The sequence below is a fragment of the Flexivirga caeni genome (genome assembly GCF_003724155.1).
Lineage (GTDB): Bacteria > Actinomycetota > Actinomycetes > Actinomycetales > Dermatophilaceae > Flexivirga > Flexivirga caeni.
The window spans coordinates 1-114,070 of sequence record NZ_RJJQ01000018.1 but is presented as its reverse complement, the minus strand read 5'-3'; the positions used below and the strand labels follow the sequence as shown (position 1 = coordinate 114,070).

At 68.2% G+C, this 114,070-nt stretch carries 106 protein-coding genes; 45 read left to right on the top strand and 61 right to left on the bottom strand.

The genetic code is table 11. The annotated features are described in order from the left end of the window. Nucleotides 1–41: 41 nt before the first annotated feature. Nucleotides 42–689, bottom strand: coding sequence for a DUF222 domain-containing protein (locus EFY87_RS15995; RefSeq protein WP_158607675.1), 648 nt, complete (start codon nucleotides 687–689; stop codon nucleotides 42–44). Between the two features lie 953 nt (nucleotides 690–1,642). Next, nucleotides 1,643–2,170 (bottom strand): pyridoxamine 5'-phosphate oxidase family protein, encoded by a 528-nt coding sequence (locus EFY87_RS15990; protein WP_123272485.1) that lies wholly within the window; start codon nucleotides 2,168–2,170, stop codon nucleotides 1,643–1,645. Nucleotides 2,171–2,252: 82 nt separating this feature from the next. Between EFY87_RS15990 and EFY87_RS15985 the strand changes: the two genes are divergently transcribed. Further along, nucleotides 2,253–3,026, top strand: coding sequence for a class I SAM-dependent methyltransferase (locus EFY87_RS15985; RefSeq protein WP_245988701.1), 774 nt, complete (start codon nucleotides 2,253–2,255; stop codon nucleotides 3,024–3,026). A 12-nt stretch (nucleotides 3,027–3,038) separates the two neighbouring features. On the opposite strand, the gene hutI is transcribed toward EFY87_RS15985, so the two are convergent. The 5 genes from hutI to hutH all read right to left on the bottom strand — a co-directional run bounded on the left by hutI (nucleotide 3,039) and on the right by hutH (nucleotide 10,064). Next, nucleotides 3,039–4,211, bottom strand: a complete 1,173-nt coding sequence (gene hutI / locus EFY87_RS15980) for an imidazolonepropionase (RefSeq protein WP_123272501.1) — start codon at nucleotides 4,209–4,211, stop codon at nucleotides 3,039–3,041. Between the two features lie 64 nt (nucleotides 4,212–4,275). After that, nucleotides 4,276–5,622 (bottom strand): formimidoylglutamate deiminase, encoded by a 1,347-nt coding sequence (locus tag EFY87_RS15975; RefSeq protein WP_123272483.1) that lies wholly within the window; start codon nucleotides 5,620–5,622, stop codon nucleotides 4,276–4,278. Continuing rightward, a complete protein-coding gene (locus EFY87_RS15970; RefSeq protein WP_245988700.1) occupies nucleotides 5,619–6,815 on the bottom strand; it encodes an allantoate amidohydrolase in 1,197 nt (398 codons plus the stop codon). The genes EFY87_RS15975 and EFY87_RS15970 overlap by 4 nt, the downstream gene beginning before the upstream one ends. Before the next feature lie 2 nt (nucleotides 6,816–6,817). Then, the gene (gene hutU, locus EFY87_RS15965; RefSeq protein WP_123272482.1) at nucleotides 6,818–8,473 is read right to left on the bottom strand and encodes a urocanate hydratase; all 1,656 of its coding nucleotides are present in this window, start codon (nucleotides 8,471–8,473) and stop codon (nucleotides 6,818–6,820) included. Between the two features lie 49 nt (nucleotides 8,474–8,522). Continuing rightward, nucleotides 8,523–10,064 (bottom strand): histidine ammonia-lyase, encoded by a 1,542-nt coding sequence (gene hutH / locus EFY87_RS15960; protein ID WP_245988699.1) that lies wholly within the window; start codon nucleotides 10,062–10,064, stop codon nucleotides 8,523–8,525. A gap of 81 nt (nucleotides 10,065–10,145) precedes the next feature. Between hutH and EFY87_RS15955 the strand changes: the two genes are divergently transcribed. Next, complete coding sequence (locus tag EFY87_RS15955) at nucleotides 10,146–10,919, top strand: IclR family transcriptional regulator (protein ID WP_123272480.1); 774 nt, start codon at nucleotides 10,146–10,148, stop codon at nucleotides 10,917–10,919. A gap of 116 nt (nucleotides 10,920–11,035) precedes the next feature. On the opposite strand, the gene EFY87_RS20090 is transcribed toward EFY87_RS15955, so the two are convergent. Continuing rightward, nucleotides 11,036–11,509, bottom strand: a complete 474-nt coding sequence (locus EFY87_RS20090; RefSeq protein ID WP_148043375.1) for an Hsp20/alpha crystallin family protein — start codon at nucleotides 11,507–11,509, stop codon at nucleotides 11,036–11,038. Nucleotides 11,510–11,659: 150 nt separating this feature from the next. Here EFY87_RS20090 and EFY87_RS15950 point away from each other — a divergent pair, with 150 nt between their 5' ends. After that, the gene (locus tag EFY87_RS15950) at nucleotides 11,660–12,295 is read left to right on the top strand and encodes a class I SAM-dependent methyltransferase (RefSeq protein ID WP_158607674.1); all 636 of its coding nucleotides are present in this window, start codon (nucleotides 11,660–11,662) and stop codon (nucleotides 12,293–12,295) included. 334 nt (nucleotides 12,296–12,629) lie between these two features. Here EFY87_RS15950 and EFY87_RS15940 read toward each other — a convergent pair whose 3' ends face one another. Then, nucleotides 12,630–12,824, bottom strand: coding sequence for a CsbD family protein (locus EFY87_RS15940; RefSeq protein WP_123272499.1), 195 nt, complete (start codon nucleotides 12,822–12,824; stop codon nucleotides 12,630–12,632). A gap of 217 nt (nucleotides 12,825–13,041) precedes the next feature. Between EFY87_RS15940 and EFY87_RS15935 the strand changes: the two genes are divergently transcribed. Together EFY87_RS15935 and EFY87_RS15930 are read left to right on the top strand one after the other, a co-directional pair. Next, on the top strand, nucleotides 13,042–13,686 hold the full coding sequence (locus tag EFY87_RS15935) for a response regulator transcription factor (protein WP_123272477.1): 645 nt from the start codon (nucleotides 13,042–13,044) through the stop codon (nucleotides 13,684–13,686). Nucleotides 13,687–13,749: 63 nt separating this feature from the next. Continuing rightward, nucleotides 13,750–14,718: an NAD(P)H-quinone oxidoreductase gene (locus tag EFY87_RS15930; RefSeq protein WP_123272476.1), complete on the top strand. Its 969-nt coding sequence runs from the start codon at nucleotides 13,750–13,752 to the stop codon at nucleotides 14,716–14,718. A gap of 232 nt (nucleotides 14,719–14,950) precedes the next feature. Here the strand turns inward: EFY87_RS15930 and EFY87_RS15925 are convergent, their stop codons facing one another. Continuing rightward, nucleotides 14,951–15,367, bottom strand: a complete 417-nt coding sequence (locus EFY87_RS15925; protein WP_158607673.1) for a peptidoglycan-binding domain-containing protein — start codon at nucleotides 15,365–15,367, stop codon at nucleotides 14,951–14,953. Nucleotides 15,368–15,581: 214 nt separating this feature from the next. Between EFY87_RS15925 and EFY87_RS15920 the strand changes: the two genes are divergently transcribed. Next, nucleotides 15,582–16,142 (top strand): bacterial proteasome activator family protein, encoded by a 561-nt coding sequence (locus EFY87_RS15920; RefSeq protein ID WP_123272474.1) that lies wholly within the window; start codon nucleotides 15,582–15,584, stop codon nucleotides 16,140–16,142. A gap of 16 nt (nucleotides 16,143–16,158) precedes the next feature. Here EFY87_RS15920 and EFY87_RS15915 read toward each other — a convergent pair whose 3' ends face one another. Then, entirely contained in the window at nucleotides 16,159–16,911 is a 753-nt protein-coding gene (locus tag EFY87_RS15915; protein ID WP_123272473.1) for a class I SAM-dependent methyltransferase, read from the bottom strand. Between the two features lie 106 nt (nucleotides 16,912–17,017). On the opposite strand from EFY87_RS15915, the gene EFY87_RS15910 reads away from it, so the two are divergent. Further along, on the top strand, nucleotides 17,018–17,734 hold the full coding sequence (locus tag EFY87_RS15910) for a hypothetical protein (protein WP_148043372.1): 717 nt from the start codon (nucleotides 17,018–17,020) through the stop codon (nucleotides 17,732–17,734). Here the strand turns inward: EFY87_RS15910 and EFY87_RS15905 are convergent. Together EFY87_RS15905 and EFY87_RS15900 are read right to left on the bottom strand one after the other, a co-directional pair. Continuing rightward, complete coding sequence (locus EFY87_RS15905; protein WP_123272471.1) at nucleotides 17,731–18,243, bottom strand: NUDIX hydrolase; 513 nt, start codon at nucleotides 18,241–18,243, stop codon at nucleotides 17,731–17,733. The two genes, EFY87_RS15910 and EFY87_RS15905, sit on opposite strands and share 4 nt — an antisense overlap. Further along, a complete protein-coding gene (locus EFY87_RS15900; RefSeq protein ID WP_123272470.1) occupies nucleotides 18,243–19,910 on the bottom strand; it encodes an FAD-binding dehydrogenase in 1,668 nt (555 codons plus the stop codon). Before EFY87_RS15900 ends, EFY87_RS15905 begins: the two co-directional genes overlap by 1 nt. Before the next feature lie 197 nt (nucleotides 19,911–20,107). Between EFY87_RS15900 and EFY87_RS15895 the strand changes: the two genes are divergently transcribed. Then, complete coding sequence (locus tag EFY87_RS15895) at nucleotides 20,108–20,893, top strand: hypothetical protein (protein WP_123272469.1); 786 nt, start codon at nucleotides 20,108–20,110, stop codon at nucleotides 20,891–20,893. Here EFY87_RS15895 and EFY87_RS20085 read toward each other — a convergent pair. From EFY87_RS20085 to EFY87_RS15880, 3 genes are read right to left on the bottom strand one after another with little or no spacing between them, the layout of a single operon-like run. Continuing rightward, nucleotides 20,880–21,446 (bottom strand): hypothetical protein, encoded by a 567-nt coding sequence (locus tag EFY87_RS20085; protein WP_148043371.1) that lies wholly within the window; start codon nucleotides 21,444–21,446, stop codon nucleotides 20,880–20,882. The genes EFY87_RS15895 and EFY87_RS20085 overlap by 14 nt on opposite strands. 51 nt (nucleotides 21,447–21,497) lie before the next feature. Further along, entirely contained in the window at nucleotides 21,498–22,427 is a 930-nt protein-coding gene (locus EFY87_RS15885) for an alpha/beta fold hydrolase (protein WP_158607672.1), read from the bottom strand. A gap of 57 nt (nucleotides 22,428–22,484) precedes the next feature. Continuing rightward, nucleotides 22,485–23,723 carry a PucR family transcriptional regulator gene (locus tag EFY87_RS15880; protein WP_245988698.1) on the bottom strand — a complete coding sequence of 413 codons (1,239 nt, stop codon included), beginning with the start codon at nucleotides 23,721–23,723 and terminating at the stop codon, nucleotides 22,485–22,487. 94 nt (nucleotides 23,724–23,817) lie between these two features. Here EFY87_RS15880 and EFY87_RS15875 point away from each other — a divergent pair, with 94 nt between their 5' ends. The 4 genes from EFY87_RS15875 to EFY87_RS15860 all read left to right on the top strand — a co-directional run bounded on the left by EFY87_RS15875 (nucleotide 23,818) and on the right by EFY87_RS15860 (nucleotide 27,446). Beyond that, the gene (locus EFY87_RS15875) at nucleotides 23,818–24,873 is read left to right on the top strand and encodes a ferredoxin reductase (protein ID WP_123272466.1); all 1,056 of its coding nucleotides are present in this window, start codon (nucleotides 23,818–23,820) and stop codon (nucleotides 24,871–24,873) included. Between the two features lie 14 nt (nucleotides 24,874–24,887). Further along, on the top strand, nucleotides 24,888–26,144 hold the full coding sequence (locus tag EFY87_RS15870; protein ID WP_123272465.1) for a fatty acid desaturase family protein: 1,257 nt from the start codon (nucleotides 24,888–24,890) through the stop codon (nucleotides 26,142–26,144). Nucleotides 26,145–26,257: 113 nt separating this feature from the next. After that, nucleotides 26,258–26,614: a hypothetical protein gene (locus tag EFY87_RS15865; protein WP_148043370.1), complete on the top strand. Its 357-nt coding sequence runs from the start codon at nucleotides 26,258–26,260 to the stop codon at nucleotides 26,612–26,614. 88 nt (nucleotides 26,615–26,702) lie between these two features. Further along, nucleotides 26,703–27,446 (top strand): histidine phosphatase family protein, encoded by a 744-nt coding sequence (locus tag EFY87_RS15860; RefSeq protein ID WP_123272463.1) that lies wholly within the window; start codon nucleotides 26,703–26,705, stop codon nucleotides 27,444–27,446. 3 nt (nucleotides 27,447–27,449) lie between these two features. On the opposite strand, the gene EFY87_RS15855 is transcribed toward EFY87_RS15860, so the two are convergent. Next, the gene (locus EFY87_RS15855; protein ID WP_123272462.1) at nucleotides 27,450–29,243 is read right to left on the bottom strand and encodes a long-chain-acyl-CoA synthetase; all 1,794 of its coding nucleotides are present in this window, start codon (nucleotides 29,241–29,243) and stop codon (nucleotides 27,450–27,452) included. A 206-nt stretch (nucleotides 29,244–29,449) separates the two neighbouring features. Here EFY87_RS15855 and EFY87_RS15850 point away from each other — a divergent pair, with 206 nt between their 5' ends. Then, nucleotides 29,450–31,030, top strand: coding sequence for an ABC-F family ATP-binding cassette domain-containing protein (locus tag EFY87_RS15850; protein ID WP_123272461.1), 1,581 nt, complete (start codon nucleotides 29,450–29,452; stop codon nucleotides 31,028–31,030). Here EFY87_RS15850 and EFY87_RS15845 read toward each other — a convergent pair whose 3' ends face one another. Beyond that, nucleotides 31,031–32,251, bottom strand: coding sequence for an MFS transporter (locus tag EFY87_RS15845; RefSeq protein ID WP_245988697.1), 1,221 nt, complete (start codon nucleotides 32,249–32,251; stop codon nucleotides 31,031–31,033). It abuts the gene before it with no gap. A 37-nt stretch (nucleotides 32,252–32,288) separates the two neighbouring features. On the opposite strand from EFY87_RS15845, the gene ligD reads away from it, so the two are divergent. Next, entirely contained in the window at nucleotides 32,289–33,254 is a 966-nt protein-coding gene (gene ligD / locus EFY87_RS15840; RefSeq protein WP_123272460.1) for a non-homologous end-joining DNA ligase, read from the top strand. 10 nt (nucleotides 33,255–33,264) lie between these two features. Here ligD and EFY87_RS15835 read toward each other — a convergent pair whose 3' ends face one another. From EFY87_RS15835 to EFY87_RS15820, 4 genes are all read right to left on the bottom strand, one after another. Then, on the bottom strand, nucleotides 33,265–34,227 hold the full coding sequence (locus EFY87_RS15835; protein WP_123272459.1) for an erythromycin esterase family protein: 963 nt from the start codon (nucleotides 34,225–34,227) through the stop codon (nucleotides 33,265–33,267). After that, nucleotides 34,164–35,051, bottom strand: a complete 888-nt coding sequence (locus EFY87_RS15830; protein WP_220093667.1) for an iron-siderophore ABC transporter substrate-binding protein — start codon at nucleotides 35,049–35,051, stop codon at nucleotides 34,164–34,166. The genes EFY87_RS15835 and EFY87_RS15830 overlap by 64 nt, the downstream gene beginning before the upstream one ends. 233 nt (nucleotides 35,052–35,284) lie before the next feature. Further along, complete coding sequence (locus EFY87_RS15825) at nucleotides 35,285–36,160, bottom strand: dolichyl-phosphate beta-glucosyltransferase (protein WP_220093666.1); 876 nt, start codon at nucleotides 36,158–36,160, stop codon at nucleotides 35,285–35,287. 14 nt (nucleotides 36,161–36,174) lie between these two features. Continuing rightward, on the bottom strand, nucleotides 36,175–38,283 hold the full coding sequence (locus tag EFY87_RS15820) for an ArnT family glycosyltransferase (RefSeq protein ID WP_123272457.1): 2,109 nt from the start codon (nucleotides 38,281–38,283) through the stop codon (nucleotides 36,175–36,177). A 184-nt stretch (nucleotides 38,284–38,467) separates the two neighbouring features. Here EFY87_RS15820 and EFY87_RS15815 point away from each other — a divergent pair, with 184 nt between their 5' ends. Beyond that, the gene (locus EFY87_RS15815) at nucleotides 38,468–39,010 is read left to right on the top strand and encodes a hypothetical protein (RefSeq protein WP_123272456.1); all 543 of its coding nucleotides are present in this window, start codon (nucleotides 38,468–38,470) and stop codon (nucleotides 39,008–39,010) included. 79 nt (nucleotides 39,011–39,089) lie between these two features. Here the strand turns inward: EFY87_RS15815 and EFY87_RS15810 are convergent, their stop codons facing one another. The 3 genes from EFY87_RS15810 to EFY87_RS15800 are packed head-to-tail and all read right to left on the bottom strand — an operon-like array spanning nucleotide 39,090 to nucleotide 43,927. Continuing rightward, complete coding sequence (locus EFY87_RS15810; protein WP_123272455.1) at nucleotides 39,090–39,746, bottom strand: NAD(P)H-binding protein; 657 nt, start codon at nucleotides 39,744–39,746, stop codon at nucleotides 39,090–39,092. Further along, entirely contained in the window at nucleotides 39,743–40,645 is a 903-nt protein-coding gene (locus EFY87_RS15805) for an SDR family NAD(P)-dependent oxidoreductase (RefSeq protein ID WP_123272454.1), read from the bottom strand. Before EFY87_RS15805 ends, EFY87_RS15810 begins: the two co-directional genes overlap by 4 nt. Nucleotides 40,646–40,684: 39 nt before the next feature. After that, on the bottom strand, nucleotides 40,685–43,927 hold the full coding sequence (locus tag EFY87_RS15800) for a DEAD/DEAH box helicase (RefSeq protein ID WP_245988696.1): 3,243 nt from the start codon (nucleotides 43,925–43,927) through the stop codon (nucleotides 40,685–40,687). A 157-nt stretch (nucleotides 43,928–44,084) separates the two neighbouring features. Here EFY87_RS15800 and EFY87_RS15795 point away from each other — a divergent pair, with 157 nt between their 5' ends. Beyond that, nucleotides 44,085–44,564, top strand: a complete 480-nt coding sequence (locus tag EFY87_RS15795) for a hypothetical protein (protein WP_123272453.1) — start codon at nucleotides 44,085–44,087, stop codon at nucleotides 44,562–44,564. A 100-nt stretch (nucleotides 44,565–44,664) separates the two neighbouring features. Here EFY87_RS15795 and EFY87_RS15790 read toward each other — a convergent pair whose 3' ends face one another. After that, on the bottom strand, nucleotides 44,665–45,252 hold the full coding sequence (locus EFY87_RS15790) for a helix-turn-helix domain-containing protein (protein WP_148043369.1): 588 nt from the start codon (nucleotides 45,250–45,252) through the stop codon (nucleotides 44,665–44,667). 71 nt (nucleotides 45,253–45,323) lie between these two features. Here EFY87_RS15790 and EFY87_RS15785 point away from each other — a divergent pair, with 71 nt between their 5' ends. Then, complete coding sequence (locus EFY87_RS15785; protein WP_123272451.1) at nucleotides 45,324–46,649, top strand: MFS transporter; 1,326 nt, start codon at nucleotides 45,324–45,326, stop codon at nucleotides 46,647–46,649. Nucleotides 46,650–46,727: 78 nt separating this feature from the next. On the opposite strand, the gene EFY87_RS15780 is transcribed toward EFY87_RS15785, so the two are convergent. Further along, nucleotides 46,728–48,767, bottom strand: coding sequence for an NAD(+) synthase (locus tag EFY87_RS15780; protein ID WP_123272450.1), 2,040 nt, complete (start codon nucleotides 48,765–48,767; stop codon nucleotides 46,728–46,730). 86 nt (nucleotides 48,768–48,853) lie between these two features. On the opposite strand from EFY87_RS15780, the gene EFY87_RS15775 reads away from it, so the two are divergent. Next, nucleotides 48,854–49,672, top strand: coding sequence for an acyl-CoA thioester hydrolase/BAAT C-terminal domain-containing protein (locus EFY87_RS15775; RefSeq protein ID WP_148043368.1), 819 nt, complete (start codon nucleotides 48,854–48,856; stop codon nucleotides 49,670–49,672). 95 nt (nucleotides 49,673–49,767) lie between these two features. Here the strand turns inward: EFY87_RS15775 and EFY87_RS15770 are convergent, their stop codons facing one another. The 3 genes from EFY87_RS15770 to EFY87_RS15760 all read right to left on the bottom strand — a co-directional run bounded on the left by EFY87_RS15770 (nucleotide 49,768) and on the right by EFY87_RS15760 (nucleotide 52,374). Continuing rightward, the gene (locus EFY87_RS15770) at nucleotides 49,768–50,562 is read right to left on the bottom strand and encodes a crotonase/enoyl-CoA hydratase family protein (protein WP_123272448.1); all 795 of its coding nucleotides are present in this window, start codon (nucleotides 50,560–50,562) and stop codon (nucleotides 49,768–49,770) included. A gap of 22 nt (nucleotides 50,563–50,584) precedes the next feature. After that, nucleotides 50,585–51,850, bottom strand: a complete 1,266-nt coding sequence (locus EFY87_RS15765) for a low temperature requirement protein A (protein ID WP_220093665.1) — start codon at nucleotides 51,848–51,850, stop codon at nucleotides 50,585–50,587. Nucleotides 51,851–51,915: 65 nt separating this feature from the next. Further along, nucleotides 51,916–52,374, bottom strand: coding sequence for a cysteine dioxygenase (locus EFY87_RS15760; RefSeq protein ID WP_123272447.1), 459 nt, complete (start codon nucleotides 52,372–52,374; stop codon nucleotides 51,916–51,918). Between the two features lie 339 nt (nucleotides 52,375–52,713). Between EFY87_RS15760 and trxA the strand changes: the two genes are divergently transcribed. After that, a complete protein-coding gene (trxA, locus tag EFY87_RS15755) occupies nucleotides 52,714–53,100 on the top strand; it encodes a thioredoxin (protein ID WP_123272446.1) in 387 nt (128 codons plus the stop codon). Nucleotides 53,101–53,112: 12 nt separating this feature from the next. Here the strand turns inward: trxA and EFY87_RS15750 are convergent, their stop codons facing one another. The 6 genes from EFY87_RS15750 to EFY87_RS15725 all read right to left on the bottom strand — a co-directional run bounded on the left by EFY87_RS15750 (nucleotide 53,113) and on the right by EFY87_RS15725 (nucleotide 58,947). Continuing rightward, nucleotides 53,113–53,616: a DUF2599 domain-containing protein gene (locus EFY87_RS15750; protein WP_220093664.1), complete on the bottom strand. Its 504-nt coding sequence runs from the start codon at nucleotides 53,614–53,616 to the stop codon at nucleotides 53,113–53,115. A 61-nt stretch (nucleotides 53,617–53,677) separates the two neighbouring features. Beyond that, the gene (locus EFY87_RS15745; protein WP_245988695.1) at nucleotides 53,678–54,247 is read right to left on the bottom strand and encodes a class I SAM-dependent methyltransferase; all 570 of its coding nucleotides are present in this window, start codon (nucleotides 54,245–54,247) and stop codon (nucleotides 53,678–53,680) included. A gap of 50 nt (nucleotides 54,248–54,297) precedes the next feature. Further along, nucleotides 54,298–55,380: a glucosidase family protein gene (locus EFY87_RS15740; RefSeq protein WP_245988694.1), complete on the bottom strand. Its 1,083-nt coding sequence runs from the start codon at nucleotides 55,378–55,380 to the stop codon at nucleotides 54,298–54,300. After that, complete coding sequence (locus EFY87_RS15735) at nucleotides 55,377–56,102, bottom strand: class I SAM-dependent methyltransferase (protein ID WP_123272443.1); 726 nt, start codon at nucleotides 56,100–56,102, stop codon at nucleotides 55,377–55,379. Before EFY87_RS15735 ends, EFY87_RS15740 begins: the two co-directional genes overlap by 4 nt. After that, nucleotides 56,099–57,358 (bottom strand): glycosyltransferase family 4 protein, encoded by a 1,260-nt coding sequence (locus tag EFY87_RS15730; protein ID WP_123272442.1) that lies wholly within the window; start codon nucleotides 57,356–57,358, stop codon nucleotides 56,099–56,101. The genes EFY87_RS15735 and EFY87_RS15730 overlap by 4 nt, the downstream gene beginning before the upstream one ends. Next, complete coding sequence (locus EFY87_RS15725; RefSeq protein ID WP_123272441.1) at nucleotides 57,355–58,947, bottom strand: flavin-containing monooxygenase; 1,593 nt, start codon at nucleotides 58,945–58,947, stop codon at nucleotides 57,355–57,357. Before EFY87_RS15725 ends, EFY87_RS15730 begins: the two co-directional genes overlap by 4 nt. Nucleotides 58,948–59,071: 124 nt before the next feature. Between EFY87_RS15725 and EFY87_RS15720 the strand changes: the two genes are divergently transcribed. Further along, complete coding sequence (locus tag EFY87_RS15720) at nucleotides 59,072–60,226, top strand: geranylgeranyl reductase family protein (RefSeq protein WP_123272440.1); 1,155 nt, start codon at nucleotides 59,072–59,074, stop codon at nucleotides 60,224–60,226. Nucleotide 60,227: 1 nt separating this feature from the next. Here the strand turns inward: EFY87_RS15720 and EFY87_RS15715 are convergent, their stop codons facing one another. After that, nucleotides 60,228–60,764 carry a DUF4190 domain-containing protein gene (locus EFY87_RS15715; RefSeq protein ID WP_123272439.1) on the bottom strand — a complete coding sequence of 179 codons (537 nt, stop codon included), beginning with the start codon at nucleotides 60,762–60,764 and terminating at the stop codon, nucleotides 60,228–60,230. Between the two features lie 33 nt (nucleotides 60,765–60,797). Beyond that, entirely contained in the window at nucleotides 60,798–62,171 is a 1,374-nt protein-coding gene (locus tag EFY87_RS15710; protein ID WP_123272438.1) for a glucose-6-phosphate dehydrogenase, read from the bottom strand. A gap of 150 nt (nucleotides 62,172–62,321) precedes the next feature. Between EFY87_RS15710 and EFY87_RS15705 the strand changes: the two genes are divergently transcribed. Then, complete coding sequence (locus EFY87_RS15705) at nucleotides 62,322–62,762, top strand: rhodanese-like domain-containing protein (RefSeq protein ID WP_220093663.1); 441 nt, start codon at nucleotides 62,322–62,324, stop codon at nucleotides 62,760–62,762. 6 nt (nucleotides 62,763–62,768) lie between these two features. On the opposite strand, the gene EFY87_RS15700 is transcribed toward EFY87_RS15705, so the two are convergent. The 3 genes from EFY87_RS15700 to EFY87_RS15690 form a co-directional block, all read right to left on the bottom strand. After that, nucleotides 62,769–63,224 (bottom strand): OsmC family protein, encoded by a 456-nt coding sequence (locus EFY87_RS15700; RefSeq protein ID WP_245988693.1) that lies wholly within the window; start codon nucleotides 63,222–63,224, stop codon nucleotides 62,769–62,771. Between the two features lie 36 nt (nucleotides 63,225–63,260). After that, a complete protein-coding gene (locus EFY87_RS15695; protein ID WP_158607671.1) occupies nucleotides 63,261–64,085 on the bottom strand; it encodes an alpha/beta fold hydrolase in 825 nt (274 codons plus the stop codon). 153 nt (nucleotides 64,086–64,238) lie between these two features. Next, nucleotides 64,239–64,838, bottom strand: a complete 600-nt coding sequence (locus EFY87_RS15690) for an 8-oxo-dGTP diphosphatase (protein ID WP_245988692.1) — start codon at nucleotides 64,836–64,838, stop codon at nucleotides 64,239–64,241. Between EFY87_RS15690 and EFY87_RS15685 the strand changes: the two genes are divergently transcribed. The 6 genes from EFY87_RS15685 to EFY87_RS15660 all read left to right on the top strand — a co-directional run bounded on the left by EFY87_RS15685 (nucleotide 64,831) and on the right by EFY87_RS15660 (nucleotide 68,911). Next, nucleotides 64,831–65,853: an ATP-dependent 6-phosphofructokinase gene (locus tag EFY87_RS15685; RefSeq protein WP_123272434.1), complete on the top strand. Its 1,023-nt coding sequence runs from the start codon at nucleotides 64,831–64,833 to the stop codon at nucleotides 65,851–65,853. The two genes, EFY87_RS15690 and EFY87_RS15685, sit on opposite strands and share 8 nt — an antisense overlap. Before the next feature lie 94 nt (nucleotides 65,854–65,947). After that, the gene (locus EFY87_RS15680) at nucleotides 65,948–66,196 is read left to right on the top strand and encodes a type II toxin-antitoxin system Phd/YefM family antitoxin (RefSeq protein WP_245988691.1); all 249 of its coding nucleotides are present in this window, start codon (nucleotides 65,948–65,950) and stop codon (nucleotides 66,194–66,196) included. Further along, nucleotides 66,193–66,456, top strand: a complete 264-nt coding sequence (locus tag EFY87_RS15675) for a type II toxin-antitoxin system RelE family toxin (RefSeq protein WP_123272432.1) — start codon at nucleotides 66,193–66,195, stop codon at nucleotides 66,454–66,456. Before EFY87_RS15680 ends, EFY87_RS15675 begins: the two co-directional genes overlap by 4 nt. Nucleotides 66,457–66,866: 410 nt before the next feature. Next, nucleotides 66,867–67,175 (top strand): hypothetical protein, encoded by a 309-nt coding sequence (locus tag EFY87_RS15665; RefSeq protein ID WP_148043367.1) that lies wholly within the window; start codon nucleotides 66,867–66,869, stop codon nucleotides 67,173–67,175. 64 nt (nucleotides 67,176–67,239) lie between these two features. Further along, a complete protein-coding gene (locus EFY87_RS20385) occupies nucleotides 67,240–67,635 on the top strand; it encodes a hypothetical protein (protein WP_158607670.1) in 396 nt (131 codons plus the stop codon). Then, complete coding sequence (locus tag EFY87_RS15660) at nucleotides 67,592–68,911, top strand: RHS repeat-associated core domain-containing protein (protein WP_158607669.1); 1,320 nt, start codon at nucleotides 67,592–67,594, stop codon at nucleotides 68,909–68,911. The genes EFY87_RS20385 and EFY87_RS15660 overlap by 44 nt, the downstream gene beginning before the upstream one ends. A gap of 1,627 nt (nucleotides 68,912–70,538) precedes the next feature. Here EFY87_RS15660 and EFY87_RS15655 read toward each other — a convergent pair. After that, nucleotides 70,539–70,958, bottom strand: a complete 420-nt coding sequence (locus EFY87_RS15655; protein ID WP_123272428.1) for a hypothetical protein — start codon at nucleotides 70,956–70,958, stop codon at nucleotides 70,539–70,541. 234 nt (nucleotides 70,959–71,192) lie between these two features. Here EFY87_RS15655 and EFY87_RS15650 point away from each other — a divergent pair, with 234 nt between their 5' ends. From EFY87_RS15650 to EFY87_RS15625, 6 genes are all read left to right on the top strand, one after another. Further along, nucleotides 71,193–72,578 (top strand): MFS transporter, encoded by a 1,386-nt coding sequence (locus tag EFY87_RS15650; RefSeq protein WP_123272427.1) that lies wholly within the window; start codon nucleotides 71,193–71,195, stop codon nucleotides 72,576–72,578. A 13-nt stretch (nucleotides 72,579–72,591) separates the two neighbouring features. Then, nucleotides 72,592–73,155 carry a dienelactone hydrolase family protein gene (locus EFY87_RS15645; protein ID WP_123272426.1) on the top strand — a complete coding sequence of 188 codons (564 nt, stop codon included), beginning with the start codon at nucleotides 72,592–72,594 and terminating at the stop codon, nucleotides 73,153–73,155. A 154-nt stretch (nucleotides 73,156–73,309) separates the two neighbouring features. Then, nucleotides 73,310–74,947, top strand: a complete 1,638-nt coding sequence (locus tag EFY87_RS15640) for a DHA2 family efflux MFS transporter permease subunit (RefSeq protein ID WP_342769131.1) — start codon at nucleotides 73,310–73,312, stop codon at nucleotides 74,945–74,947. A gap of 221 nt (nucleotides 74,948–75,168) precedes the next feature. Next, nucleotides 75,169–76,200, top strand: coding sequence for an OmpA family protein (locus EFY87_RS15635; protein ID WP_148043366.1), 1,032 nt, complete (start codon nucleotides 75,169–75,171; stop codon nucleotides 76,198–76,200). Between the two features lie 66 nt (nucleotides 76,201–76,266). Further along, nucleotides 76,267–76,599 (top strand): hypothetical protein, encoded by a 333-nt coding sequence (locus EFY87_RS15630; RefSeq protein WP_123272423.1) that lies wholly within the window; start codon nucleotides 76,267–76,269, stop codon nucleotides 76,597–76,599. Nucleotides 76,600–76,806: 207 nt separating this feature from the next. Next, nucleotides 76,807–78,132, top strand: a complete 1,326-nt coding sequence (locus tag EFY87_RS15625; protein ID WP_123272422.1) for an aminoacyl--tRNA ligase-related protein — start codon at nucleotides 76,807–76,809, stop codon at nucleotides 78,130–78,132. A 54-nt stretch (nucleotides 78,133–78,186) separates the two neighbouring features. On the opposite strand, the gene recD is transcribed toward EFY87_RS15625, so the two are convergent. From recD to recC, 3 genes are read right to left on the bottom strand one after another with little or no spacing between them, the layout of a single operon-like run. Next, complete coding sequence (gene recD / locus EFY87_RS15620; RefSeq protein WP_220093662.1) at nucleotides 78,187–80,010, bottom strand: exodeoxyribonuclease V subunit alpha; 1,824 nt, start codon at nucleotides 80,008–80,010, stop codon at nucleotides 78,187–78,189. Continuing rightward, on the bottom strand, nucleotides 80,007–83,345 hold the full coding sequence (locus EFY87_RS15615; protein ID WP_123272421.1) for a UvrD-helicase domain-containing protein: 3,339 nt from the start codon (nucleotides 83,343–83,345) through the stop codon (nucleotides 80,007–80,009). The genes recD and EFY87_RS15615 overlap by 4 nt, the downstream gene beginning before the upstream one ends. Next, nucleotides 83,345–86,713 (bottom strand): exodeoxyribonuclease V subunit gamma, encoded by a 3,369-nt coding sequence (recC, locus tag EFY87_RS15610; protein ID WP_123272420.1) that lies wholly within the window; start codon nucleotides 86,711–86,713, stop codon nucleotides 83,345–83,347. The genes EFY87_RS15615 and recC overlap by 1 nt, the downstream gene beginning before the upstream one ends. A gap of 277 nt (nucleotides 86,714–86,990) precedes the next feature. Here recC and EFY87_RS15605 point away from each other — a divergent pair, with 277 nt between their 5' ends. The 6 genes from EFY87_RS15605 (at nucleotide 86,991) to EFY87_RS15580 (ending at nucleotide 91,209) form a co-directional block, all read left to right on the top strand. Further along, nucleotides 86,991–87,404 (top strand): hypothetical protein, encoded by a 414-nt coding sequence (locus tag EFY87_RS15605; RefSeq protein ID WP_123272419.1) that lies wholly within the window; start codon nucleotides 86,991–86,993, stop codon nucleotides 87,402–87,404. Next, entirely contained in the window at nucleotides 87,397–87,807 is a 411-nt protein-coding gene (locus EFY87_RS15600) for a helix-turn-helix domain-containing protein (protein WP_245988690.1), read from the top strand. The genes EFY87_RS15605 and EFY87_RS15600 overlap by 8 nt, the downstream gene beginning before the upstream one ends. A 175-nt stretch (nucleotides 87,808–87,982) precedes the next feature. Next, complete coding sequence (locus EFY87_RS15595) at nucleotides 87,983–88,273, top strand: Rv0909 family putative TA system antitoxin (protein ID WP_148043365.1); 291 nt, start codon at nucleotides 87,983–87,985, stop codon at nucleotides 88,271–88,273. 80 nt (nucleotides 88,274–88,353) lie between these two features. After that, nucleotides 88,354–88,641, top strand: coding sequence for a hypothetical protein (locus tag EFY87_RS15590; RefSeq protein ID WP_123272417.1), 288 nt, complete (start codon nucleotides 88,354–88,356; stop codon nucleotides 88,639–88,641). Nucleotides 88,642–88,955: 314 nt separating this feature from the next. Next, the gene (locus tag EFY87_RS15585) at nucleotides 88,956–90,470 is read left to right on the top strand and encodes an MFS transporter (protein WP_181445502.1); all 1,515 of its coding nucleotides are present in this window, start codon (nucleotides 88,956–88,958) and stop codon (nucleotides 90,468–90,470) included. Between the two features lie 46 nt (nucleotides 90,471–90,516). Further along, entirely contained in the window at nucleotides 90,517–91,209 is a 693-nt protein-coding gene (locus EFY87_RS15580; protein WP_123272416.1) for a class I SAM-dependent methyltransferase, read from the top strand. Between the two features lie 18 nt (nucleotides 91,210–91,227). Here EFY87_RS15580 and EFY87_RS15575 read toward each other — a convergent pair whose 3' ends face one another. The 4 genes from EFY87_RS15575 to EFY87_RS15560 all read right to left on the bottom strand — a co-directional run bounded on the left by EFY87_RS15575 (nucleotide 91,228) and on the right by EFY87_RS15560 (nucleotide 94,776). Further along, the gene (locus tag EFY87_RS15575; protein ID WP_123272415.1) at nucleotides 91,228–91,608 is read right to left on the bottom strand and encodes a DUF1304 domain-containing protein; all 381 of its coding nucleotides are present in this window, start codon (nucleotides 91,606–91,608) and stop codon (nucleotides 91,228–91,230) included. Nucleotides 91,609–91,696: 88 nt separating this feature from the next. After that, nucleotides 91,697–92,569 carry a carbohydrate ABC transporter permease gene (locus EFY87_RS15570; RefSeq protein WP_123272414.1) on the bottom strand — a complete coding sequence of 291 codons (873 nt, stop codon included), beginning with the start codon at nucleotides 92,567–92,569 and terminating at the stop codon, nucleotides 91,697–91,699. Beyond that, the gene (locus tag EFY87_RS15565) at nucleotides 92,566–93,378 is read right to left on the bottom strand and encodes a carbohydrate ABC transporter permease (protein WP_245988689.1); all 813 of its coding nucleotides are present in this window, start codon (nucleotides 93,376–93,378) and stop codon (nucleotides 92,566–92,568) included. The genes EFY87_RS15570 and EFY87_RS15565 overlap by 4 nt, the downstream gene beginning before the upstream one ends. 90 nt (nucleotides 93,379–93,468) lie before the next feature. Then, on the bottom strand, nucleotides 93,469–94,776 hold the full coding sequence (locus tag EFY87_RS15560) for an ABC transporter substrate-binding protein (RefSeq protein ID WP_123272412.1): 1,308 nt from the start codon (nucleotides 94,774–94,776) through the stop codon (nucleotides 93,469–93,471). A gap of 136 nt (nucleotides 94,777–94,912) precedes the next feature. Between EFY87_RS15560 and EFY87_RS15555 the strand changes: the two genes are divergently transcribed. Next, nucleotides 94,913–96,121: an ROK family protein gene (locus EFY87_RS15555; RefSeq protein WP_148043364.1), complete on the top strand. Its 1,209-nt coding sequence runs from the start codon at nucleotides 94,913–94,915 to the stop codon at nucleotides 96,119–96,121. A gap of 25 nt (nucleotides 96,122–96,146) precedes the next feature. On the opposite strand, the gene EFY87_RS15550 is transcribed toward EFY87_RS15555, so the two are convergent. The 7 genes from EFY87_RS15550 to mftA all read right to left on the bottom strand — a co-directional run bounded on the left by EFY87_RS15550 (nucleotide 96,147) and on the right by mftA (nucleotide 102,694). After that, the gene (locus EFY87_RS15550; RefSeq protein ID WP_123272410.1) at nucleotides 96,147–97,820 is read right to left on the bottom strand and encodes a glycoside hydrolase family 13 protein; all 1,674 of its coding nucleotides are present in this window, start codon (nucleotides 97,818–97,820) and stop codon (nucleotides 96,147–96,149) included. A gap of 210 nt (nucleotides 97,821–98,030) precedes the next feature. Next, a complete protein-coding gene (gene mftF / locus EFY87_RS15545; RefSeq protein ID WP_158607668.1) occupies nucleotides 98,031–99,476 on the bottom strand; it encodes a mycofactocin biosynthesis glycosyltransferase MftF in 1,446 nt (481 codons plus the stop codon). Continuing rightward, nucleotides 99,469–100,245: a mycofactocin-coupled SDR family oxidoreductase gene (locus EFY87_RS15540; protein WP_123272408.1), complete on the bottom strand. Its 777-nt coding sequence runs from the start codon at nucleotides 100,243–100,245 to the stop codon at nucleotides 99,469–99,471. The genes mftF and EFY87_RS15540 overlap by 8 nt, the downstream gene beginning before the upstream one ends. After that, on the bottom strand, nucleotides 100,242–100,982 hold the full coding sequence (gene mftE / locus EFY87_RS15535) for a mycofactocin biosynthesis peptidyl-dipeptidase MftE (RefSeq protein ID WP_220093661.1): 741 nt from the start codon (nucleotides 100,980–100,982) through the stop codon (nucleotides 100,242–100,244). Before mftE ends, EFY87_RS15540 begins: the two co-directional genes overlap by 4 nt. Further along, a complete protein-coding gene (gene mftC / locus EFY87_RS15530; protein WP_123272407.1) occupies nucleotides 100,979–102,190 on the bottom strand; it encodes a mycofactocin radical SAM maturase in 1,212 nt (403 codons plus the stop codon). The genes mftE and mftC overlap by 4 nt, the downstream gene beginning before the upstream one ends. Nucleotides 102,191–102,233: 43 nt before the next feature. Next, a complete protein-coding gene (mftB, locus tag EFY87_RS15525) occupies nucleotides 102,234–102,500 on the bottom strand; it encodes a mycofactocin biosynthesis chaperone MftB (RefSeq protein ID WP_123272406.1) in 267 nt (88 codons plus the stop codon). Then, nucleotides 102,500–102,694, bottom strand: a complete 195-nt coding sequence (gene mftA, locus EFY87_RS20990) for a mycofactocin precursor MftA (protein WP_245988688.1) — start codon at nucleotides 102,692–102,694, stop codon at nucleotides 102,500–102,502. The genes mftB and mftA overlap by 1 nt, the downstream gene beginning before the upstream one ends. A 201-nt stretch (nucleotides 102,695–102,895) precedes the next feature. Here mftA and mdo point away from each other — a divergent pair, with 201 nt between their 5' ends. The 4 genes from mdo to mftM all read left to right on the top strand — a co-directional run bounded on the left by mdo (nucleotide 102,896) and on the right by mftM (nucleotide 107,973). Further along, on the top strand, nucleotides 102,896–104,188 hold the full coding sequence (mdo, locus tag EFY87_RS15515) for an NDMA-dependent methanol dehydrogenase (RefSeq protein ID WP_123272405.1): 1,293 nt from the start codon (nucleotides 102,896–102,898) through the stop codon (nucleotides 104,186–104,188). A gap of 97 nt (nucleotides 104,189–104,285) precedes the next feature. Continuing rightward, nucleotides 104,286–105,524: an AAA family ATPase gene (locus tag EFY87_RS15510; protein WP_123272404.1), complete on the top strand. Its 1,239-nt coding sequence runs from the start codon at nucleotides 104,286–104,288 to the stop codon at nucleotides 105,522–105,524. Nucleotides 105,525–105,538: 14 nt separating this feature from the next. After that, nucleotides 105,539–107,074 (top strand): VWA domain-containing protein, encoded by a 1,536-nt coding sequence (locus EFY87_RS15505; protein ID WP_123272403.1) that lies wholly within the window; start codon nucleotides 105,539–105,541, stop codon nucleotides 107,072–107,074. After that, complete coding sequence (gene mftM, locus EFY87_RS15500) at nucleotides 107,071–107,973, top strand: mycofactocin oligosaccharide methyltransferase MftM (RefSeq protein WP_123272402.1); 903 nt, start codon at nucleotides 107,071–107,073, stop codon at nucleotides 107,971–107,973. The genes EFY87_RS15505 and mftM overlap by 4 nt, the downstream gene beginning before the upstream one ends. Nucleotides 107,974–108,000: 27 nt before the next feature. Here mftM and EFY87_RS15495 read toward each other — a convergent pair whose 3' ends face one another. The 4 genes from EFY87_RS15495 to mftD form a co-directional block, all read right to left on the bottom strand. After that, nucleotides 108,001–108,654, bottom strand: a complete 654-nt coding sequence (locus EFY87_RS15495) for a MadR family response regulator transcription factor (RefSeq protein WP_123272401.1) — start codon at nucleotides 108,652–108,654, stop codon at nucleotides 108,001–108,003. Next, a complete protein-coding gene (locus tag EFY87_RS15490) occupies nucleotides 108,651–110,006 on the bottom strand; it encodes a MadS family sensor histidine kinase (RefSeq protein WP_245988687.1) in 1,356 nt (451 codons plus the stop codon). The genes EFY87_RS15495 and EFY87_RS15490 overlap by 4 nt, the downstream gene beginning before the upstream one ends. Nucleotides 110,007–110,081: 75 nt before the next feature. Then, on the bottom strand, nucleotides 110,082–111,275 hold the full coding sequence (locus EFY87_RS15485; protein ID WP_123272399.1) for an iron-containing alcohol dehydrogenase: 1,194 nt from the start codon (nucleotides 111,273–111,275) through the stop codon (nucleotides 110,082–110,084). A gap of 109 nt (nucleotides 111,276–111,384) precedes the next feature. Next, nucleotides 111,385–112,605 carry a pre-mycofactocin synthase MftD gene (mftD, locus tag EFY87_RS15480; protein ID WP_123272398.1) on the bottom strand — a complete coding sequence of 407 codons (1,221 nt, stop codon included), beginning with the start codon at nucleotides 112,603–112,605 and terminating at the stop codon, nucleotides 111,385–111,387. A 108-nt stretch (nucleotides 112,606–112,713) separates the two neighbouring features. On the opposite strand from mftD, the gene mftR reads away from it, so the two are divergent. Beyond that, complete coding sequence (gene mftR / locus EFY87_RS15475) at nucleotides 112,714–113,307, top strand: mycofactocin system transcriptional regulator (RefSeq protein WP_123272397.1); 594 nt, start codon at nucleotides 112,714–112,716, stop codon at nucleotides 113,305–113,307. Nucleotides 113,308–113,817: 510 nt separating this feature from the next. On the opposite strand, the gene EFY87_RS20380 is transcribed toward mftR, so the two are convergent. Then, nucleotides 113,818–114,070 (bottom strand): HNH endonuclease signature motif containing protein (locus EFY87_RS20380; RefSeq protein WP_220093660.1); only part of this gene is annotated, 253 nt, incomplete at its 5' end.

The following is a 114,070-nucleotide window of genomic DNA, read 5'->3' as shown; positions in this document are numbered from 1 at the left end:
GGGCAGATCCCATGACCGCCAGCGGGCACTTCTCATGACCGCTACCGGGCAGCTACCTGACCGCCCCCGGGAATTTTTTCGTGGCCGCCGTCACACCCATGGTCCCTGGCAATGACGGCGGTGCGTAACCCTTTGGTGACCAGCCGTTCCCGGCGTCCCACATCCAACGGTTCACTCCGGGCGCCGAGCACGATCGGGATGACCTGCGCATCACACGCCAACCGGCGGGCGGCACCCGCATCCAGGACGTCACCAGTCGCGACCGTCCGGGCATGCCCCACACCCTCGGTCAGGGCTTCCAGGTTCATCGTGACCAGGGCAGTCGCCCCGGCACCCGTGGGTGTTGCGTCCCCACTGACCACTTTCGCGGCTGCGGTGATCAGTTCCGTCAACGCGTCCGCGCGACGTTTTCCCGGGGTCCGCTCATCCCGCACCACCTGACCGCCGCCAACCTTCGCGCCAGTCTTCGTGCCCTCGTTCGTGCCCGGGCCGTCGTCGTCACACGTCATGGGCTGGGGTGCGGACAGGGCCAGGATCGCGGACTTCACCACCGCCGCACTGGCTGGGGCGAGTTCTGCAGTCAGGCGGGTCATCCCCGTCGGCGTGGTGAACCAACTCAGGGTTTCGACGGCTTCCAGTTTCGCGTCCTGCGCGGAGAGGGTGTCGAGGGCGTACGTGGCGATGATCATCCGCGTCAACGCCGACACCCCCACGAGACCCCAACGCCGGATCCAGGTGCAGGAAATGACCCAACAACTCATCCCGCGACGCCGTCGGTAACACCGGGGCGACCTTGTCCGTGTTCGACACCGCCGCCCGGGCCACCGCCAGGGTGCACCTGCCTTCCCGCACAGCATCCGCCACCACGGCATTGCGGCGGTCGCCGTAGGCTTCCGCGACCACGGCCATCGTCTTCGCATCCCGCGGCTCCACCATCGTGCCCGCTTCCACCGCGTGGGCGGTGATCCACTGCACCCCCGACGCCGACATGGACCTGTTCACCTCACCTCGGATGTGGGCTTCGGCGACCACCACGGTCGCCACCTGCGCAGCACGAACATGCACGCCCATCAGCTGGGTCATCAGGTCTGACAGTCCTTCTTCCCCGAGTTGGTACAACGCACCCGGCACCTCATCCAAGGCAGCCCGGAACTCCCGAGCCAACTCCAGAATCTCCGCAGCACGACCCGGCACCACAACCGGCGGCGCGGTTGGTGCGGCAGAACTTGGCGATTCACCCTGGGTCACCGGTGAATCCACCGGATCGCCGGAAACGTCACCACCGGGCACCCCCGAAACCTCAACCTCGCTGGGCACCAGAGGTCCGGGATCGTTGGTCGTCATACCCGGACCTCCTTGCCGTTCAGGGTGTTTCGCTGTACCTGCAGTTTACCTGAACGCATCCTGATAGCACAAGCGTTCTATCAGATAAATTTTCGAATAGTTCGCAGCCGTGGCCACCCCTGACACCCGGATCAGCTACCGAACCACGACCGCCCGTCATACCCCAACGACGTGACCGACACCGAGGACCCCTCGAGCGCGGCGTGCACCCCGAGCCGCCCGTCACACGGCTCCGTCGGGCCGGTCAACCGCGAGCAGGTTCGCGACATTGGTGCGGTGCTGCACCTCCCTGTCCGCCTCACCAGTCAAGCCCATCCGGCCGCCATACCTGCCGCGGCGCATACCCTTCTCGACGCAACCAGTGCTCCGTGTACACAATCCGATCAGGAGTGATGATCGTCAGCGGATCCTGAGGCGGTTCGCTCAACGGCTTACCCCGCTCGACGTGATCGGACTGCCAACGAAACGCCTCCCAGTAGCGTTCGGCGCCCGGGTCGGCCCGCTCGATGGTGCGCGCAGTTCCGAACAACTGCGCGCCGCGACTGCTGCCCTGCCCGACCAGGGGCGCAACAATGCCGGCAGCGACCCGCGGATCCCGCCGCAGATTCCGAGATTTCGGTGACGCGTTCCAGCTCGTATAGAAGATCTCGAGTCCAAGACTGTAAAACCGCACGGGTGTGGCGTTCGGCGAGCCATCGGCATTGACGGTAGCGATCACCGCCGTGTTGTGTGCCGACAACAGGTTCAAGATCCGCTCCTCAAGTGCGTCACGCTCAAGCTTGCGTGTTGGGGCAGGTCCCATTAACCAGGGATTCGTGATCGGCATGACCCACCCTCCCACACGACGCGTTCGGCCCAGCCAACTCCATCTGCGCGGAGCGGCCGCACTCCGCCGCTATCGTCTTTTCGTGACGTCGGACAATCTTCGGACAACCGCGGGGACGAGCACGGGCGACGCAAGCCGGCCGTGGACCGACCTGGCGTCCGGCTACGAGCGGGCGCGCAGCAGGGAGGACTCGCTGGACCGTCTGGTCGAGTGGCCGGCACAGCGCGAGCTACTCGGTGACGTGCGCGGGCTATCGGTGCTGGACGCCGGCTGCGGCAACGGCGACAAGGTCGCCCAGTTGGTGCGGGAGGGCGGTGCGGTCGCATCGGTCGGCGTCGACATCAGCGACAACTTCGTCACCGGCCGGCCGCCGGGCTTGTCACTCGTCGAAGGCGATCTCTCCGATCTGTCCGCGGTCCCCTGTCTCGCCGGCCGGCAGTTCGACCGGATCTTGTTCCTGCAGTCCTTCGGCTACGCACGCGACCCCGTTCACGCACTGCACGCCGCAAAGACGCTACTGACCGACGACGGCTTCATCCTGCTGACGCGCACCCAGCCCATCCGCTACGCGATCGAGCGAGCCGAGCAGAACGGCACCTCTCTGGGCGAGGAGTACTTCTCCACCGGCCCCTACTCCTACCAGCACAAGGACTGGAACGAGCAGGTCACGCTCACCAAGCGCCCATACACGATGTCCGACCTGCTCAACATCTTCAGCGCGGCCGGGTTGTGGATCGAGACGACCGTCGAACCTCAAATGCGCGAGCCTGCACGTCGGCGATATCCGCACAAGCAGGCGGTGCTGAACAAGTATCTCGGCATCCTGCTCTTCAAACTCCGGCCGTTACCCGGCTAAGCATCGACGCGCCTACGCCAGCTTCCGCGCGATGGGCACACCAGGGCGATAGGCGAGGTGTAGGTATGACGGGGCGTCGAGCACCGTCAGATCCGCGCGCGCACCGACTTGCAGCACACCAATGTCGTTGCGCCGCAACGATTTCGCCGCACCCACAGTTGCGGCGAGCAGCGCCTCGACGGGCGTCATACCCATGTCACGCACGGCCACCGCGATCGCGAACGGGATCGAGCTGGAGTAGCAGGTGCCCGGGTTGCAGTCGCTGGCCAGGGCGACTGTCGCTCCCGCGTCGAGCAACCGCCGCACGTCCGGATATGGCGACCGGGTCGAGAACTCCACACCGGGCAAAAACGTTGCCACCGTTGCAGATCCGGCAAGTGCGTCCACGTCCGCGTCCGACAGGAAGGTGCAGTGATCAACGCTCGCCGCTCCCAGGGCAACCGCTAGTTCCGCCCCCGGTCCGGGCCCCAACTGGTTCCCGTGCACCCGCACCTCAAGGCCCGCGGCGAGACCCGCCCGCAGCACCCGCTCGGACTCCTCACCGGTGAACGCAAACGCACTGTTCGGCTCGCAGAACACGTCGATCCACCGCGCATATGGCGCACAAGCCGTCAGCATCTCCCCACACACCAGGTCCAGGTAGTCATCCCGGCCGGTGGCACTGCCACGGAACTCCGGCGGCACGACGTGCGCGCCGAGAAACGTTGTCTCCTCCGTGAATTCGCGCGCGATCCGCAACGCACGCGCTTCGTTCGGCACGTCCAGCCCGTACCCGCTCTTGATCTCCACCACGCCCGTCCCCTGGGCACGCAGCTCGGCGATCCGGGCGCCGAGCAGGGCACGCAACTCGTCGTCGGTCGCCGCCCGCGTGGCCGCCATCGACACCGCGATGCCACCACCGTCGTACGGCTCGCCGGTCATCCGGGCCGTGAACTCCGCAGACCGGTCCCCGGCGAAGACCAGGTGACTGTGACTGTCGACGAATGAGGGTATGACGGCGCGCCCGCCGAGATCGCGGCGCTCGTCGGCCTCCGGCATACGTCGCCGGGCACCGACCCAGACGATCTGCCCGCCTTCCTCGACGACGGCCGCGTCGGTGATGATCCCCAACGCCGATCCGTCGCCTTCCGGGTGCGTGCGGTCGTTGGTGACAAGTTCGCCGATGCCGGCCCAGGCCGTCGCCATCTTCATGTTCGGGGCCCCCACGAAGCATTGGAGGAGCGAAGCGGGGGAGAACTTCGTGGGGTTCTCATCTGTCCTCCCAGAGCGGGTTGATCGCATCGGCAAGCAATCGGCCGACATCGCCGAGCCGGTGCTGCCGACCGGCAACGATGACCTCGCCGTCGCAGATCACGTCGGTGACATCCGCAGCCGACGCAGCCTGTAGCGCCTGCGCCGGATCCGCACCTGCAGTGCGCGTCGAATCCAATTGCACCGCAACAAGATCCGCGCGACTGCCAGCTTCAAGCCGGCCGGCCGCATCCCATCCTGCCGTGCTCCAGCCCAAGGTCGAGTGCGCAGTGGCCATCCGCAGCAGTTCGCCCGGCGAGAACCGCCCTCGCTCACCGGACGCGAGTCGCTCATGCGACTCCAGCGCCCGCATCTCCTCGATCAGATCGACGACGGCGTGCTGATCCGACCCCAGGCTGATCGTCACGCCTGCATCCGCCAGCGACCTGGTGGGGCCGATGCCGTCCGCCAGGTCGCGCTCCGTCGTTGGGCAGAAGCACGCCGTCGAGCCGCCGGCAGCCAGCAATCGCACATCGCTCTCGGTGAGGTGCGTCGCGTGTACTGCCGAGAACCGCGACTCCAGCAAACCTGCATCGTGCAGCACCTGCGTCGGCGTCCGACCGTAATACGCTGTGCAGGCTTCGTTCTCGGCTGGCTGCTCGGACACGTGCGCGTGCAGGGACGACAGTTGCAGGCCTTGCCCGGTGACCCACGCCGCCTGACTCAGCTGATCCCACGGGACGGCGCGCACCGAGTGCATGGCACCGCCGACCCTGTACGCCGACGCGTGGTCCTCGAGCCGCGAAACCCGCTCGGCCCATCGGGACAGGTCGCCGTCGCCGAAGCGCAACTGCACCCCCTCCAGCGGTGTGTGCCCGGCGGCAGTCAGCCCACCGGCCAGGTAGCACGTGTCGAGCAGCGTCAGCCGGATGCCGGCAGCACTGGCCGCCTCAATCAACGCCTCGCCCATGGCATTCGGGTCGTCATACCGGCGACCGCCTGCCTGGTGGTGCAGGTAGTGGAACTCCCCCACCGCGGTGATGCCGGCCAGCGCCATCTCGGCATACGTGGCCGTCGCGAGGCACAGGTAGCTGTCCGGATCCAGCCGTTCGGCAATGGCGTACATGCCCGTGCGCCAGGTCCAGAACGTGCCACCACCGAGGTGGGTCCGACCGCGCAGCGCGCGGTGGAACGCGTGACTGTGGCAGTTGGCGAGACCGGGTATGACGAGACCCGGAAGCCGGTGTGCCGACCCCTGCGGCGAGTCCGGGGTCACGACACCGAACCGCCCGTCCTCGATCTCGAACAGCACGTCCCGGGCGAGACCACCTGGGAGCGTTGCATATTCAGCCCAGTAGGAAGTCATGACGCAAGGTCCCGCACGACGGTCGTGAGAGCGTCGACGCCCCGCAGGCAATCGTCGCGCTCGGCGAACTCCGCAGGCGAGTGCGACACGCCGGTCGGGTTGCGCACGAAGAGCATCGCCGTCGGAGTCCCTGCCGTCGCGAGCACACCGGCATCGTGACCGGCGCCCGTGCCGAGCATCGGGGTGTCGGCACCGAGCGCCGTCCGGAGCCGGCCGGCCAGGTCGGTGTCGAAGCGGGTGGTGTCGGTCCACGACTCCTCGCGCAGCGTGCCGCCGAGCCGGTGCACGACCTCCGCAACCGCGGAAACCGTTGCCCTGACAGCGTTTTGGTCGGCTCCGCGCGCGTCGAGCCACAGCCGCACATGTGACGGTATGGCGTTCACCCCGCCCGGTTCGACCTCGACCTTGCCGGTGGTCGCCACACAGCCGCCCGCCACCGCCGCCGATCGCGCCTCGAGCACGACTTGCGCCGCCGACAACATCGCGTCCTGCCGGTCCGCCAGCGCGGTGGTCCCGGCATGGTTCGCGGTGCCGGGCAGGTCGAGACGCCACCGGCCATGCGGCCAGATGTCCGTGCCGACCGCGACTGCCGAGGTCGCCGGGTCCAGATCCGCCAGTGCGCGGCCTTGTTCCACGTGCAACTCGACGAACTGCCCGATCCGCCGGAGGGTTTCGTCGTCCCGGCCGAGCGTCTCGGGCGCCCGGCCGGCATGCCGCAACGCCTCCGCCATGGTGACGCCGTCGCCATCGGTCAGCCCGAGGGCGCGGTCTGCCGTCATCGCGCCGGTGATCACCCTCGACCCGGCGCAGGCGACACCGAAGCGAGCACCTTCCTCATCGCCGAAGTTCACCACGGCGATGGGGCGGGCGGGCCGGAAACCGCTGTCGCGCAACGCATCCAGCGCAGCAAAGGCCGAGACGACGCCAAGCGGGCCGTCATACGCACCGCCATCGGGCACCGAGTCGAGGTGCGACCCGATGACGACGCCGGGCCCGTCCGCGTCGGGGTCTCCCCACCACGCCCACTGATTGCCCATCCGGTCCTCGACCAGCCCAAGACCGCGTGCTACCGCCTCACCCGCGAACCACTCACGCAGCGTGTGATCCTCGGCCGTCCAGGCGTAGCGGCGGTAACCGCCGGTCGTCGCCCGCCCGACCGGGGCGAGGTCGGCCCACATGCGGTCGAAGGACATGCTCAGCCCTCGCGCATCGGGACTCGCACACCACGCTCGGTGGCGACGTCCTCGGCGATCTCGTAGCCGGCGTCCACATGGCGGATCACGCCCATCCCCGGGTCGTTGGTGAGCACCCGGGCGAGCTTCTGCGCGGCCAGCTGCGTGCCGTCCGCCAGAGACACCTGCCCGGCGTGGATGGAGCGGCCGATGCCGACGCCGCCGCCGTGGTGGATCGACACCCAGCTCGCGCCGGAGCTCGTGTTGACCAGCGCGTTGAGCAAGGGCCAGTCGGCGATCGCGTCGGATCCGTCTGCCATTGCTTCTGTTTCGCGGTATGGCGAGGCCACCGACCCGCAGTCGAGGTGGTCGCGCCCGATGACGATCGGTGCGCTGACCTCGCCACGGGCGACCAGGTCGTTGAAGGCGAGCCCGGCCTTGTCACGCTCGCCGTATCCCAGCCAGCAGATGCGGGCCGGGAGCCCCTGGAAGGCAATCTTCGAACGTGCGCCGCGCATCCACTTCTGCAGCCGGTCGTTGTCCGGGAAGAGGTCCATGACGGCCTTGTCGGTCGCGTAGATGTCCTTCGGGTCCCCCGACAGCGCTGCCCAGCGGAACGGTCCCTTGCCCTCGCAGAAGAGCGGCCGGATGTATGCCGGGACGAAGCCCGGAAACTCGAACGCGCGCTCATATCCGCCGTGGCGCGCCTCGTCGCGGATGGAGTTGCCGTAGTCGAAGACCTCGGCGCCGCCGTCCTGGAACTCGACCATCGCCTGCACGTGCTTGGCCATCGAGGCACGCGCTCGGTCGGTGAACTCCTCGGGCTTCTTGGCCGCGTAGTCGTGCCAGTCGTCCGGCGAAATACCCTCCGGCAAATAGGAAAGCGGGTCATGCGCGCTCGTCTGGTCGGTCACGATGTCGATCGGCACGCCGCGGCGCAGCAACTCCGGGAAGATCTCGGCAGCGTTGCCGACGACACCGACCGACCACGCGCGACGCTCGTTCTTGGCGGCGACGGCCTTCTCGATGGCGTCGTCCAGGTCGTCGGCCACCTCGTCGAGATAGCGGTGCTCGACCCGGCGCCGAAGTCGCGACTCGTCGACGTCCACGATCAGGCAGGCACCATCGTTCAGCGTCACGGCGAGCGGCTGCGCGCCGCCCATGCCACCGCAGCCACCGGTCAGCGTCAGGGTGCCGGCGAGTGTCCCGTTGAAGCGCTTCTCGGCGACGGCAGCGAAGGTCTCGTAGGTGCCCTGCACGATGCCCTGGGTGCCGATATAGATCCAGGACCCGGCCGTCATCTGCCCGTACATCGTCAGCCCGAGCTGCTCCAGGCGCCGAAACTCTGGCCAATTCGCCCAGTCCGGAACGAGATTGGAGTTGGCGATGAGCACGCGGGGCGCCCACTCGTGCGTCTGCATGACGCCGACGGGACGGCCGGACTGCACCAGCATGGTCTCGTCCGCCTTGAGCCGCTGCAGGGTGCGCACCATCGCGTCGAACGACCGCCAGTCACGCGCGGCACGACCGGTGCCGCCATAGACGACGAGGTCGTCGGGGTGCTCGGCCACTTCCGGGTCGAGGTTGTTCATCAGCATGCGCATCGGCGCCTCTGTCGTCCACGACTGGGCGGTGAGGGTCGTGCCGCGCGGGGCGCGGACCGGTCGTGCACCTTCCATGATGTTCAGATCCTTTCCATTCCAAGCATTTTCGATGTGTGTCGGGGGTTCAGCGCAACGCGCCGGTCACGCCTTCGGCCGCTGCTAGCGCCGCACCGGACGCGACGAATTCCACCGCCCGCTCGATCTCCGGCGAGAGGAATCTGTCCGAGCCGGGCATGCCGATTCCAGGGAGTGCCGCGATGACGGCGGCGGTCGCAGGCCCTGGACGCAACGGCTCGCGCAGCTGTATGCCGCGCGCGGCGGTCAGCAATTCGATCGCGAGGACCCGGCGCAGCCCGTCGACGGCCCGGCGCAGCTTGCGCGCCGCGGACCAGCCCATCGACACGTGATCCTCCTGCATCGCGCTGGACGGGATCGAGTCGACCGATGCCGGACTGGCGAGCCGCTTGAGCTCGGACACGATTGCGGCCTGGGTGTATTGCGCGATCATGTGCCCGGAGTCGACGCCCGGGTCATCGGCGAGGAAGGGCGGCAGTCCGTTGCTTCGCGACACGTCGAGGAAGCGGTCGGTGCGCCGCTCGCTGATGCTGGCCAGGTCCGCGGTCACGATGGCGAGGAAGTCGAGCACGTAGGCGACCGGCGCACCGTGGAAGTTGCCGTTGGACTGCACCCGGCCATCCTTGGTCACCACCGGGTTGTCGATCGCCGACGCGAGCTCGGCGTCGGCAACAGTGCGTGCGTGGGCGATGGTGTCGCGCACGCCTCCGGCGACCTGCGGCGAGCACCGCAGCGAATAGGCGTCCTGCACCCGCGTGCATGCCGCCGGGTCACGGTGACTCTCGCGGATCTCGCTACCCTTGAGCAGGTTTCGCAAGTTCTGCGCGCTCAGCGCCTGCCCCTGCTGCGGGCGCAGCTCGTGCAGGTCGGCAGCGAAGACGTCGTCGGTGCCGAGCAGCCCTTCCACGGACATCGCGGCGGTGATGTCGGCGAACTTGGCCAGCTCGGTCAGATCGGTGATCGCCAGGCAGAGCATGCCCAGCATGCCGTCGGTGCCGTTGATCAGTGCCAAGCCCTCTTTTTCCCGCAGCTCGACAGGTGTCAGGCCGGCTGCGGCGAAGGCCACTGCAGTGGCGAGCAATTCGCCGCTCGCGTCACGGACTTCGCCCTCGCCCATCAGCGCGAGCGCGCAATGCGCCAGCGGGGCGAGGTCGCCGGAGCAGCCGAGGGATCCGTATTCGCGCACCACCGGCGTGATGCCGGCGTTGAGCATCCCGACATACGTCTCGAGCACCTCGACCCGGATGCCCGTGCGGCCGGTCGCCAAGGTGCTGATCCGCAACAGCATCAGCGCCCGGACCACCTCCCGCTCGACCTCCGGCCCGGAACCCGCGGCGTGCGAGCGCACCAGCGACCGCTGCAGCTGGGCGCGAGACGCCAGGGGAATGTGTTTGGTGGCCAATGCGCCGAAGCCGGTCGACACGCCGTAGTGCGGCACCGGGTCGTCCGCGAGTTGCTCGATGACGGCGCGGCTGCGAGCCACCTCCGCCAGCGACTCGGGCTCGATCTCCACTCGCGCGCCGTGGCGCGCGACGGCGACCACGTCAGCAATCGAAAGCGGACCGACCCCGACCGACACAACTGCGCTCATGGGGTCCATTGCATACCCGCCGCGCCGTCTGGTGCAGGGTGGTCACGACGATTCTGTCTCGGATCTGAGACAATCTGCCGTATGGCGAACGCCCCGGCAGCCGCACAGGCACTCGCCCTGCTGCAATTGCTCGCCCGGCACGCGGAACCGATGCCCGGTGCGGCGATCGCCCGGCAGCTCGGACTGCCTCGTTCGTCCACCTACCACTTGCTCGGCGTGCTGAGCGACAGCGGGTTCGTGACTCACCTGCGGGACGAAAGACGTTGGGGCCTGGGCGTTGCGGCCTTCGAGTTGGGCACGGCATACGTCCGCCAGGCACCGTTGCAGCGGATCGCCCGGCCGGTGCTCGCGCGCCTCGTCGACGCCACGACGCACAACGCGCATCTCGCGGTGCTGCACGGCCGCGACGTCTACTACGTGATCGAGGAGCGAGCCCGCGGTCGTCCGTCATTGGTGACCGACGTCGGGGTGCGGCTGCCGGCCTCGGTGACCGCGTCCGGCCTGGCGATGCTCGCGGTGCTACCGCCCGTGCAGGTGCGCGCGCTCTATCCGGATCGCGGGTCGTTCGTGCAGCGAAACAACCTCGGGGTCACCTCGCTGACCGCCCTGCGATCCGAACTCGCCCAGGTCCGCAAGCGCGGGTATGCCGTCGAAACCTCTTCCGTCACCACGGGTTTCGCGTCGATCGCGGTCGCTGTGCTGGATCACAACGACCGGCCGGCCGCCGGCATCGCGGTCACCTATCCAGTGGACGACGCACCCGACGCCGCGGCCCTGGTGGACGCCGTGCGGTCTGCCGCCGCCGAGCTCAGCACACGCCTGGGCCGCCCTCGTGCGCCCGCCGACCCCCGCTGACCGCCTCCGCCCCTGATCGAGAGGACCCACAAAGCAGTGAGAGGACCCCTTGCGAACGCCCGACATGGGGCCCTCTCGTGGCGCAAGGGGTCCTCTCGATCAGTGATGCTCGCTCGCTACTCACCCCCTCCGGTCGCCACGTCGCTGGCCACGGTCGTCGACGTCACGAGGTGCTGCTCGCTGTTGCGCCCATGCGTGACCTGGATGCGACGCGGTTTCGCGCGTTCATGCAGCGGGATGATCAGGTTCAGCACGCCGTTGTCGTAGCTCGCCTCGATTCGCTCGGTGTCGATCTCGTCGCCGAGGCTCACCTGGCGCCGATAGACGCCGGCAAACCGCTCGCTGGCCAGCCACTGCACGTCGTTCTCCGGTGGCGGGGTTCGATGTGCCGTGAGCGTCAGCACGCCACGCTCGACGTTCACGTCGATACTGCCAGGGTCCATCCCCGGCAGATCGGCGTGCAGCACGAAGTGGTCGTCGACGCGATAGAGGTCGATCGGCATGAACTGCGGCGACCGGGCCGAGCCCTCGCGCATACCCAGCAAGTTGCGGGCAAGGGCGTCGAAATCAGAAATCGAGTCAGAGCGCATAGCAACCTCCAACAATCCAAGGCCGCCTACCGGTCACCCGGAGGCAACCAACTGCGAATTCCTAACGGCCCCGAGATTAGCACTCTCCGTGCAAGAGTGCCAGATCCAAGCCCCGCTAGATTTGATCGGACTCTACCGAAAGGACCCGCTGTGCCCGACAGCCGTGCTGCTCGCGAGGCCGACCTGATCACCTACTACGACAACGAAGCAGCCGACCGCAGCACCAGCCCGCTGGCGGACGGCCGGGCCGAGCACCGGGACGCGTTCATCGACCTGCTGGCGCGCGAGCACCGGTCGACGGTGGTTGAGGTCGGCACCGGGCCGGGCCGTGATTCACTGGCCTTCCACCAGGCCGGACTTGCCGTCCAGGGCGTGGATCTGGCACCGGCGAGCGTCACGCTCTGCCGGGCCCAGGGTTTGTCCGTGCAGGTCGGGACGGCGCTCGAATTGCCTTTCGCATCAGGAGAATTCGAAGCGGCATACACAGCAAGCACGCTGCTGCACATCGCCGACGAGGACCTGGACACTGCGCTGGCCGAATTGGTGCGCGTGGTGCGGCCCGACTCGCCGATCGCGATCGGTCTCTGGGGCGCGCCGACCTCGCGCGAGCAACACTGGGGCGACCCGTCATACGGGCCGCCACGTTTCTTCGCGCTGCGCAGCGACTCCGACCTGCGCCTCCGGCTCGCCGCGCACGGCGCGGTCGAACTCTTCGAGGCGTGGCCGCCGGAGTCGAGCGGCCTGCACTACCAATGGGCGATCCTGCGGACGCGGCACACCTCCTGACCTGCGGCCGGATCAGGGCGAATCGGGGAGCGAACCCCGGTGCCGGGCACGGCGCAGGGCCGCGACGATCTGTGCCTCACGTTTGAGTAACTCAAGGAGTTGCGGATCCAGCACTTGCTCGGCGCCGGCTCCCGTCGATGCTGATTGACGCTGCACACTCCGGACTGCGTCCTCCAACTGGGCCAACTCCTCGATCAACGCCCTGATCGATCCCGGCTGAGGCGCGACCGGGCTGGGGCTCACCATGACTGTCCCCCGATATCAGACAGAGAAAGCTACGTTGGCGGTGGCGCGCCGCGGACCCGCGACTCGCCACCGCCGTGGAACCGACGCTTCAGTCGGTGAGTGTCTCCTTGATGTTCTCGCCCGCGTCCTTGACGTTCTCACCCGCTGACTTCAGCTGCGATTCGTTCTGGTCGGCCTTGCCCTCGGCCTTCAGATCGTCATTGCCAGTGACACTTCCGGCGGCGTGCTTCGCCTTGCCGGCCATGTCCTGGGCGGCGTTCTTGGCCTTGTCCGTCAGTCCCATGAAGCTGACCTCTCTCACACGAAGTTGCCCGCCCAGCGGCGGGCAACGAACGGCGTTGCGTGCAGAACACGGCCGGCGCTCCTGTGCGCCGTGCCTGCCCAGAGTACGGCGAGCTGGATGACACATCCTCACCCCGAAGGGTGAGACTTGGCCCCCCTCCAACCGGTCCTGCCGAAGCATCTGTCACTCCTGGCGAGGTGTCCTAGAGTTGGCGCCCATGGCAGCGATCAGGGTGGCTCTCGTCAACGACTACGAGGTCGTCGTACGCGGCCTTGAGGCCATGTTGCGGACCTACGTCGACCGGATACAGGTGGTCGAACTCGACGCGAGCCGGGACGTCGCACGCTCCGTCGACATCGCGATGTACGACACGTTCGCCGGTCAGCAGGGCGACCGCGAAGAAATCCGGCAGTTGATCAGCAACCCGCGCGTATCCAAAGTTGTGGTCTACTCCTGGAACCTCCAGCCGGATCTTGTCCGCGGCGCGCTGCACAACGGCGCCGCCGGCTACCTGTCCAAGTCGTTGCCTGCAGGCGAGCTGGTCGCCGCGCTCGAAGCGGTCCACGTCGGCGACGAGCAGGTCGTTCCGCATGACCCGCATCCCGGCAAGGTGATCACCGGGGACTGGCCGGGCCGCGAGGAAGGTCTGACGCCCCGCGAGGCCGAGGTGCTCGCCCTGATCACCCAAGGCCTGAACAACCAGGAGATCGCCGACCGGACGCGCTTGTCGATCAACTCCGTGAAGACCTACATCCGCGGCGCGTATCGGCGCATCGGCGTGACCACCCGGACGAATGCCGTGCTCTGGGGCGTCGAGCACGGCTTCCATCCGGACCGGGCCCGCATGCGGCCGCGGGAGTAGGCAGCTCGCGTCGGCAGGTCCTCGCCGCAGCCCGGGTGTCGCGGACGAAGTAACGTCAGGACCATGCGTGCGATCACCCTGCCGAGTTTCGGCGACGAGTCCGTGCTCACCCCGGCCGACGTGCCAGCCCCGGTGCCGGGCGCTCACGAAGTCCTGGTCGATGTGGCGTCGGCGGGGGTCAATCGTGCGGATCTGATGCAGCGACAAGGGTTTTACCCACCACCCAAGGGCGAGTCGGAGATCCCCGGGCTTGAGGTGAGCGGGACGATCAGCAAGCTCGGTCCCGACGTCACCGGCTGGTCGGTCGGCGACCGTGTGTGCGCGCTGCTGGCTGGTGGCGGGTATGCCGAGCAGGTCGCCGTCCCGGAGGGTCAGCTGCTGCCGGTGCCGGACGCCATGGATCTCGTGACTGCCGCGGCGTTGCCGGAGGTCGTCTGCACCGTGTGGTCCAACGTCTTCATGACCGCACGCCTGCAGCCGGAGGAGCTGTTGCTGGTGCATGGCGGATCCAGCGGCATCGGCACCATGGCCATCCAGCTCGCCAAGGCGTTCCATGCGCGTGTCGCGGTGACGGCCAGCTCCGCCGAGAAGCTGGAGCGCTGCGCGCAGCTGGGCGCCGACATACTCATCAACTACCGGGAGCAGGACTTTGTCGAGATCGTGTCGGCCCACGGTGGCGCCGACGTGATCCTGGACGTTGTCGGCGCGAAGTATCTCGCGCGCAACATCGCCGCGCTCGCCCTCGACGGCCGGCTCGACATCGTCGGCATGCAGGGCGGTCGCAAGGGCGAGCTCGACATCGCGGCGCTGCTGGCCAAGCGCGGCTCGGTCATCGCTACCGGCCTGCGCGCCCGTGACCGGGCCAGCAAGGCGCGAGTCGTCACGGAGGTGCGCAGCCAGGTGTGGCCACTGATCGAGGCCGGCACGGTCTGCCCGGTGGTACAGGAAACCCTGCCGCTGGAGCGGGCCGCCGACGCGCACCGGGTGCTCGCCGAGTCGCAGCACATTGGCAAGGTGCTCCTAACGATCTGACCCCTTCTGGCGAGTCCACCACTGCGCAGCTCGTTGGCAGCCGCTTCCTGGCACGCGGCCAAGCGGTGTCCCGCCCACGGCGACTGCACCTGCCTCAATCCGTCGGGGATGGCATGGACTGCGACGTCTCCATCGCTGGTGAATCTCGGCACGGTATGACGCGTCGGGGTCCGCCGACCTCCGGAGGCTGATGGCGGGCCGGGTCTGTCGTCACGCCGCCCCTGCGGATCGGCTACCGGCGCGAGGTGACGTACCCGGACGAGGAGGGTGATCCGTGCCGGGCGGTGTTCATCGCGGCACGTGTCTGTGGTCCCACGATGCCGTCCACGGCGATGTGAGCGAACCGCTGGAAGTCTTTGGTTGCTGCCCTGGTCAGGCGACCGAAAATGCCGTCAGTGGCGATGTGCGGCACGCCCGGGATCTTGCCCGCAACCGAGTCGATGTCTTGCTGCCAGGCACGAACATCCGACCCGTAGTCACCCATCATCAGCGGCCGGGACCCGGACGTGGCGGCGACCCCGCCGGACGCGACGACGGACTGGGTGAGCGTGGTGGCATGTGCCTGCGGTGCTGCCGCGAGGGTAGCCAAGCCAAGGGTTGCCAGCACGGGCACGGTGGCAGTCTTCAAGACGGTCATGCGGCGAGACATACGCTTCTCCTCTGTAAGAACAGTTCTGGTCAAGCAGCTGAGCTGCCACCATTGCCGACGCTGACACAGCCCACTGGGTTGGTTTTCTGTCGAGGAACCCATCCGGTCGACGCCTACGTGCCGCTGCCCCGCATGTTCGACACCGCACAGCGCAGCGGAGTCGGTCCAGCAACTCGCGAGTCCGCGTCGGAACCGCGTTTGGCAGGATGGCCACATGAGCACAGACGAGCAGCATCAGGACGACCAGCAGCGGATCGTCGTCGTGACTCAGGACGGGATGGGCGTCGCGTCCCCGGGCGGTTCCGACTCAGACTCCGACGAGAACGCGACCGAAGGCACTGTCGAGGAGAACCCGGCGGACCTGGTCGAGCAGCCCGCGAAGGTCATGCGGATCGGTTCGATGATCAAGCAGTTGCTGGAGGAAGTGCGCAACGCGCCGCTCGACGAGGCCGGGCGGCGCCGGCTGGCCGACATCCATCAGCGGTCGATCGGCGAGCTGAAAGAGGGCCTGGCACCGGAACTCGTCGAGGAGTTGGACCGCATCGCCCTCCCTTTCACCGACGACGCACCGAGCGACGCCGAGTTGCGAATCGCGCAGGCGCAGCTGGTCGGCTGGCTGGAGGGGCTCTTCCACGGCATCCAGACCGCGATCGTCGCCCAGCAGATGGCCGCGCAGGCGCAGTTGCAGGCGATGCGGCGCGGGTTGCCGCCGGGTCAGGGTCAGCACCCTGCGCCGGCTGAAGGTCCTGCCGGCCCGACCGGGCAGTATCTCTGAGCTGTCCCGCCCTGACTCACACGCGGCGGGCGAGGTGCAGCGTCACGTCGGCGGTGACCTCCACTACATCGGGCAGCACCTGTGCCACCGCGGCGAGCGCCGCGACTCGTGCCTCGTCGTCCAGCACGAGGTATGCCGAGACAGTCGAGAGATAGCCGATCCATTCGGCTTTGGGGAAGTCCCATCGTTGTGGCAGCACCATTTCCCGGATGTCGGTGAAGCGCGGGTCCTGCACGAGTTCGCTTGCCGGCCAATGTAATCCGTCATCGGAGACCTCGGTAAGCCCAGCGGGTAAATCGGTGCCCACGGCAACCTGCGCGTGCTGCTCGGCCGCCTCCAGCGCCGGATCCGAGAGGTATGGCGCCCCGCCGAAATTCGCGAACACCCCTCCGGGTACAAGCAGTCCGGCGATGCGGTCCCACCGCCCGGCCGGCTCCGTCCAGTGCAGCGCCGCCGCAGCGAAGACAAGGTCTACGAGGCCTAGCGGCGGCAGCCCCTCGAGTGGCGCCGCGATCGTTCGCACACCCGGCACCTGGCGATGCAACTCAGCGAGCATCTCTATGTCCGGCTCGGTCGCGATGACCGAAACTCCTTGCCGGGCAAAGACTCTCGTGACCTTCCCGGTGCCTGCACCGAGTTCAATGGCAGTTCGGATCGGCCGGGCGGCATACTCCTGCACGATGCCGACCACCGCCGCCGGGTACTCCGGCCGGTATCGCTCGTAGGTCTCCGCGACCGGCCCGAAACTGCGCGCCCTCCCGCTCGTCATACCGACGACTATCCCGGACCCCGGCTCGACACGACCATTTCATTTGGCGCTGCCCGCAGGCGCGACGCGCCGACGTCCTACTGACCCCCGGGCCTATGCTCGCGTGGTGCATAGTCAGGGAGCCAACCCGGTGTTCGATCAGCTATTCGAGGATTCCCGGTTGGCCGTCCTCCGCGGCAAACACGGGCGCGACAAGCCTCCTGCGGACGGTGGTCGTTGGCCAGTGTCGGTGATCGCGTCAACCGATCCGACGTCGTTCTCGGCGAGGCTGCAAGATCTGCTCGATGAGCTGACGGAGTACACCGGACCAGGACATTTCCGCACCGGACGAGCCGGCGCCTCACACATCACCGTGCGAGCCCTGGAGCCCTACCGTGAAGCTGCGAGCAGGGATGACCTGATCGTCGGCGAATGGACCGACGCGATGAAGCGGACGGCTGTCGCAATACCAGCGTTCGACCTCGCCTGGACAGGGGTGACCCTGACCAGAGGCGGCGTGCTGGCCCAACTAGAACCCCACGACCGGACCCCATGGGAACTGCTCGACCGGTTCCGCTCAGAACTCGGCGAACTGGCGTGGTTCGAGGACCAGTGGATGAAGCGAAACATCTGGTATTCCAGCATCATTCACTTCGCGGCCGAAATCCGTGAGCCACGTGCTCTCGTGGACTGGATCGCCAAGCACCGGCAGCTCGACTCGCCCGCGACTACCGTCCGTGTCACCGGGCTTGACCTCGTGCGTTTCCACCACACGATTGCGCCTGAAACGGGGGAGCAGTACATGAGACTCAGCCGATGGAACTCCGTCGAACTCGCCGGCTAACCAGCCGGGGACGACAGCACCGTGCCCGGTCGCGGCTGCTGTCGCGCGGCCTCCAGCGCGTGCAGGATCCGCTGGGTCGCCCGGTCGACGTCCGTCCAGCGGTCCAGCGCCAGCCATTCGTATGACGTCGCCTCGCTCCCGACGACAACGACCGGCTCGCGATCGCACACCACCCGGAAGATCACATCAATGTGCCGCAGCCGCGTCTCGAAGGTGGTCGCGAAAACGTCCCCAGGGTCGACGCGAATGCCTGTCTCCTCCAACACTTCCCGAGCAACAGCTGTCGCCGGATCCTCTCCCTTCTCGACCAGACCGCCGGGCAGGCTGACGCCGCTGCGGTGCAACTGACGCAGCGCAAGCAACTTCCCGTCCCATTCGATCAATGCGATCGCGCCCATCGTGAACGTCGGGGACGTCGCCCGGATCAGCGCGAACGTCAGCCGGGTCGGGCTGCGCCGCAGGATCCGCAGCCCGAGCCGATGCAGCCCACCGGGCTGGCGGGACGGCATCAGCCCACCTGGGCAGCGGCTGCCCGGCCTGCCGCTCGGCCCGAGAAGATGCAACCGCCGAGGAAGGTGCCCTCCAGCGAGTTGTAACCATGCACGCCGCCACCGCCGAAACCAGCGGCTTCGCCCGCAGCGAAGAGACCTTCGATCGGCTCGCCGTCCGGTGCGAGCACCCGCGACTGCAGGTCGGTTTGCAAGCCGCCCAACGACTTTCGCGTCAGCACGTGCAGTTTCACCCCGATCAGCGGGCCTGCTGCCGGATCGAGCACAGCATGCGGCTTGGCCACCCGGATCAGCCGGTCGCCGCGATAGCGGCGGGCTCCCTGCACTGCGGTGAGCTGAGCGTCCTTGCTGAACGGGTTGGCCACCTCGCGGTCCCGGGCCACGATCTGCCGCTCGATCTCGGCCGCTTCCAGCAACGGCTCCGGAGTCAACGCATTCATCTGCTCGACGAGGGTCCAGATATCCTCGGCGACAACGAAATCCGCGCCCTTCTGCTTGAACGCCTCAACCGGCCCCGGCGCTCCCTTGCGCACTCGTGACGCGAGCAGTTTCAGGTCCTTATTGGTGATGTCCGGGTTCTGCTCGGACCCGGACAGCGCAAACTCCTTCTCGATGATCTTCTGCGACACCACGAACCACGAGTGGTCGTATGCCGCGAGCTCCGGCGTCGTGCGCAGGTAACGCAGCGTCCCCAGCGTGTCGAAACCGGGCAGGTAGGGGTAGGGCAGCCGGCGGCCGAGGGCGTCGAACCACATGGGCGACGGTCCCGGCAGGATGCGGATCGCGTGCTGCGGCCAGACCGGGTCCCAGTTGCGGATGCCTTCCACGTAGTGCCACATCCGGTCGCGGTTGACCGTGCGCGCGCCGGCAGACTCGGCGATGTCGATCATCCGGCCGTCGACATACGCCGGCACGCCGGTGATCATCTCCCGCGGCGCCGTGCCCAGCCGCGCCGGCCACCACTTGCGGACCAGGTCGTGGTTGCCGCCGATGCCGCCGCTGCTGACGATGATGGCCTGTGCGGTGAGCTCGAAGTCACCGACCTCCTCCCGGGAAGATGCGACACCACGAACTGCGTTGTCCTCGGCGAGAATTCGGCCACGCACACCGATGACAGCAGCGCCGTCGCGCATCAGATCGTCCACCCGGTGGCGGTGCAAGAAACGCACCTGGCCGGTTTCCGCGGCCGCGAGCGCGCCGTCGACGAACGGCTTGACGACGCCGGTGCCGGTGCCCCAGGTGATGTGGAAGCGCGGCACCGAGTTGCCGTGTCCCTCCGCGCGTCCGTCGCCGCGCTCGGCCCAGCCGACGATGCCGAGCCAGCCCATGCCCCGCTCCTTGAGCCAGGCGCGCTTCTCACCGGCTGCGAACTCGACGTACGCGCGCGCCCACCGGCTCGCCCACAGGTCCTCGTCGTCGAGGCGGTCGAAGGCGGCACTGCCCTGCCAGTCCTGCCAGGCGAGTTCGACCGAGTCGTTGATGCCCATCCGGCGCTGCTCGGGCGAGTCGATGAGGAAGAGCCCGCCGAACGACCACCACGCCTGGCCACCGAGATTCGCGGCGCTCTCCTGATCGACGACGACCACCTTCTTGCCCGCGGCGATCAGCTCGCCGGCAGCAACGAGCCCGGCCAGTCCGGCCCCGACGATGATGACGTCAGCATCCATGAAGGGGTGCACCTTTCGAAGTCGCGAACTCCAAACCTACCTGCCGGTAGCCGGCAAGAACATCGCCTCCGCTGCGCCGAGCGGGGTACTTCCGCGCCGAGCGGGGTAGAAGCAGCGGCGTCCACGGTCCGAATATGTACCCCGGTCGGCGAATATGTACCCCGCTCGGCGATCTGAAGTGTTGTTGACTAAGGCCCATGGACGCCGACGCCTTCGAGGCCACCGTCGAGCGGTTGTATGCCGGCCGGCCGGGTGACTTCATCGCGGCACGGGACCGGGCGGTGAAACGGGCGCGGGCGGACGACGACCGCGAACTCGCCGAGCAGCTCAAGCGATTGCGGCGCCCGACCGCCGCGGCCGCGCTGCTGAACCGGCAGGTCCGGTCCGGCGACACCAGCGAGCTGACCGCGCTGGCCGAACTCGGCGAGCGGCTACGGGCCGCACAGCGCGGACTGGACGCAGCCGCGATGCGAGCGCTGAGCGCCGAGCGCAGCCCGCGCATCGCCGCGGTGCTGAACACCATCGCGGCCGACGGTGACGAGATCACGGCTTCCGTGCGCGAGCAGCTCACTCAGACGCTGACTGCGCTAGTCGCCGACGCCGATGCTGCCCGCGCCGTGCTCAGCGGCCGGCTGGTGGCGGCGCTGAGCTACAGCGGATTCGGCGAGGTGGACCTGCGTGACGCTGTCGCGGCCCCGTTGCGCGCCGAGAAGGCCGCCGCCGTCGAGTCGACTTCCGCGGCCACGAAGGCAGCCGCACGCGCTGCGGCTCAGCGTCACCTCAACAAGGCCCTCGGCATACTCGACAAGGCGCGGGAAGCAGAAACCTCGGCCCGAGGTGCCGCCGAGCTGGCCGACCGGTCGCTCGACGCGGCGCGGCGCACTGCCGCGAGCGCGCACGACCGGGTCAACCAAGCGGCCGCTGCGCGTGCCACTGCAGAAGAAACCGTTGCCGCCGCGCGCGAGGGGCTCACGGCTTGGTGATCAGCGTCTGGCAGTAGGTGCGCAGCCTCTCCGAGTCATTGTTGTACGTCGTGGTATCGACCGTCTTGCCGGCGAAGCGAGCCGCCGCGAGGTTGTCCAGATCGGTGGCGACCACCTTGACCCGCGACGCGAATCCCTTGTCGCCGGACTGCGCCGGCAGCTTGCGCAGGCTGGTAGCCGTGGTGCGGAACTTCTTCGCCGCAGCGTCTAGCTTGCTGGACGATTGGGAGGTCACGGCCGTGTTCCACTGAGTGATTGCCGCGTTGCTGTCCTTGTTCGCGGTCAGGCAGGCGCTGACCGGGTCAGTGGTCGGGGTCGACGAGGCCGGCGTGCTGCTCGAGGCGGGAGCCGATGTCGACGAGGTCGGCGAGGTCGTCGTGGCCACCGGGCTCGTCGAGGTCGTCGTGGCCGGGCTCGAGGAGCTGGTTGTCGTCGTGGTGTGGCTGGCCGAGGCAGCGGACGAGCCACTGCTGGAGCACGCGGTCAGTGCGAGCAGGCCACACGCGGCGACGGCGACGGCACCCAGCCGCCGTGGGTGGTTCGGGGAGTTCATGCCTCCACCATGCCTGGGGGCGCGCGCCCGCGCCAAATCGCGCGGCGTACGTCATACCCCCGAGGTGAGAGCGGCCTTGCGAACCAGCCCGGGCCGGGCGTCGAGCCAGGCCAGCAGCTGCTCGGCGACCCAGTCCGGGTAGTCGAGCATCGGGGTGTGCCCCTTGTCGGCGCCTTCGACGTAGCTCCAGTGCGGGTGCGCGGCGGCCAGTGCGCGCGCCGAACCGACGTTGATCAGCCGGTCTCGCGCGCCGTGCAGCAGCAGCACCGGCTGCAGGATCCGGTGCATGGTCGCGGCGAACCGGTCACGCCGGGCGAGCTGCCAGAGCAGCGAACGGGTCGCCGCGACGTGCTGGGCGTCCGCGTGTGCGACGCGTTCCATGCGCAACAACGTGTCCCCCAGGTGCTGCAGCCGCAATTGCGCACTGACCCGGTCCGGGTTGCTCGTGACCAGCCGCATCGTGAAGTCGACCTGCTGCTCCAGCGACACGCGAGCGGACTGATGTGCCAGCGCGCGCTGGCCGAGGAGCGTCTCGGCCGCGAACCCGAGCAGCACCAGCGGATGCGGGCGACTGACCGGTGTCGGCGGTATGGCGGGGTCGATCAGCACCGCACCCGCGACCGCCCGCTTGTCTCGCGCCGCAAGCTGCGCGGTGAGCAGTCCGCCCATCGAGTTGCCGGCGACGATCGCCGGACGGCCGTCGCACACACTGTGCACAAACCGTTGCAACAGGTGCAGATTCGCCGGCATGCTCGCCTGCTTCGGAGGCACGTCGGTGAGACCGTGGCCGCCGAGGTCGAGCGCGATCGCCCGGCCACGCTCGGCCAGCAGCGGCATCACGTCCGCCCAGTTGGCCCACGATCCGCCGAGTCCGTGGACCAGGACGAAACGGGGGCAGTCCTTCGGACCGTCCTCGGCCACGTAGTGGACCCTGGTGCCGTCCAGGTCGACATAGCGCTCGCGCAGCTTCGCGGTGGTCACGATGGACCAACTTAGCGATCAGGGGATGTTCCGGAAGCGAAAGCGGCCCCCCGGCAGTCAGCCTCCCGCACCCAGCTCGGGGCGGTGCCCCGCCCGCAGCACGAGTTCCAGCTCGAAACGGCGGTCGGGGTCGTCCAGGTCGTCCGCGAAAACGTCCCGCAGCTGTCCCAGCCGATAGCCGACCGTCTGCGGATGCACGTGTAGTTCTTCGGCGATCCGGCCGCGTTCGCCCCGGTGCTTCAGCCAGACCAGCAGCGTCTCGGCGAGCCGCTCGCGCTGCTCGGGCCGCAGCTGCGACATCGGCTCCAGGCACCGCGCGGCCAGGTCGCGCATCACCAGTGGGTCGGACTGCAGGGCGATCATCGTCAGGTGGTCCTCGACCCAGCGGGGCGCGCCGTGCTCGTCGGCGAGGGTCGGTGTCGCCGCAGCCAGCGCTGCGGCCCGGTAGGACTCCTCGGCGAACTCCCACGAGCGAGCCGGACCGACCCAGGCGTGCCGCCGCCGGAGTATGCCGGCCAGCTCCTCCCGTGCCTCGGCGGACGCACCAGACGACTCCGGCGCGGCCAGCACGATCACGACCTCGCCGGTGCGGCCACTGATCAGAGCGCCGTCGCCGAGCGCGGCACGCAGCCCTTCGGCGTGCTCGGGCGCGAGGACGATGGCGACCACCTTCGCGGGGATCGGCCATCCCGCCCGGGCGGCCAGCCGGCGGGCTTCGACGTCAGAGAGGTTGCCGGCGAGCATGCGCCGCAGCAGCGCTTCGCGCCGACGCTCGCGTTCGCCGACCTGGCGCGACTGCTCCTCGGTGAATCCCTCGACGCTCGCCGCCGAGATCTCGTCGATGTAGACAAAGATCGACTCACCGAGCGGCAGCATCAGCCGTGGCTCCAGCCCGACGCGGTCGGCGATTGCCGACACCGCCCGGAAAGTCACCCGGGCACCGAGCCGGTATGCCGACAGCAGCGCCTCCAGCGACCGGCCGGTGCGCGCCTCACCCACCCCGATCTGGCGGTAGACGGCGCGGGTGGCCGGGATCAGTGCCGGCTCGTCCCGGCCGGGTAGATCGATGAACAAGCGGCCGAGCGCGATCTCGACGCCGCGACGCACCGCGGCACCGAATTCACCTTCCAGCGGGCGCGAGTATTCGGGCACCTCCAACGGGATTCGCGAGACGATCTCCTCGACCAGCTCCGACAGTGACCCGGTCAGCAGCGTGCTGACATCGCGCGGCAACTCTGACCAGGGCATCTCCGAGCGGATCAAGCTGCCGTCGGCCGGACGCTCCGAGGTCGTCATACCGAGTCCTTTTGTGTCGTGGCGCTAAAAATGTGGTCTCCATTGTAGGCCGCGGGCGGATGAATCAGCGCGTGAAGCCAATTACAGTTGGGGCATGGGTTTGAAGTCCGCAGCGATGCGCGCCGCGTCGGTGTTCACGCACCCCGCGAAGCCGCACGACTTCCTTGCCCTGATCAACCCGCTGTCCTCGGCCCGCCAGTTGCGCGGCGTCGTCACGGCCGTGCGCCCCGAAACCACCGCGTCGACGACGATCTCGTTCCGGCCCGGCGATGGCTGGTCGCCGCACGACGCCGGCCAGTGGGCGCGCATCGGCGTGGAGATCGACGGCGTGCGCCAGTGGCGCTCCTACTCACTGTCGGCTCCCGCGGGCGGCGACCCGCAGATCACCGTGACCGCGTGCGGCAAGGTCTCGGCTCACCTGGCACACGAGACCCGCGTCGGGGACATCTTCTTCCTGGCGCCGCCACAAGGTGAGTTCCTGCTGCCGACCGGACCGCGCCCGTTGCTCATGCTCACCGGCGGCAGCGGCATCACACCGGTCATGTCGATGGTGCGCACGCTGCTGCCGAAACGCGCGGACGCCGACGTCGTGCTGATCCACTCCGCCCGCGACCGCGAAAGCGCCCTGTTCGGTGCCGAACTCGCGCAGCTGGCGACGCAGCACGAGGGCTTCCACGTCGTGCACCGCTACACCTCCGAAGACGGACGCATCGACTTCTCGACCACCACCGACCTCGACGCGCTCTGCCCCGACTGGCGCAGTCGCAAGACCTACGTCTGCGGTCCGGCCGCCATGCTGGACGACGCCGAGAAACTCTGGCTGGACGCGAACCTTCCGGGCAGCCTGACCGTTGAGCGCTTCGAAACCACGAAGCTGACCGAGGTCGCCGGCGAAGGCGGCACGGTGATCTTCGAGAAGTCCGACCGTGAGGTCGAGGCCGACGCGAGCACACCACTGCTCGAAGTCGGCGAGGAGGCCGGAGTGCTGATGCCCAGCGGTTGCCGGATGGGCATCTGCCGCACCTGCCTCACGCCCCTCCTGTCCGGCCGGGTGCGCGACCTGCGCACCGGCGAGGTCATCGACACCGAAGGTGACCTCATCCAGACCTGCATCTCGGCTGCCGCCGGGACCTGCCACCTCGATATCTGAGCAAGGGAAAGTTCATGACCCTGACCACCGAAGCGACCCAGACACCTGTCGCGGCCAAGAAGCGCACCGGCGTGCTGCCCACCACGGGATCACCGCTGGAGCGGCCTGGCGAGGCGGCCCACCTGTCGGACGAACAGGTGCAGCAACTCGGCGCGGAACTGGACGCCATCCGGGACGAGATCATCGCCGACCGTGGCGCGGCCGACGCGGCATACATCCGCCGGACCATCCGCGTGGCCCGCGGGCTCGACGTCGGCGGCCGCATCGCGCTGGCCTTCAGCAAGACCAAGCGTGGCTGGATCGCCGGCACTGGCGCGATCGCGCTGGCGAAGGTGCTGGAAAACATGGAGATCGGGCACAACGTGCTGCACGGCCAGTGGGACTGGATGCGTGACCCCGACATCCACTCGACCACGTGGGAGTGGGACTTCGTCGCTCCGGCGCGCGGCTGGCAGCACACCCACAACGACATCCACCACACCTGGACCAACGTGCTGGGCAAGGACCGCGACGTCGGCTACAACATCCTGCGGGTCAGCGAGAGCCAGCCGTGGCAGCCGCGTGACGTCTGGAACCCGGTCGTCAACCTCTTCCTCTCCCCGTTCTTCGAGTGGGGCATCGCGTCATACGACCTCGAATGGGACATGGTCAAGGCGGGCGTGAAGTCCCGAGAGGACTTCAACTCCGACCTGGGCGCGCTGAAGAAGAAGGCGATCCGTCAGGTCGCCAAGGACTACATCGCCACCCCGGCCGCCGGGTTGCTCGTCGGCAACTCGTTCAAGCGCGGCCTGGCCGGCACGGTCGCCGCGAACATGATCCGCAACGTCTGGGCGCACGCCGTGATCTTCTGCGGTCACTTCCCGGACGGCGTCGAGGTCTTCACCGAAGAGATGATCGACGGCGAGACCCGCGGCGACTGGTACATCCGCCAGATGCTCGGCTCGGCCAACCTGTCCGGCTCGAAGCTCTTCCACATCCTGACCGGCAACCTGTCGCACCAGATCGAGCACCACTGCTTCCCGGACCTGCCGTCCAACCGCTACATCGAGGTGGCGCCGAAGCTGCGGGCCGTATGCCGCAAGTACGACCTGCCCTACACCACCGGCCCGCTGCCCAAGCAGCTCTTCCAGACCTGGAAGAAGATCTGCCAGCTCGCGCTGCCGGACGAAAAGCCCTGGGAGACCATCAAAGCCGTCTACTCCCCCAGCAAGGAGACGCGGCGTCGGGCGAAGGCTGCGGTGAAAGCCGGGCTGCCCATCCCGACGGCATAGATCCTTCATAGCAGGGCCACAACACACGGCGGTTGGGTTGTTCGCATGAGCGAGCGAAGCGAGCGACCAGAGGGCTCAGGGCGAATGCCTACCCCGACGAAGGAGGGGTGGACATGAGCGAGCGAAGCGAGCGACCAGAGGGCTCAGGGCGAATACCTACCCCGACGAAGGAGGGGTGGGCATTCGCCAACTCAGCCGCCTTGTCGTTGTCGGAGACCGACTCCATCGGCCTGTTGCGCCGGGTCGGCCGCGCCGCGCTCGGGAGCGCGGCCATCCTCATCGTGGGGGCGGGCGCCATACCGGCAGCAGATGCCGCCGCGGCAGGTGTCGCCGGTGGCCTGAAGCTGGTGTCGGCGCAGCACTCGGTGCACGAGTCCGGGGTGAGCCCGAGCTCTCTGCCCACCGAATCCCGTGCATCCGCAGCACGATTCGTCGTCGGTGAGAACGGCAAGCTGACGCGAGTCGGCTGACGGCTCGTCGCTCTCCCGAGTATGCCGAGCGCGCGCCATACCGCGCGCTGGGCATGCTCCTGGCGCGGCGCCCGGTTAGGTTGATGCCATGCCACGTTCCGTCCTGCTGGTCCGTCACGGCCAGGCATCATTCGGCAAGAGCGACTACGACCAGCTCAGCGATCTCGGCCGCACCCAGGCGCGCCTGCTCGGGCAGTTCCTCAGCACCCGCGAGGTCACTCCGGACCGCATCGTGAGCGGCAGTCTCCACCGGCAGCGGCAGACCGCCGCCGCGATGTGCGTGGCGGCCGGCTGGCTGGCACCCACCGACGTGGACGCCGCCTGGAACGAGCTGGACCACGTCCAGATCATCAACACCTTCAAGCCTGCCTACAAGAACATGCTGGTGCTCAAGGCCGACATGGTCCGCACGCTGCGGCCGCGAGCTGCGTTCGAGGACATGTTCACCCAGGCGATCGCGCGGTGGGCCGGCGGCGAGCACGACGAGGACTACACCGAGACGTTCGCCGCCTTCGACGCGCGGGTGCGCGCCGCGATGACGGCCCTGCTGGAGCACGACGCGGAGTGCACGCTGGTCGTCTCCAGCGTCGGACTGATCTCCTGGATCGTCGCGCGAATCCTGGTGCGCGAGCCGTGGGACCGCGACGTGCGCGACCCGGACCGGCCGGACACCAATGACCTGGCGATCGAGAACATCTGGCGGGCGACCTCGATGGCCGGCTACAACACCGGCCTCACCCGGCTGCAGCTCGACAAGGACGGACTGCCGCAACTGCTGACCTACAACGAGATCGGGCACCTGCCCGAGGCGAAGCTGGTCACCGGTCGCTGACCGTCAGAGCCGGGGATAGCTGCCCGCGGCGACGTTGGCGGCATACCCCTCGTAGTAGGGCACGTAGCCGCGCTCGGCGTCGGTCAGCACGAAGACCGGGTCGTCTCCGGCGTGCTCGAAGCCTGCGTCCCGCAACTCGACCTTGCGGCTCTTGAAGGTCGACGTGTGCTCCAGCGAGTCGGTGATGCGCAGGAACAGCGGGACGGCGTATGGCGGGAGGCTGCTTCCCAACGCCGCGGCCCATCCGCTGCCGTCGACCGAACTCCCTTCAACGAGAACGACTGCCGCCATACCGGCTTTGCCATCAGTGCCCGGGACGGCGACGCCGTAGACGGTCGTCTCCGCGATGCCGGGCAACTCCGCGAGCGCGCTCTCGACCTCGGTCGTCGCGACGTTCTCGCCTTTCCAGCGGAACGTGTCGCCGAGCCGATCGACGAACGCGACATGGGTGAGCCCCTGGTGCCGCACCAGGTCGCCGGTGTTGAACCACACGTCACCGTCCTTGAACCCGTCGCGCAGCAGCTTCGCCTCGGTCGCCGCCTCGTCGGTGTAGCCGTCGAACGGCGTGCGCGCGGTGACCTTCGCGATCAGCAGCCCGACCTCACCGCGCTTCACCTTGCGCAGCCGGCCACCGGTGTCACGCGTCGCGACACCGGTCTCGGTGTCGTAGGCGACGACCGCGTAGGGCAGCGGGCAGGTGCCTGCGGTCTGGTCGACGTTGTAGGCGTTGATGAAGGCGATGTTGCACTCGCTCGCACCGTAGAACTCGGCGATGCGCCCGATGCCAAAGCGCTGCTGGAACTGCGCCCAGATGTCGGCGCGGAGGCCGTTGCCGACGATCACCCGGATGCCGTGCTCACCGTCGACCCGCTTGGCCGGCTGGGCGAGCAGGTAGCGGCACAGCTCTCCGATGTAGACGAAAGCCGTTGCGTCATACCGGATGCACTCGTCCCAGAAGCGGCTCGCGGTGAACTTGGGCGCGATCGCCATCGAGGCGCCGCTGACCAGCACCGAGCTGAGCGCGACCGTGACCGCGTTGTTGTGATAGAGCGGCAGGGGGCAGTACATCGTGTCGCCCGGCTTCAGCCGCACCCCGAGCGCGCCGAGGCCGCTGTAGGACTTCAGCCAGCGGTAGTGGCTCATCACCGACGCCTTCGGCAAGCCGGTGGTGCCGGACGTGAAGATGTAGAAGGCCTTCTCGTGCGCGACGGTCTGTGCACACGATGCGGGATCCGAATCATCAGCGGTGCCAGCGGCTTCCGCCAACTCCGCAAAGGTCATCACATGCTGCTGCTGCGCCGCGCCACCCGCGGTCGCGAGGCCCTCGGCGCAGGACTCCTCGACGACGAGCGCGCGAGCGCTCAGGATGCCGAGGCTGTGCGCGAGGACGTCACCGCGCTGGTGGTAGTTGAGCAGCCCGGCGATGGCACCGAGCTTCACCGTCGCCAGCTGGAGCAGCAGGTTGTCGATGCCGTTGCGCGCCATCACACCGACCACATCGCCGCGCTCCACGCCGAGCGACGTCAGCACGTGGGCATAGCGGTTGACGATCGCGTTCGCCTCGCCATACGTCACGGTGCGCACCTCGCCGCCGGGCCCCTCGCCCCGCAGGAACGGTCGCTGCGGATGCCGTGCGGCGGCGTTCTGGAAGACCAGCCCGATCGAGTTCTTCGCAGTCGGCTTGCGAAAGAGCAGACCTGGCGCCTCCCGCGCGAGCAGCGGCAGATCCGGCACGATGCCGAGGGCACCCCGCCCCAGGTCGAGGAGGCTGACACGCTGACGGGTCTGAGTGCTCATGGTTGCTCACTTCGTTCGCGGCTCTCGGGGCATCCACCTTACTCGCGGGTAACCACGTCGGGGCGTGGTATGTCGCGTCATTCGGGTTGTGCTCACGCCCGTGGCCTGACATCGTGGCGGCATCATGAAGCTCTGAACTCCGTCATCGCTCGCGTCCCGCGGCCGTCGCCCGGCGAGCGTTCCCCGCCTGGTGGAACGGATTTCCCATGTCGTTGCGCATCACCGATCTCGTCTGTTCGTATGCCGACCATCGCGTCCTCGACGGTGTCAGCCTGTCCGTGGCCGACGGCACCACCATGGGGCTGGTCGGCGAGAACGGCTCGGGGAAGTCGACGCTGCTGCGCGTCGCCGCAGGCCGGCAGGAGGCCGACGGGGGCACCGTGACTGCGCTCGGCGATGTCGGATTCTTCGGCCAGGACACCGGACTCGCGGCCGACGCCACAATCGGCACCGTCCTGTATGACGCCCTGGCGCCGCTCCACCAGGCGGTCGAGCGGCTGGAAGCGCTCGCGTCGCGGATGGCGGACGACAAGCCGGCCGCCGCGGCATACGCCGACACGCTCGACTGGGCGGTGCAGCACGACGCGTGGGACGCCGATCGGCGCGCCGAGGTCGCGGCGCACCGGCTCGGGCTGGGCCGCATCGATCGGACCCGCACCGTCGGATCGATGTCCGGCGGTGAACGGTCCCGGCTGGCGCTGGCGGCCCTGCTGACCCGGCGGCCCGCCGTGCTACTGCTCGACGAGCCGACGAACCATCTGGACGACGAAGCTCTGGAATTCCTTGAGCACGAACTTGTTTCGATGCCCGGCGCCATCCTGGTCGCCTCGCACGACCGGGTCTTCCTCGACCGGACCTGCACTGAGATCGTCGACCTCGACCCGTCGCACTTCGGCACCGACGGCGTCGGCGGGCGGCTCTTCGCGGGCAACTTCAGCGATTACCTGGTGGCCAAGCGCGCGGTGCGGACCCGGTGGCAGGAGCGGTTCGAGGCCCAGCAGGAGGAGCTGAACGACCTGCGCGTCGCGGCCCGGACGACGAACACCGACATCGCGCACAACCGCGGTCCACGGGACAACGACAAGTTCATCTACGGCTTCAAGGGACAACGAGTGCAAGCGACGGTCAGCCGGCGGCGGCGCAATGCCGAGCAGCGGATCGAGGTGATCGAGCGCGAGCGGATCCCGAAACCTCCTGCGCCCATGCATTTTTCGGGTTCGTTCGATCGCGAGCCGATTGCGAGCGTGCTGGTGCGGTCGGTCGTGGTGCCGGGCCGGTTGCGATGCGAGCGGCTGGACGTCGCACCCGGTGCACACCTGCTCGTGACCGGTGCGAACGGTGCGGGCAAGTCCACTCTGCTGGACCTGATCGCGGGACGGCAGGTGCCGGCAAGCGGCGACGTGCAGGTGCGTGCCAGGCAAGTCTGCCTGCTGACGCAGGACGTCTCACTCACCGACTTGTCGGTGTCACCGCACGACCTGTTCGACCGGCTGGACACCCGGATTTCGTTGTCCTCGTTGGGATTGCTGCATCCGCGGGATCACCAGCGACCGGTGGGCGCCCTCAGCCTCGGGCAGCGGCGACGGGTGGAACTGGCGCTGCTCATCGCGCGGCAGCCAGACCTCCTGCTGCTCGACGAGCCCACCAACCACCTGTCGCTGGCACTGGTGGACGAGTTGGAGGAGGCGCTGGCGACGAGCCCGGTCTCGGTCGTCCTCGCCAGTCACGACCGGTGGATTCGCGCCCGCTGGCAGGGCGAGTGGGTCGAGCTTCGGTCGTTTCGCTGATCAGCTTGCCGGCTGCCGCCCCCGGATCCGCAGGGACGCTTCTCCCACGATGACCGCGACCAGCAACACGACGGCCAGCCCGCCGCCCAGCAGGCACACGCCACGCCAGCCGTCTGCGGCTGCGACCCGCGTCGCGCTCCACGAGCCGAGCGCGCCGCCGGCGAAGTATGCCGTCATGTAGGCGCTGGTGACCCGCGAGCGCGCCTCACCCGCCAGCGTGTAGATCTGGCTCTGGTTGGTCACATGGACGCCCTGCACCCCGAGGTCGAGCACGACGATGCCGACGATCAGCGGGACCAGGTGTGAGCGCCCGGCCGCCATGGCTATCCAGGACAGCCCCAGCAACACCCCGAACCCAATGGTGAGCGCCAGCGCACGGCCCTTGTCGGCGTGCCTGCCTGCGAATTGCGCGGACGCGGCACCCGCCGCACCGATCAGCCCGAAGAGGCCGATCACCGCCTCCGAGTAGTGGTACGGCGCTGCAGTCAGCAGCCCGGTCAAGGCCGTCCAGAGGACGCTGAACTGGGCGAACGCCAGTGCGCCATACAGCATGCGGCGGCGCAAGATGGGCTCGCGGACGATCAGCCGCCCGACGGAACGCAGCAGACCGGCATACGTCGTGGCAGCCATCGCCGGACTGCGTGGCAGCCCGCGGCGCAACGCGACGGTCAGCAGGGCGACGCACGCCGCGGCGACGACGTAGACCGACCGCCAGCCGCCGGCTTCGGCCAGCAACCCGGCCGCCGTCCGCGCGAGCAGGATGCCGAGCAGCAGGCCGCTCATGATGGTGCCGACGATCGCGCCGCGCTCCTCGGGCGCGGCCAGCGTCGCCGCGAGCGGCACCAGGATCTGTGCCACCACCGACAGCAGTCCGACCAGCAGGGATGCGGCGAACAACCAGGTGCCAGTGGGAGATACGGCGACCAGCAACAATGCGGCGACCAGTGCCGCGGAGAGCCACACGATCAACGTGCGACGCTCCAGCAGGTCCCCGAGCGGTATGACGAGAAGCAACCCGACCGCGTAGCCGACCTGCGTGAACGTGACCAGCAGACCGGCCGTCGCGGGTGCGATGCCGAAACTGCTGCTCATCGCGTCGAGCAGCGGCTGACAGTAGTAGAGGCTCGCGACGGTCACCCCGGTCGCCGCTGCCATCAGCAGGACAGTTGCGCGGCTCAGTCCGGTCTGCACGTGCTGCGGGGCCTGCTCTTCGGTCGACACGTGAACCCATTGTGCTCCAGCGCAGTAGGTTTGCCGCATGGCAGCCAAGGGCAGCACGCCGGCCATCGAGATCGTGGCCGGCGATCACCTGGTCCGCATCTCCCACCCCGACCGGGTCTACTTCCCCGCGCGTAGCGAGACGAAGGAGGACCTCGCGCGCTACTACCTCGCCGTCGAGGAAGGCATCGTGCGCGCGCTGCGCGACCGGCCTACGATGCTGCACCGCTTTCCGACCGGGGTGACCGGCGAGAAGGTGCACCAGAAGCGGGTGCCGCGCGGGGCCCCGGACTGGCTGGAAACAGTGGAGATTCACTTCCCGCGCTGGAACCGCACCGCCGACGAGCTGTGCGTCACCGAGATCGGCGCGGTCATCTGGGCAGTGCAGATGTCGACCGTCGAGTTCCACCCCTGGAACTCCCGGCGCTTCGACGTCGAGCGGCCGGACGAATGGCGGATCGACCTCGACCCGATGCCGCAAGCGGGATTCGATCGAGTCCGCCGGACGGCTCACGTCGCGCACGAAGTGCTCGATGAACTGGGCATCACCGGCTACCCGAAGACATCGGGCGGGTCAGGCCTGCACGTCTACGTGCGGATCGAGCCGGAGTGGGGGTTCCAGGACGTACGCCGGGCCGCGCTCGCGTTCGCCCGCGAGGTCGAGCGCCGCGCACCCGAGGACGTCACCACCACCTGGTGGCGCAAGGACCGCGACCCGCACCTGGTCTTCGTCGACTACAACCAGAACACGCGTGATCACACGATCGCGGCGGCCTACTCGGTGCGCGGCAACACCGGCGCAACGGTCTCCACACCGTTCACCTGGGACGAGCTGGACGACATCGAGCCACGCGACTGCACCATCGCCACCGTCCCGGCGCGGTATGCCGAAAAGGGCGATCTCACCGCCGGGATCGACGACGAGACCTTCCGCCTCGACACCCTGCTGGACTGGGCGGCCCGCGACGAACGCGAGGGCGCCGAGGACCCGCCGGGTGCTGACTGACCTCGGGCGGTCAGCGAATCGGCGTCGTGCGCGGCACGTGCAGCACCGCATCGAAAGCCGATGCCGCCTCGCGGAGCACCGCCGGACTCCCGGTGGTTCCTGCACCGGCCAGGTCCAGCAACCCGCCGCCCTCGACGACGGGCAGTAGTCGCTCCGGATGGGCGTCCAGCCACCTGCTCAGCAGCTCATAGTCCCCCAGCGGGAATCGGACGGTCGGGTCCTCGGCCGACCAGAACGCACCCACGGTCCGCACCGGAACACCTCCTCCTGCGACGAGCTGCGCAGCCAGCGACCCGGGCACCCGCCGATCGAGGTGCCCCGTCTGCTCGAAGAGCAGGACTCGTGTGCCCTCATGGCGCTCGAACACCTCCATCAGTGTGACGAACTGAGCGCCGTCCCTGCCGGCCAGTTCCCGGTGATCGCCTCCGCCGGTTAGGTGGGTCGTGAGCAGTGCGGCCAGCCTGCGCGCATGCTGCCGATCGGCCCGGTGCTGCAGCGAATTCGGGTCGACGCCAGCACCGGCATACATCTCCAGTCCGTAGATCCGCACGCGATCGCGCGGCGCACGGGTCGAGTTGTGCGCGCGCACGAAACGCAACATGGCGGCGTTCTTCGCGAGGGGACGTGCCGACCAGGACCAGACGCTGCGGATCACCTCGTCGTCGGGATCGTCGGGGCCGTCGCCGAGGACGTAGGCGTCGGCCAGGCGGGACCGCGCGAAGCTGGTCTCCAGCGCCAGCACCATCGGCTCGCCGCTCTGCATCAGCTGCGAAAGGACGGCGTTACGCGCATCCAGGTACTCCGCCCGCAGGTGAATCCCTTCGCCCCACGCCAGGACCCGCGCATCACGCCACAGCTGCCCACAACAGTCCCGCGCTTCCGGAGCCAGCCGCGGGAGGGCCAGCTCGATCAGGACGATGCCTTGCCGTCCGCCGCCTTGCTGAGCAGCGGCAGGTAGCGGTCCAGCATCCACGGCAGGCTCAGCACGGTGACGGAGCTCGTGGCGAAAACCATTGCGGGGTCGGTGATCGGGACGTAACCGTGTCGCCGTACCGCCGGCATACGCTTGAACAGCGGGCTGCCCTCGAGAGACTTCTGCACACCGGAGCTGAGATACCAGGAGACCAGCACGTCCGAGTCGATGGTGTCGAGCCGCTCGAGGCTGAGCGGCACGGCGAACGACGTGCCGCTCTTGGGCATCGACGAGGAGATGGTGAAGCCGAGCTCCTTGAGCAGTTGCACCCGTGAGTCGCTCGCCAAGTAGAGGTTGAAGGAGTCGGTGGCGGTGCCGGAGCCGAATGCGACTGTCTTGCCACGGAATTCGGGGTGGTCGGCCCGGGCCTTGCTGATCAGCGCGTTCGTGGACTTCTCCAGCGCCGCAGCCTCAGAGGTGCGCCCGAGCGCCTTGCCGACGATGCCGATCTGGTCCTGCCATGAAGTCTGCCAGGCAACACCCGGGTAGCCGACGGTCGGAGCGATGTGGTTGAGCTGGCTCCACTCGGTCTTGGTCAGGCCAGAGTCGACCGCGAGGATCACGTCTGGGTGCAACGCCGCGATCTGCTCGTAAGGCACCTTGTCCGAGACGTAGTTGATCAACTCCGGCTTGCTAGTGCCGAGCTTCGCCTTGTCCCACGGCAGGATTCCCGTGTTGTTGCCGGTGTTGCCGGTCATGTCCTGCATGCCGACCGGCTTGACACCGAGAGCGAGCGCGGCGTCTTGACTGCCCCAGCCGATCGCGACCACCCGCTGCGGCTGCTTCGTGATCGTCGCCGTCCCGACCGAAGAGTCGATCGTCACCGGGAACGCCGCGCTCGGACTCGTCGTTCCGATGCTCGACGTTCGCGGGGAGGACGAGCCCGACGAGGAACTCGACCCACAACCCGCGAGGGCGAGCGCGGCAATGCAGGCGGTGGGCACGGAGAGCGTTCGGATCATTCGCATAAGGTTAGCCTAACCTTAGTGTACGACGCCTGGCTACCGGGCTTCCCCCGACGAGCAGGCCGCCGCGGACGGGACAGGCAGGTGTCGGCCTATCCGACCAGGTGCGGCTTCTCCACCATCCCGGTGACCTCGCCGACACTCTGTATGCCGAGTCGCCCCAACGAATTCCGCAGTTGCACCAGCTGGGGATCCAGCGCGGCGCGAGTGCTGCGCAGGCGCCGTACGCCACGGAGATCATCGCGGGCCGTGCTGGCGATGTGCACGCGGCTGTCCGGGTCGTCATACCAGTCGACCGGGACCTCGTGGATGCGCAGGCTGCACCATTCGGCGAGGACGAGTAGCTCGGTGTCGAAGAACCAGGAGGTGTCCTGCACGAGCGGCAGCAGCCGACGCGCGACATCGCCACGGATCGCCTTGAACCCGCACTGCGCATCGGAGAACCTGGCGTGCAGTGTCCGGTGCAGAATGAAATTGTAGCTGCGAGAGATAAATTCGCGTTTCGGACCGCGAACGACGTGCGCGCCACGCGCCAATCGCGAGCCGATGGCGAGGTCGGAGTGACCCGAGAGCAACGGCGCGATCAACGGAAACAACGCGCTCAGATCGGTGGACAGGTCGACATCCATATAAGCCAGCACGAAGGCCTCGGACTGCAGCCAGGCATGTTTCAGCGCACGACCACGGCCCTTGCGAGTCATCACGCGCACGCGCACCTGCGGATAAGTGCTCGCGAGCTGCCGGGCGACACGCAGCGTGCCGTCCGTCGACGCGTTGTCGACGATCGTGATCCGGAACGGATACGGCAGCTCGGTGTCGAGCATCCGCCATACCGTCTCGACACTCGCCGCCAGCACGTGCTCCTCGTTGTAGACCGGGATCACCACGTCGAGCACGACGGGCGCGAACCCCTGATCCGGCACGCGGTGGGTGTCCGGAAGTCCTTCTGCCGGAAACTGTCTCATCATCGTTGCCTTCCTGGTCACTTGCTCGACGTCGAGCTGGTAGGCCGCGTCAGGTCGTAGAACGTGCTGCCGCCGATCGTGACCTTTGTGAAGTGGGCCTCCACCCAGGTCGCGATCTCCTGCGCAGCGTTGGATCCGCCCATCTGCTGCCCGCCGACCCCGCCGGCGACGAAGTAGTGGATCTTGCCGGCCTTCACGTATGCCTGGAACTGCGCCAGCGTCGGTGAGTTGTCACTCCCGTTGAAGCCGCCGATGGGCATCACCGGCTGCCGCGTAGCCAGCTGGAGCCCGGCCGCGTTGTTGCTGCCGATCGCGGCTGCGACCCAGGTGTACTTGCCGGCGTTCGCCTCCAGCGCGGCCACGACTGCCGTGCTCGGGGTGGTGGCGTTCAGCAGACCACCCATGCCGCCGCGGGACTGCGTGCCGCGTTGGGCGTTTCCGGTTGTGCCTCCCGGCATACCGCCTGTGCCGCCGGTCGTGCCGCCGGGGACGGCGCCTGCCATGCCGCCACGCAGGATCGCTCCGCCGCGTGCCGCCGTCTGCCGGCCACCCGGCGCACCGCCGCCGAAGCCGCCCATGCCACCGGGTCCGGCGGTCGGGATCGAACCGGTGTGCGCCGAGTCCACCGTGCTCCAGGTGTATGCCGCCGGGCCGGCCAGGCCGGCCGCAATCGCTGCCGCGAGCACCAGCGGAATTGCCTTGTGGTGCAACCAGTTCAGCGCCAGCAGGAGGAAAGCTGCGGCCATACCGACGGCCAGGATGGAGATCCGCAGCCAGTCGCCATACGCCGTCGTGCGCGTGAGCAGGATGAAGGACCAGGTTGCCGCCGCGGCGGTCGCCGCGGCCAGCGTGATCGAGCCAACCGGGCTGTGCCGGTGCTCCCACGCCTCACGCGCGCCCATCCCGACCAGCGCCGCGATCGCCGGAGCCAGCGCGACGGTGTAGTACTGGTGGAAGATGCCGGCCATGAACGAGAACGTCAGCCCGGTCACCAGCAGCCAGCCGCCCCAGAGCAGGTATGCCGCACGCCGGTTGTCGGTCCGTGGCGCTCGTCCGCGGAAGATCAGTCCCATCGCCAGCAGGATGAGCGCGGCTGGGATCAGCCAGGAGACCTGACTGCCCACCTCGTCGCCGAACATCCGGGTGATCCCGGTCGACCCCCACATACCTCCACCGGCACCGCCACCACGGCCACCCCCGCCGACGGATCCGGTCTCGTTGCCGTTCAGCCGGCCGAAACCGTTGTAGCCGAAGGTGAGGTTCCAGAACGAGTTGTCCGTGCTGCCACCGATGTACGGCCGTGCACTGGCCGGGACGAGCTGCACGATGAGCACCCACCAGCCGCCGGCCAGGATCATCGCGCCTAGCCCGGCCAGCAGTCCGAGGATGCGGCGCACCAGGCCGGTGCGGCCCGCGACCAGGTAGGCGATCGCGAAGAACGGGATCACCAGGAAGACCTGCAGGGTCTTGGTCAGGAAGCCCAGGCCGAGGAAGACGCCGACCAGCACCATCCAGCGGATCGAACCCTTCTCGATCGCCTTCATGGTCGCCCACGCGCCGAGGGTCATCAGCAGCACCAGCAGGGCGTCCGGGTTGTTGAAGCGGAACATCAGTGCCGCAACCGGTGTCAGCGCCAGTGTTGCCCCGGAGATGAGTCCGGCGGCCGGGCCGAAGTGCCGCCGGACCATCACGTAGAGGAGGCCGACCGTCGCGACACCCATCAGCACCTCGGGCATGAGGATCGCGAAGGAGTTGAGCCCGAAGACCCGCACGGACAGCGCCATTACCCACAGCGAGGCCGGCGGCTTGTCCACGGTGATCGAGTTCGCCGCATCCGAGGAGCCGAAGAAGAACGCCTCCCAGTTGACCGAACCTGCCTGCACCGCAGCGGAATAGAACGAGTTGGCCCAGCTGCTCGCCGTGAGGTTGTAGAAGTAGAGGATGGCGGTCGCGATCAGCAGACCGAAGGATGCCGGGCGCGCCCACGAGGGATCCTCGGCATGTCCCCGCCAGAGCCGCGTCATACGCCCGCTGCCCGCGCCATTGACGCATCGGGCGACGCCGGTCGGCGGCCCACTACGGACGGGGCGATCTGAGGTCCGCAGTTCCGCGGTGGCTGTATCCATGACAGACACCGTGGCCGCGCTGGTTATGGGCATCCTGTGGCGCGCACCAGGCCGGACCGTGAGCGATCGGGGTGGCCAGAAAGTTGCCAGCACGGGCAGCGATCGCGCAAAGCGCCTGCACAGCGGGCGGCGCGATGTTCGTCTCCTGACACGCACGCTTTCGGACCAGTGAGGATTCCACGGTATGACGAACCGGCCCCCGCAGCCACCCGAGCAGAACGGAGACCCGGCCGGATGGCCGGCTGCTTCCGTGCCGCCCGCCCCGATGTATGGCGCCGGGAACGCTCCGGCGCCGCCGGGCGCCGCGCCGCCCGCTCCGGCGACGTCGCCGGCCTTGCGCCAGCCGCGCTGGTCCGGCAAGAAGACCGCGGTCGTCGCGGCGCTCGCGATCGGCCTTTCCTCGGCCGGGGCGATCACCGCGTCCGCTGCGGTGCCGCAACATTCCGGCGACGGGGACGGTTTCGGCGGCCGAGGCGGTTTCGGCAACTTCCGGCAGTTCGGCGGGGGACGAACGGGCGGCTTCGGCACCACCCAGCAACAGGGCGGCACCAGCGACCGTCGCGACGCTCGGGACCGGTCGGGTGACAGCGGGTTCGGGGGCAGCGGGTCGGGCTCGGGCGGTCAGGGTTCCGGAGGCAGCGGCTCCGGCGGTGGGATGCCTGGGGCACCTGGATCCGGCAGCCAGGGCGGCGCGCCAGGTGCGGGCACGTCCGGCAAGACGACGTAACCCTCAACCGTCGAAGGTTACGTACACCCTCGGCGCGTTTCCCGTCCCCAAACCTCGACCGTCGAAGGTTGCGTACGCCCTACAGCTGCGCGATGGCCTCCGCGATCGGGACATCGCCGTTGTTGAACTGCACGAACGCGCCGACGGCGTGCGGGGCCGGCAGCAGCGCCGCGACCACAGCGGCGACGTCGGCACGGGTGACGCTGCCCGAGGAGAGATGGCCGTCCGCGTTGACGGCGATGCGACCTGTTGGCGGGTCGTCGGTCAGCCGGCTCGGCCCGGCGATGGTCCAGGCCAGGCCGGTGCCACGCAGGTATTCGTCGGCAGCCGCCTTTGCCTCGGCATACGCGTGGAACGAATTATCTTGCGGCACACCGTGATCGGGCGACGCACCGAAATAGGAAACCATCAGATAGCGCTCGATGCCGGCCGCCACCGCGGCGTTCATGCTGCGGATCGCCGCATCGCGGTCGACCGCGTAGGTGCGAGCCGGGTTGCCGCCGCCGGCACCCGCGGACCAGACGACGGCGTCCGCGCCGGTGATCAGCTGGGCGATCGCGGGAACGTCGAGATGCTCCACGTCGGCGACCACCGGTTCGGCTCCGGTCGCCGCAACCTCTGCCGCGTGATCCTCGTTGCGGAACAGGGAACGCACCGAATGCCCTTGCCTGACAAGGTCGTCCGCGAGTAGCAGGGCGACCTTGCCGTGTCCGCCGATGATGGCAACGGTGCTCACGAACGGGCCTCACCGTCACCGCGCGGCCCCGGCTTGGCGAATCGCGCCCGCAATTTGTCCAGCGCCGGCGGCACGGGAGTCGTCCCCTTGCCGACCCGCTTGCCCGCGGTCAGCATCGCGCGGTCGTAAACCGGCCGGGCGAAGCGCTTCGCGGCGTAGGCGATGTGCCCGTCGCGGTCGGTGAGGATGATGAACTTGCCTGCCTTCATGCCCGCAAACGCAACGGCGGCAACCTGATCCGCCGATCGCGGCGCCTTGGTGATCATCTCGGTGCCACTTGCTTCCATGTCGACGTCCTTGCCGCCGAACGACTCAGCGAGGTTGGTGCGGAAGAACGACGGACAGATGACCGACACCGTGATGCCCGACGGCGCGAGCTCCGACCGCAGGGTCTCGCTGATCGCCACGACGCCCGCCTTCACCGCGTTGTATGACGCCATCGCCGGCGCGTGCACCAAGCCGGCCAGCGACGCGGTGTTGACGATCTGACCGCTGCCCTGCTGCTTCATCATCGGCACGAAGGTGTGACAGCCGCGCGCGACGCCGAGCAGGTTGATGTCGACGATGCGCCGCCATTCGTCCATGTCGGCCACGTCGATGCGTCCGCCCGCCGCGATGCCGGCGTTGTTGATCAGCACGTCGAGCCCGCCATACGTGCTCTCGACCCAGTTGCGGGCAGCGTCCCAGTCCTCGTCCTTGCTGACGTCGAGTCGCAGGTAGTCGACACCGGGCGGCAGCGAGCCCTCGGGCGCCGCTGCGTGAACGTCACCGACGAGCACGCGGGCAGCATCGGCAACCAGCAGCTTCACCAGCGCCTGACCCAGCCCGGAACAGCCGCCGGTCACCAGGACACGGGCGGCGGCATACGAGCAGGACGATTTCGTGGCAAGAAGACCCATGCCGCCACCTTAGACGTGCCTACCGGTGAGTAACCAGGGTCACTGCAACAGCGCGCGGATGTCCTCGGGCGTGATGGCCCCACCGGGCCCGCCGTCTCCATCGACGACCTTCTCGAAAAGCTCGCGCTTACGTTCTTGCAGCGCCACGACCTTCTCCTCGATCGTGCCCGCACTGACCAGCCGGTAGACCATGACCGGCTTGTCCTGCCCGATGCGGTGCGCCCGGTCGATCGCCTGCGCCTCGGTGGCGGGGTTCCACCACGGGTCGAGCACGAAGACGTAGTCGGCCTCGGTGAGGGTCAGCCCGACTCCGCCTGCCTTCAGCGAGATCAGGAATGCCGCGTCGTCCCCGGTCTTGAAGCCGTCGATCACCTTTTGCCGGTTGCGGGTGCGCCCGTCGAGGTATGACGTCGACAGTCCCGCCGCCGTCAGTGCATCGCGGGCAAGCCCGAGGAACGACGTGAACTGGCTGAAGACGAGGGCGCGATGGCCTTCGGCGGCCAGCTCGCCCACGTGCTCGACCAGCAGTGCGAGCTTGGCAGAGGTCTCGGCGGCATTGCTCGGGACGTCGTCGACCAGCCGCGGGTCGAGCGCCAGCTGCCGCAGCCGGGTGAGAGCGGCGAGGATCGCGACCCGGTTGCTGTCCGGGTCCTCCAGCAGACCGAGAACCCGCTGCCGCTCGCGCTGCAGATGCCGGTCGTAGGTCTGCCGGTGCTTGGCCCCCAGCTCCACCAGCTGCACCTGGATCTGCTTCGGCGGCAAGTCGGCGGCGACCTGCTCCTTGGTGCGGCGCAGCATCAGTGGCCGGATCCGCTGGCGCAGCTGGCCGAGCAGCTCGGGAGCCTGGCCCCGCTCGATCGGCTTGCGATAGCGCTCCTGGAAGAAGTCGGGCCGGGGATAGAGACCGGGCGCCGCGAGTGCGAGCATCGACCAGAGGTCCATCAGCGAGTTCTCCAGCGGGGTGCCGGTCACTGCGAGCGTGAACGGCGCACCGATGCGCTTGGCCGCCTGGAACGTCTTCGACTGGTGGTTCTTGACCCACTGCGCCTCATCGAGGACCAGGCCGTTCCACTTCGCCGCAGCGAACTGTTCGGCGTCCAGCCGGAGGACGGCGTATGACGTCACGACCAGCTGCGCGTCACCGATGGCCTCCGACACGGTTGTCCCCCGGCGCCGGCTGGTTTCGGCGAGCGTCACCACCCGCAGTTCGGGCACGAAGCGCGCGGCCTCGCTCACCCAGGTGCCAACCACCGAGCTCGGCGCGACGACCAGCACCGGGATCCCGAGTTCGCCTTCCTCCCGGGCCCGCGCCAGTAAAGCGAGGGTCTGCAGCGTCTTGCCCAGGCCCATGTCGTCGGCGAGCACGCCGCCGAGAGCGCAATCCCACAGCGCGGCCAGCCAGGTGAATCCTTCGAGCTGGTAGCCGCGCAGCGTGGCCCGCAACGACGCGGGGACGCTGGGGGCGGTGAATCGGTCGAGCCCGCGGACCCGCTCCAGCTGCTGCGCCCAGCGCTCGCTCTGCTGGTCGACGACGCCGAGTGCCTCCAGCTCCTCCCACAGACCGACGTGGAACCGGTTGAGCGACAGGCCTTCTCGCTGCCTGTCGGCGATCTCGCGCGCTTCGGCGATCAGCCGCTCCAGCTGGCGCAACTCGGGACGGTCCAGACTGAACCAGGTGCCGGACAGCAGCAGCATCGCCTCGTCACCACGGGCCAGTGCCGCGAAGAGTTCCGCGAAGGGCACTTCCTCACCGTCGATGGTCACGCTGACGTGCAGATCGAGCCAGTCGTTGTCCTCCGAGTCGGTCGCACCGACGGTGATCAGCGGAGCGGCCTCGCTCTCCTCGAAGCTGGGCAGCTGCGTCGTGACGACCAGCTCCAGGTCGTCGGTGTCCTCCAGCTCGGCGAACTGCTCAATGAAACGCACGGCCGGCCAGCCGCGCAGCACGCTGTGGCCGATCGGCCACCAGCCGAGACCACCGACGAGCTCCATCAGGCCGAGGTCGTCCAGCAGGCCTTCGAGCCGGCCCACCAGGGCATGCTCGGCAGCCCGGTCGCGGGTGCGGTCGTAGACGTCGAGGGCAACGGGTTTTGCGTGCTTGCCGGCGTAGAGCATCTCGGCGACGACCTCGACGGCGTGCGCTTCGGGCGAACTCAGCGTCAACCGCAGACGCAGCGGCTCGGGTGCGCGGACCGGGACACCGTCACCGGGCACGACGTGCAGCTGCCGGGTGAGGCGTGGGTAGTAGAGGTCGCGGAACTCCTCGGCGTCCTCGGCCGGCACGTCGATCGGGCCGCTCAGCAACAGCGCGCGGGCAACGGGACTCAGCGGAGCGTCGAGGGCGGCGAGAGTGATGGAGCCGTCGGGTCGCACGTGCGCGATGCCGTGCCCGGGATCGCCGAGCACGACGACTTCTCCCGGCACGTCCACCAGGCCCAGCACACTGGCGGTGCCACGCAGCGACCCGTCGTCCTGCTCGGTGAAGTCGGCCACGATGTGCGCCGGATCGGTGGCGAGGTGCACCTCGGCCTTCTCGTCGTATGACGCGAGCAGCTCGACGCCTGCCGCCATACAGTCGCGAAGCACGGGCCACACACCGGCGTGGCTTTCGTCGAGCTGCACGGACGGCGCGGCGGCGACCCACGCGTTTCGCCTGCCGGTGGCGACGTCGCGCAGCGCGGTGAGCGCGTCGGCCTGGGCCACGTGGAACCGGCGCCGGACCCGGTTGAGCCCGATCTCGTCCCAGGAGGTCTGCTTGGACCAGCGATCGGCCTTCGTGCGGTGTGCCGGAGTCAGCGCGATGCGGGTAACCCGGTGCCGGCCCCTCAGCTCATGGCCGACGGACACGCGCAGCCCCAGGTGAACTCCGTCGTCGCTGCGATCCGGCTGCGGCGGCTCGAGCTGCTCCTGGACGAACCGGCGCCACGCAGGCACCTCGGCCGTGCCGCCACCGAGCTGATCGCGTGCGGTGAGAAGCGTCGCCGCGACGTGCTTGCACTCGGTGGCCATAGGGCAGGAGCACCGCGAATGCCACTCGGGCGAGCCGTCGTGGTCCTCCATCCTGGTCACCATCACCGTGTAGGGGCGCGCCCGGTTGCCTTCGACAGTCGCCAGCAGCAGCCGACCCTGGTCGCCAACGTTGATCGACTGCACGCGCTCGGAGTCGGCATACAGCTCGGCCCGGCCGACGGTGAGCTGACCCATGCGTTCGACGAGTTGCTCCGGCGTCACGCGGCGCACCCACTCGGCGCCACGCAACTGCAGCTCTGACGTGTTAACCACGTCACGACGGTAGCCGCCGGGTCCGACAGCCGCGAGCCTCGGCCACCTGCCTGTGTACGACGCGAGCGCCCGTCCGGGGATGGGCGCCAGAGGCATCGACAGTCTCAGCTGTGGACACGACTTTGAGGAACACAGCAGTCCATCGGATACTCGGCGTATGCGGAGGACACAGAGTGCGGTCGGCCTGGGCCTGGCGATCGTCGTGATGCTCGGCATCCTCGGGTTGTGGCTGTGGGGCAAGCCGCGCGCTTCGGTCCCGCTGCCCACCGCCCAGACATCACCGAGTTCGGTCGTGATGACTTTTGCCAAGGCGCTGAACGACCGCGATTTCCCGACCGCCAAGGAGATGGTGGTCGGCGACCGGGTGGGCGTCGACGCCGGGTGGTGGGACCTGCACGGACCACGCATCGAAGACCTGGAGATCACCAGGACGGGCCCGGTGACCGCCGGCAGCACGTGCGGGAGCCCGCCTGCCTCCGCGTGGAAGCAGTGCGTCGAGGTCGACACGCTGTCCACCTTCCGGCACGTCAAAGGTATGACGAAGGGCAACAAGCCCGACCGCGAGAGGTGGTCCTACTTCCTCGTCCGCACGAACAGTTCCGAGCGCTGGCGGATCCTCGACTGGGGCAAGGCCTAGCCGGGAGCGGGTGCGCGGCGTCGCGCCTCCGTGACGCCCGAGTATGCCGAGCGCGCGCCATACCGCTCGCTGGGCATGCTCGGGCGGCACCGGACGCGGCTCAGCCTTCGTCCTCGATCGCCGGGCGGTCCGTCCAGCCGAAGCGGACATCGCGGAAGGTCACCAGGTCCTCGTGGTCATCGTCGTGGCCGCGACTGACGGTGAGCCACCGATCCCAGACTTCGCCGAGTTCGCTGCGGAACTGGGCGAACTCGGCATCGGTAAGGTGCAGCCGCACATCGTGATTGACCGACGTTCCCGCATCGCTCACCGCGACCCCCAGCCACTCGTCGACTGCCGCATGGGTGTGTGCGCCGATCGTCCGGACGAGATCGCGTGCGACGGCGACCGCCGACTCGTCCTCGGAGCCGCCGGTCAATCGAAACCCGTCCCGGTTCGTCGATCGCCACCACTTCTCTCGCCGATCCGAACCGTGCTCGGTGTCCCGCTCGACGAACCCGTAGCGCTCCATCTGGCGCAGGTGGAAGCTGACCGAGTTCGCCGGCACACCGAGCGCCTCGGCCAGATCCGTCGCCCGGGCCGCCGGGCGGTCGGCGAGTTCGTGGAGCAACCGCATCCGGAGGGGATGGCTCAGTCCCTGCCACCTCTTGGGATCGGTGACGTCGGTGGGTCGGTGGCTGCGCGGCACGGTGGCCAGCCTAGCAAGTAATTTGCGCACCTTTATTGCGCAAATTATTTGCTTGAACTAGGTTCGGCTCCATGGAGTCCGACGCTGCCTCGGCTACCGCCCCTTCAGCCAGCCAGTCCACACGGCCGCGACTGTGGTCGTTGCCGGGCTGGCGTGTCGGGTTCCCCGCGTCGCTCGTGTCCCGGCTGGGCGACTTCGTCTTCGACATCACCGTCGTGCTGTGGATCAGCACCGAGATCGCTCCGGGCCGGTCCTGGACTCCTGCAGCGGTCAGTGGTGTGCTCATCGCGGCCGCCGCCCCCGTGCTGTTCGTCGGCCCGCTCGCGGGTGCCTACACCGATCGCTACGACCGCCGCCGGGTGCTGCTCGTGAGCAACACGGTGCAGGCCGCGGCGGTGGGCAGCCTGTTGCTGGTTCCGCCGCTGAGCAGCACGCTCGGGCTGATCGGCCAACTCAGCTGGATCTACTGCGCGGTGATGGTGACCAACGCCGCCGGCCAGTTCTTCATGACCGCCCGGAGTGTGATGATCGCCGCCACGATCCCGGAGCAGTTGCGAAACCAAGCGTTCGCCGAACAGGGCGCGGCCAACCGAACGCTCGCGATCATCGGTCCGCCCCTGGCAGCACCGTTGATGTTTACCGCGGGCGTGGACTGGGCACTCGGCATCAATGCACTGTCGTTCCTGGTGGCCACCTGGTTGCTGGCGCGGGTCCGCTGGGAATCCGAGCCGAATCCGGCGACCGCCGAACTCGGACTCGCCGAGTCGATGCGGCAGGGCGCTCGCGTCGTCCTCCGCACGCCCGTGCTCCTGGCAATCGGGATGGCGATCGTCATCGCCATGATCGGCGCAGCCGCGCTCAACGTCCTCGAAGTCTTCTTCGTCACCAACGCGCTGCACCAGCGAGCATCGATGCTGGGCATCCTGTCGATGTGCGACGCCGTAGGCATGGTTCTCGGCTCGCTGGCCGCGCCCCGGCTCGCCCTCCGCTGGCCCGCCGGACAGCTGATCGCGATCGGGCTCCTGGTTTCCGGAGTCACACTGATCGCCTATTCGCGTTGCACCACCCTTCCGCCGGCCCTCGTGTTCTACGCGCTCATCGGCGTGCCGGTCGGGATGATCAACGTGCTGATCTCACCGCTGTGGATGAAATCGGTCGCGCCCGAGTTGCTCGGACGATCGCTTGCCTGGCTGAACGCGGTGAGCACCGCAGCAAATCTGGTATCGATGGCCGCGGCGGGCTGGCTGGTCAGCACCGTGCTGCGCGGCCTCGACGTCCACTTCGCCGGCGCGCGATTCCGGCCGGTGGATTCGGTGTTCACTGCCGCCGGCGTCATGTTCATCGTCGGCGGTCTGGTGGTCTTCCCGATCCTGCGCCGCGAAGAGGCTCCCGGGTAAGCACGCGCGATTGCGAGCGTCCGAGTATGCCGAGCGCGCGTCATACCGCGCGCTGGGCATACCCCGCGGCGATACCCGTCACTTCGGCACGTGGCGCTCCAGTTCGCGCAGCCACGCCGAAGCGTTGCCGTCGCTGGGCGCCCGCCAGTCACCGCGCGGGGAGAGCGCACCGCCGGAGACAACCTTGGGACCGTTCGGCAGTGCAGAGCGCTTGAACTGGCTGAACGCGAAGAACCGCCGGATGAACAGCTCCAGCCACGACCGGATCTCCGGCAGCGCATAGGCGACGCGACCATCCTCCGGGAACCCCTCGGGCCAGTCCCCGGCGGCGACGTCGTGCCACGCATGCCAGGACAGGAACGCGATCCGGCTGGGCCGGAAGCCGAAGCGCAGCACATGGAAGAGGTTGAAGTCCTGCAACGCGTAGGGCCCGATCGCCGCCTCGGTCGACTGCGGCTTCTCCCCTTCTGCGGCCGGCACCAGCTCCGGGCTGATCTCCGCGGCCAGGATGGTGCGCAGCGTCCGCGCAGTGACTTCGTCGAAATGTCCGGCGCCGATGACCCAGCGGATCAGGTGCTGGATCAGCGTCTTCGGGATGCCGGCGTTGACGTTGTAGTGCGACATCTGGTCGCCCACGCCATACGTGCACCAGCCGAGGGCGAGCTCGGACAGGTCGCCGGTGCCGAGGACGATCCCGTTCTCCTGGTTGGCGATCCGGAAGAGATAGTCGTAGCGCAGCCCGGCCTGGACGTTCTCGAAGGTCACGTCGTAGACCGGCTCGCCGGCGCCAGCCGGGTGGCCGAGGTCGCGCAGCATCTGCGTCGCAGCGGGCCGAATGTCCAGCTCCTGGAAGGAGACTCCCATCGCCTGCGCCAAGTCGGTGGCGGCCGATTTGCTGGCCGTGCCGGTTGCGAAACCAGGCATCGTATAGGCGAGTACGTCGGTGCGCGGGCGGCCCAGCTCGTCCATCGCCCGGGCCGCGACGAGCAGCGCATGGGTCGAGTCGAGGCCGCCGGAGACACCGATCACGACCTTGGGGCCGCCGATCGCGACCAGTCGCTGCTTGAGGGCCGAGACCTGGATTGTGTAGGCCTCGTAGCAGTCCTGCGCGAGATGCTCCGGATCGTCCGGCACGAACGGGAAGCGCTGCAGCTTGCGGCGCAACCCGATTTCCGTGGTCGGTGCACCCAGCCGGAAGCTGACCGTGCGAAAGGCGCTGACATCGCTGAAAGTTCGGGCATTGTCCGCCAGCGATCCATCCCGTAGCCGCTCCTGCCGGATGCGGTCCAGGTCGACGTCGGCGACCGTGCGAGCGGCCTCCCGAGGAAAGCGTTCGCCCTGGCCCAGCAACGTGCCGCACTCGTGGATCATCGTCATCCCGTCCCAGGAGAGATCGGTGGTGGACTCGCCATACCCCGACGCTGCGTAGACGTATGCCGCGAGGCACCGCGAGCTCTGCGCCTGCGCGAGCGCCCGGCGATCGGCCGCGCGGCCGACGGTGATCGGGCTGCCGGAGATGTTGACCAGCAGGTTCGCGCCCGCGAGCGCCGCGAGCGACGACGGAGGGATCGGCACCCACATGTCCTCGCACACCTCGACGTGCACAGCCAGTGACGGCAGATCCGACGCGGCGAAAAGCAGGTCCGGACCGAACGGGACCGAGCCGCCGTCGATCGTGATCGACCCGCCACGCTGGTCGTCGCCCGGCGCGAAATAGCGCTTGTCGTAGAACTCCCGGTAGGTCGGCAGGTAGCTCTTCGGCACGACTCCGAGCACGCGCCCCCGATGGATGACCACTGCACAGTTGTAGACCCGCAACCCCTTGCGCAGCGGCGCGCCGACGATCACCAGCGGCAGTAAGTCCGTTGTCGCAGTGGCAATCTCGCCAATTGCGGCTTCCACCTCATCCAGCACCACGTCCTGCAGCACCAGGTCGTCGATCGCATATCCGGTGAGCGACATCTCCGGAAAAGCCGCCACCGCAACCGAATCCGCGTTGCACGCCTGCACCTGCTCGATGATCGTCGCGGCATTGGCCGAGGGGTCCGCGATCGCGGTCGGCACGGTGCACGCCGCCACCCGCGCGAAGCCCTGGTCGTATGCCGAGAAGAAGTTCATGACGCCAGTGTCTCAGCCGGGCGGGCGACGGCCCCGCCATACCCGCGGGCCACCCGCGTGATCGAGCCGCGGCGTAGCCTGCTGCTGTGCGTGAGGAAACACTGGAGGCACCCGAGGGCGTCCTCGTCATACCCGAAAATCACTGTGGCACAGGAGTTCTCACGGTTGCTGGATCGAGTGGTCGGGTCGACGACGACCGGGCGCGCGTGTTCGCGGCGCACGGTGCGCTGGCCATGTCGATCCGCTGGTTCGGCGGGCCTGGCCAGCCCGAGGGGCCGCGGCTGGTGCCGTTGGAGACGTTCATCGCCGCACTGGACCGGCTTGCGCCGGAGTGCGACCGGCTGGTGATCGCGGGGACGTCGTTCGGGGCGGAGGCGGCGTTGCTCGTTGCGTCATACGACGAAAAGGTCGACGGCTGCATCGGATTCGCGCCGACGCCGGTCGCGTGGAGCTACATCGACCCGGACGGCTCCCAGGTGTCGCACTGGTCGTATGGCGGGCGGCCGGTGCCCGCCATACCGTTCGACCTGAGCTGGGAGCCGGACGCAGACCCGCCGGCATATGTCGACTTCTATCGGCAGAGCCTGCGCGTCGCAGATGCGGCGGTCGTCGCGCGCGCCGCGATCGCCGTCGAGCGCATCGGGGAGGTGCTCGTGGTCGCCGGCGGCGACGACCAGGTCTGGCCGTCGGTCGACTTCGCCCGGCAGATCGTCTCCCGGCGCGAGCAGCACGGCCTACCGACCGACGCAGTCACGCTGTCCGAGGCGGGACACCGCACCGTGCTACCCGGCGAGCAGGTCGTGGCGGCTGGCGGAACCTTCCAGCGCGGTGGCACCGACGAGACCAACCGCGCGCTCGGCCGGCTCGCCTGGCCGAGCATCCGCCGCATCCTGCGCCTCCCCTGATCGAGAGGCACAGAACCGTCACGAGCGGCACACTTGAACGGCCACATTTCGTGTGCCGCTCGATCCGGATGTGTGCCGCTCAATCACGAGGAGCGTCAGCGGCGTGACTGGAAGACCGGTTGCTCGCGCTGCAGCCCTGCTTTCCGCGCGATCGTGAAGTTGGCGCCCAGCAGGAGCCTGGCCTGCTCCCAGCGCTCCCGGGTGAAGGTGCGCCGCGCCGACATCGTCCAGGTGCGGTCGAAGAGGCGCTTGGCTGCGACCAGGGCATCCGGTGATCGCTGCGCCAGCGACGCGGCGAGTGCGCGGGCTGCGCCATACGGCTGCGGATCGACCTGACCGACCAGCCCGATCTGCGCCGCCTCCGTGCCGCTGATGATCTCGGCGGTCATCGTCAGGCGCTTCGCAGTCTCGATGCCGACCAGCTCAGACAGCGCCTGCACGCCGGTCATGTCGGGGATGAGACCCCATTTTCCTTCCAGGACAGACCATTTCGCGTCCGGCGCGGTGACCCGCAGGTCTGCGCTGAGCGCAATCTGCAGGCCGCCGCCGTAGCAGTGGCCGTGCACGGCGGCCACCACGGGCACCGGGACCCGCCGCCATGCCCAGCACGCCTCCTGAAACAGATTCGTGCTGCGCCACGGCCGCGGCAGCAGGCCCAGCGGCAGCTGCTTCGGGTCCGCAGTGACCGTCTTGAAGTCGAGGCCCGCGCAGAACGAGGTACCGTTCCCCGACAGTATGACGGTGCGAATCTCCTTGTCCGAGCGCAACTTCCGGGCAACGGAGGCCAGCTCGCGGAGCATGGGAAGCGTCAGGCCGTTCAGCTTCTCCGGGCGGTCCAGCCGGACATCCGCGATGCCATCGGCCACCGTCACCTCGATGTTGTTGCTCATCCGCCGATGGTAGGCGGCAAGCTCACGAGTGCTCGGCGAGCCTGCGCAACTGCTCCTCCTGGCGGCGGTGCACGCCACCTTCGTACGCGACGACCGTCACGAACGGCGCGCACATTGTCAGCAGCAGGCTGATCCAGATCGGCGCACCACCGCCCGCGAGGGCGACCGCAGCGACCAGGAGGACCGCGGTGACCGTCAGGTTGACCAGATGGACCTTGTCAAGGCGATCCATCAGGACGTCGTGCAGGAGGTAGATCCCGGCAAGATAAACGGCCACCGGCACAGCCAGCAGCGTCACGGCGCCGGCTTCGGACAGCTGCGACTCCCCCTCTAGGAACAGCCCCAGGATGTGCAGGCCCGCACCCGTCCCGGCGATCGCCATGAAGACGACGATATGGCCATAGCCGAAGAGATAACCGTATGTCGGCCGGTGCTGCAGGAAGCTGCCGAACGGCATCATGAAATAGACCCACCACATGCCGAAGGTGAGTCCGATGCCGGCGATCACGACCGCAATGGCGTTCCCGCTCCAGGTGTCTCCCGAAGCACCGCCGAGCAGCCCCTGGGACGACGCGATGGTGCCGACGATGCCCTCGCCGAGGGTGATGATGGCCAGCGCGCTGTACCGCTCCGCAATGTGCTCCGGGTGCCAGGGCGTGCCGTTGGCCCCGCCTTGGGCGAGCACCGGGATGAGCAGTTCGCCGACGCCGAGGCAACCGCCGATCACCACGGTCACCGGCAGCGACATGGGCACGAAGGCGAAGATCACCCAGCCGATCTGCACGACGAGCATCCAGCGGATGTTGCGCAGCGCGACCGTCCGGAAGCGCTGAGACTGCTGTGCGGCCCGCCACCAGTGCACCGCGAGAGGGACACGCATCACGACATACCCGATCACCATCAGTTTGGTGTCGACGTGATGACCCTCTTCGACCGAATGGAACATCGGCCGCAGGCCCAGGGCGAAGACGACGACGCCGACCATGGTCAGCATGGTGAGCACCCGGTAGAGCCAGTCGTCGGTGTCGAAGGCGGACGCGAACCAGGTGAAATTGATCCAGGCAATGCAGACGGCGAACATCGCGAAGAGGAACGCAGCGACCCCTTTGCCGAGGTGACCGGACGCGGCCATCTCAGCGAAACTGGCCGCGCACGTCCCCACCGCGACGGCGAAGATCAGGTCGAAGAGCAGTTCGAGCGGCGTCGCGACCCGGCCCTCCTCGTGCGGGTCGCGTCCGCGCATCGGGATCAGCCGGCTGCGGAACGACTCATGCGACTTCCCGGTCATGGTCGCTCGCCTACTCGCTGCTTCATGCCAGGCATCCTCTCAGCCCGGCATGGCGCGCGCCCGCCTCAGTCGCCCGGCTGGATGGCGACCGGCCGGCCGTTCTCCCAGGTGTATGGCGTCATCTCGGTCAGACCTGGCGCGTATGCGTGAATCGTCACGGCATACCCGTCGCCGACGTTGGTCAGGCTGTGCGCGGTGCCGGCTGCCACCGCCGCGTCGTCACCGGGGCGGAGTTCGAGCCAGTGCTCGGAACCACCCCGCCACTGCACGTCGATCAGCTCACCTTCGACGACGACCATGGCGCCGTCGGCTGCGCCGTGGTCATGCCAGTCCGTGCTTGCCCCGGGCGGCCAGGTCATCACCCACACCTCGAGGTGCGGGGTGTGGGTCAGCTGGTGTCGCTTGCGCTCTGCACCGCTGCGCTCGATGGTCCGGGCCACGCCGGCTTCATGGGCGAAAAGGCGCGCCATCCGGACCAATTGGTCCTTGGTAAAATCTCGAACGCCGGGTGAAGTGGTGGTCATCGAAGTCTCCGTTGAGGTGAGCGGGTTGCGCCGCCTTGGGCGCGGTGGTCTGCGTCGAGCTGAGCGAGGGTCGGCTCAAAGTCGGCAGACATGCCACGACGTCATGCGACGCTGAATGGCGCGGCGCATGCTCGGCGTGACGTGCGAAGACATGCCATCAGCAGAACATGCCGACCACCGCTTTGCCAACTACAAATCCGGACGTCTTGTTTATTGAGACATCTGTCCACCTAGTGGACGGGCCGGAATCGCGCCGCCGGAAGGTTCTGCGGTGATCGTTCGTTGGACATAGCAGCGGCAGTATCCGATCGGTGCTGTCCGACCAAGGAGCGGGAGAGCATGGCAACCAAGACCCTCACGACCGACACCTTCGCCGAGGAGGTCCAGTCCGACGGCATCGTCCTGGTGGACTTCTGGGCGGACTGGTGCGGCCCCTGCAAGATGTTCGCGCCGATTTTCGAGAAGGCATCCGACGGCAATCCGGACATCACCTTCGGCAAAGTCGACACCGAGGCCGAACCCGCGCTCAGCCAGGCGCTGCAGATCACCTCGATCCCGACGCTGATGATCTTCCGCGACGGCATCCGCGTCTTCGCGCAGGCGGGCGCACTCCCCGGGCCGGAGCTGGAGTCGCTGATCGACCAGGCTCGCAAGCTGCCGATGGACGAGATCCGCAAGCAGGTGGAGGCGGAGCAGGCAGTGCGTCAGACCGACCAGCAGGAGTGACCGCGTACCCGCTCAAACGTCGGGACCGCCGGGATTGCAGCGGGCGTCATACAACTGCTGGGCAGAGACAACCGGTCGCCACGGCTCGAGGTTCCAGCTGCGCTTCCCCGGGTCGGCGATCCGGGCGAACTCCCAGTGACACTCGAATTGCGCTCGCATTCCTGGTGTTCCGGCGTTGGGGGCAAGGCGAAGCACCTCGTGCCACGCTTCCGATTCAGCGCCGGGCGCCTGCGTCGACCGACCGTTCGCGGTCGGATAGACCTGCAGGCTACGGCCGCTGGGCAGGCTGACCCACACGGCTTTCAAGATGTATGGCGCAGGCGCGTCGGCGGAAGCTGTCGGGGCCGAGCCACCGGTGTGTGATCTCGCCGTCGGCGAGGTCGGTCCCGCGGTGGTCGCGGCACTGGCCGAGATCGCCGAAGCGTCCGGGTCGATGCCAGGGCTGTGGCCGGCCGCCCCGCACGCTGTGACAGCGCCCAGCAGCAGGAGCGTCATACCCAGGCGGACACGGGACATGCCGCCATTCTCCGACAGTCACCGGCCGCAAACCTCGACCGTCGAAGGTTACGCACGCGGGTTACACACGCTCCGGCGCGGTGAGCACCCGCAGCGAGCCGTGCTGCGCAACCTGGGTGAACCCATCCGCGAGCGCTGCCTGGATAACGTGCCACGGCGCCTGACCACCGTCGGCCGGGTCGGGGAAGACGTCGTGCACGAGCAGGAGCGCACCGGGCTTCAGGTGCCCGGCAAACGCGCGGTAGTCGTGCTGGGCAGTCTCCTCGGTGTGATTGCCATCCAGGAAGAGCAACTCCAGCGGCGAATTCCACCACCGTGCAACGAGTTCCGTCGATCCAACAACTGCTGACACCACGTCGGACAGCGAGTCGAGCACCGGCCGGAAATGTGGCAGTGTGTCCAGGCGCCCGCTGCGCGGGTCGACCAGCGAAGCGTCGTGCCACTCCCACCCCGGCTGGTTCTCCTCCGAGCCGTGGTGGTGGTCCACGGTGACGACCTGCGCACCGACCATCCGCGCAGCCGCGCCCAGCAGCAACGTCGACTTGCCGCAGTAGGTGCCGATCTCCAGCCAGGTGCCGGGCCGGGCGGTGAGCGCAGCGCCATACAATGCCTCACCCTCGTCGACCGGCATGAATCCGGTTGTAGCAGCGACACATTCGGCAACATCGGTCGGCACCGACATCAGCCGACCCCCTCACTGTCGACGAGTTCGTCGACGGCGCCGGGCCAGCCGGCGTCGCGCCACAAGGCCGACCCGCCGGTCGTCTGCGTCACCGCGTCCGCTGCCAGCAGGACCGCAGCGGCCGCCCACGAGGTCTGCTCCTGCGGCCACAGCACCAGGTCGGGCAGGTTCCGGCCGGTCCAGTAGCCACCCGTGTCCGGGTCACGCAAACTCTGCAGATCCGCGAGCACCGCGATCGCGCGATCGGTTTCGCCCGCGGCGTCCAGCGCGGCGACGAGTTCAGCGGACTCTGCCGAGGTCACCCACGGCTGGTCGCGCACGCACTGCGTGCCGTGCCCGTCCCGCACGAAGTCGGCCCAGCCGTCGTCGATGCGCGCCTGCGCCGCCGCTCCGCGGATGGCTCCGGCGAGCACCGGGTAGTACCAGTCCATCGAGAACCGCGACCGATCGGCGAACGCCTCCGGTCGCTCGCGCAGCGCCGCCGCCAGACGGTTGCCGGCCCAGCGCCAGCGCGGCCGGTCGTGCCCGAGCGTGGCCGCGATGTGGCACGCACACTCGATCGACTGCAGCGCGCTCGCGCTGCCGGTGAGCAGCGCGAAGTCCGCGACACCGCCGTTTTCGCCTACGGCCCAACCCAATTCGCCACCCGGATGCTGTGCGCGAATGACGAAGTTGATCGCTGCTTCGACCGTCGGCCACAATCGCGCGAGCCCGTCCGTGCGGCCGGTCACCAGGTAGTAATGCCACAGCCCGACCGCGAAGTACGCGCACTGGTTGGTGTCGGCGCCGGCGTCCTCGATCCGGTCTCCGCGCCGCACCATCGGCCACGAACCGTCCTTGCGCTGAGTCGCGGCGGACCACTCCAGCGCGCGCCAGGCCGCCGACCAATGTCCGGCCGCGGTGAGCCCCATGGCCGCCTCGACATGATCCCACGGGTCGAGATGGCTGCCGTCATACCAGGGGATGGAGCCGTCGGCGCACTGCTGCCGGAGCACGAATTGTGCTGTGGCAGTGCACTCTTCGGCGGACAGCACGCCCGGCACAGCGAGCGCGCCGGCCCGGCCCATCACCTGGGCCGTCATCCGGCAAGCTCCGGCTTCACGAGGTAGACGACGAAGCTCTTGCCGAGCACCGGGTTGAGCGCGTTCTCCGAGGCGCGCGTCACGAACGGCCCCTTCATCAGGTCCCACACCAGCAGCCGGTGATAGGCCTTGACGGCGGGATTGTCGTTGTTGTCAGGCCCCACAACGCATTTCAGCCACCAGTACGGTGCGTGCAGGGCGTGTGCATGGTGTTGCTTGTATGCCGTCAGCCCGGCCCGCTCCAGCTTCGCCACCAGCTCGGACGCGCGGTAGATGCGGATGTGGCCGCCCTCGACCTCGTGGTAAGGAGCCGACAACTTCCAGCAGATCTGCTCCGGCCAGTTGCGCGGCACGGACACCGCGACCAGGCCACCGGGCCGCAGCACCCGAAAGATCTCGGCCATGACCTGCTCGTCCTCGTGCACGTGCTCCAGGATCTCCGACGCGATGACCCGGTCGAAACTATTGTCGTTAAAGGGCATCGAGCGGGCGTCACCATGCAGCACGGTGCCCGACGCCCCCTCCGGGACCTCGCCCTCGAGTTCCATCGCGCCGAACATCGACTTCACGTCGGCCAGGTCCGACTCGGACAGGTCGAACGCGGTGACGACACCGCCACGCCGCAGCGCCTCGAACGAGTGCCGGCCCTGACCGGCGCCGACGTCGAGCACCGTCATGCCGGGTGCGATCGGGAACGCCGAGTCGAAGTCCATCGTGATCATCGCTGCTCCTTCGGATGCGCCGCTGCGGCAGACTGCGCGTGACCGCTCGCAGCAATCACCTCGTGGTAGACCTCCGCGGTCGCGCGTGCCACGGCCGCCCAACTGTATGTCGCGACCGCTCGCGACCGGCCGGCCCTCCCCATCGAGGCCGCCTCCTCGGGCATTGCCAGCACCTCGGCCAGCGCGACGGCCAGCGCGGCCGCATCACCGGGTGGCACCAGCCGTCCCACACCGCCCGAGAGCAGCCCGGGGAGCGCACCCACAGTGGTGGCGACGACGGGGGTGCCGCACGCCATCGCCTCGACTGCCGGGATCGAAAACCCTTCGTAGAGAGAGGGAATCACCTGCAGCTGCGCTGACCCGATCAACCCGGCCAGTTCATCGTCCGAGAGGCCGCTGCGGAAACGGACGCGGTCGACGAGACCGGCTTCGGCGAGCCGCTTCTCGGTCGCGTCGCCCGGCGTGCCGACCACCACGAGTTCGCTCCACGCCGATCGCGGCAGCAACTGCAGTGCGTCGACCAGCACCGTCATACCCTTCAACGGCACGTCGGCGCTGACGATCGCCACGATCCGGCCGGACACCCGCGGGGCGTCCGGCGGCCGGAAGCGTGCGATGTCGACGCCGACCGGCACGACCCGGATGTACTCGGCCGGCACCCCGAAGTCGGCGATGATGTCACGGGCGGACACTTGCGAGACGGTCAGCACGTGCTTGCTGCGGCGGGCAACTCGGCGCTGCATCTGCACGAAGCCGTACCACCGGCGCTTGGACACCCGCGCCCAGCCGGTCGTCGCCTGCAGTTCCAGCCGGCGGTCCCGGCTGATCGGGTGATGGATCGTGGTCAGCAGCGGCAGCCCGCGCCGTTCGAGGGCGAGCAGGCCGGGCGCCAGCGTCTGGTTGTCGTGCAGGATGTCGAAGTCTCCGACCCGGTCGCGCAGCAGCCGCGACAGCCGCATGCCGAAGGTGCGCGGCTCGGGAAAGCCGGCCGTGCACATTGTTGCGTATTCGAAAACATCGATGGCAGAGCCGAATTCATGCAGCGCGGGACGCCGGAACGGGTCCTCGGGGCGGTAGAGGTCGAGACTCGGCACAGGAGTGAAGCGCACCCCGGGGTCGAGCTGCGGGTAGGGCTGACCGCTGAACACCTCGACCTGATGTCCCTGGGCGACGAGTTCGCGTGACAGGTTGCGGACGTAGACGCCCTGCCCTCCGGAGTGCGCCTTGCTCCGGTATGACGCGAGCGCGATCCTCACCCGGCCCGCTCCGCTTCCCGAGTGACGGCGAGTTCGTCGAGTGACGGCGCAATTTCGCCGTCGCTCGGCGAGGAAGCCGTCACTCGCGAAAGGGGGGAACGCGAAAGTGGCGAGCGCGAAAGGGAGGAGCGGGAACGCGTCTCGCCCGGGCGCACGAAGGTCATGTCTGCGGTGACGTCGGCGCGCTTGGCGTCGCGCCGGTCGACGAAGTAGTTCTGCTTCAGGAACCACGGCTTGCGGTCGCCCTGCTTCGGCAGTTCGGCGATGGACCGCTGCACGTAACCGGACGCGAGGTCCAGCGCCGGCGTGGCCGGCATCGCCTCGGGCACCGTCGGAGTGCCGGATGCGTAGCCGTTGCTGCGCACATAGTTGACGAATTTGCAGAAATATTGCGCGGACAGGTCGGCCCGCAGCGTCCATGACGCATTGGTGTAGCCGATGCAGACGGCGGCGTTCGGCACGCCTTCGAGCATCATCCCGCGGTAGATGTATCGCTCGCCGGGGTCGCAGACCTCACCGTCGACGCTGACCGTGGCGCCACCGACCATCTGCAGCCGCAAGCCGGTTGCGGTCACGATGATGTCGGACTCGATCCGCTGGCCGGAGGAGGTGTGTATGGCGGTCGGCTCGACGCGATCGATGGTGTCCGTGACGACGTCGACGTCGTGCTCCCTGATCGCCGTGAACAGGTCGGCGTCGGGCACGATGCACAGCCGCTGGTCCCACGGCCGGTAGCGGGGCGTGAAGGCCGCCAGGTCGACCGAGCTGCCTTCCAGCTGACGGGCGACCCCGGACCGCAGGATCTTGGTGGCTGCCCCGGGCACCCGGCGGCAGAACTCGTAGAACCCGACGGTGGTGGCGGCGTTCTTGAGCCGGATCGCGGCATACGCCTGCTTGGCCGGCAGCACCTTGCGCAACCTGTCGGCGATCGTGTCCCGGGCGGCGAGGCTGAGCACGTAGCTCGGCGAACGCTGCAACATCGTCACGTGCGCACCCTGCCGGGCGAGGGCGGGCACCAGGGTCATCGCGGTGGCACCGGATCCGATGACGGTCACCGTGCGTCCGGCGACGTCCACCCCGTTGGCCGGCCAGAACTGCGGGTGGATGACCTGCCCGGAGAAGTCCGCCAGGCCCGGAATATCCGGACGGTAGGGATCGGTGTAGTTGTAGTAACCGCAGGAGAAGTAGACGAAGTTCGCACTCACCGTGTGTTCGCCGGCCGCCGACTGCGTGGTCAGCGTCCACCGAGCGTCCTGGCTCGACCAGTCAGCGGCAATCACCTTGGTGGAGTAGGAGATCCGCCGGTCGATGCCATATTTCGCGGCAGTGTCCTTGAGGTATTGCAGGATGTCCGCGCCATCGGCGATCGACTTGGCGCCCGTCCACGGTTCGAACGGCAGGCCCAGGGTGAACATGTCGGAGTCGGAGCGAATCCCGGGGTAGCGGAACAGGTCCCACGTGCCACCGAGTGACTCGCGCGCCTCCAGGATCGCGTAGTCCACACCGGGACAGCTGGTCTGGAGGCGATATCCGGCGTCGATGCCGGACAGGCCGGCGCCGACCACCAGCACGTCGTAGTGGTCCTTCACGAATACCCATCTCCTCGATCGCCGCACGGAGTCCGTCTGCGGTCCTAAGTTACTCGCCGGTCACTTCGCCCGCCACCGTGACACCTCCGGGCCGGTCCGCCCTGGCGGACTACCATCTCCCAGCGTGACACAGCCGCCTGAGCCGTATGACGTCATCGTCGTCGGCGCCGGTCCGGCCGGCAGCTGCGCCGCGCACGCTGCGGCGACCGCCGGGGCCCGGACCCTGGTGATAGACCGGGCTCGCTTCCCGCGATACAAGACCTGCGGTGGGGGCCTGATCGGTCCGACCCTCGCGTCGCTGCCGCCCGAGCTGCCGGTGCCCGTGCAGCAGGAGATCACGCGGGCGTCGTTCAGCCTGGCCGGGCGCAAGCCCTTCGAGCGTCGTGGGGACGGACGCATCCTGACCCTGGTCAACCGCGCCGACCTCGACACCGCGTTGCTCCGGGCGGCGCAGGCCGCCGGCGCGCACGTGCGCACGGCCGTCACTTTCAGCGCCGTCGACCAGGACGACGACCTGGTGACGGTCCGGACTTCCGACGGAGACCTGCACTCCCGGGTGGTGGTCGGCGCGGACGGCTCCGCGAGCCGCATCGGACGGTACGTCGGCGTGCAACTGCGGCAGACCGACCTCGGTCTGGAGGCCGAGCTCGCGCCCGACGACACCGCGCGAGCGGCCTGGGCCGGGCGGGTGCACCTGGACTGGGGACCGGTGCCGGGGTCCTACGCGTGGGTCTTCCCCAAGGACGATGTGCTCACGGTCGGCGTCATCATGGCGAAGGGCCGCCCCGCCGAGACCAAGCGGTACCTGACGGACTTCATTGCCCAGCAACGGCTTTCCCGGCTCGATGTCGTCCGCGAGTCCGGCCACCTCACCCGCTGCCGGGCGGCCGGCTCACCGCTGGGCCGCGGCCGGGTGCTGGTCGCGGGCGACGCCGCCGGGCTGCTGGAGCCGTGGACCCGCGAGGGCATCTCCTACGCGGTGCGGTCGGGCCGGATGGCGGGGGCGACTGCTGCCCGCATCGCCGCGGGCGAGCTGCCGCCGGGAGACGGGCTCACGGCATACGGCCGGCAGGTGGCGGGCGAACTCGGCACCGAGATGCTGGCCGGCGAGCGGACGCTGCGCGCCTTCGAGCGGCACCCCGCGGCGTTCCATGCGATGCTGCGCACCCGCCCGGGCTGGCGGGTCTTCACCGGCATCACCCGCGGCAGCACCACCCTCGCGCTCGTCGAACGACACGCGTCCGTGCGCTGGGGCCTGGCCGCCATGAACCGCTGGTAGCTCAGGTCGTGGCGCCGCCCGTGGTGCTCTGGTCGTGGGCGGCCGCGATGACGATCACGATGATCAACCCGATCGCCAGCACAAGTTGCACGGCACCGATCACGATGCCCGCGATCGCCATCCCTCGCCCGGCGCCCTGCCGCTCCTTCGACCGGTTCAGCGCGATGATGCCCAGAATGATGCCCACGATGCCGGAGACGCCGCAGAACACGAAGATGCCGGCCAGGCTGGTGACGAACGACGCGATCGCCATCCCGTTGGTCGGCGCCGGCTGATATCCGGCGTAGGGGTTGTAGGGCTGCTGGCCGTATGCCGGTGCCCCGTAAGCCGGGGACTGACCGTACGCCGAGGCGTCGCCGTAGGTCGGAGGCTGACCGTAACCGGGTGTGCCGTATGGCGATTGCTGTCCGTAACCGGACTGTCCCGGGTAGCCGCCTTGCCCGTCGGGGGTGCCGGACGGCTGCGCGTAGGGGTCGACCGCCGGCTGTGCCCGGGTCTCCTGCTCGTGCACGTTGCGGTCGCCATACGGATCAGACATGGCGCAAGGATAGGCGAGCAGGCACGCCCGGCCCTAGTCCTGCCAGCCGTCCGGACCGGCGGACCCGGCCGGGTAGGTCTCCAGCGGCACCCGCCCTTGACGCCAGGCGCGGAGCACCGGATCCATGATGCGCCAACAGGATTCGGCCGCGTCGGCACGCACCGACAACATCGCGTCACCGCCGAGCACTTCGCGCAGCACCTCGCCGTAGGGCAGCATCCAGCCAGGGGCAAGCTCGGCCCGCAGCTCTTTCTGCTCCAGCTCCATCGGGTTGCCCTCGGCGTTCATGGTGAGCACGAAGGACACCGCTCCCGGCTTGAGGTCGATGATCAGCTTGTCCGCCCCGGCGGCATTCCGGAAGCCGCCGGGCACGTGCGCGACCGGCCGGAAGTAGGCGACGATCTGCTTGCGGGCCGTTCCGAGTGCCTTGCCGCTGCGCAGGGTGAACGGCACACCGGCCCACCGGTTGTTGCGCACCTCGACCTTCACCTGGGCGAGCGTCTCGGTCTCGCGGGACGGGTCGACGCCCTTTTCCTTGGTGTACGCCGGGATCTTGCGGCGCCCGATCGTGCCCGCCGTGTATTGCGCTCGTTTGGTGGATCGCTTGACGCTCGACCCCCACAGATGGGTGGCGCGCAGCACTTGCGCCTTCTGATCCTGGATCTCCTGGTCCGACAGGTCGGTGACCGACTCCATCGCGAAGACCGCGAGCACCTGCAACAGGTGTGACTGCAGCATGTCCTTCAGTGCACCGTTGCTGTCGTAGTAGCCGGCGCGCCCCTCCAGGGCGAGGTCCTCGTCATACACGATCTCGACGCGCTCGATGTGCTCGGCGCTCCAGACCGGCTGCAGCACCCGGTTGGCGAAGCGCAGCCCGATGAGGTTGAGCACGGTCGAGGTGCCGAGGAAGTGGTCGACGCGGAAGATCTGCTTCTCCGGGACGACCCGGTGCAGTTGCGCGTTGAACGCGCGCGCCGACTTCTCGTCCGAACCGAACGGCTTCTCCAGCGCGAGCCGAGTGTCGGCCGGCAGGTCGATGTCTTCGAGCAGCTTGCAGACACCCATCGACACCGTGGGCGGCAGGGCGAAGTAGATCACCAGCGGCCCGCTGCACGAGCCGATCAGGCCGGCGAGCTCGGTGGCGTCCAGCACGTTGGTGCGCTGGTAGCGCGTGCGGGCAAGCACCGACCGCAGCGGACGCGCCGGCACCGGCACGGTGGCGAACGAGTCCTCGAGGCGCTTCTTCCACTGCGCGGGCGTCACGTCCGCGCGGTCTGCGCCGACCACGGTGATCTTCCAGGACGACTCGACCTTCAGCAGGCTGCCGACTCCGGGCAGCAACAGCCGGTGAGTGAGATCGCCCCCTGCACCGAGGATGAGCAGGGTCACGTCTTCATCTGCAGCCATGCGCTGAGCATAGGAGCCGAATCCGCGAGCGTTCGCGATCTGGACAAGTCGGTTGCCCCGGCGCAGGCACGCCAAGTAACGTTTTGTTATGCAACGCATCATGACATGTGATTCCCGTCGGCTGGCGGGCCGGACCCGGGATCCTTCCTCATGACCGTCACCACCAGCGCACCACTCGCCCCCAGTCCACACGTACTCGACGAAATGACCTGGCAGTCGGAGCTTTTCGCCAGCCTGTCGACACCGCTGCATGGAATGAGTCCGCGCGCGGCATTCCAGGAGGCGCTCTGGGGCCGAGCGACGCTGGTCGACATACGGCCGCAGGCGCAGCGTATGGCGTTCGGCTGCCTCCCGGATGCGGTCTCGCCGCGGGCGGTCGACCGCACCGCGCTCGCCTGGCGACTCGACCCGGCGAGCGATGACCGCCTGCCGATCGCCGCCCGCGACCTGCGGGTCGTCGTCGTGTGCCAGGAGGGCCATATCTCGTCGCGCGCGGCAGAGACCCTGGTCCGGCTCGGCGTGCGGCACGCGACCGGCATGGCCGGCGGTTTCGCCGCCTGGCAGGCGCTCGGCCTGCCTGTTGCCGCGTAGCCCGGCTCAGATCCGGACAGTCGCGACCGTCTCGTCGCCGATGCGGAATCCGGCGTCGATGACCAGTTCCGAGCGCAGCGAGTTCGCGATGAAGCACTGCTCGTGCGCAACGCGGGTCAGCCGCTCCAGCTGATCCAGGCGGCTGCCGGCGGCGAGGGTGACGACGGGTCGCAGCACGATGCGGGTGACCGACATCGGCGAAACCGACTCCGGCATCACGCCTTCGGCCTCGTCCCGGTAGTCGAGCACGTCGAGGCGCGCTCGCGCCGCGACGGCGAGGAAGGACAGCAACTGGCAGCTGCTCGCGGCCATCACCAGCAGCTGCTCGGGGTTGACGAGCGCCGGGTCGCCGCGGAAGTGCGGGTCTGCGGACATGCCGAGCGCGGCCAGATCGCCGGGTGCGACCCGATGAGCCCGGGGGTAAGCGTCATACCCTTCACCCGTCGAACCCGACCAGGTCAAAGCCGTGTGATACGAGTGGTTTTCGGGCACGATGGGTCAGACGCCGGTCAGGTGCAGCAGCGGCTGCCCGGCTCGGTCGGCGGCTTGCACCACGGTCTGCACGATCGCTCCGGCGACCAGCTCGGGGTTGTCGATCATCGGGACATGGCCGCAATCGGGCAGCGTCAGATGCGAGACCATCGGCAGTTCCGCGCGGGCGGTCGCCGCCTGTGAGGGCAGCAGCAGCCGGTCCTTGGTGCCCCAGGCGATGGTGACCGGCACTAGTGGCTGGTGGCGGAAGCGGGATCGGGTCGCGTGCCACGCGACCGGGAAGAAGCCGGGCGACGTGCGCAGGTTGAGCGCATCGTCATACGCCACGGCACCGGGCACGTTCTCCGGGTGGACGTACAGCGCCCGAAGGCTGGCCTTGCGCAGGGCGGCCTTGTCGGAGAAGAGGCGCACCACGCGCCGCGGGGCGTGCGAGGACGCCTTCATCAGCGACAGGTTCGCGACGGCGTTGACCAGCCCGAGCGGACCCCAGAAGCCGGCCGGTGAGATCGCGGTCGCGGTGCGCACCGACCCCCGGGCGGCCAGTTCGAGGGCGAACATCCCGCCGAGTGAGTTGCCTGCGACGTGCGGCCGGTCCAGACCGAGGTGGTCGAAGAAGTCCTCGAGCTGCTCGACGTAGCTGTCCATCCGGTAGCTGTATGGCGGCGCGGGCGCCGGCGACTTGCCGAAGCCCGGCAGGTCGAGCGCGATGACGTCGAAGTCCTGTGCGAGCAGCTCGAAGGTCTCGCCCCACGCGGATCGCTGGTGGCCGATGCCGTGGATGAGCACCAGCGGGTCGCCCGAGCCTGCCCGCGCGTAGTCAATCGTGGTCACGTCGATCGCACCTCACCTGTCGTCCGGATCACGGACGAGTCACCTGCTTGTGGAACCTGCCGGACGCGCACGCAGCAGTGCGGGCAGGCGCACTCAGACTACCCACTGATCTCGTGCGGTGGCTGCATCGTGCGTGGTGCGGTGCCTGGGTGGTTACCAACCAGGTATGACGGTCAGGCTGACCCTCGCCACGAGCGAGCCGGTGGCGTCATACGTGATGTCGGCGTCGATCGTCTCGCCGCGCAGCACGTGCGGCAGCCAGATCCGCGAGTCGTCCCACATGCGGCTGGTCGGCACGGCCGCGACCGGGAACCACTGCGGGTCGAGTTCGTCGGACGCGGTCAGCTCCCCGGTCCACGCGGTCGCGCGGTAGAGGGCGACGGACATGTCGGAGGCGGGATCGGCGGGGAAGCGGAAGACGACGCGCCCGGCGTCAGCCAGGTCGGCGGGGTCGATCCGGAAGCCGGTCTCCTCGAACGCTTCCCGCACTGCCGCCGCGGGATCGCTTTCCCCCGGCTCGACGTGGCCGCCGACGCCGACGATCCGCCCGGTGCCGAAGCCGCGTTGTTTGAGCCCGAGCAGCACCTCGGGGCCGTTCGGGGCATCGCGCAGGAGGAAGACCAGGCACATCGGTGTCAGCATCCTGGCGAGTATGCCGGACGCGCCGGTGCGGATCCGCCCGGCGGGTCCGACAACATCGTGGACATCGGCCCACTCGCCGCCGCGCTTCGACCACGATGGACCCGTGAGCATCGGAATCCTGACCAGCGGTGGTGACTGTCCCGGCCTCAATGCGGTGATCCGTGGCGCGGTGATCAAGGGCGACCGCATCCACCAGGTGTCGTTCCTCGGGATCCGCGACGGCTGGCGCGGCCTCGTCGAGGACGACATCGTGCCGCTGCCGCGCCACGACGTGCGCGGCATCTCCCGGGCCGGCGGCACGATCCTGGGCACCTCGCGCACCAACCCGTTCGAGCACGGCGGGATCGAACGGGTGCGTGAAGTCATGGCGGCACGCGGTATGACGGGGCTCATCGCCATCGGCGGGGAGGGCACACTGACCGCGGCCCGGCGGCTGGCGGACGGTGGCATCCCGGTCGTCGGCGTGCCCAAGACGATCGACAACGACCTGTCGGCAACCGACTACACGTTCGGCTTCGACACCGCGGTGTCGATCGCGACGGAGTCGATCGACCGGCTGCGCACGACCGCCGAGTCGCACCACCGCTGCATGGTGGTGGAGGTGATGGGCCGGCACGTCGGCTGGATCGCGCTGCACGCAGGCATCGCGGCCGGTGCGCACGCGATCCTGATCCCCGAGGTGGAGGTGTCCATCGAGCAGATCTGCGGCTGGGTGGAGAACGCCCGCGACCGGCGGCGTGCGCCGGTCATCGTGGTCGCCGAGGGTTTCGTGCCGTCCGGTGAGGAGCACCTGCACGCCCCGCGCGGGCTGGATGCCTTCGGCCGTCCGCGGCTCGGTGGCATCGGTGAGCGGCTCGCGCCGCAGATCGAGGCGATCACCGGCATCGAGACCCGCGCAGCCACCCTGGGCCACTTGCAACGCGGTGGGGTCCCCTCGGCATACGACCGGGTGCTCGCGACCCGTTTCGGCACCGCCGCCGTCGACGCCGTCGTCGAAAAGCGTTGGGGCACCATGGTTTCGCTCATCGGCACCGACATCGAGCTTGTCGACCTGCACTCTGCGACGACCGTGCTCAAGACGGTCCCCCTGGAACGCTGGGACGAAGCAGCGATCCTCTTCGGGTAGGGCTCCATGTTCCTGCCGAAGATGTCACCGCCGTACGCACAAATGTACGTTTCAGCTCATATAGCGTACGCTGGGTGCCACGATGGAAGTACGAGTGAGCGATGCGAGAGCCCGCTTGGCGGACGTCGTTGACGAAGCGAGGGTCCGGCACGATCCGGTCTATCTGACGCGCCGCGGCCGCCGCATTGCTGCCGTCATTGACGCCGACGATCTGGACACCCTGATTGCAGCCGCGGAGGACCTCGCGGACATCAACGCAGCTCGCGCGGCCCGCGACGAGATGGCCGCCGGGGCCGCACCGATCCCCTGGAAGCAGGTCAGGGCCGACCTCGGGCTCGCGTGAAGTACCGGGTCCAGTTCGCGCCGGCTGCAGCACGGCAACTACGGAACCTCGACAAGCAGGCACAGCGCCGAATCCAAGCGGTCGTCGAGTTGCTCGCTGACGACCCACGACCTGCCGGGGTCAAGAAGCTGACCGGCGGTGATGGCGAGTGGCGCGTGCGGACCGGCGACTACCGCGTCATCTACGAAGTCCACGACGACATCCTTCTTGTGCTGGTCCTCTCCCTCGGGCACCGGCGCGACATCTACCGACACTCGTAGCGCCCTGGTTCAACGTGGCCGCGCGCAAGCCTCCGGAGGAGAAGCCGATCTGCCGAGCCGGCCATCCCGGTCAATATGCTGTGGACCGCCGTAGGAGTGGACTTTGCTGCCGGGGCGTGTTTTGTCAGTGGTGTCGGCGACTTCGGCTGCTCGGAAACGACCTTTGCCGTCGGTGACTGGCTCGGCATCGCGAGCGCTGGGTTCGATGCTGCTGATCAACTCCGTGCGTATGCTTCGCACGAGCCAGTGGACAGAAGTGCGCTACTGTGGGATAAGGCGGCGGTCGGGAGCTTAGGTCTCACTCGCGTATTCGGGAATCTTATTAGCGGTGCGAACTGGTCGGAGCGTGAGGCGATGAGGAATTCTGCGTTGTTGAAGGCGACGCTCTCACCTCTCGACACGGTCGCATCGTGCCGCGCTTTCGAGATTGGCCGTTGATGCAAGGAATAGTGTTTCCTCACGATAACCCAGCTGAGGGTGAGACCCCCGAGCAGGGTTTGCAGCGGTGGGACAAGATCCTGTCTCGGCGTATGAACATGTTAAATTTTGGTGTCTTCGCCTGCATCCTCCTTGTTATCGGAGCAATATTGCTCAACTGGGGGGTGGCGATCGCTGCCATTTTCATGGGTCTCACCGGTGTCGTGTTCATCGTGTGCACTCCTGGTCCATTTGTGGCTTTGCGTTATAAGAAGAAATATCGGAAAATGATTCATCGGTGACCGCGGTGACGGGCGTTTTATTGTGAGGTATATATTTCCGTTTATCGGCCTGATTCTGCTTGGGATGCTTGCAGTCGCGATGCCCGTGATGGTGCGGTTCGGCGCTCCGCGGGCGGTGCGGCGGGTGGTGTCTGCCGGTCAGAAGTGGGCTGTCGTGGACTCAGATCGCAGGGGCCTGTTCCGGGTGCTGGTCCTGGAGGAAGACCGGTTGGCGGTTTATCGGAAGGGTGCGCTTGAGCGGTCGTGGCGGTGGGCACAGATCGAGGCGGTTCGCTGCGCGGTCGTGACGGGTGCGGTGAAGACTCGGCCGTTCTCGGGGTTCGAGGTTGCGATCTGGGGGCATCGGCCGGCCAAGTTCTACGTCCTGAGCTCGTGGAATGCATGGGGAGTCGATCGCTCACGGGCCGAGCAGATTGTTGCCGCCATACAAGAAGCGCGCGCGCAAGCTTCCCGTGCGTGAACGCTGCAACGATGGTGACGGCAACCCGCTCATCGAGCAAGACCCGACCAAGACCGTGGCCTACCTGCCCGGTGAAGACGTCACCGTCACCGGTTCCGGGACCGGTGCGACCGTGACCCGGGTAGAGCGGCACTACACCTTCGATGGCATCCAGATCGGTTTGCGCGACAATGGCGTCTTGTCGTACCTGGAGACCAACGCGCAGGGCACCGTGATCGCGGCCTACCAGCCCCCGACGTCCGGCACGGGCGCGGGCACCACAACACGGCAGTTCCTCGACCCGTACGGCAACAACCTGGCCGCGACCGGACCATCACCGGTCTCGCCGGTCCTACCCGATGACCGCGGGTTCCTGGCACACCCCACCAACACCGACACCGGCCTGATCACGTTGGGCGCGCGCATGTACGACCCCACCCTGGGCGCCTTCACCTCCGTCGACCCCATCCAAGCCCCCAATGACCCAGCCCAATGGAACGGGTACACCTACGCCGGGAACAACCCGGTCACCCACGCCGACCCCACCGGTGCCATGTACCCGCCCTCGGATGAGAATGGCCCCTACTCCTACGGGTGCCACAACAACTGCGGCTGGACACCCCCAGAAGTACACCACTACGACTACTACTACCAGCACTACTACCAGCCCACCGAAAATTGGGCTTACAATTCTACGTGGAACTGGATCGAACGGAATCCCGGCGAGTGGGCAGCCGATCAAGCGCGCGGCGCACGCATCAGCGCCCAAATCCTCGCACCCTACGAATGGGCCGCAAACCGAGCAGTCGGACACCTACCATCGGCTGGCACCATGTACTCGAACAACCCCGTGGCGGGCGGAGTCATGATCGGAAATAGTTATCGCAACTATGGCGACCCAGACATTACACGGACGACCAATTCGGCACCGGATATGAGTCTAATACGCCAATTGTATAGGCATGCCGTATTTGGGTCGGGGGGCTGCGCGATCCTCTGCTATTCGATAGCGTTTCAGGACGGTCATATTGTTGTTTCTGGAGGCGGAGTTGGAGTGATTGAAAAGGGGTTCTATGCAGGGTACGCATCTGACGTGCCATCTGGCCTGAGTCAATCTGCCCTGGCTGGCGGTGGAGACTGGATTGGCGGTTTAGCGTCTCATGGGATCGATGGAAATGACGGTTGGGAAGTAGACATATTCGAGGGCGCGGGCATTCAGGTAGGCGGCCAAACGTCACTTGCCATCCCTTTGACTATCCCCGGCACCCATATAAATCTTCTGCCGCAGCTGCCATGAACTCCGTAAACGATGGAAAGTCTGCGAGCGGCGAGAGGCCCGCCGCGGGCAGGCTCGGCGGGGGGACAGCGACATTTCGGCCCGCGGTGGCGAAGTGGGTTGCTATTCCGGTATCATCTGGGGTTTTCGTTATAGGTATTGTAGTGGTTCTAAACAGGGGGCTCCTGGCGGGAATTTGTCTCGCAGCGCTAGGAACTATTGCAGCACTCGTGAATCTGCGAACTCGGCTCGCCATCCGGGGCGACAGAGTGACAATCTATCGCGCATTTGCGCGCGCGGTCGACATGCCGCTCGGATCGTGCCAGGGTGGGACCGTTCGCCGAGCGCGTCGTAGTCGGATAATGCGTTACCGATTCGATATCGGTCTACTGACATCGTCAGGATTCGTGCCCTGGGCGATCGCTGCTACGTCTTGGGGGGCCGACTCCGTCGCTGGCTGCGTCACAGAATTCCTGGACAAACACCGACCGACCTCATGATCAGAGAATATACGCATTTATGACGGCTCAGCACTTCAGGCGAGCGCGCCAGAACCCTATTCGAACTTCGATTCGACTGATCACGGCCGTCGAGCGCATAGTCGGGGATCGCGTTCGCCTGAGAGATTGAGCCAGCCAATGAAGGTTATGCAAAGCTCTCCAAGTATCCAAAAAAATCAATCAATGGCAATACAAGGATATCGGAGCTAATGTCGCGGGTAACCTCTGTCAATGGTCTTCATCGTACACCGTACGTTCGGTGGCTACCTCCAGATGATTTCTGGGACATGCAATGAATCGCCAGGAGGCAATGCCACGTAGACTAACGCATCCTTGCAGGTCAGCAGCTGTTTTCAGGTCTCGCGGCACGGCCGAGATCGGTCCGCAGCAGCGTCGTGAACAGCCTCAGGCGGCCTGTGGATGCGACCAGCAAGGCTGCAGAGGGCCGGAAGGACACGGATTTGGGTGCGAGGTGGTCGCGAGAGACGGCCGAACCGGGGCTCGAAACATGCTCTGACCAGGGGAAACGCACTTACGCTACGTGGCATTGCGCCAGGAGGCGCTAACTACACTACGGGTTTCGTCGTCAGTATGCGCGTGGGTTGTTGGCGTCATACCGGCGAGGACCGGATGCTTTCGACACCATGTGGGATTACGTTCAGTCGCAACCAGACCGCTATGTCTCCGGTGGTGGAAAGCGTGGTCGTGGACGGTAGCAACTACTGGCGAAGGCAGCAACTTGGAGATCTACGGCACCGTCGGTAGTAGCGCGCAATTCGGACCATAGCGAAGGATCAATGCTATCCTTCCCCTGACGCCGCATTAACTACTCGAATTACTCTCTCCGTGATGAACATCTCCAGAATCCAGGTTGAACGCATCTTGGTGCCAAGGTCCATACGTGGCGAGTGGTCAGCACGCCCTACTCCGCGTAGATGGTCCGGGGCTCTCGTCCCGCTGGTAGTTGTTACGATGTTCTTGTTGGTTACCGGGTATCGAGTCGTAGATCCTGATACATCTTGGCCGGATCGAGCTATGTTCGTCTTCGTCTACCTGCCTGCGTATCTGGCAGGCGGCATAGTGATGACGCGAATACTGATTTGGATCGACACTCTGTTCGCACGATGGCTTGAGTGAAGCATTCGTCGCTATTCGAGCGCGGCCACAACCTCCAGCACGTATGACGCAACGGCCTCACTCGCGTGAGCGGTGCCCTCGAGAGGCGGGCCGACATACTCTGGGGCGAGCAGGCCCGCGTCGGCGAGCGCGTGCACCAAAGCGTGCTTGACCTCCATGCGCTCCAGCGCCTGCGGCACGGGGAATGCGTAGATGTCGGCCGCCTCGACGGCAATCTTCGGGAACCGCTTGGCCAGGCGGCCCAACTCCTTGTCCTTGGAGTGCAGGTGCAGCCAGGACCGCAGCGCCGGCGGCATGCCGGTCGTGCCGACATACAGCACGTTCGCGCGCGGATCGGCGGCGTCCGGCAGGCGCCATACATAGACCCACGAATCGGGTCGATCCCCCAGCAGTTCGCCGTCCCTGACATGCCAGACCTGTGTGCCGTCCACACCCCATTTGTACTCCTGACGACGAACCTGGTCTCGATACGCTCCTCCGCTGCGCTCCCCCGCTACTCGACCAGCCGCCCTCCCCCACCACTCTTCGATACGGCCTCCGCAGGCTCCGGCCTACTCAGAACGGCGCTCGACCACCTACTTGCGCTCCTGACGACGAACCTGGTCTCGATACGCTCCTCCGCTACTCGACCACCTACTCGCGCCTCAAGCCGATACGTTGACACCATGACCCAGCCGCAGACCGGAGGATCCGACCCGACCGACCGATCGGCCCACGCGGTGCCCGCAGCGGACGATCCCGTCCTGCGCAGCGCCGTCCGCCGCTCGGTGCGCAGGCTGGTGCCCTTCGTCGCGCTGCTCTATTTCGTCAACTACCTGGACCGCACCAACATCGGCTTCGCCGGCCCGAACGGCATGAACTCCGACCTCCACCTGAGCGGCTCGATGTTCGGCTTCGCCTCCGGCATCTTCTTCCTCGGCTACCTGGTGCTGGAAGTGCCGAGCAACATGGCACTGCACAAGTTCGGCGCCCGTCGCTGGATCGCGCGGATCCTGGTCACCTGGGGCATCGTGGCCGCGGCGATCACCTTCGTCCCGAACGCCGGCACGCTCTACCTGCTGCGCTTCCTACTCGGGGTCGCCGAGGCCGGCTTCTTCCCCGGCATCGTCCTCTACCTCACGTTCTGGTTCCCGCAACGCGAACGCGCCCGGATGACAGCGCTGTTCATGGTCGCAGTGCCCCTGTCCACGGCGATCGGGACACCGATCTCCTCACTCCTGATCGAGCACGCCCACGGCTGGCTCGGCCTTGACGGCTGGCGCATCATGTTCCTGCTCGAAGGCGTCCCGGCAATCGTGCTCGGCATCATCACCTGGTTCTTCCTCACCGACCGGCCCGAGGGCGCGCGCTGGATGCCGGCCCCGGAACGCGAGGCGCTGCAGCGCACGCTCGACGCCGAACAGCTCGGCCGCAGCCGCACCTACCACGTGACGATCTGGCAATCCCTCACCCAGCCGCGGGTCTGGGCACTCGCGTTCGTCTACTTCGGTGTGGTCTACGGGCTCTACGCCCTCGGGTTCTTCCTCCCGACGATCATCGCCGGCTTCGCCGGGCAATACGGCACCAGCTATTCGATCGTGCAGCGCGGGCTGATCAATGCGATCCCGTATGTCGTGGGCGCACTCGTCATGATCCCGTGGGCGCTGCACGGCGACCGCACCCGCGAACGCGTCTGGCACGTTGCAGCACCCAGCATCCTCGGCGGCATCGCCATCCCCATCACGCTCTACCTCGGCAGCCCGTTCGCCGCGATGGTCGCGGTCACGATCTGCGCCGTGGGCATCATGTGCGCGCTGCCGACGTTCTGGGCGCTGCCCACCGGCTTCCTGTCCGGGGCCGCCGCCGCGAGCGGCATCGCGCTGATCAACTCGGTCGGCAACTCCGCGGGGTTCTTCGCGCCATACTTCACCGGATGGCTCAAGGACGCGACCGGCACCGAGAAGACCGGCCTGTGGCTGGTCGGCGTGGTGATGGTGCTCGGCGGCCTGCTCGCCGTGCTCGTGGGTGCGGCGCCGCGACGCGCGACCGAAGCGGCCACCACCGACCGATGACGAGGTGTGATCGATGACCACGATCCTGCTGCTGCACTCAGCACTCGGGCTGCGCCCAGCCGTCCTCGACTTCGCCGATGCGCTGCGCGGGCGCGGCCACGAGGTGGTCACGCCCGACTACTACGGCGGACACGTCTTCGACGACACCCATGCCGGGTTGTCCCACCGCGACGACGTCGGGCCGGCCCAGCTGCTCGCCGGCGTCCGCCCGGTGCTGGACGACCTGCCGCCGGACACGGTGCTCGCCGGCTTCTCCCTGGGTGCTGCGTTCGCACAACGGCTCGCAGCCGACCGCCCCGACGCGCGACTTGTGGTGCTGATGCACAGCGTCGCGGCGCCATACGGCGGGACGTGGAGCGGTCAGCCGGTGCAACTGCACCGCTACGCGCAGGACCCGTTCGTCGACGAGGCCGACGTGCGTGCCCTGGGGGATGCGGTGCGAGCCTGCGGAGCCCGCTTCGACGACTTCGTCACGCCCGGCAGCGGACACCTCTTCACCGACCCCGCGCTGCCGGACGGGGATGCTGCGGCGACCCGGGCGACGGTCGACCGGATTGCCGCCGCACTGCAAGAATGAAGGGCTGCAGCCCGTGACGCGGCGCACAGAGAAATCCCGTTGACGCACTCTCGGCGGTAAGTAGTACGCTTGCGTACTGTTTGCACGTGACGACTCCCTGTCCGTGCCCACCGCTACCGTCAGCGGTAACCCGATGCAGAAGGAGAGGGAGAGCGTGTCCAACGCTGCACCCATCGAATATCCCGACAAGATCGACGGCGCGGTCCTGAAGGTCGCCGGCGTCGTCGTCCTCGGCGCGATCATGTCGATCCTCGACATCACCGTCGTCAACGTCGCCCTGCCGACCTTCCAGCGAGTGTTCGGCCACGGCGGCCAGCCGGTCGCCTACTCGACGGTCGCGTGGACGGTCACGGCATACACCCTCGCGCTCGCCACGGTCATCCCGATGACCGGGTGGGCGGCAGATCGCTTCGGCACCAAGCGCCTCTACATGCTGGCCATCGGCTTGTTCACCATCGGCTCGGCGCTCTGTGCGCTGTCCCAGTCGATCGGGATGCTGATCGGCTTCCGCGTGCTCCAGGGCCTCGGCGGCGGCATGCTGATGCCGCTCGGTATGACGATCATGACCCACGCCGCCGGGCCGAAGCGGATGGGCCGCCTGATGGCCATCCTCGGCGTGCCGATGCTGCTCGGCCCCATCCTCGGCCCGATCCTCGGCGGCTACCTCATCGAGCACGCCAGCTGGCACTGGATCTTCCTGATCAACCTGCCGATCGGGGTCGTCGCCCTGATCTACTCCTGGTTCGCGCTGGAAAACGACAAGCCGACACCCTCGGAGTCCTTCGACTTCGTCGGCATGCTGATGATGTCGCCCGGCCTCGCGCTCTTCCTGTATGGCGTCTCCTCGATCCCGTCCGACGGGATGGGCTCGGTCAAGGTCATCGTCCCCGCGATCATCGGCATCGTGCTCATCGTCGCCTTCGTCTTCCACACCTTCCGCCCGCAGCACCCGCTGCTGGACCTGCGGCTCTTCTCCAACCGTCTGCTGTCAGTGTCGACGGTCACAATGTTCCTCTTCGTCATGGCGTTCTTCGGCGGGCTGCTGCTGGTGCCGACCTACTTCCAGCAGATCCGCGGCGAGTCCACCCTCGACGCCGGCCTGCTGGTGGCCCCGCAAGGCATCGGCGCCCTGCTCACCATGCCGATCGCCGGTGCGCTCACCGACAAGCTGCCGGTCGGCCGGATCGTGCCCGTCGGCCTGGTGCTGATCATCGGCGGCATGTTCGCGATGACCCAGATCAACGGCGAGAGCAGCTACTGGGGCTACATCATCCCGGTGCTGTTCATCATGGGCCTGGGCATGGGCGCGACGATGATGCCGATCATGACCTCAGCCCTGAAAACGCTGCGGCCGCACGAGATTGCGCGCGGCTCGACGCTGATCAACATCGTGCAGCAGGTCGGCTCGTCGGTCGGTGTCGCGGTGATGTCCACCGTGCTCACCAACCACCTGAAGAGTTCGCCGTCGGTCGGCATCGCACAATCCCTCGCCGAGCAGCAGGGCACCAAGCACGCGCCGACGCTGACGCACGACCAGCTGACCTACATCAGCCAGCACTTCCCGTCGATCACGTCACAGCTACCCGAGCTCGCAGCGCACCCGACCAAGGCCGCGCAGATCTTCGCGCCGCTCTTCCACGACGCCCAGGTGGCCGGTGGGCATGCTTTCGGCAACACCTTCTGGGTCGCCGCGATCCTCTGCCTGCTGACGATCGTCCCCGCCCTGCTGCTGCCACGGAAGCCGCTCCCGGAGAGCTCCAAGGAGGACGTCGCGCCGGTCATGATCCACTGACCGCGCCGAAAGCGCGGGCCACGCGCCGCGCTCGGCGAGCGCACCGAGAGGACAGTTGATGTTGTGAGAGTCGGACTCTGACAGCATCGACTGTCCTCTCACTGCTCTGGGCGTCCGTATTTCCGTGCGAGAGTGTCCCCGGCGCGACGGCAGGGATCCGGCAACGACGTCCGTGCGTCATACCTGCCGACCCAGCAGTGAACCCGAAGGGATCAGGGGACATGAAGAGAATGAAGACGGTCACCCTCGCGGTTGCCGCCCTGGCCGCGGCCGGCATGCTGTCGGCGTGCAACCAGCAGGACGAGGGCGCGAGCGTCTCGTCCGCGGCGCACCCGTCGACGGCGAGTAGCCACGGTTCCACGACGACCTCGAGCGCGGCGACCAGCGGCGCCAGTTCGTCCGGGAGCACCACCGGTGCGGGAGCGGACGGCGCGAGCAGAGCGGGCACCCTCACCACCAGCGGCGGCTGGTATGCCGACGGCAGCACGATCACCTTCGTCTACAACGACGGCATCCGCTACAGCATCGACACAGGCTCACCCATCAGCAACGTGCGCGAGACCACGTCGACCAGCAGCAAGGGGACGCTGAGGCTGACTCCCACGATGGCGACGTGGGTGTCCACAACCGGGACCCCGTCGACCGTGGACCTCAAGGGTGCCGGGGTCATCGCCGACCCGTCGGGCGTGATCGGCGTGCTGCCCGATGGTTCGGTGACCTGCGCCAACAAGCAGGGGCTGCAGTTCGTCGGGTCCGACGGCACGAAGGGCGCCGCGAGCAAGAGCGGGCTGTTCTACATCGACAAGTCGGGCAAGAAGACCGTCGTGGGCCAGCCGCCGACCGGTGGCAAGCTCGCCGGGCGATATCTCGTCTGCAATGTCGGCAACACCTCGACGGTGGAACTCAACGCCGATGTGCTCTTCGCCTACGGCAGCGCCGCCCTGACTCCGGCCGGCAAGCAGGTCGTCGACCAGACGGCCGCGTCCATCAAGTCGCACATCAGCGGCAAGACCGTCGCGGTGGTCGGCAACACCGACTCCAAGGGCACCGCGGCGTTCAACCTCAAGCTCGGCATGCAGCGCGCTGAGGCGGTCGCGGCCGAACTGCGCAAGGACCTGCCCGGCATCAAGCTGAAGGTCTCCAGCAACGGCGCGTCCAAGCCGATCGCGTCGAACACCCTGCCCGACGGCGCGGACAACCCGGCCGGGCGGGCCAAGAACCGTCGCGTGACAATCTCCTGGGCGAACAGCTGAGTCCGTTTTCGGCGAATGCCTGGGCCCGCCTCACCTGGCCCAGGAACACGAAATACAGTCGTGCACATGGCACTTCGTGACGCGACCCAAGTCAGCACCGCACCGATTGCGGCCCTCGGCCTCCTCGGCGGCTACCTCATCGCACGCGAGACCGGCATCCGCCCGCTCGGCGGCGTCGTGCTCGCGGCGGCCGGTGTCTACGCGGGCCGCAGCTGGCTGGCGAAGTCCGGACCGGCAGCCACTGCAGGGTTGACTGCGCTCTACCTGGGCGCTTTCGGCGCGTCGCACCCGCTGGCAAAGAAGATCGGCGCCTGGCCGTCGGTTGCTGTGGCAGCAGCGGTGAGCGGCGGGGCGGCATACCTCCTCGCGGACCGGGGTCACACCACGCCCCGCGACTGACGCAGGTTTTCGGTGGCAGCGTTTTCGGTGGCGGGCCCGAGCCTCGCGCGGTAGCGTGACCGCCATGTATGACGCACAGCGCACGACGACGCCGGACCGCTCCGGCCCCGCTGTGCTGCGCTGAACCACCCGCCCACCACACGCCCCGGAGTTTCCTCCGGGGCGTTCGTCGTGTCCGGAGGTGCTAGGGCAGATCTTGAGGACGCCATGAAATCGACTCAGAACACACACCATTCGGACCACCGGGCGCTCGGTCGCGACCTCGGCATCTTCGCCACCGACCCGCTCGCCGGCTCAGGGCTGGCGCTGTGGCTGCCGGCGGGTTCGGTGATCCGGGACGAGCTGGAGCGGCTGGCTCGTGACATCGCCCGCGGTGACGGCTGCGTCGAGGTGCACACCCCGGTGCTCGGCAAGCGGGCACTCTTCGAACGTTCGGGCCACTGGGCGAAGTTCGCCGACGACATGTTCCCGCCGATGCAACTCGGCGACGAGGCGCCCGAGGAACAGCTGGTGCTGCGGCCAGCCAACTGTCCCCACCATGCGATGGTCTACGCCGCCCGCCCGCACTCCTACCGCGAATTGCCCATCCGCCTGCACGAGCTCGCACCGATGTTCCGCGCCGAGCGCTCGGGCGTGGTGTCCGGACTGACCCGAGTGCGGCAGATCAACCTGGACGACACCCACGTCTTCTGCCGTCCCGACCAGGTCGCGGACGAAGCCGCTCGCGCCCTGCGGTCCGCACTGCACGCCCAGGAGGTGCTCGGCCTGCCGGTCGACTACGTGCGCCTCTCGCTACGCGATGAGGGCCCAGGTTATCTCGGCGACGCGCAGCTGTGGGCTGAGGCGACCGCCGCGCTCCGCAACGCCGCCGCGAGCAGCGATCTCGCCGCCCGCAGTCTGCCGCTGGTCGAAGCGTCCGGAGAGGCCGCGTTCTACGGACCGAAGCTCGACCTACAGGTGCGCAGCGGCGACGGGTCCGACGGGTCCGCGCGCGAAGAGACCATCGCGACCGTGCAGCTCGACTTCGTGCAACCGGAGCGTTTCGACCTGCGCTATGACGGGGCGGACGGCGACAGCCACCTCGTGGTGATGATCCATCGCGGCACCGTCGGCGCGATGGAGCGTGTCACCGCCGCGCTGCTCGAGCAGTATGACGGGCGAATGCCGTTGTGGCTCAACCACGTCCAGCTGCAAGTGCTGCCGGTGTCGGAGTCGGCGGATGCCGTCGCGCGCGAGTTCGTCGATGCACTGCTCGCTCACGGGCTGCGCGCGGTGCTCGACGCCGATGGATCGCTGGGTGCGCGGATCAGGCGCAGCCGGGAACGCCGCAATTACGCCTACGCGGTGCTCGGTGAGGCCGAGATCGCCCGGGGTACAGTGCAACTCACCGACGCTTCGAGCGGCTGGCGGGGGTCGCTCAGCCATGCGGAGGCTGTCGCCATACTCGCGCAGGCGTATGCCGACCGAGCCGCACCCCGCTGGCCGGTCGCGGTATCCCCGGACGACGAAACCCCGGCTGCACACCGTGAGTGACGGCTTCTTCGGCGAGTGACGGTGAGATTTCGCCGTCGCTCGCCGAGGAAGCCGTCACTCGGCGGGAGGGGAGGCAGCGAGCCGCGCGCGCAACCCTGTCGCCCGACTGATCCGGCCTTCGACGGCCCGCCGCACCGTCTGCTCACTGCCGACGACGGTGACGTGTTGCCGCGCACGAGTCACCGCGGTGTAGAGCAATTCCCTTGTCAGCAAAGGTGACTCGTCGTCAGGGAGGAGCACTGTCACCCGGGTGGCCTCACTGCCCTGGCTCTTGTGCACGGTCATGGCATACATGGTCTCGATCTCGGACAGTCGCCCGGCAGCCAGCCGAAGGACACCCCCTGACGTTTCGATCGCGGCGGTCGCCAGGTCGTCCGTGTGTATGACGACACCGCTGTCACCGTTGTATACGCCGAGCGAGTAGTCGTTGCGCGTGACCAGCAGCGGGCGCCCTGGATACATCGCCTCCCACAACGGGTCGCCCGTCGCCTCCGTCAGCCATCCCTGAATCTGCTTGTTCCAGAAGCGAATCCCGCGTGGGCCACGCCGCTGTGCACACAGGAGGCGGTGTTCTGCGAGGATGCCGAGCGCGGCATCGACATCGCCGCCCAGAGCTGCTTCGCGCAAGCGCACCGCAGTATCCACCAGCGCCGGGCGCAGCACCTCGGCCGGATCGTCGTCCTGCACCCAGCGGATTGCGCCCTCACCCGCGCGCAACGCCGCCACAGCGTCGTCGGCGCGGCCATCTCGCACCGCCGCTGCCAGAGCACCGATCTCGGCGTCGAATCGGTGCGCGGTCGACAACCTGCACACCGTCTGCGGTGCCAGCCGATTGAAGCCGTCCACCAGGTCCGCGAGCACCGCGCCCGCGTCGACCGATGCCAGCTGATCGGCGTCACCTACGAAGATGAGGCGGGTGGACGACTTGGTCGCCGCCAGGAGGTGCGCCATCATGCTGAGCGACATCATCGACGTCTCATCGACCACAATGACGTCATAGGCCAGCCGGTTGCTGGCATTGTGCCGAAAAACATTGCGGCTGCGCGGATTCCAGCCCAGCAGGCGGTGCAGCGTCATCGCCTCCAGCCCGGCGATCCGGATGGCGTCCGGCGAGTCCAGCCTCGTCGCTGCCTCGGCGACCGACTCCTGCAGGCGGGCGGCTGCCTTGCCGGTGGGTGCGGCCAGCGCGACGCGCAGCGTGCGTCCGGATCCGGAGCGGTCCCACTGCTCACCGAGCAGCACCAGCAACCCGGCCACCGTCGTGGTCTTGCCCGTGCCGGGCCCGCCGGTGAGCACCGTCGTCCACTGGCCGGCGGCCGCGTGCGCCACTGCTCGTTGCTCGGCCGACTGATCACCGGGAAAGAGGCGCTGGAGGCCTTCTCGCAGGAGCGATTCCTCGACCGCGGGCGGGGCTTGAGCGATGCGATCCCGCAGGCCGTCGGCGACCTGGCGCTCCTCCCGGTGATAACGGTCGAGGTAGACCAGGTCATGCTCGAGCCGCAGCACTCCTGCTCCCGCAAGCGCACTCCGCCGGACGGCGTCGGTCCAGGCCCCGGCATCCGTCGGCCACCCCGCGACGACCTCGTCCCGGGCGGCCGCCACGTCGTCGGCGGCGTCCTCCCCGTCGACCTCCAGGAAGTGCTCCGGGTCGATCGACTCGCCCAGGTCGACACAGACCGAACCGCGCCGCACGGCTCGCACCACGATCGCCAGGGCAAGCACCGCCGAGTCGTCCTGTTCCCCCACGAGATCGCCCAGACGCCGCGCGACGTGCACGTCGGCCGGTTCGAAGGCACCCGCGAGGTTGCCGGCGCGCAGGATGCCTTCGGCACGCAGCGCGATGCGCCCGGCACGGTTGACGGACTCCAGCTCGCTCACGCAGCACCTCCGTCCAGCAGGTCGGACAGCTCGAGCACCAGCGCGGTCGGTGGGCGCCACGAGAAGACCCCCGTCGGACTGCCGTCCACCACAGGGGTTTTCGGACCGGCCATCCCGCGCAGGTAGAGATAGAGCACGCCGCCAAGGTGCCGGTCGGGATCGTAGTCAGGCAGTCGCCAGCGCAGGTAGCGGTGCAGCGTCGCGGCATACAGCAAGGCCTGCAGGGGGTAGTCCGAGTGCCCCATCGCGGCGGCGAGCGGCACGGGTCCGTAGGCACCGAGGGACAATTGCTGATCGGTCGGGCCGAGCCAGTTGGTCTTGTAGTCGGCGACCAGATAGCGTCCGTCGACGCGCAGCACCACGTCGATCGATCCGGTCAGATAGCCGCGCAGCACTTGTCCGCCCAGCTCCTCGTGGCGCAGCAGTTCGGCGTAGGGCAGCAGCGGATCGCCCGCCGGGAGATGCCGGCGCAGTATGTCTCCGAGTTGTCCCAGCCGCACCTGCCGGTGCAGGTCGGGACCGCCGAGCGGCACCTCGAACTCCAGCTCAGCCAGCTTCTCACGGCCGATGCGACGCAGTGTCGCTCCGGGCGCCAGCGGACCGAGCGGTGTGTTGTACACGGCGACCAGCGCATCGACCAGGACTTCGGGGTCGAGCTCGACCGGCCATTGCACCAGCTCGGCGCGAACTCGTTCTGCGATCTCCCTTTTCAGGTCGGCGGCGGCAGCGTCCACCGTCTCCAGGACGGCGTGCACGAGGGAGCCGAAGGTCGCCCCGACCGGCAGCGTCGCCATGGGAGACAACTGCTCGACCTCTGGGATCCCGTGATCCCGCTGCAGCGCGACGACGATGTCGGCCTCGTCCGTCGTGCCGGTCAGCTCCGGCTCGCTGTCGACGCCGCCCGCCGTCGAGAGGTTCTCCAGCGCCCTGCTCAGGGCGGAGTATGACGTCCGCCGCCAGTCCGCATCGATGGTCCGATCGAACGAGCGCACGCTCAATTCCTCGACCGCAGAGGGAATCTCGACGCTGGGTGCGGCAACCTTCTCGACCTGCTCCCACTGCGGGCCACCGGCAGCGCCCCAGCGATCGAGCAACGCAATCGACGCTGCCGCGTCCAGCCGCCTGCGCGTGTCGGCGATCGCGCCGTCGTCGGTCCGCGCCGCCGGATCGCGGTCGACCAGCAGCCGGTGCAGTGCGGATGCCTCGACATTGTTGGTCTGACCCCACCAGGCCACGACCTGCGAGCGGGCGCGGGTCAGTGCGACATACAGCAAGCGCAGTGACTCCCCCGCGTCCTCCCGCCGCGCTGCCGCAGCGACCTCACGATCGGGCTCGCCGATGTAGATCGCCCGCCGGGGTCCACGCGAGGTATCCGGGGAGGCGGGGAGGTGAAAGAGCGGGTTTCTCGCAGCCTTGCCGACATAGCGGTCGGCGATGAACGGCAAGTAGACAATGGGATATTCGAGTCCCTTGCTGCCGTGGATCGTCGACAGCTGCACCGCCTCGGCGTCGCTCGCCAGCCGCCTGGCTCGGGCATCGCCGGACGCGGGCCGATCTGCCTCGGCCTGCTCGGCCAGCCAGCCGAGCAGCGCGGGCAGGCCGGGCGGGAGGCGCAGCGACGCCGCATGCAGTGCCTCGGAGATGTGTCGCAGGTCGGTGAGCTCCCGTTCGCCGCCGACGAATCGGAGGACCCGCCCGGGCAGTCCGTCCAGGTTGCAGAGCTCGAAAACCGCTGCTACGCCACGGTGCCGGTAGACATCGGCGAAGTAGCGCAACCGTGACGCGGTGCTGTCGGTGAGTTGGTCACCCTGCTCGTCGAGGTCGGCGGCGGTGCGGCCGAAGAACGGCGTCAGCGCCGCGGCCCGCACCAGCGCCGAGCGGTGCGGCTGGTCGATGGCCTCCAGCAGGGTGCGCCAGTCAGCAGCGGCCTGGGTGGCGTAGACACTGCCGCCCGCGCCGAGCACCGCCGGCACCCCGACGGCCCGAAGTTGCTGCTGCATGAGCAGCAACTCGCTGTTCTTGGCGGCGAGCACCGCGATGTCGCTCGGCGTCACCGGCCGGGGTGCGCCGCCCTCGTCATACGTGGCACCGGAGGTGAGCAACTCCGCGATGTCGCGGGCGGCGTCGGCCGCCACGACGGACCGCCACGGCCCGGCCAGGACGGCGTCCTCGTCGCGGTTGAGCCGGTGCGGGGCCACGTCGATGCCGGCGAACCGGAGCCGCAACGGATGCGGGACGGGCGCCCCGTGCAGCCGACCTCGCGGGTAGTGTGCCGCCACCGGCTGCACCCGGATCTGCTCGTCGCCGAGCGCGGCACCCTCGAGCAGCCGACCGAGTGCCTGCACGAGAGGCGCGTCCGAGCGCCAGTTGGTGGCAAGAGTGCGGCGCTCGCCGGCGGTCGACGCGGCCTGCAGATAGGTCGCCACGTCCCCGCCACGGAAGGCATAGATCGCCTGCTTGGGGTCGCCGATCAGCACCATCGTCGCGTGCCCGGTGAATGCCCGGTCGAAGACCCGCCACTGGGTGGGGTCGGTGTCCTGGAACTCATCGATGAGCACCACCCGCCACGTACGCCGCATGCGTTGGCGGGCAGGCGCGTCCGCGTCGCGCAGAGCATCAGCGACCTGCGAGAGCAGGTCGTCATACGTCAGGATGCCCAGTTTCCTTTTGCGCGAGTCGAGTTCGGCGCGCACTGCCTTGGCGAAGCCGACCCGGCGCGCCTCCGGACTGCCGGGGGCCGCGTCGGCGGGCACCAGCACCGCGTCCGGGTCACCGGCCACCGTCCGCGCAATCCGGCGCGCCTCGGCGTGATCGAACTCGGGCGGCGTCGGCTGCTGGGCGAAGCCGCGGACATAGAGGTCGTCGACGATCTCCATCAGCAGGTCGTCGATGTCCTCGACCAGCGCAGCGCCCGGGTCGGAGTCGCCCGCGACCCCGAGCCCACTGAGGACCTGATGGCAGAACTGGTGGATGGTGGCGATGGTCGCCTCGTCGAAGGCCGCGAGCGCAGCGCGCAGCCGCCGGGCTCGCGCTGCCCGTTCGTGGGGCGGCACCGCGCACAGCGCCGCAAGGAGCGGGTCGTCCGGGGAGGCGGTCTCGTCGCCGAGCGCCTCGGCCGCAGCGACCAGGTGCTCCCGCACCCGCTCACGCAGTTCCTGGGATGCGGCGCGTCCGAAGGTGACGACGAGCAACTCGTCGAGAGTGTGCAGGCCTTCGGCGACATACCGCGTGACAAGTGCGGCGATGGTCCAGGTCTTGCCGGTGCCCGCGCTGGCTTCGAGCACCGTGGTGCCGGTCGGGAGCGGGCCGAGCACGTCGAAGGGTTGATCGGTCATCAGGTGGTCCCCGATCGCTGAGCTGCGAGCATCGGCGGCCAGACACGCAGGGCGTATTGGCCGAGCCGGCTGGTCGCGGCATTCCACGCTTCGTCGTCGCGCGGCTGCTCGCCGGCCAGCGTGGCGAAGTCGATCACCCCGCCGTGGATGAGTCGCTGGGCGGCGTCGTCGGCCTCGCCGGGGAAGTCGCGGCTCTCCCAGCGCTGCGCGCCGGCGTATGACGCGGCACGTGTCCGCTCGGGTGAGCGGCGCAGCGCCTCGGCGTAGGCCAGCGAGGTCTGTAGCGGCAGCGGGATCGGCTCGTCCATCCCGCGCACGAAGACGTCCACCAGCTCGGCCAGCCCGCTGAGTGCGACTTCCTGGTCGAGCGGTCCGGCGGTGTAATAGCCGGCTTGCCGGCGCGCGCCGCCGCGCAGCCACCCTGCCGTGACGGTGCACCACTGCCGGTCCGGGGCTCCGGCAGTCAATGCCAGCAAGACGATCCACGACTGCAGCCGCTGCTTCGCCTTCAGCGTGGAGTAGCCGACAGCGAGATGTATGTCGCCCCGCAGGCCGCTCACCGTGCCGGTGAGCCGGCGCCCGCCGGGCAGCGCGACTTCGAGGTCGATGCTCGTGTCGTCGACACCGAGCAGTGTGGAGATGGGTGCCCGCACGGCGCCGACCCCGTCGACCGCCCACTCGACGGCGCCCGCCCCCAGCGTCCCCGGAGGTATGGCGCCCCGCAGTCTCTCCATCCGCGCGATCTCGTCACGGCTGATGCCGCGCATCGAGTCGGCCAGTGCCCGATCGCCGATCTGCCACTTCTGCAACGCATCCAGCTCGATCGGCATGGTGTCGGGCACCTCGTCGATCTCGAACGGCAGCGCGACGTCCAACCGCTGCCGCACGAACCAGCGCGCCGGGTCCTCGAAGAATTTCAGCAGGTCGGCCAGGCTCACTTCGTCAGTCGCCGGCGTGCGCAGCGGCTCCGGGAGCAGTCTCGGGTCCCGCGTCACCTGATGCTGTGCCGCTCGCGCCCCGGCGAGTGACAGCCGGTCGAAGCTGAAGGCTTGGCTGGTGTCGAGAACTCCGGGCATGAGATTGCGAATGTCGAACGGCTGCAACGGATGTCGCACGACGACGTCGCGGTCGTCGGGCCAGGTGGCGGTGCGCCGGACGGCATCGATCAGTTCACCCAGCGGTGCAGCGGGCGGCCGCTCCTGCCCGGTGTGCTCCCCTGCTCCGCTGTAGGTCACGATCAGGTGGTCGGTGGCTGCCAGCACGGCGTCCAGCAGCAGCTGCCGGTCCTCGCTGCGCACGTCTCGCTCCCCGGTCATCGGGCGCCGGGCCAGCACGTCGTCGCCGTCGGTGCCAGCGCCGCGCGGGAAGACCCCGTCATCGAGTCCGAGCAGGCAGATGACTCGGTGTGGGACCGAGCGCATCGGCATCATCGTGCAGACGGTCAGCGTGCCGGTGCGGAAGTTGGCCCGGGTCGCGCGGCCTTCCAGGTGGCCACGCAGCAGGTGACGTATGTCGCTGACTCGCAACTGGGTGCTGGCCGCCGCGAGACTGCGCACCTGCTCGAGTTCGCGGTCGAATTGTGTTTGCTGCCAGCTATTTTCGAGAGGAACCAGGCACAGCGTCGCCACGCCCTGCCGCAGCGCGCCCATCCAGGCGTCGACGGTGTGGGCCGTCGCGAGGGCGTCGACGGCTGTTTCCAGCCGGTCGACGAACTCGGCGAACCGGCCGACCAGACCGATGTCACCGCTCGCGACGTCGTCGACCGGCAGCACGGACCCGACTGTCCCGCTGTCGCCGGTGGTGGCGACACCCAGCAGCAATCGCCGCAGCCCGAACTGCCAGGTGTTCTGGTCGTAGCCGCCGAGCTGGTAGCGCTGCCGGTGCTCGGCGTCGAGACCCCACCGGATCTCCGCCGCGGTGGTCCAGTCGGCGATCCGCGCGAGATCGTCCTCGTCCAGCTCGAATCGGCGGCGCACCGGGTCGGTGCTCAGCACAGCGTGCAGCTCACTCACGCGCACCCGGCCGACCGCGAAATCGATGAGCACGGAGGCGATTTCGAACAGTGGGTTGGTTGTGGCCAACGACCGGTCGGCAAGTTTGACCCGCAGCATGTGTGCCGGGTGGGCTGCGGTCGGCGTGTGCCCGGCGGACTCGGCGAGCCCGAACGCCGCCTGGATCAGCGGCGCGTAGCTCTCGATGTCGGGACACATGACCAGGATGTCGCGGGGCTCGAGGCCCGGGTCGTCCTGCAACAGGCCGGTGACGACTTCGCGCAGCACCTCGACCTGGCGGGCCAGGCCGTGACACGCGTGCACCTGCACGGACCTGTCGTCGGGAGGGACGACCCGGTCCTCCCGGCGGGCGCGGTCCGGCGCGGCATTGTCGTGCAGATCCTGCTGGAGGTGACCGAGCACCGTGGTCGACCGGGTGCTGGCGGCCACCGGATCGGTCTGATCGTCGTGCGGGGGGAGGCTGCGCTGCAGCTCGCGGGAGTCACGTCCGAGTGTCGCCAGCAACGGGTGCCGCACGGCGTCGGCGCTGTCGTCGTCCTTGCGCGGGACCGCACCCGAACCGCGCGACCGCAGCTCCTCCCACAGCGCGCCGGATGGCTGCGGCAGCCACAGGTGCACGTCGCGGTGCTCGGCCAGCGCCGCGAGCAGCTCGACCTCGGTCACCGGCATGCGGGTATGGCCGAAAAGCGAAAGCCTTTCGGGCAGTATGGCGTTCGGCGACGGATCGCCTCCTGCGCGCAACACTTCGAGAGCGTCGCGGTGCCGTTCGTGGGGTGGTGGCGCGTCGACCCGTGGCAGCAGCGCGCCCCACAGCTTCGCCTGCCAGTGCAGGTCGTCATCGAGGTCACCCCCGGCGCCGTCGGTGAACTGGCCTGCGGCCCAGTCGATCAGCAGCTGGGGCCGCTGGATCGCGTATGACGAGAACAGTCCCGCGAGGCGACGCGCCACGGCATACCGGCGGCCGGCCCGGTGCTCGGCAAGCTGATCGGCCGACCGGTGGCCGAGGTGCGCAGCGAGCACCGCGCACCACGTTTCGTCCAGGCTGGCGTCGACGGTCTCCAGGAGCGGCCAGACCAGCCGATCGGGGTGCCAGGGGTCGTCGCGGTCGCGGGTGGTCAGCATCGCCACCAGCGAGTGCGGGGCCACGAACCGCACCCCGGCACAGATGCCGTCACTGCCGCGCGGCCCGGTGCCGAGCCGCCCGGAGAGCGACTGCGCGAGCCAGCGCTCGACGCCCCGGGTCGGCACGATGACCAGCTCCTGCACGAATGGGTCGGGCAGCGGGTCGAGCAGCAACCGTGCGAGCCCGTCGGCGAGCGCATCGGTGCGCTCGGCTCGGTGCAGGATCAGGGTCACGCCCCGACCCTATGTCGCAGCGGTGACGGCGCCCGGCGGGTGTTGCTGCGGTCGCTGGCGGTATGGCGTCCCCAAAGCGCGACCGTCGCGAGTCCGGGACAAGTTTCCGCCCGATCCGCGCCCCCAAGGCTCGACCGTCGAGAGTTCGGGACACGTTTCCACCCGACCCGCGTCCCCACAGCGCGACCGTTGCCGGTTACGCACGCCATACGCCCCCGGAGCCGAATGGCATCGATATTCGTTGCAGTGAATATGCCTTGTAGGTCATACTGAACAAATGATCATCGACGCTCCGGCCGAGTTCTGGGACTGGGTCGACCGGCTGGAGGTCGAAGCCATGAACGGTAGTCGCCGAGCCGGAGAGAAGTTGGATCTCGTGCAAGCACTGCTTGAAGAGCTGGAAGATTTGAAAAGAGCACCAACAAAGGAAGACGAGACCGCCACCCTGAAGTGGGTACGTCAGTCCCGGCGAAATCTGCTATGGCGAGTTGCTCATCCGTACCGAGAGGGCGTTGCGGTGCGTCTGATCTGCTGGTTTCCCCCACGTGATGACGAGACCGTAGTAGTCGCCCTGTTTGCAGGAGACAAGGCGCCGATCGGCGATGTCTTCTACGACAGCGTCGGACACCGTGCCGATCCGCTAATCGAGCAGTGGAAGCGTGAAGTGCAAAGGAGCAGGACCAATGAGTGAGAGCACAGCAACCCCCGCACCGGCCGCACCCAGCCGGGGCTTCACGCGCGGAACCGAACGACTCAGCAAGCTACGCCAGCGATCGGGAGCGTCGGCGCGGGTGGCCGAGATCAGGGCGGATATGCACGCGGCTGACCGCACCTATGCCATGAACATCGCGGCCATCCGCGCTGCAGCTGGTCGCACGCAGGTGGAGGTAGCCCAGCGCCTGGGCGTTGGGCAGAGCGTGGTGTCCCGCACGGAACACAGCGACGACATGCTCCTCTCCACACTCGGAAACTACCTTGCGGCTACCGGCGCCGAGTCGGCGCGCATCGTCGTGAGGGTCCACGGTGTCGACGTCGAGCTGGAACTCTTCAGCTCGGCGATCGAAGGAGCGAGCACCGAGGACGGTCCGCTCTGAGAAGAGCCACTGCGCCCGACTGAATCGACTGCTCCCGTGGCCGTCGGGTGTCCCAGCGACGTCCAGGGCATCCTGGGCCGCGCACGCTGTATGACGGGCAAAGCCCAGCGGAACGACCTTGCCGTGACCTCGTTCGGCATCAATAGTGGAGGGAACATCGACGAAGGAGATCGACGTGGCGAACAGCGAACAGTTCAAGAAGAACGCCGAGGACGCCGCACAGCAGGCCAAGGAGAAGGCCGGCCAAATCGCGCACGACAATCGCGACAAACTGGCAGGTGCGCTCGGCAAGCTGACATCGGCGATCGACAAGAAGACCTCGGGCAAGTACCACGACACACTGGCCAAGGCTCAGGATGCGGCGCTCAAAGGCGCCGACAAGCTGGCCGAGCAGCGTCCCAACGCCGGCGACGAACACTCGGACCAGCCGGGCGACGACGGGCGGACCCCACCGAGCGGAGCCTGAGCGTCACCGGCGCGCTGCCGCCGAAAGGGGCTCTCCTGGTTAAGCTTCCGCATGCTTCTCGAAGCGGGCATCACGGGTCTGTGTCCTTCGACATCTACTTCCAGCGATTCGCGGGCGGCGACGCGGCAGCCGGTGGCAGGGAGGCGATGCGCGCTGTACTCGAACCACATGCCGAGGTCGGGGACGACGGCTTTCTGCACGTAACCTTCGGCGACGGCACGGCCGACGTCTATCTCCATGACGACGGCATGCTGGCCAACCACGTGTCCGGCGGGGACCCGTGGGAGCTACTCGTGCGTGGAGCCGCTGCGGCCGATTGGGTGATCATGCCGGTGGGCTGCCCGGCGTGTCTCACGGCATCCGGGTAGGCACGCGAATTGCCTGCCGAACTGTCCGCGGACGGCGTCGTCGTGGTCGGCTCCGGCGCGGACCTACTCGCGGTTCGTTTCACTTGATCGAGCGGACCTCTTCTGCAACGAGGGGACCCACAATCCGGTCCACTTTTCGGGTCCGCTCAATACGTTGTGGGTCCGCTCGATCTACCCCGGCCGGCGCAGCTGTTCCCCCGCTCGGCGGGCCGCCCGTCATACGGCCACGGGAATGGACTGTCACCGCCGACGCTTAGAGTTGATAGGTCTTCCAGCTTTCCGGGGGACGCACCACCACCCTCGAAGGACCCCTCTTGGAACTGCAAGACGTCAACCCGTGGCGCGCGCTGATCGCCCTGTGCATCGGCTTCTTCATGATCCTGGTCGACTCGACCATCGTGTCGGTCGCGACGCCGGCGATCCAGGAGGGCCTGCACACCGACATCAACAGCGTGGTGTGGGTGACCAGCGCCTACCTGCTGGCGTATGCCGTGCCACTACTGGTCTCCGGCCGACTGGGCGACCGGTTCGGGCCGCGCAACCTCTACCTGGTCGGTCTGGCCGTCTTCACGCTGTCCTCGTTGTGGTGCGGCCTCACCGGCAGCATCGGCATGCTGATCGCGGCACGTGTGGTGCAGGGCGTCGGTGCCGCGATGATGACCCCGCAGACGATGGCAGTCATCACCCGCACCTTTCCGGGCGAGCGCCGAGGTCAGGCGATGAGCCTGTGGGGCGCCGTCGCCGGGGTCGCGACGCTGGTCGGTCCCGTGCTCGGTGGCATCATCACCGAGAACTGGGGCTGGGAGTGGATCTTCTACGTCAACGTGCCGGTCGGCGTGATCGGCTTCGCCCTCGCCTGGTGGCTGGTGCCCAGCCTTCCGGTGCACTCGCACTCGTTCGACTGGCTCGGTGTCGCGCTCAGCGGTGCGGGCTTGTTCTGCATCGTCTTCGGCATCCAGGAAGGCGAGAGCTACGACTGGGGCACGATGTGGAAGTTCATCTCGGTGCCGTTGCTCATCGTGCTCGGTGTCGTGCTGATGGGCGCCTTCGTCTGGTGGCAGGGTCACACCAAAGTCGACCCTCTGGTGCCGCTGGAGCTGTTCAGGGACCGCAACTTCAGCCTCGCCAACGTCGCCATCTGCGTCGTCGGCTTCGTGGTCACCTCGTTCGCACTGCCGATGATGATCTACGCCCAGGTGGTGCATGGTCTCTCGCCGATCCAGTCGGGCCTGCTCTTCGTGCCCATGGCACTGCTGTCCGCGGTGCTCTCGCCGGTGGTCGGGCACCTGGTCGACCGCTACCACCCGCGCCTCATCGCCGGGTTCGGCCTGATCTGCCTGTCTGCCGGGCTCTGGTGGCTCGGGGCCATCCTCGGCCAGCACACGCCCATCTGGCAGCTCGTCCTGCCGCTGATCGTGCTCGGCCTCGCGAACGCGTTCATGTGGGCACCGATCTCGGTGACCGCGACGCGCACCCTGCCGCCGCACCGTGCCGGCGCCGGGGCGGGTGTCTACAACATGACCCGGCAGATGGGCGCGGTCATCGGCAGCGCCGCCATCGCCGCCGTCATGCAGGCCCGGCTGACGCACCACCTGGGCAGCGCCGCCGGCAACTTCTCCGCGACCGAGGGTCACCACAACGTCCATCTTCCGGCGCTGGTCGCGCACGGGTTCTCCCGCGCGATGGGTGAATCGATCTACCTGCCCGCCGCGGTCGCCGTGCTGTCCGTGATCGCCGCCCTCGGCTTCCGCAATCCGCACGTCAAGCAGCCGGAGAAGCCGGCCGGGCGACACCGCGCAGGGCGAGTGCGGGCCGGCGACCTGGTGTAGCCCAACCGACTCGTCTCGGACAGCACGCGCCTGCGATGCTGACGTCATGGCATCCAACGGCGCAACCCGCCCTTCCCATCAGCACGACGATGACGCGAACTACTTCGAGGCGTCCGCCTGGCAGGAGAGATATGCCGGTGCCGACTCGATCTGGAGCGGCGACCCCAACCCGCAACTGGTCGCCGAGGCGAGCAAGCTGACGCCGGGCACGGCGCTCGACGTCGGCTGCGGCGAAGGCGGTGACGTCATCTGGCTCGCGCAACACGGGTGGCACGCCACGGGCGCGGACTTCTCCAGCAACGGTCTCGCGCGCGCGGCGCAGCACGCGGCAGCCGCCGGAGTCGCGGACCGCACCGACTGGTGGCACGTGGACGCCCGCGAGTTCGACGCCCGAACACGCGACGGATCCGCAGGAACGGCAACCGTTTTCGACCTGGTCACGACGCACTTCCTGCATCTGCCCGACGGCGGAATGGTGGACGGGGTTCGCCGGCTGGCCGGTGCGGTCGCACCTGGCGGCCATCTCCTGGTGGTCGGTCATTCGCCGGACGGGCATTTCACCGAACTCAGCGGGGAGAGGCGGCGGGCGATGTTCCTGGCCGCCGAGCTGGTGCCTGGCCTGCCGGACGGGTTCGAAGCACTGGTCGTGGAGCAGCGGCCACGGACGGTGGTCCGCGACGGGCAGCGCTACGACATCGCCGACTCGACACTGCTCGCCCGGCGCGTCACCGCGCACTGAGGACCGCACCCGCCGCCCTCAGCGCGCGAGCAGCACCGTAATCAGCGCGAGCGCTGGAAGCGTTCCCTGCGTCGCAGCAGCCCTGGCCTTGGACCGGTCGCTGGCGACCAGCACGAGCGCGGCGGCCAGCATCGACCCCGCACCCGCAACCGCGAGCGCGACCGAGGCGGCATACGGGCCGGTCGCGCGGACGACCACGGACGCCAGCACGACGACCGCCAGGAACAGGTTGTAGAAGCCCTGGTTGAACGCCAATGGCCTTGTCTGCTCTGCCTGTTCGGCGCTGGTGCCGAAGGTCGCCCGCGTGCGAGGAGCCGTCCAGGCGAACGACTCGAGCCACCAGATGTAGACGTGCAGCAGAGCGGCGAGCACCAGCAGCACGGAAGCGACGGTCGACATGACGCGAGCCTACGTGGCACCGGCGCCGCCGGGACGCCGATGGGGCACGTGCCACCGGCACGTGCCCCATCGTTCGGTTGCCGGCGAGCTACTTGATCGCGCCTTGTGTCACGCCGGACAGCACCCACTTCTGGGCGAAGAAGTAGACGATCAGCGTTGGCAGCATCGCCATCAGGTATGACGCGAACGCCACGTTGTAGTTGGTCGTCAGCGAGGTGCTGAAGATCTGCTGCACCACCGGGAGCGTCTGGTCGTGCGGACTCGCGGTGATCAGTGACGGCATCATGTAGTCGTTCCACGAGGCGATGAACGCGAAGATCCCGACCGTGGCGTTCATCGGCCCGAGCAGCGGCACGATCAGCCGGCGGAAGGTCTGCCAGGTGGTGCACCCGTCCAGGCGTGCACTCTCCTCCAGCTCGTAGGGCACCGAGCGCAGGAACGCCGAGTAGAGCAGGATGTTGAAGCTCAGCCCGAAGAGGATGTGCAGGATCGCCACACCCGCGGGATTGTCCAGGTGCAGGATCGCGGTCAACTTCACTTGCGGCAGCGCGACCACCGGGAACGGGATGAACATCGCGCCGAGCAGGTAGAAGTAGGAGTAGCGGAACGCCTTGCGATCCCAGTTGCGGACGATCGCGTATGCCGCCATGGACGAGATCACCAGCTCGCCGATCACGGCGATGATGGCGATGATCAGCGACATGCTCAGCGCACGCGGGTAGTTCACCAGATCCCAGGCGGCCTGGAAGTTGCTGAACTTGAACGGATTCGGCAGTGACAGCCCGTTGCCGGCAGCCGCCTGGTGGTCCGTCTTCAGCGCCATGGTGACGCCGAGGTAGAGCGGGATGATCACCAGCAGGCTGAGCACGCACAGGACGATCGTCAGCTTGTCGTTATGGCGTTCCCTGACCTTGCGGATTCGCCCGCCGCCGGTGGGCGCACTTGCTTCGTAGGTTGTCATGAGAACGAGACCTCCCGGCCCTTCATCAGCCGCAACTGGAGCAGCGCGATGATGACGGTGATGATGAAGAAGATGACCGCGTTCGCCATCGAGTAGGCGTAGTCGCCGCTGTTGAACCCGTTGAACAGGCCCATGGCGACACTGGTGGTCGACGTTCCGGGGCCGCCTCCGGTGAGACCGACGACAACGTCATACACGTTCAGGTAGTTCTTGAAACTCAGGATCGTGTTGATCACGACGTAACCGGCCATCAGCGGGAAGGTGATGCTGCGGAACTGCCGCCACGAGGTAGCGCCGTCCATCGCGGCTGCCTCGTAGACCTCACCGGGTATGGCGACCAGGCCCGCCAGGTAGATCACCATCGCGCTTGGGATGGTCTGCCAGGCCGTCACGATCACGACGCCGAGCCAGGCCCAGTGGGAGCTGGCCAGCATGCTCTGTCCGCCGAAGATGGACGGGATCTCGAATCCGAAGATGTATTGGAAGACGTAGGCGACGACGATCCCGGACAGCACCATCGGCACGAAGAAGATGCTGCGCAGGGTTCGCTTGAACCGGATCTTGGAGTTCAGCGCGACCGCGAGGAACAGCGCGCATACGTTGACCACGACGGTGGTGACCACCGCGAAGAGGAGCGTGAACTTGTAGGACCCCATGATCGTGGAGTCGTGGAAGAGGGAGTCGTAGTTCTTGAAGCCGATCCACTTCCACGCGCCGAACCCGGCGTAGTTGGTGAAACTCAGCACCATCCCGACCAGGCCGGGCAGCGTGATGAAGATGGTGAACAAGGCGACCGCGGGGAAGAGCATCAGAGTGTAGGTGAGACTGGCCCTGCTTCGTGTCCTCGGCTGCTTCGCCGCGGACGATCTCGTTGCTGTGCTGGCACTCATGTCGACCTCTCAGCCCGCACTCCGCTGGGCGCGATTGGCCCATGCGGTGTCAAGTTTGTTCAGGAAACTGTTGATGTTGCTGCTGGTGTCCCTGCCGTCGAGCAGCATCGCCTGGATCCAGTTGCCGAAGGCAATGCTGGAGGAGATGAAGGTCGTCGCTCCCTGGTAGATCTTTCCGTCGGCCACGTACTGCGAGATGCCCACGACCCGCGGGTCGTTCTGGATCGGCGCGTCGAGCGTCGGCGCAGTCGCCAGCGCGGACTTGTTGTAGGCGTTGATGATCTCCGGCTGCATGAGCCACTGGAGCATGGTCCGCGCCTCCTCCTGGTGCGAGGAGGCGTTGGGGATCCACAGCGCCAGGTCCAGGTTGGCACGCACCTTCCGGTCGTTCGGATTGTCCGTGAGCGGCAACGCGAACGTCTTCAGGGCGACCTTGGGGTTTGCCTGCGACAGCGGCAGCAGCGCCCAGGGTCCCTGGAAGTACATCGCGGCGCCCTTGCCGTTGAAGAACTGGCTGTTGCCGATGTTGTAGCCCAAGCTCGGTGCGTTGGAGTTGCGGAACTTGTAGAGCTGCAACATCTTCGAGCACGCGTCGGCGAAGTTCTTGGTGAACGAGACCGGCGAGTTCTTGTTGACGTTGCCGCCGGCCGCGGTGAGATTCTTGAAGAACTCCGCGACGTTGATGGAACCGCCCACGCAGTAGTCGAAGATGCCCTGCTGCAGGGTCCACAGATCCATGTCGGTGTAGTAGATCGGGGTGACCCCGGCCGCCTTGAACTTCGCGCACGCGGCGAGCAACTCGGTCCACGTCGTCGGGATCGCGACGTCATACTTGCTGAACAGGTCCGGCCGGTAGATCACCCCGGCCGCCGCCACGGAATAGGGCAACGCGCAGGTCTCGCCCTTCCAGGTCGCGAACTGACTGACCAGATCCTGCATCGCCGGCTTGATCTTCTTCGCCTGCGGCAGATCCGCCAGGTTGCTGAGCGCGCCGCGGGCCAGGAAGTTGGCCGCCTCGAGCTGGAAGTTGTAGCACGCCAGGTCGGGCGGATCGCCGCGAACGAACTGCGGTGTCAGCGGAGTCGTCGAGGAGTTCTGCGTCGCGTGGATCTTGGGGTGGCTCTTGTTGAACTGCGAGACCAGCTTGTTGAAGTAGGGGATCACCTCGGGCTTGTTCTCCAGGAAGGTGATCTGGGTTGCCCCGCTGCTCGAACAGCCGCTCAGCAAGCCACTGCCGGCGACACCGGCAGCACCGAGAGCGGCCCACGACAGGACATTGCGTCTGCTAGGCCCTGGACGCCCCGTAGGCGGTGCCATGTGACCTCCGAAATTCGACTAATTTATTGCAGTCATTTATAAATGACCCTCGCATATTGTGAGTGTGGTGTGGCTCACTGTCAAGGGTTGGAAACCCGGGGTCGCGCAGAGCCCGCGCGCCAAGGATGATGGCGTAGTGAACACTCGCCTCGACCTCCCTGCGGCACGGCAGGCGTCGGCCCTAGCCGTGCTGGCAGCGTTGCGGGCCGGCACGAGTGCAACCGCGGGCGAACTCATCGAGAGCACCCAGCTGTCGCGTCCCACGGTGCTCAACGCATGTGACGATCTGATCAGGATCGGATGGGTGCGTGAACTCTCGGCCAGCCGCAGACCTGGACCGGGGCGCCCGGCGCGCAGCTTCAGCATCGATGGCTCGGCCGGTCTGGTCGGCGGGGTGGACCTGGGCCAGAGCAGCATCAACGTCGCGATCGCCGACCTGCGCGGAGCGGTCATCGGTGAGTCCGGCGGCCGACTCCACCCGAATGCCTCTGCCGCCACCCGAATCGGCGCGATCCAGCGGCACCTCCTCAGTGCGTGCGAACGCGCGGGCGTCTCTCGTGACCGGCTGGCGTCACTGACCATCGGTGTCGCCGCGCCGGTGCTCGGTGACCGCATCAGCGCGCAGTTCGGCTATCTCCGCGATCTGCCGAAATCCGCTCTCCGGCAGACGATCTCAGCGTTCCTGCCGCATACGACGGTCGAGCTGGAGAACGATGCGAACCTTGCTGCCCTGGCCGAACGCAGCGAGGGGGCGGCCGTGGGCGAGACCAACCTGGTCGCCCTCCTCGCCGGCGAACGGCTCGGTGCCGGTGTCATCACCGACGGGCACCTGCTGCACGGAGCACGCGGGGCAGCCGGCGAAGCGGGCGCCGCAGGATTTCTGCTCGGCGGCTCACCCGACGGCGCCGGCCGCCTGGTGCGAGTCGCGGCCCATGACGCGGCCGAGCGCAACCCCCACCGCTATGCGGCGCTGGCCGAACGCGCGGCGGTTGCCGGCGGTCTGACCACCGCGGACGCTTTCGAGATCGCCGCGACCGATCGCGCCACCCAACGGCTCGCCGTCAGTGCCCTACGGCCTGTCGCGCGGACGATCGCCGCGCTGCACCTGCTGCTCGACCCCGAGCTCGTGGTGATCTGCGGGGCAGTCGCGGCGGCCAAAGACGTGGTGCCGCTGATCCAGGAGGCGCTGCCGGACCACGTCGAACTGACCAGCCGGCCCGCCCGGATCGTGGCGTCACCCTTGGGCGGGCGCGGGGTGCTGATCGGTGCGCTGACGCTGGCGCGGCATACCGTATGGCGCGAGCTCGGCCTGGCCGACGACCCCGCACCGTCAGCGGCCGACTGAACCGTCGCGGTGCAGGGTGCGGCCGTCAGGACCTCAGCCAGGCCGTGGTCTCCCCAGGCAGCGTCCGGCCCTCGAAGTCCTCACTGGCCAGCAGGATTTCGCCATCCGGGAGCTCGGTCGGCGTGCTGCCGAAATTGGTCACGTTCACCCACCCGTCGGGTCGCCGGAAGGCCAGCACGTCGTCGCGGCCAGTCTCCAGCCAGTCCAGGTGCTCCCCGGACTGCAGCCGGTGCCGCAACTCCAGTGCCCGGCGGTAGAGGTGCAGTGTCGATGCCGGATCGCCTTCCTCCGCCTCGACCGACCACTGCGCGAACCAGGCCGGCTGCGGCAGATGGGGTGCCGCGGCACCGAAGCCGTGTGACTCCCCCGCCTCGGTCCAGGGCAGCGGCACCCGGCAGCCGTCCCGGCCGACGCTCACGCCGGGGCTGCGGAAGAAGGTCGGATCCTGCCGGTCCGCCGCCGGTATGTCGGCAACCTCCTGCAGGCCGAGTTCTTCGCCCTGGTAGAGGTATGCCGAGCCGGGCAATGCGAGCAGCAGCATGGAAGCCGCCCGCGCTCGGCGCTCACCGCGGTCGCGATCGAGCACCGGCTCGACACCCCCGGTCAGCAGCCAGGCCCGCCCGGGCTCCGTGATCGGCCGGCTGTCCGGGCCGTGCTCGGCCGGCGGCAGGCCGTAACGGGTCGCGTGGCGGACGACGTCGTGGTTGGACAGCACCCAGGTGCTGGACGACCCACTCTTTGCAGCGAGTTCGAGGTTGGCGTCGATGATCCGGCGGAACTGCGCCGCGTCGAAGTCAGCCTGCACCAGGTCGAAGTTGAAGGCCTGGCCGAGACTGGTGGGACTGGCGTAGAGCGGCACCCGGTGCGTCTCGACCCATGCCTCGGCGACGGCGGTGCGCGGCGGGTCGTAGGAGTTGAAGACCTCCCGCCATTCGGCATAGATCTCGTGCACCTCGTCCCGGTCCCAGATCGGGTGGTTTCCCGTGCCGCGAGGCAGCGCAAGGAGGTCCGCGGTGCTGGGCAACGGGTCGCTGAGGTCCTTGGTGAGCGCGTGCGCCACGTCCACGCGGAAGCCGTCGACGCCCCGGTCGGACCAGAAGCGCAAGGTCTTCAGGAAGTCGTCGCGCACCTCACGGTTGGCCCAGTTCAGGTCGGGCTGTTCCGGGGCGAACAGGTGCAGGTACCACTGGCCGTCGGCAACGCGCTCCCACGCCGACCCGCCGAACATCGAGGTCCAGTCGGCCGGCGGCTCGCTGCCATCCGGGCCGGTGCCCTCGCGGAAGATGTAGCGGTCGCGCGCCGCTGACCCGCGGCCGGCTGCCAGCGCCTCCTGGAACCACTCGTGGCGGTTCGAGGTGTGGTTGGGCACGATGTCGACCACGACCTTGATGCCTCGCGCGTGCAACGCCTCGACCATGGCGTCGAAGTCGTCCAGGCTGCCGAGCCGGGGGTCGACATCGCGGTAGTCGTCGACGTCGTAACCGCCGTCGGCCAGCGCCGACGGGTAGAACGGGCTGAGCCACACGGCATCGACGCCGAGCGCGGCCAGGTAGTCCGCGCGGCTGATGATGCCTTGGACGTCACCCAGGCCGTCGCCGTTGGCGTCGGCGAAGCTGCGCGGATAGATCTGGTAGACGACCGCCTGTCGCCACCAGTCTGCTGCATCGGTGGAAACGACTTCGGCGACGACTTCTGTCACGGACGGACCCTTCGTGGTAGCAACCTTATTTCTAAGGGCACAAAATTATTACCCCGATGCGTCGATGGCAAGCCCATCTCAGCGAGGCTAGCCGTGGGTCGCATCGACCACCCAAACCAGCCTTCCACCGCCGAGCGGGGTACTAACCCACCGAGCGGGGTACAAATCCGGGCCGTGAACGCCCGCGGATCTACCCCGCTCGGTGAGGATCTACCCCGCTCGGCAAGGCCGATTGCTCGACCTGCCCCTTCGCGTCACGTCCAGGCGCACACCCTTGACGAGCGGGAGCAGGGCGCGCGGCGAGCGTTCGGCGAGCACACCCTGCCAGAGACCGAGACCGTAGGCGAGATCGTCGAGGGCGCGTAACCCGATGAACCGCACCGGATCCAGCTTCGGCTGCTTGCGCCGGTGGTCCACGAGTCCCGCTGCGACGGCCGACACGAGATAGGCACGCCGGGCGCGCCTGGAGAACGGTGCGAGCGCGAGAAACACCGGCACGTAGTGGCGAGTCGCGATGGACGCGGTCTGCTCCAGGGCCGCGCGCAGCGCGACCTTCGTCAGCGCGGTGGCGGATCCGGCCGGATCGTCGGAGTCGGCGAACCGGTGCCGCAACCGGCACCACAACACCGCGGACGCCCCCGCGACCAGCACCGGGCTCCACCGCCGCTGGGCGAGCAGCCCAGCCGTCACAGCCGCCGTCCACGGGGTCAGCACGGCCGGGGCGACGGCCGAGCCGTGCCGGGTCGCCAGCGGAGCAGCACCGGTGCCGTAGAGCATCCGGCGGGCGAACCACTCATCGAAGTGCACCCGGTGCTCGTGCCGCACGCGTGCCTCCGGCTCGTAGCGCACCGCCCACTGCGCACTGACCCGCCAGACCAGGTCAACGTCCTCCGCGACCTGCATCGACTCGTCGAAACCGTTACCCAGAGCGGATTTTCGCGCAAGCAGCATCGCGCTGGGCACATATGAGACCCGAGCGTGCGGCCGCACCAGCGCCGGCTCGGCACCCAGGTCGAGAGAAGAACTCGCTGCCTCGTAGCGGTGCAGCACGCCACCGTCCGGCTCCAGGCCGAGGATCCGCGGCGCGACCAGCCCCACCTGCGGATCCACGAAATGCCGGCGCAGTAGCTCGAGCGTGTCGGCGCCGAGCACCACGTCCGAGTCGGCGAACGCCACCAGCTCCGTCGCCGCGTGCGCGAGACCGGTGTTGCGCGCTGCCGCCGGCCCGCGGGAGTGTTCGTGCCGCAGCAGTCGCGCGCCGTACCGCTCGCAGACGACGCGCAACGCGGCCGGGTCGCGGGAGCCGTCGTCGACCACGATCGCGGGCACCCCGGCGCAGCCGGCGAGCAATCTGTCGACCCCGTCCGGCCGGTCGCGAACCGGCACCACCAGCGTGATGTCACCGGTGCCGCCGAGGGCGGCGTCACGCCATACCGGCGCCGCCAGACCGCGATCGAGCAGGGTCCGGGCCAGCACGCGCGAGGTCCGGTCCGTCACCCGCACCGCCCCGTGCGCGTCGAGGCGCGCCACCGCGGCGGAACGCAGCCGCACGATGGTGCCGGCCTCGCCATACAGCGTCCGGCCGTCGGTGCATCGATGCGTCGAGGCGCTGAGCGCGACCTCGAAACCAGTTGGCAGAACGTCCGATTCAGACACGGCCGAAGCCCGCGTCGGCCGGCAGGATCGCGCCGTGCACCACCCGCCCGGCATCCAGCGCGAACAGCACGACGCGGGCGACGTCCTCGGGTTGCAGCGGCCTTCGCCCGTGCTGGTACTGCGCCAGCTCGGTCACGTCGCTGAGCCCGTATGCCGCGGCGGTCTGCCGCAGCATGGTGGTGTCGGTCGAGCCGGGCGCGATGCCGCAGGCCGTGACCGGCGTGCCGGCCAGATCGGCGGCAAGCGCGTGCACCACACCGACCGTCGCGTGCTTCGCGACGACGTATGGCGCCAGCCCGAACAGGCCCTTCTCGCCCGCCACGCTGGTCAGTGCGACGAATGCCGGAGACGCCGTCGCCGGACGGGTCAGCAGGTGCGGCAGCGCGGCCCGGGCCAGGTGCCACGTCGTCAGCGTGTTGAACGCCAGCGCCTGCTGCAGCGTCTCCTCGGTCGTCTCCCACAACGGGTGGCCGCCGCTGACCGCTCCGGCAAAGGCGACCACGGCGTCGATACGGCCGTGCCGCTGCACGGCGTCGGTCACCGCCGTCCGCGTCGCGGCCGCGTCGCGCAGATCCACGGACACCGTCTCCACGCCCGAAATCTCTTGCACCGCAGCGCGATCCGCGCCGTCCGCGAGTGGGTAGAAGGAGTCGCGAACATCGAAGGCATCCAGCACGACCGCCGTGTCACCGCGCGCCGCGAGCAGTCGCGCGGTGGTCGCGCCGATGCCCCGGCCGCCGCCGCCCAGCACCACCACGCGGCCGATCATCGCGGCTCCTGCGGACGCACGAGCGCTCCTCGATCGTCGACGCCTCCGTCGGTCATGGCGAGAACCTGGGTGGCGATCCGGTCGGCCAGTGCCGACAGCATGCGCTCGCCGTCCGGCGCGGTGGCCGAACGCGGGTCGCCCAGCACGCCGTTCGGGGCCACCGCTGCCACCCCGCCCTGCCGCAGTTGCGGCCACAACTGCGACGCCGGAGTGGTGTTGCCGGCCTCGGCGCGGTCCAGCCGCACGCACTCGGGCGCGATGGCCAGCAGCATCGAGGTTTCGGCATGCCCGGCGTGCGCGTCGAAACCGGGCTCGGCGCACGTGGTCCACGCGATGGCCGGGCGCTCACGCATCAAGAGGTGCACGGCCTCGATCATCGCACCGATATTGCCACCGTGGCCGGAGACCAGCACGATGCGGTCCGCCCAGCGCCGGGCCGAGCGCACCAGCTCCACCAGCACGAGGCGCAGGGCGTCGCAGCCGATCGAGACGGTGCCGTCGAAGCCCTCGTGCTCGCCACTTGCCCCGAAGTCCAGGCACGGCGCGGCCGTCGCGTCGACTCCTGCCGCACGCAGTGCAGCGGCAACCCGGTCGCACACCGCGGTCGCGATCAGCGAGTCGGTCGACAACGGCAGGTGTGGGCCGTGCTGTTCCACGCTGCCGAGCGGCACCAGCAGCACCTGCGTCCCCGTGGCCGCGGCACTCGTGACGGCGCCCAGCCGGGGCGCGTGGTTCACGATCCGGTGGGTGTGAGATCCGCTGCGTTCACGGGAGATTCGTCGCACATCGTGGTCGGCGGGCGGCGCCGGCCGATGCTGACCGGCACCGGCGCGTTGCGCACCGTGCCGCGGTGCGAATGGTCCTGGGAGGGAGCCGGCCGGTCTCCGGCAGAGACGAACTCGGCGTTGCCCTTGACGCACTCCGGGTCGGGTCCGTCCAGCGGCATACCGGTGAAGAACTTCGCCGCCATACAGCCGCCGCGGCAGGAGTCGTATGCCGAGCAGGACGTGCACGCCCCGCCGGTCTGCGGCTCGCGCAGCGAACGGAAGAGCGCGGACTCCTGCCATACCTGCTTGAAACCCTCGTCGCGGATGTTCCCGGCCAGGAAGTTGTCGTGTATGGCGAACGGGCACGCGTAGACGTCGCCGACCGGGTCCACCAGGCACACCACGCGACCGGCACCACACAGGTTGAGGCCGGGCAATGCGTCGCCGAAGGCCGCCAGATGGAAGAACGAGTCGCCGGTGAGCACACCCTCGCCGTGGGCGACCAGCCAGTCGTAGAGCTCGCGCTGCTGGTGCGGCAGCGGGTGCAGGTCCTCCCACACGTCGGCACCACGCCCGGCCGGCCGCAGCCGGGTGAGCCGCAACTGGGCGCCGTGGTCGTCGGCGATCTTCTTGAACTCATCGAGCTGCGGGATGTTGTCGCGGGTGCAGACGACGGACAGCTTGAAGTCCTTCATCCCCGCGTCGCGCAGGTTGTCCATCGCGCGCAGCGCGGCGTCATACGTGCCGGCTCCGCGGATCGGGTCGTTGACCTCCGCGGTCGCACCGTCCAGCGACACCTGCACGTCGACGTAGTCGGTGGCGGCCAGTTGCCGAGCCCGCTCGGAAGTGATGCGAAAACCGTTGGTGGAGAACTTGACTCCGACGTGATGCGCTACCGCGTAGTCCAGCAGCTCCCAGAAGTCCGGGCGTACCGTCGGCTCGCCACCGCCGATGTTGACGTAGAAGATCTGCATCCGCTCGAACTCATCGATGAGCGCCTTGCACTCGTCGGTCGTCAGCTCGCGGGGGTCGCGGCGGCCGGAGGAGCTCAGGCAGTGCACGCACGCCAGGTTGCACGCGTAGGTCAACTCCCAGGTCAGGCAGATCGGCGCGTCCAAGCCGTATTCGAAGTGGTCCACCAGGCGGGTGGCGGCCGGACGGGAGGCGACGGCGGTCATGCTGCTCCTTGACGTTGATTCGGGGACAGGCGCAGCGCGCGGCCTACGCCGCGTCCCTGCGAACGATCATCTGCTGGCCGGCCAGCCGCTCCAGTGCAGCGCCGAAGCGCGGCCGGTCCGCCGGCGCAATGCCCACGGCGTCGAAAGTCTCGGTGACAGTGGCGTGTTCGCCGAGCGCGCGCACCACCTCGACCAGCGCCGGGTCTTTCAGGAAGGACAGGCGGCGGGTGGTGAAGTCGTAGGCGAGAGCGCCGAACGGCTCGGGGCGTAAAGCCACCGAGCCGTTCAGCACCCATGCCTCGTCCAGCATCAGTAGACGCCGCACATTCCGTCGATGGACACGTCCTCGACGAGGTCGTCGGCGAGCACCTCCTGGGCTGCTTCGGTCTGGTCCGGTGTCTCGCGCTCGAGTTCTTCGCTGGTCATCCACAGCTCCTTCGGCAGATGTATGACGTGCCCGGTCATGCCGGGACCACGGACGCCGGTGCGGGCGCTCGCCCTCACGGTATGAAGCCCGGCGCGTCACTCACACTACCTGCCCGGTGGGCCGCAACCTGGCCGAACGGACAGTTCACCTCCCGGCCGGAAGACCAGCGGGCGTGACCCGAAAGGCCTGGTGACGTGGACCACACCGTTTCCTACCGTCGAAGGTGTCGGCATCAATCCCGATCGCGGACCCGCGCCATCCCTCATGCAGGAGGATCCATGCAAGTTGACGAGCTGCTGAAGCCGTTCCCCATCAAGGAGTTTCACCCGTTCCCGCGTGCCCTGATGGGTCCCGGTGCGCACGAGATGATCGGACCGGAGGCGCTCAAGGCCGGCTTCCACAAGACCCTCGTGATGACCTCGGGCCTGCGCGGGACGGATGTCGTCCACAAGATCGTCGAGTCGATGAAATACCACGGGCTCGAGGTCGTCGTCTACGACAAGGTCGAGTCCAACCCCAAGGACTACAACGTCATGGATGCCGTGGCGCTCTACCAGGACAACAAGTGCGACTCCTTCGTCTCGATCGGCGGGGGCTCCTCGCACGACGCGTGCAAGGGCGCCCGCATCTCGGTGGCGCACGACGGCCGTAACGTCAACGAGTTCGAGGGTTTCAACAAGAGCGAGAACCCCAAGAACCCGCCGCACATCGCGGTGTCCACGACCGCCGGCACCGGCTCGGAGACGTCCTGGGCATACGTCATCACCGACACCACGACCGACCCGGACCAGCCGCACAAGTACGTCGCCTTCGACGATGCTTCGGTGACAACCCTCGCCATCGACGACCCGGTGCTCTACTACGACCTGCCCGTCGACTACACCGCACAGTGCGGTTTCGACGTGCTGGCCCACGCGAGCGAGCCCTACGTCTCCCGGCTCAACTTCGAGCCGTCACTCGGCAACGCGCTGCGCGCCGTCCAGCTGACCGCACAGAACCTGCGGCAGGCAACGTGGAACGGTCAGGACCTGGCAGGCCGCGAAGGCATGATGTACGCGCAGTACATCGCGGCACAGGCGTTCAACTCCGGCGGCCTCGGCATCATCCACTCGATCTCGCACGCGGTCAGCGCGTTCTACGACACTCACCACGGACTCAACAACGCCATCGCGCTGCCTCGTGTCTGGGCGTTCAACATGCCGACCCAGTACAAGCGGTTCGCCGAGATGGCCGCCGTGATGGGCGTGGACACCTACGGTATGACGGACGTGCAGGCCGCCGACGCGGCACTCGAAGCTGCCATCCGCCTGCTGCGCGATGTCGGCATCACCGAGAAGTTCACCGACGTCACCAAGGACTCCTACTCCAAGAACCGGCTGGGCGAAGGCCCGACGAAGTATTACGCGGAGCGCGGGGTCATCAAGGGCGACAAGGACGACATCGACAAGGTCACCAACCACGTGCTCGGTGACGCCTGCACCCCGGGCAACGCCAAGGAGTGCACGTTCGAGACGGTCCGCCCGGTCGTGGAGCACTGCTTCAACGGAGACCTGGACGACCTGCTCAGCTGATCCGCCTGCCGGCATACCTCGTTGCCCGCGACCGGCCACCTCACCGGTCGCGGGCAACGCCCACCCCGCCACACTCGAGCCAGAGGAAGCAGACTTCGTGACCACGCCCACCGCCAGCACGCCCGCTCCGGTCGATGACCAGTCGCCCGACCCCGACTTCACCGGCGTCGACGACGCACGCGAACGACTGCACGCGGTCGGCTACCTGACCGACAACCGGCTCGCCACGACGGCATTCCTGCAGTCGGCCCTCGGCAAGCCGCTGCTGCTGGAAGGACCGGCGGGGGTCGGCAAGACGCAGCTGGCACAGAGCGTCGCGCTCGCGACCGGTCGCCGGCTGCTGCGCCTGCAGTGCTACGAGGGCCAGGACGAGACCAAGGCGCTCTACGAGTGGGACTACGGCAAGCAACTGCTTTACACCCAGATGCTGCGGGAGAAGATCGGCGACATCATCGCCGACACGACGACGCTGGACGCCGCCATCGAGCGAATCGCCGCGCAGGACAACGTGTTCTTCTCCGAGCGGTTCCTCGCGCCCCGGCCGCTGCTCGAAGCGGTGCAGTCCACCGAGCCCGTGGTGCTGCTCATCGACGAGGTGGACCGGGCGGACGAGGCGCTGGAGGCGGTGCTGCTGGAGCTGCTCGCGGAGTTTCAGGTGTCGGTGCCCGAGATCGGCACCTTCGTGGCTCAGACGACGCCCCTCGTCATACTCACCTCGAACAACACCCGTGACCTGTCCGCGGCGCTGAAACGCCGCTGCCTGCATCTTTTCCTCGACTATCCCGCGGCCGAACGCGAGCTGGAGATCATCCGCTCCAAGGACACCGGTCTTGCCGACTCGGTCGCCCAGCAACTCGTGGAAGTGGTGCGGTCGCTGCGCACCCTCGACCTGCGCAAGTCGCCCAGCATCTCCGAAACCATCGACTGGGCGCGCACGCTCGCGGTGCTCGGCGTCGAGGAGCTGTCGCCGGCCGTGCTCGCCGACACGATGAACGTGGTGATGAAGTACGAACGGGATCTCGCGCTGGCGACCCGGCAGATCCCGCGACTGCTCGACCCGAACGCCGACGTGCCCGACTCGCTCGACCACGGCCACGGTCACCACCACGGACACGGGCACAGTCACGACCACGACCACGACCACACGCACGACGAGCCGGCCGGTGTCACGGACCCGGACGGGCGGCAGGTTCGGCAGGACAAGGACCTCCCGGGCCGGCACGACGAGAGCTACTACGGATCCCCGTCGGCCAAGGCCGCACCGCCGCGGAAGGTCACCCCCGGACAGGGGAGTCGATCGTTTGCGCGCGGCTCCGCGCGCCGCCGCCCGGTCTGAGGGGCGGTCAGTCAGTGGACGCCACGCTGCACCGGTTCATCCGCTTCCTGCGGCTGCACGGACTGCGGATCAGTGTCGCCGAGGCACTCGACGCCGCACAGGCCGTGGGCCGTCCGGGGATCATCACCGACCGGGAGGTGTTGCGGTCGGCACTGACCGTGTCGCTGGTCAAGGACCGTCGTGACCTGGAGGTCTTCGACGACGTCTTCGACCGGTTCTTCCGGCTCCGCCCGGTGGTGGCCGCGCCGCACGAGCACGGCCACGCGCACGACGACCTCAGTGACGAGGGTGCCCTGCAGGAGTTCACGCTCTCCGACGAACTGTCCGACACACCCCAGGACGGCCACTCCCACGACGCGCCCAAGGACATCAAGGACTACTTCAAACCCGAGGATCTGGCCCAGCAGTACAACCTGCATCAGGAGGCCAACAAGCTCGACATGGCCTCGATGACCGACGAGATCGTGGTGTCCAAGGACGGCAAGGTGTCGGCGGGTGAGGCGGCGCGCGTGCAGATCAGCACCAGGGCACTGCACAACCCGGGTGCGCCCGGGCGGTTGACCAAGAACCCCGGGCTGCAGATCGACGCGGAGCTCTCGGTGGCCGAGGAGATGGCGCTGCTCAGCTGGCTCGGCGAACCTGACGAGGACGCCGCCGAGCCGGACCTCGATCCCGATCTGGCCGCACTCCGCGAGCGCCTCGCACCGCTGCTGGCCGGGTTGCCCGAGCAGTTGCGCCAGCACCTGGAGAGCCTGTTGCGCGACGAGCAGGAGATCGAGGCCCGCGAAGTCCAAGCGGCACGTGCCGAGGTCATCGAAGAGTCCGAGCGCATCGCCTTCGAGGACGCCCTGCGCAGGTTGCTGCGCAGCCTGCGCGGCGCGCCCCGCCCGCGCCGGCATGTTTCCGGCACGGGGGTCATCGACAGCCGGCGCACCATGCGCACCAACATGCGGTATGACGGGGTACCGTTCCGGCCGGTGCTGGTCAGCAAGCGCGAGGACCGGCCGCGCCTTGTCATCCTCTGCGACGTGTCGCTGTCGGTGCGTGCCACGTCGGCTTTCGCGTTGCACCTGGTGCACAGCCTGCAGTCCATCGCCTCGCAGGTGCGCTCGTTCGTCTTCGTCGACGAATGCGCCGAGATCACCTCGCTCTTCGCCGATCACCATGTGCAGCAAGCGCTTTCGCAGATCATGGCCGGTAAGGCCGACGGCGGGAAGATCGACGTCGACGCCGACTCCGACTACGGCTCGTCGCTGCGGCAGTTTCTCGACGACTACGGCTCTGCGCTCAATCACCGGACCACGGTCATCGTCATCGGTGACGGCCGCGGCAACGGCAAGGACCCCGCGCTCGACACCTTCGCCGAGATCGCGCGGCGATCTCGGTCGGTGGTGTGGCTGACGCCCGAGCCGCGGTATTCGTGGCCGCTCGGCCGGTGCGATCTGCCGCTGTATGCCGAGCACTGCGACACGGTGGAGGTCGTGCGAAACCTGCGCCAGCTGCGCGCCTTCTCGCACGTCCTGGCCGAGGGGGCCGGGTCACCGTCGTGAGCGGCGTGGACGAGATGGAGCTGGACGCCTACCGGCCCTGCCCGGGCGGGGTCTATCGCAGCGAGACGGTCACCGTGCGCCGCCAGCCGCTGGTCGACCAGCGGCGGCTCGGCATCACCCGCACCGCGCACTTCGACGTCGGGCGGGTCGGCACCGGCCTGCTGCTGGAGCACGATCTCGGCGCCGGAGAGGTCAGCGACGACATCTCCGGACAGCTGAGCGAGGAACTCTTCGACGCCGGATGGATCCGTGGGCCGGAGCTGTTCGAGGAGCTGCTCGTCGGCATCGTGCTGACCTGCGCCGAGACCCCGCAACAGGCGTGGCTGAACTTCTACCGCAACACCCTGCGCCGCATCGACGAGGAGATCGCCGAGCCCAGCGGTCGCGGGTCGATCGCGGCCTACGCGCCAGTGCACGAGCACGTGCAGGAAGTGATCCGCGGGACCGCCGTGCACGAACTCGGCACCTGCTTCGGATTCCAGGCGCTGCGGCTGGCGCGGGCGGGCCTGGAAATCACCGCGAGCGACCTCTCTGCGGAAGCCGTGCACCTGCTGCTGGACATGAGCCGGCTGCTGGACCTGCCCGTGCGGACGCTGGTCGCGGATGCGGCGCGGCTCACGGAACCGGACGGGAGTTTCGACACCGTCCTCGCCATACATCTGCTGGAGCATGTGCCCGACGACACCGCCGTGGAGATCATCCGGGAGGCGTGCCGCATGGCGCGACGCCGGGTGGTGGTCGCCGTGCCGTTCGAGGAGGAGCCGTCGCAACAGTTCGGGCACCTGCGCAGCCTGACCCTCGCCGACCTGCGCACCTGGGTGCGAGGAGCCGGAACCGATTGGGATTGGCGGGTTTACGAGCACCACGGCGGCTGGCTGCTGCTCGACCGCCCGACGTAACGCTTGCGCGCGGGGCGAGCGCGCCGCCTACAGCAGTTTGCGCTGGGTCGCCTCGTAGACCGCCTCCGCCCGGCTGGAGACGCCCAGCTTGCGCAGGATGTTGCCGACGTGGAACTTGGCCGTGGTTTCCCCGACATACAGTCGCTTGCCGATCTCCTTGTTGGATAAACCCCGCGCCAGGTGCGCCAGCACCTGAAGCTCGCGCGGCGAGAGCACCGGTTTGGCCTCCGGCACGGGCGTGCGGACTCCGCGCACCATCGCCGCTGCGCTGCGCGCATCGAACGCCGACTCGCCCCGGCTCACGTCGTGTATGGCGCGGACCAGCGCGTCGGTGTCGACATCCTTGACGACGTAGCCTTTCGCGCCGGCCTGCACCGCCCGCAGGACCAGTTGCTCGTCGAGAAATGTCGTCAGCACCAGGATCGCGACCGACGGATGCCGCTCGGCGACCTCCCGGGCCAGATCCAGGCCCTCGGTGTCGCTGGACGTCGAGAGCTTCAGGTCCAGCAGCAGCACGTCGGGTGTGGTGCGCTCCATCAGTGCGAGGCACTCCCCCCGGGAGGACGCCTCGGCGATCACCTTGATGCCGGCGTCGCGTTCCAGGATCGATCGCAGGCCCTGCCGGACGATGGCGTGGTCGTCGACGAGCATGATGCGGATCGGCGTGTGGGTGGCGGTCATGGCGCTCCTGCGGAAGAGGTTGCTCGGGTCTGCACGGGCAATGGCACGCGCAGCACGATGCGCACCCCGCCGAGCCGGGAGCGCCGGAAGGCCAGCGTGCCGCCGATGGACCGAAGGCGGTCGTCCATGTTCACCAAGCCACGATGCCGGCCGTCGCCGACCGAACGCTGCTCCAGCCGCAACATCCGCCGCAGGGTGGTCGGATCGCCGGACCCGTCGTCGGAGACGGACACGGTGAGTGCCTCCGGGCGGTAGCGCAACCGCACGTTCACCCGCGTCGCACGCGCATGGGCCGCGACGTTGAAGAGTGACTCGCCGACCGACCGCGCGAGGTCCTGGCTCGCGGCCGCCGGGATCTCACTGACTGCCCCCTCGGCCACCACCCGCACGTCCAGCGCGGGCCGGTGATGTGCCACGACCAGCCCGATGAGTTCTTCCAGCGACGCGGCCGCCTCCTCGGGCGGCTGGTCCAGCGCATAGATCGCCGTGCGCAGCTGCTCGACCGCGGTCTGGGTGAAAACCTTTGCGCGAGATAGCTGTTCGGCCATGCTGTCCAGGCTTCGGTCGACCGCGTCCCCGCGCGCGACCTCGACCGCCATACCGGCCGACAGGACGTACTGTGTGACGCTGTCGTGCAGTTCACGGGCGATGCGGTGCCGCTCGCTGCCGACGATCTCCCGCTGGGTTGCGGCCACCAGTTGCTTCTCGGCGGCCTGCAGTTCGGCGGTGCGCACCGCGAGATCGCGCGCCTGGAGCTCGGCCGCACGGTTGAGCCGCTGTGCACGCCGGTGCAGGGTCACCCCGGCCTGGTACTGCTCGGAGGTGTGCAACGACACCGACGCCTGGTTGGCGAGGATCCGCAGCACCGCCAGATCCTCCGGCTCGGGATCCTCGCCCAGCCCCGGGCGGACCGATAGGACTCCGATCTGGCGGCCTTCGAGGTTCATCGGAGATCGCAGCCACCCGGTGCTCACCGCACCGAAGGCACGTTCGCCGGCGCGTATGGCGGTCAACTCCGCCATAACGTACGCCGGCAACCGGGCGGCGTCATCGGGACTGCGCCCACCCGGACCGACCACCACGAAACGCGGTCGGGCACCACGCAATTGGTCATCACCGAGGGCCAGTAGTCCCCACGGTGCCTCCAGGTGACCGGCCGCCGCGCGGACCACCTCTTCCAGGACACCCCGAGGCCCCTCGACGGTCCGCACCACCACGCTGGAGATGCGGTCCATCGCGCGCACCGTCCGCTGCATTCGCGTGCTGGACCGCACGAACGCCGGGTAGTAGGAGTTCTTTCCCGTGCGGACACCGGTCAGCCGGGAGATCTCGTCGGCCGGTTCGCGTGGCACGTCGTCGCTGCGGCCGGAAGGCGCACCAAGGGCATCCGGTGGTGAGGGCGACGACGGGGCACGAGTCATCGTGTCTCACAACGCCTCGCGGAAGATCCGCTCGATGTCGGCGACATCGGACCGGCGCGGGTTCGTGGTGATGCAGGCGTCGGCGAGCGAGTTGCGCGAGAGCACCTCGACGTCGCGCTCGGTCATCCCGAGCGCACTCAGCGACGCCGGGACGCCGACCGCGTCGGCAAGTTGCCGGACCCGCTCGGCGAGCAGTTCGGCGATCTCCTCCCCGGGTGCGCCCGGTGCGGACACGCCGAAACGTGCGGCGACCTCGACGAATCGATCGGGTGCACTCGCCGCGTTGTAGCGGATGACATGGGGAAGCAGGATGCCGTTGATGACACCGTGCGGAGCGTCGAGCAGTCCGCCGACCTGGTGGCTCATCGCATGCGTGGCGCCGAGGATGGCGTTGCTGAAGGCCAGCCCGGCATCGAGACTGGCCTGCGCCATACCAATGCGGGCGAGGTCATCGGCCGGGTCGTCGATCGTCCGCATCAGGTGCTGCTGGACCAGGCCGACCGCGCTGAGCGCGTGGACATCCGCCAGGGGGTTGTGCGCACGCGACACGAAAGCTTCGATGCCGTGCGTCAGTGCGTCCAATCCCGTTGCGGCATTGAGCCATTCGGGCATGGTCAGCAACAGCCGGGGGTCGGTGATCGAGATGTCCGGCACGAGCGCGCGACCCATGATCGTCACCTTGACGTGCCGGGTCGTGTCGGTGACGACGCAGAACTGACTCACGTCAGCTCCGGTTCCGGAGGTGGTGGGGATCATCAGCAGCGGCGGGATGCGCTCGCGCACCTGGTCGACGCCGCCATAGTCGAGGATGGCGCCGCCGTTGCCGGCCAGGATCGCGACGCCCTTGGCTGCGTCCATGGCGGACCCGCCGCCGATCGCGATGACCACATCACAGGAGTGCTCCAGATAGCTGACGTATGCCGCGGCAATCTCCCGGTCCTTGGGGTTCGGAGTCACCCCGGAGACCACGACCGGCGTCAATCCTGCGTCATACAAATGCTTTTCGAGCTCTGCAGCCCAGCCGACGTCGACAATGCCTTCGTCGGTCACGACCATCGGGCGCCGGGCGCCGAGTCGCAGCGCGCAGTAGCCCGCCTCGGCGAGCGCGCCCGGACCGAAGACGATCTCGGGTGCCTGGAACTTCACCAGACCCGTTGCGACCCCACCCATCGGGGTCCTGGTCAGCCCGGCGGTCGTCATACCCGGCCTCCGTCCTGGATCGAAGGCGGTGGCCCGTCGGCCACCACGCCAACTGTAGATCGGCAGCCGCAGCGGCGCATGGGATGGCCACCGGACGCCCACCGGGAGTTCATGCCGACTCGCTGTGCGCTCCCACCGCCCGGTCGAAACCGCCCGGGATCAGCAGGTGTTCGGGCGTCAGCTCATCGATCGAGGAAAGTCCGAGGCCGAGGAGCGCCGAGTCGATGCCGCCGCGGAGCACGTCCAGCACGTTCTCGACACCCGCCTGACCGTTGGCCGCCAGACCCCAGAGGTACGCCCGGCCGATGAGCACGGCGTCCGCTCCCATCGCGAGCGCCTTGACCACGTCGGAGCCACGGCGCACGCCGCCGTCGAGCAACACGGTGATCTGGCTGCCGACGGCCTGGCTGACCGGGCGCACAGCGCGGATCGTCGCGGGCGTGCCGTCCAGGTTGTTGCCACCGTGGTTGGAGACCGAGATTGCGTCGACGCCTGCGTCGACTGCGCGGCGGGCGTCGTCAACCCGGTAGACACCCTTGAGGATGAACGGCCGGCCGCTGAGCTGCTTCCACTCCTGCGCCATCCACGCGACGTCCTCCCAGGTGGGCGGAGTGGTCGTCATCCATTCGTAGTAGGCGCCGAAAAAGGTGGGCGCCTCGCCACCCGGCGGCTGCAGGTTCGGCGTCGTCAGGTCCGGGATGGCGCCAGTCTTGCCGAACTGCCACATCCACCGCGGCTTGATCGCAACTTGCGGCGCGAAGCGGATCATCGTCAACAGGTCGACCTTGTCCGGGATCTCCGGGCTGCCCCAGTCGCGGCCCATCGAGAACGACCAGTCGAGCGTCGCGATCAGCCCTTGTGCACCGGCGGCATGTGCGCGCTGCATCCGCTGGATCATCACGTCGCGCTGGCCGGTCCAGTACATCTGGAAGAAGGTCGGCGCGCCGGTTGCCGTGACCTCCTCGACCGACTTGCTGGCGAAGTTCGACAACCCCATCACGGTGCCCTTACTCGCGGCCGCCCGCGCCACGGCTACCTCACCGTCGGGGTGCACCGCCTGCACACCGGTCGGGCTGATCATGACCGGCAGCGACAGGTCCTGCCCCAGCAGGCTGCGCTGCATCGAGCGCTCGGGCCGGTGCCCGGCGACGTGCGGGGCGAAGCCGAGCTCGGCGAACGCCGCCTGGTTGTCCTCGATCGTCTGGCCGCGCTCGGAGCCGGCGATCAGCGCACCGTAGACCGGAGCCGGGAGCTTCTTGCGGGCGCGCTGCTGCGCGACGGCGACCGACTCGAACCAGGGGTTCTGCTTCCAGGGGTTCTCCAGTTTCATGGGCGGCCATCCTTCGTCGTCGTACGCCCCCGCCGGGTGGCGATGTGATGTGAGCCACAATAATGGCACTGAGGGTCAAAATGGAAGAGGTGCGGTAGCTTGACTTTCATGGCCAGCCCGACGACCCACCCCGGTGTCGGACGCCCTGTCGTCACCTCCCGCGCCGAGATCGAGCGGGTTGCCTTCCATCTCTTCATCGAAAACGGTTTCGTGTCAACGACGTTGGATGATATTGCGAGTGCCGCAGGCATCGGCAGGCGCACGCTGTTGCGCTATTACCGATCGAAGAACGACATTCCGTGGGGACAGTTCGACGACACCCTGGATGGCTTCCGGGAGTCGCTGCGCAGTTATGCCGATAGGCCGGTGCAGGAGGCGGTGCATCGCGCGGTCATCGACTTCAACCGCTTTCCCGCTGCCGCGATGGCCGAACATCGCGTGCGCATGCGGCTGATCCTCACGACGCCCGAACTCCAGGCGCACTCCGTGCTGCGGTATGCCGACTGGCGTCGGGTGATCGCCGAATACGTCGCCGAGCGCACCGGCACCGACCCCGAGGCGCTGCTCCCGCAGACCGCGAGCCAGGTCGCGCTCGCCCTGTCGATGACGGGGTATGGCGAGTGGCTCGCCGACGAGCACGCCGACCTGCCGGCCGTGCTGGAGCGAGCCCTGCTCACCATGCGCAGCTACCTGGCGGACTGACTGGCCGGCGCCTTCACCGAGTGAGCGCAGAGCACTTACCGAGTGACGCACGGAACACCGAGTGACGCAGTTGCACGTGCGTCACTCGGTGCGTGCTGCGTCAGTCGGCGTTGTCTGACCCGTGCGGCCGAGCAGCCGGGCGCCTATTCGTCGAGCGGGGTACTTCGGTGTCGAGCGGGGTAGAAAACCGGTGCTTGAGTGTGCGTGGTTGTACCCCGTTCGGTGGGCTTCTACCCCGCTCGGCGAGAGGAGCGCGCAGCCCGAGGTCGTATGCCGGTCGGCGGGTTTGTACCCCGCTCGGTGAGACGAGCCCCTATCGGGCACTCGGAGAGCCACCACACGGAAAGGCCAGGGATCAAGCTGCGGGAGGCTCGCCGGCCGGTGAGTTGCCTTGAGGCGGGCTCGCTCTTGGCGACCTTTCCATACGCTCCGCCGCTTCGCTCTCCCGCCACTCAGCGCACCGGCCAGGGCACACACGGCCACCCCCGGGCGCCGCCGAGGCCGCGGTGCTCAGGCTGCGTCGCGGGTGGGCATCCGGTCGGGGGTCAGGTCCCAGCACACCCCGGCGGCGGTGACGGCCGCGAGTAGCCCGAGGCGGTGGACCAGGTGGTGGTGGAACGCGCACAACATCGCCGAGTTGAGCAAACACGTTTCCCCGCCGGCCCACCATGGGTTCACGTGATGGACTTCGCACATGCCCGGTGGCCGGTCACACCCAGGGAAGGTGCATCCGTGGTCTCGGGTGATGACGGCGGTGCGTAAC

Coding starts and splice junctions, on each gene's coding strand:
- EFY87_RS15875 (WP_123272466.1), top strand. CDS start 23,818: ATGGGTTTGAAGTCCGCAGCGATGCGCGCCGCGTCGGTGTTCACGCAC.
- EFY87_RS15880 (WP_245988698.1), bottom strand. CDS start 23,723: ATGACGACCTCGGAGCGTCCGGCCGACGGCAGCTTGATCCGCTCGGAG.
- EFY87_RS15605 (WP_123272419.1), top strand. CDS start 86,991: ATGATCATCGACGCTCCGGCCGAGTTCTGGGACTGGGTCGACCGGCTG.
- EFY87_RS15625 (WP_123272422.1), top strand. CDS start 76,807: ATGAAATCGACTCAGAACACACACCATTCGGACCACCGGGCGCTCGGT.
- EFY87_RS15645 (WP_123272426.1), top strand. CDS start 72,592: ATGACCACGATCCTGCTGCTGCACTCAGCACTCGGGCTGCGCCCAGCC.
- EFY87_RS15820 (WP_123272457.1), bottom strand. CDS start 38,283: ATGGATACAGCCACCGCGGAACTGCGGACCTCAGATCGCCCCGTCCGT.
- EFY87_RS15905 (WP_123272471.1), bottom strand. CDS start 18,243: ATGCCGTCCCGCCAGCCCGGTGGGCTGCATCGGCTCGGGCTGCGGATC.
- EFY87_RS15540 (WP_123272408.1), bottom strand. CDS start 100,245: ATGATCGGCCGCGTGGTGGTGCTGGGCGGCGGCGGCCGGGGCATCGGC.
- mftR (WP_123272397.1), top strand. CDS start 112,714: ATGGCCAGCCCGACGACCCACCCCGGTGTCGGACGCCCTGTCGTCACC.
- EFY87_RS15940 (WP_123272499.1), bottom strand. CDS start 12,824: ATGGGACTGACGGACAAGGCCAAGAACGCCGCCCAGGACATGGCCGGC.
- hutH (WP_245988699.1), bottom strand. CDS start 10,064: ATGAGCGCAGTTGTGTCGGTCGGGGTCGGTCCGCTTTCGATTGCTGAC.
- EFY87_RS15560 (WP_123272412.1), bottom strand. CDS start 94,776: ATGGCACCGCCTACGGGGCGTCCAGGGCCTAGCAGACGCAATGTCCTG.
- EFY87_RS15770 (WP_123272448.1), bottom strand. CDS start 50,562: ATGAGCAACAACATCGAGGTGACGGTGGCCGATGGCATCGCGGATGTC.
- EFY87_RS15735 (WP_123272443.1), bottom strand. CDS start 56,102: ATGATCACGATGGACTTCGACTCGGCGTTCCCGATCGCACCCGGCATG.
- EFY87_RS15570 (WP_123272414.1), bottom strand. CDS start 92,569: ATGACAACCTACGAAGCAAGTGCGCCCACCGGCGGCGGGCGAATCCGC.
- EFY87_RS15915 (WP_123272473.1), bottom strand. CDS start 16,911: ATGACGAGCGGGAGGGCGCGCAGTTTCGGGCCGGTCGCGGAGACCTAC.
- EFY87_RS15850 (WP_123272461.1), top strand. CDS start 29,450: ATGTCGTTGCGCATCACCGATCTCGTCTGTTCGTATGCCGACCATCGC.
- EFY87_RS15870 (WP_123272465.1), top strand. CDS start 24,888: ATGACCCTGACCACCGAAGCGACCCAGACACCTGTCGCGGCCAAGAAG.
- EFY87_RS15705 (WP_220093663.1), top strand. CDS start 62,322: ATGACCGTCACCACCAGCGCACCACTCGCCCCCAGTCCACACGTACTC.
- EFY87_RS15710 (WP_123272438.1), bottom strand. CDS start 62,171: ATGGCTGCAGATGAAGACGTGACCCTGCTCATCCTCGGTGCAGGGGGC.
- EFY87_RS15635 (WP_148043366.1), top strand. CDS start 75,169: ATGAAGAGAATGAAGACGGTCACCCTCGCGGTTGCCGCCCTGGCCGCG.
- EFY87_RS15485 (WP_123272399.1), bottom strand. CDS start 111,275: ATGACGACCGCCGGGCTGACCAGGACCCCGATGGGTGGGGTCGCAACG.
- EFY87_RS15630 (WP_123272423.1), top strand. CDS start 76,267: ATGGCACTTCGTGACGCGACCCAAGTCAGCACCGCACCGATTGCGGCC.
- trxA (WP_123272446.1), top strand. CDS start 52,714: ATGGCAACCAAGACCCTCACGACCGACACCTTCGCCGAGGAGGTCCAG.
- EFY87_RS15990 (WP_123272485.1), bottom strand. CDS start 2,170: ATGCCGATCACGAATCCCTGGTTAATGGGACCTGCCCCAACACGCAAG.
- EFY87_RS20090 (WP_148043375.1), bottom strand. CDS start 11,509: ATGCGCTCTGACTCGATTTCTGATTTCGACGCCCTTGCCCGCAACTTG.
- ligD (WP_123272460.1), top strand. CDS start 32,289: ATGGCAGCCAAGGGCAGCACGCCGGCCATCGAGATCGTGGCCGGCGAT.
- EFY87_RS15690 (WP_245988692.1), bottom strand. CDS start 64,838: ATGCTCACGGGTCCATCGTGGTCGAAGCGCGGCGGCGAGTGGGCCGAT.
- EFY87_RS15865 (WP_148043370.1), top strand. CDS start 26,258: ATGAGCGAGCGAAGCGAGCGACCAGAGGGCTCAGGGCGAATACCTACC.
- EFY87_RS15805 (WP_123272454.1), bottom strand. CDS start 40,645: ATGGGTCTTCTTGCCACGAAATCGTCCTGCTCGTATGCCGCCGCCCGT.
- EFY87_RS15795 (WP_123272453.1), top strand. CDS start 44,085: ATGCGGAGGACACAGAGTGCGGTCGGCCTGGGCCTGGCGATCGTCGTG.
- EFY87_RS15765 (WP_220093665.1), bottom strand. CDS start 51,850: ATGACCGGGAAGTCGCATGAGTCGTTCCGCAGCCGGCTGATCCCGATG.
- EFY87_RS15495 (WP_123272401.1), bottom strand. CDS start 108,654: ATGACCGCCACCCACACGCCGATCCGCATCATGCTCGTCGACGACCAC.
- EFY87_RS15970 (WP_245988700.1), bottom strand. CDS start 6,815: ATGTCCTTCGACCGCATGTGGGCCGACCTCGCCCCGGTCGGGCGGGCG.
- mftC (WP_123272407.1), bottom strand. CDS start 102,190: ATGACCGCCGTCGCCTCCCGTCCGGCCGCCACCCGCCTGGTGGACCAC.
- EFY87_RS15895 (WP_123272469.1), top strand. CDS start 20,108: ATGGACGCCGACGCCTTCGAGGCCACCGTCGAGCGGTTGTATGCCGGC.
- EFY87_RS20085 (WP_148043371.1), bottom strand. CDS start 21,446: ATGAACTCCCCGAACCACCCACGGCGGCTGGGTGCCGTCGCCGTCGCC.
- hutU (WP_123272482.1), bottom strand. CDS start 8,473: ATGGAAGGTGCACGACCGGTCCGCGCCCCGCGCGGCACGACCCTCACC.
- EFY87_RS15580 (WP_123272416.1), top strand. CDS start 90,517: ATGGCATCCAACGGCGCAACCCGCCCTTCCCATCAGCACGACGATGAC.
- EFY87_RS15740 (WP_245988694.1), bottom strand. CDS start 55,380: ATGACGGCCCAGGTGATGGGCCGGGCCGGCGCGCTCGCTGTGCCGGGC.
- EFY87_RS15900 (WP_123272470.1), bottom strand. CDS start 19,910: ATGGATGCTGACGTCATCATCGTCGGGGCCGGACTGGCCGGGCTCGTT.
- EFY87_RS15935 (WP_123272477.1), top strand. CDS start 13,042: ATGGCAGCGATCAGGGTGGCTCTCGTCAACGACTACGAGGTCGTCGTA.
- EFY87_RS15785 (WP_123272451.1), top strand. CDS start 45,324: ATGGAGTCCGACGCTGCCTCGGCTACCGCCCCTTCAGCCAGCCAGTCC.
- EFY87_RS15925 (WP_158607673.1), bottom strand. CDS start 15,367: ATGTCTCGCCGCATGACCGTCTTGAAGACTGCCACCGTGCCCGTGCTG.
- EFY87_RS15565 (WP_245988689.1), bottom strand. CDS start 93,378: ATGCTCTTCCCCGCGGTCGCCTTGTTCACCATCTTCATCACGCTGCCC.
- EFY87_RS15855 (WP_123272462.1), bottom strand. CDS start 29,243: ATGAGCACTCAGACCCGTCAGCGTGTCAGCCTCCTCGACCTGGGGCGG.
- EFY87_RS15955 (WP_123272480.1), top strand. CDS start 10,146: ATGGCGAACGCCCCGGCAGCCGCACAGGCACTCGCCCTGCTGCAATTG.
- mdo (WP_123272405.1), top strand. CDS start 102,896: ATGCAAGTTGACGAGCTGCTGAAGCCGTTCCCCATCAAGGAGTTTCAC.
- mftD (WP_123272398.1), bottom strand. CDS start 112,605: ATGAAACTGGAGAACCCCTGGAAGCAGAACCCCTGGTTCGAGTCGGTC.
- EFY87_RS15975 (WP_123272483.1), bottom strand. CDS start 5,622: ATGACTTCCTACTGGGCTGAATATGCAACGCTCCCAGGTGGTCTCGCC.
- EFY87_RS15860 (WP_123272463.1), top strand. CDS start 26,703: ATGCCACGTTCCGTCCTGCTGGTCCGTCACGGCCAGGCATCATTCGGC.
- EFY87_RS15615 (WP_123272421.1), bottom strand. CDS start 83,345: ATGACCGATCAACCCTTCGACGTGCTCGGCCCGCTCCCGACCGGCACC.
- EFY87_RS15780 (WP_123272450.1), bottom strand. CDS start 48,767: ATGAACTTCTTCTCGGCATACGACCAGGGCTTCGCGCGGGTGGCGGCG.
- EFY87_RS15745 (WP_245988695.1), bottom strand. CDS start 54,247: ATGCCGGTCGACGAGGGTGAGGCATTGTATGGCGCTGCGCTCACCGCC.
- EFY87_RS15575 (WP_123272415.1), bottom strand. CDS start 91,608: ATGTCGACCGTCGCTTCCGTGCTGCTGGTGCTCGCCGCTCTGCTGCAC.
- EFY87_RS15715 (WP_123272439.1), bottom strand. CDS start 60,764: ATGTCTGATCCGTATGGCGACCGCAACGTGCACGAGCAGGAGACCCGG.
- EFY87_RS15930 (WP_123272476.1), top strand. CDS start 13,750: ATGCGTGCGATCACCCTGCCGAGTTTCGGCGACGAGTCCGTGCTCACC.
- EFY87_RS15760 (WP_123272447.1), bottom strand. CDS start 52,374: ATGACCACCACTTCACCCGGCGTTCGAGATTTTACCAAGGACCAATTG.
- EFY87_RS15600 (WP_245988690.1), top strand. CDS start 87,397: ATGAGTGAGAGCACAGCAACCCCCGCACCGGCCGCACCCAGCCGGGGC.
- EFY87_RS15995 (WP_158607675.1), bottom strand. CDS start 689: ATGATCATCGCCACGTACGCCCTCGACACCCTCTCCGCGCAGGACGCG.
- hutI (WP_123272501.1), bottom strand. CDS start 4,211: ATGGCGACGGCCTGGGCCGGCATCGGCGAACTTGTCACCAACGACCGC.
- EFY87_RS15920 (WP_123272474.1), top strand. CDS start 15,582: ATGAGCACAGACGAGCAGCATCAGGACGACCAGCAGCGGATCGTCGTC.
- EFY87_RS15825 (WP_220093666.1), bottom strand. CDS start 36,160: ATGATGAGACAGTTTCCGGCAGAAGGACTTCCGGACACCCACCGCGTG.
- EFY87_RS15750 (WP_220093664.1), bottom strand. CDS start 53,616: ATGTCCCGTGTCCGCCTGGGTATGACGCTCCTGCTGCTGGGCGCTGTC.
- mftB (WP_123272406.1), bottom strand. CDS start 102,500: ATGCTGGACGAGGCATGGGTGCTGAACGGCTCGGTGGCTTTACGCCCC.
- EFY87_RS15650 (WP_123272427.1), top strand. CDS start 71,193: ATGACCCAGCCGCAGACCGGAGGATCCGACCCGACCGACCGATCGGCC.
- EFY87_RS15815 (WP_123272456.1), top strand. CDS start 38,468: ATGACGAACCGGCCCCCGCAGCCACCCGAGCAGAACGGAGACCCGGCC.
- EFY87_RS20385 (WP_158607670.1), top strand. CDS start 67,240: ATGCTTGCAGTCGCGATGCCCGTGATGGTGCGGTTCGGCGCTCCGCGG.